116 protein-coding genes, 2 tRNA genes and 2 pseudogenes (2 of these 120 cut by a window edge) are annotated in these 113699 nt (G+C 47.0%); 59 read left to right on the plus strand and 61 right to left on the minus strand.

Going from position 1 to position 113699, the window contains the following annotated elements; genetic code table 11:
• Positions 1-221, plus strand: the 3' end of a protein-coding gene (mreC, locus tag AC2VDX_RS05670) for a rod shape-determining protein MreC (protein WP_378174479.1). Its footprint begins 514 nt before the window's first position; the window shows 221 of its 735 coding nt (coding positions 515-735); its start codon lies off the left edge, out of view; it ends in the stop codon at positions 219-221.
• Positions 222-319: 98 nt separating this feature from the next.
• A complete protein-coding gene (gene mreD, locus AC2VDX_RS05675) occupies positions 320-871 on the plus strand; it encodes a rod shape-determining protein MreD (protein WP_378174476.1) in 552 nt (183 codons plus the stop codon).
• A 47-nt stretch (positions 872-918) separates the two neighbouring features.
• Here mreD and AC2VDX_RS05680 read toward each other — a convergent pair whose 3' ends face one another.
• Complete coding sequence (locus AC2VDX_RS05680) at positions 919-1731, minus strand: HAD family hydrolase (protein ID WP_378174473.1); 813 nt, start codon at positions 1729-1731, stop codon at positions 919-921.
• 407 nt (positions 1732-2138) lie between these two features.
• Entirely contained in the window at positions 2139-3353 is a 1215-nt protein-coding gene (locus AC2VDX_RS05685; protein WP_378174470.1) for an RNA-guided endonuclease InsQ/TnpB family protein, read from the minus strand.
• A gap of 151 nt (positions 3354-3504) precedes the next feature.
• Between AC2VDX_RS05685 and ribD the strand changes: the two genes are divergently transcribed.
• The gene (ribD, locus tag AC2VDX_RS05690) at positions 3505-4656 is read left to right on the plus strand and encodes a bifunctional diaminohydroxyphosphoribosylaminopyrimidine deaminase/5-amino-6-(5-phosphoribosylamino)uracil reductase RibD (RefSeq protein ID WP_378174467.1); all 1152 of its coding nucleotides are present in this window, start codon (positions 3505-3507) and stop codon (positions 4654-4656) included.
• 46 nt (positions 4657-4702) lie between these two features.
• Complete coding sequence (locus AC2VDX_RS05695) at positions 4703-5353, plus strand: hypothetical protein (RefSeq protein ID WP_378174464.1); 651 nt, start codon at positions 4703-4705, stop codon at positions 5351-5353.
• A gap of 66 nt (positions 5354-5419) precedes the next feature.
• Here AC2VDX_RS05695 and AC2VDX_RS05700 read toward each other — a convergent pair whose 3' ends face one another.
• From AC2VDX_RS05700 to AC2VDX_RS05715, 4 genes are all read right to left on the minus strand, one after another.
• Positions 5420-5653, minus strand: coding sequence for a hypothetical protein (locus AC2VDX_RS05700; RefSeq protein WP_378174639.1), 234 nt, complete (start codon positions 5651-5653; stop codon positions 5420-5422).
• A gap of 547 nt (positions 5654-6200) precedes the next feature.
• A tRNA-Ala gene (locus AC2VDX_RS05705) sits at positions 6201-6273 on the minus strand.
• Positions 6274-6377: 104 nt separating this feature from the next.
• A complete protein-coding gene (locus AC2VDX_RS05710) occupies positions 6378-7100 on the minus strand; it encodes an HAD family hydrolase (protein ID WP_378174461.1) in 723 nt (240 codons plus the stop codon).
• On the minus strand, positions 7097-8002 hold the full coding sequence (locus AC2VDX_RS05715) for a class I SAM-dependent methyltransferase (protein WP_378174458.1): 906 nt from the start codon (positions 8000-8002) through the stop codon (positions 7097-7099). Before AC2VDX_RS05715 ends, AC2VDX_RS05710 begins: the two co-directional genes overlap by 4 nt.
• Before the next feature lie 253 nt (positions 8003-8255).
• Between AC2VDX_RS05715 and AC2VDX_RS05720 the strand changes: the two genes are divergently transcribed.
• Both AC2VDX_RS05720 and AC2VDX_RS05725 read left to right on the plus strand, forming a co-directional pair.
• Entirely contained in the window at positions 8256-9437 is a 1182-nt protein-coding gene (locus tag AC2VDX_RS05720; protein ID WP_378174455.1) for an RtcB family protein, read from the plus strand.
• 225 nt (positions 9438-9662) lie between these two features.
• Positions 9663-10250, plus strand: a complete 588-nt coding sequence (locus AC2VDX_RS05725) for a Uma2 family endonuclease (protein ID WP_378174452.1) — start codon at positions 9663-9665, stop codon at positions 10248-10250.
• Between the two features lie 117 nt (positions 10251-10367).
• Here the strand turns inward: AC2VDX_RS05725 and AC2VDX_RS05730 are convergent, their stop codons facing one another.
• A complete protein-coding gene (locus AC2VDX_RS05730; RefSeq protein ID WP_378174449.1) occupies positions 10368-10568 on the minus strand; it encodes a hypothetical protein in 201 nt (66 codons plus the stop codon).
• Positions 10569-10694: 126 nt separating this feature from the next.
• Here AC2VDX_RS05730 and AC2VDX_RS05735 point away from each other — a divergent pair, with 126 nt between their 5' ends.
• Entirely contained in the window at positions 10695-11834 is a 1140-nt protein-coding gene (locus AC2VDX_RS05735) for a hypothetical protein (RefSeq protein WP_378174446.1), read from the plus strand.
• Positions 11835-12300: 466 nt separating this feature from the next.
• Here the strand turns inward: AC2VDX_RS05735 and AC2VDX_RS05740 are convergent, their stop codons facing one another.
• On the minus strand, positions 12301-13056 hold the full coding sequence (locus AC2VDX_RS05740) for an SIMPL domain-containing protein (RefSeq protein WP_378174443.1): 756 nt from the start codon (positions 13054-13056) through the stop codon (positions 12301-12303).
• A gap of 115 nt (positions 13057-13171) precedes the next feature.
• Here AC2VDX_RS05740 and AC2VDX_RS05745 point away from each other — a divergent pair, with 115 nt between their 5' ends.
• The 4 genes from AC2VDX_RS05745 to murI all read left to right on the plus strand — a co-directional run bounded on the left by AC2VDX_RS05745 (position 13172) and on the right by murI (position 18107).
• Entirely contained in the window at positions 13172-13309 is a 138-nt protein-coding gene (locus tag AC2VDX_RS05745) for a hypothetical protein (RefSeq protein WP_378174440.1), read from the plus strand.
• A 90-nt stretch (positions 13310-13399) separates the two neighbouring features.
• A complete protein-coding gene (locus AC2VDX_RS05750; RefSeq protein ID WP_378174437.1) occupies positions 13400-14809 on the plus strand; it encodes a cation:proton antiporter in 1410 nt (469 codons plus the stop codon).
• Between the two features lie 471 nt (positions 14810-15280).
• Positions 15281-17218 (plus strand): N-acetylmuramoyl-L-alanine amidase, encoded by a 1938-nt coding sequence (locus AC2VDX_RS05755; RefSeq protein ID WP_378174434.1) that lies wholly within the window; start codon positions 15281-15283, stop codon positions 17216-17218.
• A 31-nt stretch (positions 17219-17249) separates the two neighbouring features.
• Entirely contained in the window at positions 17250-18107 is an 858-nt protein-coding gene (gene murI / locus AC2VDX_RS05760) for a glutamate racemase (RefSeq protein WP_378174431.1), read from the plus strand.
• 108 nt (positions 18108-18215) lie between these two features.
• On the opposite strand, the gene AC2VDX_RS05765 is transcribed toward murI, so the two are convergent.
• Positions 18216-18344: a hypothetical protein gene (locus AC2VDX_RS05765; RefSeq protein WP_486928117.1), complete on the minus strand. Its 129-nt coding sequence runs from the start codon at positions 18342-18344 to the stop codon at positions 18216-18218.
• Positions 18345-18939: 595 nt separating this feature from the next.
• Here AC2VDX_RS05765 and sds point away from each other — a divergent pair.
• Complete coding sequence (gene sds, locus AC2VDX_RS05770) at positions 18940-19911, plus strand: solanesyl diphosphate synthase (protein ID WP_378174425.1); 972 nt, start codon at positions 18940-18942, stop codon at positions 19909-19911.
• Positions 19912-19957: 46 nt separating this feature from the next.
• On the opposite strand, the gene AC2VDX_RS05775 is transcribed toward sds, so the two are convergent.
• From AC2VDX_RS05775 to AC2VDX_RS05825, 11 genes are all read right to left on the minus strand, one after another.
• Complete coding sequence (locus AC2VDX_RS05775) at positions 19958-21394, minus strand: GUN4 domain-containing protein (protein WP_378174422.1); 1437 nt, start codon at positions 21392-21394, stop codon at positions 19958-19960.
• Positions 21391-22650, minus strand: coding sequence for a hypothetical protein (locus AC2VDX_RS05780; protein ID WP_378174419.1), 1260 nt, complete (start codon positions 22648-22650; stop codon positions 21391-21393). Before AC2VDX_RS05780 ends, AC2VDX_RS05775 begins: the two co-directional genes overlap by 4 nt.
• A gap of 178 nt (positions 22651-22828) precedes the next feature.
• Positions 22829-24790 (minus strand): excinuclease ABC subunit UvrC, encoded by a 1962-nt coding sequence (gene uvrC / locus AC2VDX_RS05785; protein ID WP_378174416.1) that lies wholly within the window; start codon positions 24788-24790, stop codon positions 22829-22831.
• Positions 24791-25463: 673 nt separating this feature from the next.
• Entirely contained in the window at positions 25464-25931 is a 468-nt protein-coding gene (locus AC2VDX_RS05790; protein ID WP_378174413.1) for a response regulator, read from the minus strand.
• Positions 25932-26355: 424 nt separating this feature from the next.
• Entirely contained in the window at positions 26356-27084 is a 729-nt protein-coding gene (locus AC2VDX_RS05795) for a PEP-CTERM sorting domain-containing protein (protein WP_378174410.1), read from the minus strand.
• 249 nt (positions 27085-27333) lie between these two features.
• Positions 27334-28479 (minus strand): NF038130 family PEP-CTERM protein, encoded by a 1146-nt coding sequence (locus tag AC2VDX_RS05800; protein ID WP_378174407.1) that lies wholly within the window; start codon positions 28477-28479, stop codon positions 27334-27336.
• A 922-nt stretch (positions 28480-29401) separates the two neighbouring features.
• Positions 29402-30571, minus strand: coding sequence for an LL-diaminopimelate aminotransferase (locus AC2VDX_RS05805; protein WP_378174404.1), 1170 nt, complete (start codon positions 30569-30571; stop codon positions 29402-29404).
• A 105-nt stretch (positions 30572-30676) separates the two neighbouring features.
• Positions 30677-31000 (minus strand): thioredoxin family protein, encoded by a 324-nt coding sequence (locus AC2VDX_RS05810; protein ID WP_378174401.1) that lies wholly within the window; start codon positions 30998-31000, stop codon positions 30677-30679.
• 479 nt (positions 31001-31479) lie between these two features.
• Positions 31480-32250 carry a PspA/IM30 family protein gene (locus AC2VDX_RS05815; protein WP_378174398.1) on the minus strand — a complete coding sequence of 257 codons (771 nt, stop codon included), beginning with the start codon at positions 32248-32250 and terminating at the stop codon, positions 31480-31482.
• Positions 32251-32494: 244 nt separating this feature from the next.
• Complete coding sequence (locus AC2VDX_RS05820; RefSeq protein ID WP_378174395.1) at positions 32495-33250, minus strand: PspA/IM30 family protein; 756 nt, start codon at positions 33248-33250, stop codon at positions 32495-32497.
• Positions 33251-33414: 164 nt separating this feature from the next.
• The gene (locus tag AC2VDX_RS05825) at positions 33415-34767 is read right to left on the minus strand and encodes an SPOR domain-containing protein (RefSeq protein ID WP_378174392.1); all 1353 of its coding nucleotides are present in this window, start codon (positions 34765-34767) and stop codon (positions 33415-33417) included.
• Between the two features lie 158 nt (positions 34768-34925).
• On the opposite strand from AC2VDX_RS05825, the gene AC2VDX_RS05830 reads away from it, so the two are divergent.
• Both AC2VDX_RS05830 and AC2VDX_RS05835 read left to right on the plus strand, forming a co-directional pair.
• Positions 34926-35495 carry a DciA family protein gene (locus AC2VDX_RS05830; protein WP_378174389.1) on the plus strand — a complete coding sequence of 190 codons (570 nt, stop codon included), beginning with the start codon at positions 34926-34928 and terminating at the stop codon, positions 35493-35495.
• A gap of 781 nt (positions 35496-36276) precedes the next feature.
• Entirely contained in the window at positions 36277-36591 is a 315-nt protein-coding gene (locus AC2VDX_RS05835; RefSeq protein WP_378174386.1) for a hypothetical protein, read from the plus strand.
• A gap of 208 nt (positions 36592-36799) precedes the next feature.
• On the opposite strand, the gene menB is transcribed toward AC2VDX_RS05835, so the two are convergent.
• The 3 genes from menB to AC2VDX_RS05850 form a co-directional block, all read right to left on the minus strand.
• Positions 36800-37633, minus strand: a complete 834-nt coding sequence (gene menB / locus AC2VDX_RS05840; RefSeq protein WP_378174383.1) for a 1,4-dihydroxy-2-naphthoyl-CoA synthase — start codon at positions 37631-37633, stop codon at positions 36800-36802.
• A gap of 385 nt (positions 37634-38018) precedes the next feature.
• Positions 38019-39803, minus strand: coding sequence for a 2-succinyl-5-enolpyruvyl-6-hydroxy-3-cyclohexene-1-carboxylic-acid synthase (gene menD, locus AC2VDX_RS05845; RefSeq protein ID WP_378174380.1), 1785 nt, complete (start codon positions 39801-39803; stop codon positions 38019-38021).
• A 71-nt stretch (positions 39804-39874) separates the two neighbouring features.
• The gene (locus AC2VDX_RS05850) at positions 39875-41314 is read right to left on the minus strand and encodes an isochorismate synthase (RefSeq protein WP_378174377.1); all 1440 of its coding nucleotides are present in this window, start codon (positions 41312-41314) and stop codon (positions 39875-39877) included.
• Between the two features lie 722 nt (positions 41315-42036).
• On the opposite strand from AC2VDX_RS05850, the gene menA reads away from it, so the two are divergent.
• The 3 genes from menA to AC2VDX_RS05865 are packed head-to-tail and all read left to right on the plus strand — an operon-like array spanning position 42037 to position 45470.
• Positions 42037-42963, plus strand: coding sequence for a 2-carboxy-1,4-naphthoquinone phytyltransferase (menA, locus tag AC2VDX_RS05855; protein WP_378174374.1), 927 nt, complete (start codon positions 42037-42039; stop codon positions 42961-42963).
• Positions 42964-42966: 3 nt separating this feature from the next.
• The gene (locus AC2VDX_RS05860; protein WP_378174371.1) at positions 42967-44046 is read left to right on the plus strand and encodes an o-succinylbenzoate synthase; all 1080 of its coding nucleotides are present in this window, start codon (positions 42967-42969) and stop codon (positions 44044-44046) included.
• Positions 44047-44057: 11 nt separating this feature from the next.
• Positions 44058-45470, plus strand: coding sequence for a 2-succinylbenzoate--CoA ligase (locus AC2VDX_RS05865; RefSeq protein WP_378174368.1), 1413 nt, complete (start codon positions 44058-44060; stop codon positions 45468-45470).
• Between the two features lie 16 nt (positions 45471-45486).
• Here the strand turns inward: AC2VDX_RS05865 and AC2VDX_RS05870 are convergent, their stop codons facing one another.
• From AC2VDX_RS05870 to AC2VDX_RS05890, 5 genes are all read right to left on the minus strand, one after another.
• Entirely contained in the window at positions 45487-45933 is a 447-nt protein-coding gene (locus AC2VDX_RS05870; protein ID WP_378174365.1) for an acyl-CoA thioesterase, read from the minus strand.
• 70 nt (positions 45934-46003) lie between these two features.
• Positions 46004-48184, minus strand: coding sequence for a DEAD/DEAH box helicase (locus AC2VDX_RS05875; RefSeq protein ID WP_378174362.1), 2181 nt, complete (start codon positions 48182-48184; stop codon positions 46004-46006).
• On the minus strand, positions 48181-49503 hold the full coding sequence (locus tag AC2VDX_RS05880; protein WP_378174359.1) for an ATP-binding protein: 1323 nt from the start codon (positions 49501-49503) through the stop codon (positions 48181-48183). Before AC2VDX_RS05880 ends, AC2VDX_RS05875 begins: the two co-directional genes overlap by 4 nt.
• A 145-nt stretch (positions 49504-49648) precedes the next feature.
• On the minus strand, positions 49649-50743 hold the full coding sequence (locus AC2VDX_RS05885) for a tellurite resistance TerB C-terminal domain-containing protein (RefSeq protein ID WP_378174356.1): 1095 nt from the start codon (positions 50741-50743) through the stop codon (positions 49649-49651).
• Positions 50744-50806: 63 nt separating this feature from the next.
• Positions 50807-52132 carry an ATP-binding protein gene (locus AC2VDX_RS05890; protein ID WP_378174353.1) on the minus strand — a complete coding sequence of 442 codons (1326 nt, stop codon included), beginning with the start codon at positions 52130-52132 and terminating at the stop codon, positions 50807-50809.
• An 88-nt stretch (positions 52133-52220) separates the two neighbouring features.
• Here AC2VDX_RS05890 and AC2VDX_RS05895 point away from each other — a divergent pair, with 88 nt between their 5' ends.
• Complete coding sequence (locus AC2VDX_RS05895) at positions 52221-52541, plus strand: TMEM14 family protein (protein ID WP_378174351.1); 321 nt, start codon at positions 52221-52223, stop codon at positions 52539-52541.
• A gap of 13 nt (positions 52542-52554) precedes the next feature.
• Here AC2VDX_RS05895 and AC2VDX_RS05900 read toward each other — a convergent pair whose 3' ends face one another.
• From AC2VDX_RS05900 to AC2VDX_RS05910, 3 genes are all read right to left on the minus strand, one after another.
• Positions 52555-53316 (minus strand): Uma2 family endonuclease, encoded by a 762-nt coding sequence (locus tag AC2VDX_RS05900; RefSeq protein WP_378174348.1) that lies wholly within the window; start codon positions 53314-53316, stop codon positions 52555-52557.
• A 513-nt stretch (positions 53317-53829) separates the two neighbouring features.
• Positions 53830-54300, minus strand: coding sequence for a Panacea domain-containing protein (locus AC2VDX_RS05905; RefSeq protein ID WP_378174345.1), 471 nt, complete (start codon positions 54298-54300; stop codon positions 53830-53832).
• Positions 54301-54619: 319 nt separating this feature from the next.
• Entirely contained in the window at positions 54620-57298 is a 2679-nt protein-coding gene (locus AC2VDX_RS05910) for a PAS domain-containing protein (RefSeq protein ID WP_378174342.1), read from the minus strand.
• Between the two features lie 406 nt (positions 57299-57704).
• Between AC2VDX_RS05910 and AC2VDX_RS05915 the strand changes: the two genes are divergently transcribed.
• On the plus strand, positions 57705-58538 hold the full coding sequence (locus AC2VDX_RS05915) for a metallophosphoesterase (protein ID WP_378174340.1): 834 nt from the start codon (positions 57705-57707) through the stop codon (positions 58536-58538).
• A 25-nt stretch (positions 58539-58563) separates the two neighbouring features.
• Positions 58564-59706 carry a histidinol-phosphate transaminase gene (locus AC2VDX_RS05920; RefSeq protein WP_378174337.1) on the plus strand — a complete coding sequence of 381 codons (1143 nt, stop codon included), beginning with the start codon at positions 58564-58566 and terminating at the stop codon, positions 59704-59706.
• A 66-nt stretch (positions 59707-59772) separates the two neighbouring features.
• Here the strand turns inward: AC2VDX_RS05920 and AC2VDX_RS05925 are convergent, their stop codons facing one another.
• Positions 59773-60324, minus strand: coding sequence for a hypothetical protein (locus AC2VDX_RS05925; RefSeq protein WP_378174335.1), 552 nt, complete (start codon positions 60322-60324; stop codon positions 59773-59775).
• A 449-nt stretch (positions 60325-60773) separates the two neighbouring features.
• On the minus strand, positions 60774-61445 hold the full coding sequence (locus AC2VDX_RS05930; RefSeq protein WP_378174332.1) for a GNAT family N-acetyltransferase: 672 nt from the start codon (positions 61443-61445) through the stop codon (positions 60774-60776).
• Positions 61446-61552: 107 nt separating this feature from the next.
• On the opposite strand from AC2VDX_RS05930, the gene AC2VDX_RS05935 reads away from it, so the two are divergent.
• From AC2VDX_RS05935 to AC2VDX_RS05970, 8 genes are all read left to right on the plus strand, one after another.
• The gene (locus AC2VDX_RS05935; RefSeq protein WP_378174329.1) at positions 61553-61750 is read left to right on the plus strand and encodes a hypothetical protein; all 198 of its coding nucleotides are present in this window, start codon (positions 61553-61555) and stop codon (positions 61748-61750) included.
• 123 nt (positions 61751-61873) lie between these two features.
• A complete protein-coding gene (locus AC2VDX_RS05940; RefSeq protein ID WP_378174326.1) occupies positions 61874-62239 on the plus strand; it encodes a hypothetical protein in 366 nt (121 codons plus the stop codon).
• A gap of 70 nt (positions 62240-62309) precedes the next feature.
• Entirely contained in the window at positions 62310-66080 is a 3771-nt protein-coding gene (locus AC2VDX_RS05945; protein ID WP_378174324.1) for a response regulator, read from the plus strand.
• Positions 66070-66780 (plus strand): molybdate ABC transporter permease subunit, encoded by a 711-nt coding sequence (gene modB / locus AC2VDX_RS05950; protein WP_378174321.1) that lies wholly within the window; start codon positions 66070-66072, stop codon positions 66778-66780. Before AC2VDX_RS05945 ends, modB begins: the two co-directional genes overlap by 11 nt.
• A 43-nt stretch (positions 66781-66823) precedes the next feature.
• Positions 66824-68068 carry a hypothetical protein gene (locus AC2VDX_RS05955; RefSeq protein WP_378174318.1) on the plus strand — a complete coding sequence of 415 codons (1245 nt, stop codon included), beginning with the start codon at positions 66824-66826 and terminating at the stop codon, positions 68066-68068.
• An 81-nt stretch (positions 68069-68149) separates the two neighbouring features.
• A tRNA-Gly gene (locus AC2VDX_RS05960) sits at positions 68150-68220 on the plus strand.
• Positions 68191-68313: a hypothetical protein gene (locus AC2VDX_RS05965; protein WP_378174315.1), complete on the plus strand. Its 123-nt coding sequence runs from the start codon at positions 68191-68193 to the stop codon at positions 68311-68313. Before AC2VDX_RS05960 ends, AC2VDX_RS05965 begins: the two co-directional genes overlap by 30 nt.
• Positions 68314-68545: 232 nt before the next feature.
• Positions 68546-68950 (plus strand): endonuclease domain-containing protein, encoded by a 405-nt coding sequence (locus AC2VDX_RS05970; RefSeq protein ID WP_378174313.1) that lies wholly within the window; start codon positions 68546-68548, stop codon positions 68948-68950.
• Between the two features lie 29 nt (positions 68951-68979).
• Here the strand turns inward: AC2VDX_RS05970 and AC2VDX_RS05975 are convergent, their stop codons facing one another.
• Positions 68980-69171, minus strand: coding sequence for a hypothetical protein (locus AC2VDX_RS05975; RefSeq protein ID WP_378174310.1), 192 nt, complete (start codon positions 69169-69171; stop codon positions 68980-68982).
• Positions 69172-69222: 51 nt separating this feature from the next.
• Here AC2VDX_RS05975 and AC2VDX_RS05980 point away from each other — a divergent pair.
• Both AC2VDX_RS05980 and AC2VDX_RS05985 read left to right on the plus strand, forming a co-directional pair.
• Positions 69223-72423, plus strand: a pseudogene (locus AC2VDX_RS05980) (zinc-ribbon domain-containing protein); the annotation flags it as partial.
• 319 nt (positions 72424-72742) lie between these two features.
• The gene (locus AC2VDX_RS05985) at positions 72743-73369 is read left to right on the plus strand and encodes a methyltransferase domain-containing protein (RefSeq protein WP_378174636.1); all 627 of its coding nucleotides are present in this window, start codon (positions 72743-72745) and stop codon (positions 73367-73369) included.
• Positions 73370-73557: 188 nt separating this feature from the next.
• Here the strand turns inward: AC2VDX_RS05985 and AC2VDX_RS05990 are convergent, their stop codons facing one another.
• The 4 genes from AC2VDX_RS05990 to AC2VDX_RS06005 form a co-directional block, all read right to left on the minus strand.
• Positions 73558-73941 (minus strand): low temperature-induced protein, encoded by a 384-nt coding sequence (locus AC2VDX_RS05990; RefSeq protein ID WP_378174307.1) that lies wholly within the window; start codon positions 73939-73941, stop codon positions 73558-73560.
• Positions 73942-74119: 178 nt separating this feature from the next.
• The gene (locus tag AC2VDX_RS05995; protein WP_378174304.1) at positions 74120-74410 is read right to left on the minus strand and encodes a hypothetical protein; all 291 of its coding nucleotides are present in this window, start codon (positions 74408-74410) and stop codon (positions 74120-74122) included.
• 69 nt (positions 74411-74479) lie between these two features.
• Complete coding sequence (locus tag AC2VDX_RS06000) at positions 74480-75541, minus strand: ABC transporter permease (RefSeq protein ID WP_378174633.1); 1062 nt, start codon at positions 75539-75541, stop codon at positions 74480-74482.
• Between the two features lie 108 nt (positions 75542-75649).
• Positions 75650-76162 carry an adenine phosphoribosyltransferase gene (locus tag AC2VDX_RS06005; protein ID WP_378174301.1) on the minus strand — a complete coding sequence of 171 codons (513 nt, stop codon included), beginning with the start codon at positions 76160-76162 and terminating at the stop codon, positions 75650-75652.
• Between the two features lie 400 nt (positions 76163-76562).
• Here AC2VDX_RS06005 and AC2VDX_RS06010 point away from each other — a divergent pair, with 400 nt between their 5' ends.
• Together AC2VDX_RS06010 and AC2VDX_RS06015 are read left to right on the plus strand one after the other, a co-directional pair.
• Positions 76563-77186, plus strand: a complete 624-nt coding sequence (locus AC2VDX_RS06010) for a DUF3038 domain-containing protein (RefSeq protein ID WP_378174298.1) — start codon at positions 76563-76565, stop codon at positions 77184-77186.
• Positions 77187-77368: 182 nt separating this feature from the next.
• Positions 77369-78760 carry a DUF4335 domain-containing protein gene (locus AC2VDX_RS06015; protein ID WP_378174296.1) on the plus strand — a complete coding sequence of 464 codons (1392 nt, stop codon included), beginning with the start codon at positions 77369-77371 and terminating at the stop codon, positions 78758-78760.
• Between the two features lie 68 nt (positions 78761-78828).
• On the opposite strand, the gene mrdA is transcribed toward AC2VDX_RS06015, so the two are convergent.
• Positions 78829-80625: a penicillin-binding protein 2 gene (mrdA, locus tag AC2VDX_RS06020; RefSeq protein ID WP_378174294.1), complete on the minus strand. Its 1797-nt coding sequence runs from the start codon at positions 80623-80625 to the stop codon at positions 78829-78831.
• 367 nt (positions 80626-80992) lie between these two features.
• Between mrdA and AC2VDX_RS06025 the strand changes: the two genes are divergently transcribed.
• From AC2VDX_RS06025 to AC2VDX_RS06045, 5 genes are all read left to right on the plus strand, one after another.
• Entirely contained in the window at positions 80993-82120 is a 1128-nt protein-coding gene (locus tag AC2VDX_RS06025) for an ABC transporter ATP-binding protein (RefSeq protein ID WP_378174291.1), read from the plus strand.
• A 78-nt stretch (positions 82121-82198) separates the two neighbouring features.
• On the plus strand, positions 82199-83326 hold the full coding sequence (locus tag AC2VDX_RS06030; RefSeq protein WP_378174288.1) for an ABC transporter substrate-binding protein: 1128 nt from the start codon (positions 82199-82201) through the stop codon (positions 83324-83326).
• Between the two features lie 188 nt (positions 83327-83514).
• Complete coding sequence (locus AC2VDX_RS06035) at positions 83515-84384, plus strand: ABC transporter permease (protein WP_378174630.1); 870 nt, start codon at positions 83515-83517, stop codon at positions 84382-84384.
• 28 nt (positions 84385-84412) lie between these two features.
• A complete protein-coding gene (locus AC2VDX_RS06040) occupies positions 84413-84697 on the plus strand; it encodes a type II toxin-antitoxin system prevent-host-death family antitoxin (protein ID WP_378174286.1) in 285 nt (94 codons plus the stop codon).
• Between the two features lie 161 nt (positions 84698-84858).
• A complete protein-coding gene (locus tag AC2VDX_RS06045; protein ID WP_378174284.1) occupies positions 84859-84957 on the plus strand; it encodes a type II toxin-antitoxin system RelE family toxin in 99 nt (32 codons plus the stop codon).
• Between the two features lie 161 nt (positions 84958-85118).
• Here AC2VDX_RS06045 and AC2VDX_RS06050 read toward each other — a convergent pair whose 3' ends face one another.
• Complete coding sequence (locus AC2VDX_RS06050) at positions 85119-85274, minus strand: HNH endonuclease (RefSeq protein ID WP_486928119.1); 156 nt, start codon at positions 85272-85274, stop codon at positions 85119-85121.
• On the opposite strand from AC2VDX_RS06050, the gene AC2VDX_RS06055 reads away from it, so the two are divergent.
• A complete protein-coding gene (locus tag AC2VDX_RS06055) occupies positions 85252-85440 on the plus strand; it encodes a hypothetical protein (RefSeq protein ID WP_378174278.1) in 189 nt (62 codons plus the stop codon). The genes AC2VDX_RS06050 and AC2VDX_RS06055 overlap by 23 nt on opposite strands.
• Here the strand turns inward: AC2VDX_RS06055 and AC2VDX_RS06060 are convergent.
• Together AC2VDX_RS06060 and AC2VDX_RS06065 are read right to left on the minus strand one after the other, a co-directional pair.
• Positions 85415-85807, minus strand: a complete 393-nt coding sequence (locus AC2VDX_RS06060) for a hypothetical protein (protein WP_378174276.1) — start codon at positions 85805-85807, stop codon at positions 85415-85417. The two genes, AC2VDX_RS06055 and AC2VDX_RS06060, sit on opposite strands and share 26 nt — an antisense overlap.
• 225 nt (positions 85808-86032) lie before the next feature.
• A complete protein-coding gene (locus AC2VDX_RS06065) occupies positions 86033-86170 on the minus strand; it encodes a hypothetical protein (protein ID WP_378174274.1) in 138 nt (45 codons plus the stop codon).
• Here AC2VDX_RS06065 and AC2VDX_RS06070 point away from each other — a divergent pair.
• The gene (locus AC2VDX_RS06070) at positions 86160-87011 is read left to right on the plus strand and encodes an ABC transporter permease (protein ID WP_378174271.1); all 852 of its coding nucleotides are present in this window, start codon (positions 86160-86162) and stop codon (positions 87009-87011) included. The genes AC2VDX_RS06065 and AC2VDX_RS06070 overlap by 11 nt on opposite strands.
• A 324-nt stretch (positions 87012-87335) precedes the next feature.
• Here the strand turns inward: AC2VDX_RS06070 and AC2VDX_RS06075 are convergent, their stop codons facing one another.
• The 4 genes from AC2VDX_RS06075 to AC2VDX_RS06090 all read right to left on the minus strand — a co-directional run bounded on the left by AC2VDX_RS06075 (position 87336) and on the right by AC2VDX_RS06090 (position 90130).
• Complete coding sequence (locus tag AC2VDX_RS06075; protein WP_378174268.1) at positions 87336-88328, minus strand: DUF1517 domain-containing protein; 993 nt, start codon at positions 88326-88328, stop codon at positions 87336-87338.
• A 306-nt stretch (positions 88329-88634) separates the two neighbouring features.
• Complete coding sequence (gene thiS / locus AC2VDX_RS06080; protein WP_378174265.1) at positions 88635-88856, minus strand: sulfur carrier protein ThiS; 222 nt, start codon at positions 88854-88856, stop codon at positions 88635-88637.
• A complete protein-coding gene (locus AC2VDX_RS06085; protein WP_378174627.1) occupies positions 88849-89958 on the minus strand; it encodes a thiamine phosphate synthase in 1110 nt (369 codons plus the stop codon). Before AC2VDX_RS06085 ends, thiS begins: the two co-directional genes overlap by 8 nt.
• Before the next feature lie 13 nt (positions 89959-89971).
• The gene (locus AC2VDX_RS06090; RefSeq protein ID WP_378174262.1) at positions 89972-90130 is read right to left on the minus strand and encodes a hypothetical protein; all 159 of its coding nucleotides are present in this window, start codon (positions 90128-90130) and stop codon (positions 89972-89974) included.
• Between the two features lie 380 nt (positions 90131-90510).
• Here AC2VDX_RS06090 and AC2VDX_RS06095 point away from each other — a divergent pair, with 380 nt between their 5' ends.
• Positions 90511-92418, plus strand: coding sequence for a DUF1565 domain-containing protein (locus AC2VDX_RS06095; protein ID WP_378174260.1), 1908 nt, complete (start codon positions 90511-90513; stop codon positions 92416-92418).
• A 155-nt stretch (positions 92419-92573) separates the two neighbouring features.
• On the plus strand, positions 92574-93188 hold the full coding sequence (locus tag AC2VDX_RS06100; RefSeq protein ID WP_486928118.1) for a L,D-transpeptidase: 615 nt from the start codon (positions 92574-92576) through the stop codon (positions 93186-93188).
• Positions 93189-93212: 24 nt separating this feature from the next.
• Here the strand turns inward: AC2VDX_RS06100 and AC2VDX_RS06105 are convergent, their stop codons facing one another.
• On the minus strand, positions 93213-93770 hold the full coding sequence (locus tag AC2VDX_RS06105; RefSeq protein ID WP_190816154.1) for a late competence development ComFB family protein: 558 nt from the start codon (positions 93768-93770) through the stop codon (positions 93213-93215).
• A gap of 501 nt (positions 93771-94271) precedes the next feature.
• Positions 94272-95210, minus strand: coding sequence for a M23 family metallopeptidase (locus AC2VDX_RS06110; RefSeq protein WP_378174253.1), 939 nt, complete (start codon positions 95208-95210; stop codon positions 94272-94274).
• 217 nt (positions 95211-95427) lie between these two features.
• On the opposite strand from AC2VDX_RS06110, the gene AC2VDX_RS06115 reads away from it, so the two are divergent.
• Complete coding sequence (locus AC2VDX_RS06115; RefSeq protein ID WP_378174250.1) at positions 95428-97764, plus strand: monovalent cation:proton antiporter family protein; 2337 nt, start codon at positions 95428-95430, stop codon at positions 97762-97764.
• Positions 97765-97792: 28 nt separating this feature from the next.
• On the opposite strand, the gene AC2VDX_RS06120 is transcribed toward AC2VDX_RS06115, so the two are convergent.
• Positions 97793-98005 (minus strand): Hfq-related RNA-binding protein, encoded by a 213-nt coding sequence (locus AC2VDX_RS06120; protein ID WP_378174247.1) that lies wholly within the window; start codon positions 98003-98005, stop codon positions 97793-97795.
• Between the two features lie 116 nt (positions 98006-98121).
• Between AC2VDX_RS06120 and dapF the strand changes: the two genes are divergently transcribed.
• The 4 genes from dapF (at position 98122) to AC2VDX_RS06140 (ending at position 101175) form a co-directional block, all read left to right on the plus strand.
• A complete protein-coding gene (dapF, locus tag AC2VDX_RS06125) occupies positions 98122-98961 on the plus strand; it encodes a diaminopimelate epimerase (protein WP_378174244.1) in 840 nt (279 codons plus the stop codon).
• A 145-nt stretch (positions 98962-99106) separates the two neighbouring features.
• On the plus strand, positions 99107-99877 hold the full coding sequence (locus AC2VDX_RS06130; RefSeq protein WP_378174242.1) for a glutathione S-transferase family protein: 771 nt from the start codon (positions 99107-99109) through the stop codon (positions 99875-99877).
• Positions 99877-100017, plus strand: a complete 141-nt coding sequence (locus AC2VDX_RS06135) for a hypothetical protein (protein ID WP_378174239.1) — start codon at positions 99877-99879, stop codon at positions 100015-100017. Before AC2VDX_RS06130 ends, AC2VDX_RS06135 begins: the two co-directional genes overlap by 1 nt.
• 39 nt (positions 100018-100056) lie before the next feature.
• Positions 100057-101175: a hypothetical protein gene (locus AC2VDX_RS06140; RefSeq protein ID WP_378174237.1), complete on the plus strand. Its 1119-nt coding sequence runs from the start codon at positions 100057-100059 to the stop codon at positions 101173-101175.
• Positions 101176-101519: 344 nt separating this feature from the next.
• Here the strand turns inward: AC2VDX_RS06140 and AC2VDX_RS06145 are convergent, their stop codons facing one another.
• Both AC2VDX_RS06145 and AC2VDX_RS06150 read right to left on the minus strand, forming a co-directional pair.
• Positions 101520-101744: a DUF6887 family protein gene (locus AC2VDX_RS06145; RefSeq protein WP_378174234.1), complete on the minus strand. Its 225-nt coding sequence runs from the start codon at positions 101742-101744 to the stop codon at positions 101520-101522.
• A complete protein-coding gene (locus tag AC2VDX_RS06150) occupies positions 101744-101920 on the minus strand; it encodes a DUF6888 family protein (RefSeq protein WP_378174231.1) in 177 nt (58 codons plus the stop codon). The genes AC2VDX_RS06145 and AC2VDX_RS06150 overlap by 1 nt, the downstream gene beginning before the upstream one ends.
• Between AC2VDX_RS06150 and AC2VDX_RS06155 the strand changes: the two genes are divergently transcribed.
• Complete coding sequence (locus AC2VDX_RS06155) at positions 101903-102049, plus strand: hypothetical protein (protein ID WP_378174657.1); 147 nt, start codon at positions 101903-101905, stop codon at positions 102047-102049. The two genes, AC2VDX_RS06150 and AC2VDX_RS06155, sit on opposite strands and share 18 nt — an antisense overlap.
• Positions 102050-102165: 116 nt before the next feature.
• Here the strand turns inward: AC2VDX_RS06155 and AC2VDX_RS06160 are convergent, their stop codons facing one another.
• A complete protein-coding gene (locus AC2VDX_RS06160; protein ID WP_378174228.1) occupies positions 102166-103431 on the minus strand; it encodes a hypothetical protein in 1266 nt (421 codons plus the stop codon).
• Between the two features lie 86 nt (positions 103432-103517).
• Here AC2VDX_RS06160 and AC2VDX_RS06165 point away from each other — a divergent pair, with 86 nt between their 5' ends.
• Both AC2VDX_RS06165 and AC2VDX_RS06170 read left to right on the plus strand, forming a co-directional pair.
• Positions 103518-105482 carry a dynamin family protein gene (locus tag AC2VDX_RS06165; protein WP_378174225.1) on the plus strand — a complete coding sequence of 655 codons (1965 nt, stop codon included), beginning with the start codon at positions 103518-103520 and terminating at the stop codon, positions 105480-105482.
• A 143-nt stretch (positions 105483-105625) separates the two neighbouring features.
• Positions 105626-105913, plus strand: a complete 288-nt coding sequence (locus AC2VDX_RS06170) for a hypothetical protein (protein WP_378174222.1) — start codon at positions 105626-105628, stop codon at positions 105911-105913.
• A gap of 16 nt (positions 105914-105929) precedes the next feature.
• Here AC2VDX_RS06170 and AC2VDX_RS06175 read toward each other — a convergent pair whose 3' ends face one another.
• Together AC2VDX_RS06175 and AC2VDX_RS06180 are read right to left on the minus strand one after the other, a co-directional pair.
• Positions 105930-106067 carry a hypothetical protein gene (locus tag AC2VDX_RS06175; protein ID WP_378174220.1) on the minus strand — a complete coding sequence of 46 codons (138 nt, stop codon included), beginning with the start codon at positions 106065-106067 and terminating at the stop codon, positions 105930-105932.
• Between the two features lie 114 nt (positions 106068-106181).
• On the minus strand, positions 106182-106337 hold the full coding sequence (locus AC2VDX_RS06180; protein WP_378174217.1) for a DUF2281 domain-containing protein: 156 nt from the start codon (positions 106335-106337) through the stop codon (positions 106182-106184).
• A 330-nt stretch (positions 106338-106667) separates the two neighbouring features.
• Here AC2VDX_RS06180 and AC2VDX_RS06185 point away from each other — a divergent pair, with 330 nt between their 5' ends.
• From AC2VDX_RS06185 to AC2VDX_RS06205, 5 genes and pseudogenes are all read left to right on the plus strand, one after another.
• A complete protein-coding gene (locus tag AC2VDX_RS06185) occupies positions 106668-106868 on the plus strand; it encodes a type II toxin-antitoxin system VapB family antitoxin (RefSeq protein ID WP_378174214.1) in 201 nt (66 codons plus the stop codon).
• A pseudogene (gene vapC / locus AC2VDX_RS06190) lies at positions 106865-107264 on the plus strand (type II toxin-antitoxin system VapC family toxin). Before AC2VDX_RS06185 ends, vapC begins: the two are co-directional and overlap by 4 nt.
• The gene (locus AC2VDX_RS06195; protein WP_378174212.1) at positions 107251-107565 is read left to right on the plus strand and encodes a hypothetical protein; all 315 of its coding nucleotides are present in this window, start codon (positions 107251-107253) and stop codon (positions 107563-107565) included. The pseudogene vapC and the gene AC2VDX_RS06195 overlap by 14 nt, the downstream one beginning before the upstream one ends.
• 32 nt (positions 107566-107597) lie before the next feature.
• Positions 107598-107870: a hypothetical protein gene (locus AC2VDX_RS06200; protein WP_378174209.1), complete on the plus strand. Its 273-nt coding sequence runs from the start codon at positions 107598-107600 to the stop codon at positions 107868-107870.
• Positions 107870-108289 (plus strand): type II toxin-antitoxin system VapC family toxin, encoded by a 420-nt coding sequence (locus AC2VDX_RS06205; RefSeq protein WP_378174206.1) that lies wholly within the window; start codon positions 107870-107872, stop codon positions 108287-108289. The genes AC2VDX_RS06200 and AC2VDX_RS06205 overlap by 1 nt, the downstream gene beginning before the upstream one ends.
• A gap of 52 nt (positions 108290-108341) precedes the next feature.
• On the opposite strand, the gene AC2VDX_RS06210 is transcribed toward AC2VDX_RS06205, so the two are convergent.
• The 4 genes from AC2VDX_RS06210 to AC2VDX_RS06225 are packed head-to-tail and all read right to left on the minus strand — an operon-like array spanning position 108342 to position 109554.
• Entirely contained in the window at positions 108342-108530 is a 189-nt protein-coding gene (locus tag AC2VDX_RS06210) for a hypothetical protein (protein WP_378174204.1), read from the minus strand.
• Positions 108527-108658, minus strand: coding sequence for a hypothetical protein (locus tag AC2VDX_RS06215; RefSeq protein ID WP_378174203.1), 132 nt, complete (start codon positions 108656-108658; stop codon positions 108527-108529). Before AC2VDX_RS06215 ends, AC2VDX_RS06210 begins: the two co-directional genes overlap by 4 nt.
• Positions 108659-108687: 29 nt before the next feature.
• The gene (locus AC2VDX_RS06220) at positions 108688-109185 is read right to left on the minus strand and encodes a type II toxin-antitoxin system VapC family toxin (RefSeq protein WP_378174624.1); all 498 of its coding nucleotides are present in this window, start codon (positions 109183-109185) and stop codon (positions 108688-108690) included.
• 12 nt (positions 109186-109197) lie between these two features.
• Positions 109198-109554, minus strand: a complete 357-nt coding sequence (locus AC2VDX_RS06225; protein ID WP_378174200.1) for a hypothetical protein — start codon at positions 109552-109554, stop codon at positions 109198-109200.
• A gap of 23 nt (positions 109555-109577) precedes the next feature.
• Here AC2VDX_RS06225 and AC2VDX_RS06230 point away from each other — a divergent pair, with 23 nt between their 5' ends.
• Entirely contained in the window at positions 109578-109814 is a 237-nt protein-coding gene (locus AC2VDX_RS06230; protein WP_378174197.1) for a hypothetical protein, read from the plus strand.
• Positions 109815-109933: 119 nt separating this feature from the next.
• Here the strand turns inward: AC2VDX_RS06230 and AC2VDX_RS06235 are convergent, their stop codons facing one another.
• The 3 genes from AC2VDX_RS06235 to AC2VDX_RS06245 form a co-directional block, all read right to left on the minus strand.
• On the minus strand, positions 109934-110188 hold the full coding sequence (locus AC2VDX_RS06235; RefSeq protein ID WP_378174195.1) for a ParE family toxin-like protein: 255 nt from the start codon (positions 110186-110188) through the stop codon (positions 109934-109936).
• Positions 110188-110388, minus strand: coding sequence for a hypothetical protein (locus AC2VDX_RS06240; protein WP_378174192.1), 201 nt, complete (start codon positions 110386-110388; stop codon positions 110188-110190). Before AC2VDX_RS06240 ends, AC2VDX_RS06235 begins: the two co-directional genes overlap by 1 nt.
• A 254-nt stretch (positions 110389-110642) precedes the next feature.
• Entirely contained in the window at positions 110643-110888 is a 246-nt protein-coding gene (locus tag AC2VDX_RS06245) for a hypothetical protein (protein WP_378174190.1), read from the minus strand.
• A 305-nt stretch (positions 110889-111193) separates the two neighbouring features.
• On the opposite strand from AC2VDX_RS06245, the gene AC2VDX_RS06250 reads away from it, so the two are divergent.
• The 4 genes from AC2VDX_RS06250 to AC2VDX_RS06265 form a co-directional block, all read left to right on the plus strand.
• The gene (locus AC2VDX_RS06250; protein WP_378174187.1) at positions 111194-112558 is read left to right on the plus strand and encodes a helix-turn-helix domain-containing protein; all 1365 of its coding nucleotides are present in this window, start codon (positions 111194-111196) and stop codon (positions 112556-112558) included.
• A 101-nt stretch (positions 112559-112659) separates the two neighbouring features.
• Complete coding sequence (locus AC2VDX_RS06255; protein ID WP_378174184.1) at positions 112660-113256, plus strand: Uma2 family endonuclease; 597 nt, start codon at positions 112660-112662, stop codon at positions 113254-113256.
• A gap of 197 nt (positions 113257-113453) precedes the next feature.
• Positions 113454-113600 (plus strand): hypothetical protein, encoded by a 147-nt coding sequence (locus AC2VDX_RS06260; protein ID WP_378174181.1) that lies wholly within the window; start codon positions 113454-113456, stop codon positions 113598-113600.
• A gap of 17 nt (positions 113601-113617) precedes the next feature.
• Positions 113618-113699, plus strand: the start of a protein-coding gene (locus AC2VDX_RS06265) for a type II toxin-antitoxin system MqsA family antitoxin (protein ID WP_378174178.1). Its footprint extends 146 nt past the window's final position; 82 of the gene's 228 nt are visible here — the first part of the coding sequence; the start codon lies at positions 113618-113620; its stop codon lies beyond the right edge, outside the window.

Here is a 113699-nt window from a genome sequence, read left to right on the forward strand (position 1 = left end):
AAGGTTCTAACCGAGCGGTGATGCAGTTTTTTGATAAAGTTCCTGATGTCCGTCGGGGCGATGTCGTGGCAACATCATCTGTCAGTAAACTTTTTCCGTCAGGATTGCCGTTAGGACGAATAGAATCTGTAAATTTGGACAAAACCCCAGCTCCTGAAGCTGTGATTGAGTTGACAGCACCGATGAGTTCCTTGGAATGGGTGGTTGCGTACCCGAAATGAGGAATGAACGGTTAGCTGTTATTAGTAAATGGCGATTAGTCATTAGCAACAGACGATGGACTAAAAACTAATCACTGATGACCCATGAGCCATGACCCATGATCAATGTATCTGACTTGTCACCTTGGCCTCGTCAAATGCTTAACTGGGCAGTAACCATTGGTTCTGTCCTGCTATGCTTATTGGTTTTGCCGACGCGCTTACCGGGAATGGAATTGTTGGGAATTGGCCCCAACTGGTTGTTAATTTGGGTGGTCGCCTGGAGTTTGAAGCGAACAGTCTTGCAGGGTGCGATCGCCGGGTTGGTGTTGGGACTAATCCAAGATGGGATGACATCCCCCGATCCCAGTCATACCCTCAGCTTAGCATTGGTAGGAATTTTGACTGCTCGGATTCAAAAGCAGCGGTATATTGAGGAAGATTTTATTTCGGTGGCGTTAATTGTTTTTGGAATGGCGGTTGTGGCGGAGACGGTGAGTGCAATTCAGTTCACGCTACAGGGCGATCGCAATCTGGCAGCAATTTGGACATATCACCAGCGTATTGCCCTCTCCAGTGCCATCCTGAGCAGCCTTTGGGCACCCATTGTTTACTATCCTCTAAATCGCTGGTGGCAGCGGATAAACCTGTTAGGGCAGTCTTCCAATTAGTGTTTACTCAATTGTCAATACTCATTCTTCTGACAATTGAGTAAAGACTATTGATGATTGACCCATGACTGCTGACTCACTCCCAGCAGGTAATGAGCAACAGAAAGTAAATCGCTATGAATGCGTGTTGGTTGGAACTGTCGCAATCTTTGGCTGCTGCGAATGCCACAAGTCAGCGCGATGGTAGGAATCGAAAGCGCTTGTCCTGCTAAGATGTCTGCTTCGGTATCGCCAACCATCCAACAATCATCGGCTTGCCAACTAGGCGAACAATGTTCGGCGATCGCTTTGGTGAGAAGTTGCGTTTTCACTTCAGCGTAGTTTTGATAGGCGGCATCGCTGTCTTGAGTTCCGTAAATGCCACTAAATAAACGAGCCAAACCGTGATTTTGCAAGATTTGCACAGCTTGGGATTGACATCGCAACGTCACTAACACCAGCTTGATGCCCTGAGAATGTAGCAATGCCAGCGCCCAGTTGACTCCCGGCTGCATCTTGTCTTTTTGTAACAGCGCCGGTTGATTGACGATGCTGACTACGCGCTGCAAAAACACATTAATTTGCTCCCCCTGCAAGCCCGATCGCATAGCAATTTCCACATCCGGGACGCGATCTTGCTTCATTTGCCAGAACTGCTCTTTAGTCAATACCTGAAGATGCAGGATTTCTCCTCGCTCCTGGTATATCTCCTGAGTATCAGCGAGTCCAAGCTGATAGGTACAGTAGTAGCGGTGGGAAACGTCCACAAGCGGGCCGTCAAAGTCGCAAAACACTGTCAGTTTTTGGGAATGCGGGGCAGCGGCTTGACGCCAGTAGGGCTGAGGTGGTTGCAAAGTTGAGGCGGCGGGGCAGCAGTTCATAGGAAGTTACGAATCCGGGCTTTTTGATACGTTTATTTACATTAACAGGTGTAACATAAGTTGTCATGGGATTTAGCCGTCAAAATATATTAGACCTATTTATAGGGATATGTAGCGATCGCGTAAGTATAGTCGTGAAAATCAGGATAACTTTTGAAGGCGGGTAATCGCGAATTGGTGATTGGTGATTGGTTCCCTTTACTAATTACTCCTCAAAGCTAAGTGCCATTTAAGGGTGCCTATTGGCTAAGCTGATGCCACAATATTCCGCTCTTCACGGGTAAACATTCTATACTCTTTCTTTTGTGCTGGGAAATCCCCCTAACATCCCTCCCTAAGCCTGCTCCTGCTAAAGTAGGCTAGGCTGTGCCCTAATTCATTACACTCAGGTTTGACACTCCCCACGGCTAAAAGCCGGGGGATTCTTTCATCTCAGGGATTCCAATGAATTTACCCTCAGAAAGCATCTTCACCGTGTGCCCCACGGCTGCAAGTCCACGTATTGCGACTACTTGAGCGGCTGCGACATCTCTATCAGTCTTATAGCCGCAACTCTCACATACATGAGTACGCTCCGATAGCTCTTTTTTGCCTGTCTGTGTCCCACAATTAGGACAAATCTGACTTGTTTTACGAGCATCTACTTTTTGAAAGTACACACCCCTTTTCAAGCAAGTCTGCTCAAGGATGTTAAAAAACTGACCAAACCCTGCATCAAGACAGTGTTTGCCCAACATTCCGCGAGACAGTCCAATCAAATTCAAATCTTCAACGAAAACCATTCCAGCGCCATCACATAGTTGATGGGATAGTTTTCGATGGAAATCCTTGCGGCAATTGGAAACGTATTCATGCACTTTAGCTACTTTCTGAAGTGCTTTTCGCCAATTGTTTGAGCCAATACGTTTCCTAGAGACGCGCTGTTGCAGGAATTTAAGCTGGCATTCGGCATCTACAAAAAACCTGGATCGTTTGACTAAAAGACCGTTGGAAGTAGCTACGAAACTCGTTAAGCCTACATCAATCCCTAATGCTTCTCCATGAGGCAGTATCGGCGCTACAGACACATTCCACTGTACTGTTAGCATGACGTACCAACCAGATACGCGCTTAACAATCCGGGCTTGCTTTACTGCCCCGCCATCAGGAATGCTTTGCGACTGCCGAAATTTAACCCACCCAATCTTAGGCAGGTTAATTTGCCCTTGTTTGAGTGGTTCCTTGTTCAGTTGGGGAAACACGAACGAACGCATTCTTCCCGGTTTTTTAAACCGTGGAAAACCGTGGTTCTGCTCCCACATTGCCACAAATGCATTCTCGACTCTCTTAAGAGTTTGCTGCAATACTTGAGCGTTAACAACCTTGAGGTTTGGATGCTCATTCTTCGCAGCCGTCAAGGACTTGCATTGACTTGCGTAAGTTGGGCGCGGTGTATTGGCCCTGATCATGTACTCATGGCGAAGGGAACAAGCGTTAATCTGACAACTACGGGATTTGTACCAATCCTTCCTTTCACCAAGTGCATAATTGTAGACGCGGCGGTTAATTTCTAGCCATTCGTCAAATAATGAAACTTGTTCGCGTGTTGGCTTTAGCTTAAATTCGTAAGTCAGATTAAACACACTTGCTCCCTCCTGAAGGCATTCTATACTCAGGCATACCTTTGGCAAGGACGTTTTATAGATGGCGATTGAAATTGCCTGCCGCTACACCCCCATCAATAAAATTTAGGGGTACTGGGGCGAAGAATTTGGTAGCCAGGACAGCAAACTCATGGACAACTTTTCCGTAGACACCCAATCGGATGCACCCCAACCGGAGTCCCCTTTTACCTCCTTCGACCGCGCGATGATGCAGCGGTGTATAGAACTAGCCCGTCACGCCTTGGGACAAACCGCTCCCAATCCCCTAGTGGGTTCTGTCATTGTCCAGGATGGGCAGATTGTGGGGGAAGGGTTTCATCCCGGTGCCGGTCATCCCCATGCAGAAGTCTTTGCGCTGCGGGACGCCGGTGAACGAGCCAAAGGAGCCACAATTTATGTAAATCTGGAACCTTGTAACCACTACGGACGGACGCCTCCCTGTTCGGAAGCATTGGTAGCAGCAGGCGTGAGCAAGGTGGTGGTGGGCATGGTAGACCCCGATCCGCGCGTGTCGGGGGGAGGGATTGAGCGGTTACGAGCAGCGGGGATAGAAGTTGTGGTGGGTGTGGAAGAAGACGCCTGTCGGCAGCTGAATGAGGCTTTTATCCATCGCGTTCTCTACCGGCGTCCGTTTGGCATTTTAAAATACGCCATGACTTTGGATGGCAAAATTGCCACAACGACAGGACACAGCGCCTGGATTACCAGCACCGACGCCCGCAATGAGGTACATCGAATGCGGGTGGCGTGCGATGCTGTGATCGTGGGCGGCAACACCGTGCGTCTGGATAACCCCCACTTGACCAGCCATCAGACAGAGGTACACAATCCCTTGCGCGTAGTCATGAGTCGCACGCTACATTTGCCCGTAGAGGCTCATGTGTGGGAGACGGCGGAGGCTCCGACTTTAGTGTTAACAGAGGTGGGGGCTAATCCGGATTTTCAGCAGATGTTGCTGAAAAAGGGTGTGATGGTAGTGGAGCTGACTCCACTGACACCGACGAAGGCAATGGCGTACTTATATGAGCGGGGATTATCGGGCGTGCTGTGGGAATGTGGCGGCACGTTAGCAGCAAGCGCGATCGCCGAAGGGACAGTACAAAAAATTCTGGCCTTCATTGCTCCCAAAATTGTCGGCGGCAGGTCGGCTCCTTCGCCCGTGGGGGATTTGGGGTTCGCAAGCATGACAGAGGCACTCACTCTAGAGCGCGTCCGTTGGCGAACTGTCGGCTCAGATTGCCTGGTTGAAGGTTATTTACCCTTAGCGGTCAGTAGTCAATAGTCAGTGGTTATTGGTCATTGGTTAATGGCGAATAGCTAATTGTCAATTGCCATTCGTCATTCGCAAAGCTGATAGCTATCAAAATATGCTCGAAGTGATTGTGTGGAGCCTGTTGGTTGGAAGTTTTGGTTTGGAGGCAGTGATGGTAAGCGGATGGATGCGCTGGCAGCAGGTGAGTACAGGTCAGCAATATGAGGAAGAGGAAGAAACTTTGACTCGTTATGAATCTAAACAAGACCTAGCACTAGCAGAGCCGCCTTCTAATGGTTCCTCTGCACAGACGTTCAAAGATCCGCGACTGATGGGCTGGGAATTTAAAATTGTGCGAGCTAAAGGCGATTTATTTCGCAATCCCACGGTTTTTCAAAAGCTGTGTGAAGAAGAGGCACAATCCGGCTGGATTTTGTTAGAAAAAATGGATGACCGGCGGGTGCGGTTCAAGCGACCTACTGCCATGCGGGACATGATTCCATCAGAATCTCTGGCTTATGACCCCTATCGCTGCCATTACGGTCCTGTGTTGACGCGGCGTACCTGGGTGGCAGCGATCGCCGCAGTAATAGCGATAAGTTTACCGGCTTATTTGGGCTATGCCCTAGTGTCGGCGACGCTGGCAAATTCTTCACAGGCTAATACACCGGCGGCACCTCCACCGGAGCCGCAGTCTTTCCCAGAGCGTCCTTTGGCACCCAAGTAGCTCTTGGCTGCGTGCGCGATCGGCATTTTAGCAAGTAAAGACGCGATCTACATCGCGTCTTTACTGTTAATGGGTTTCTTGCCAGACAGACTGACGCTCCTGAGCGAGATCCCGGATCAGGGATAGCTTTGAGTGCAGATAGTCAGTCATAATATTTGTTTCATCGGAATTGAGCGATCGCTGTTGTTTCAGTTGCTTCAGCAGCCACTGTACTAAGCTGGCATCATCTAACTTCAATAACAGATTCGCCTGAGTAGTTTCAATTAAAGACCAAAGCTGACGCAGCATTGTGGGAGTCATAAAACCTCCTATTAGCGGATAGCTGTTCTGAGTGCCGAATTGGCTGGGAACAAGTGTTGTGCGGGTGGTGGGAGCAAGTGGGTACGGCACACGGCCTCTATTTAATTATTCCTTTAGTTTTCCACGATAACTGATCTGGTAATACCAAAATTGCGATCGCACAAGTTGCAATAAGAGTTACCAAATACTTAACAAAGCGAACAATAACTTGACAGGGACTAAGGTAGAAAGTTAAATCCGGTTCCCTGTTAGCGATGGGTGGGAGCCTCTCAAGCCTTGTAAAAACCTCTGGAACCCCACCCTAACCTTCATAAAAAAATTTAGGCTCAATAGGCGCTCCTATCAGAATCTGCTGTAAAGCACGACAAACATCATTAAGCTAGTGCATAACATGAACAGGACTTACGCAAATATCACCACATAGTGTGGGCAACCACAGGGAGATTGAACCCGAAAAAACGCTATATGTATAAGCTTTGCGTAAGTCCTGATGAAGTCTGATTAAATTGCCTTGTAGAGGCTAAAAGGTTTTATAAACTCTTTCTAATGGAGAATAGGGAACTCGAATCCCTGACCTCTGCGGTGCGATCGCAGCGCTCTACCAACTGAGCTAATTCCCCAAGCTGCGAGCTAATAGCCATAAGCTATGAGCTGTTCAACTTCAATATTCTAGCATCCAGCCAGAAACAACTGACTATCCTGTTATCCCTACAGAGTCAGTTGTTTATCCCATCATGGGCTGGGGTGTACTTCGAGAATAAACTTGTTCCACCCGCTCTAATTCTAAGTCGCAAAGCTCATCGACAGCCCAGTTAGCCCAGCGTTGCAGCATATGAAACGGGTAAGTATGCGCCACTCCCATTACTGGCACCCCGGCAAACTTTGCGGCTTGAATTCCTGCTGGGGTATCTTCAATCGCCAGACACTCCGATGGCTGTAGATTGAGATGGAGATATTGCTGATTGAGGCGTTCCACCGCCAGAAGATATCGATCCGGTTCTGGCTTACTGGCGGTGATGTCGTCATCGGCAACAATGACGCTAAAGAACTCAGCCACTCCGGCGCGAGTTAATACCAGTTCTACCTCAGAACGGATCGAGCCACTGACTACAGCTAGTTTTAGCTCTCGCATCCGCAATCGGTTAATTAAGTCTTCCAAGCCTGGATAAACAGGCAACTTTTCCAGTGCCTCCAAGCGCTGCTGGTAGGCTTGCGCCTTGCGGTTTACCAATTCAGTTAAATAGTTTTCGGTGACAAATCTGCCGCGATTTTTTAGCAGCTGATTCAGACAAGCGCGATCGCTCCTGCCTAAACAAAATTGTCGGTAATCTGCTGGTTTAGACCGCAGATTCTCTGAAATTAGAACTTCATCAATTAGTTCCCGGTGAATTGCCTCATCGTTAATAATCACACCGTTAAAATCAAACAGAACTGCCTTCAAAGTCATGCCGTTGTGCCAAAAGCTGGGGCACCAAAGCCCTCCAAATCCTCATCATCTGCCGTGCTACTGGTCGCTGTACGGGATGCTGATACCGAGTCAGAGTTTTGAACTGGGATGGGTTTGATGCCTCTAGTGACTTGGTGTATCCACAACACATCCTGAGTTTGCACCGCTTCAAATCCTGCCGTTCCCATCCAGGCATCTACGCTATCACCGGCGTAAGCTCTGATGTACGGCTCCTCAAAAATATCACTTAGCCAATCTACTTGGCGAATCGTTTTCTGATTGCCATCGAGAATCAACACCTCTCCCCCAGATGTCAGCAGGCGGAAGCTTTCCCGCAAAATGGCGCGAGATACTGCGGGTGGTGTCTCGTGAAACAACAGAGAAGCTGTTACCAGGTCAAAGGACGCATCGGGAAACCCAGTTTCTTCGGCATTTCCGTGCAAAAATTGGATGTTTAGCGGTGCTTTTTTGGCTTTGTAGTCAGCCATCACTAGCATATAAGGCGACAAGTCTAGACCAATGACTTCCGCCTGTGGGAAAGCTTGCTTTAACATCAGCGTTGTCGAGCCGGTACCGCAGCCTAAGTCTAAAATCCGTCGCGGTTGCCCTTGAATAGCATCAATCAAGCTTTGGCGTACCCAAGTTTCGTTGGGAGGTAAAGCGTATTGGGTAATCGGGTCGTAGGAAACCGCCGCACCGGAGTTGAGATAACCGCGCTCAATGCCGTGGAAGTTTTGGCTACTGTAGTAGGAGGGATAGGAAAGATTGGGGTTACGGAAGCGATCGCCTTCTTGCTCCCAATCCACACTCTCATAGAAACTCCGCAGCTTCTCTTCATCAATCAACAGCCGAACCACAGGTGCTAAGAAGCGCTCGTAGATTGAGTTCTTGCCAACCGCCATAGGATTTTATCTGCGTTGTTGTAGATTACCTGAGGAGGCATTCTCCTCTTTACGAATCTTAATGCTATTTATAACTCAGAAACTCTTCCTGCGGGTGTCTTTGGGAGATGACAAACCCGCCTTCCCTCATGTATTATAAAAGTAATACAAAAGTATTATCAGCAGGACTACCTCAGCGCAGATTGCGATCGCGACCGGGAGTAGGCTTGCAGCGTCACGGATCTTTAATATCAAATATCAGCGGCAAACGTTTATGCCATACGAAAAGCTAGAAATTTCAACCTCAGTGCCGGTGCTATCTTGGGCAAATCATGCCCTCGGTTCCGCTGAAACCAAGATGGCAAAGAATGTTGCCTCCCTGCCATTTGTATTCAAACACGTAGCGCTGATGCCAGACGTTCACCTTGGCAAAGGTGCCTTGGTGGGTTCTGTAGTGGCGACTAAAGAAGCAATTATGCCAGCTGCTGTCGGTGTGGATATTGGTTGCGGGATGATGGCGATTAAAACACCATTTACCGCCGAAAAATTGGAGGGCAAGCTAAAGCAAATTCGTCTGGATTTAGAAGCAGCGATTCCGGTTGGTTTCAATGAAAACAAAGATGTTGAAACAGCCGTTCTTAACTGGCAGGGTTGGCGAGATTTCAAGGAATTGCATTCAGGGGTGAAGCACCTGGAAAGTAAAGCCATGAAACAGATGGGTTCTCTGGGTGGCGGGAATCATTTTATTGAAGTTTGTCTGGATACCGAGAACGCTGTCTGGTTAATGCTGCACTCTGGTTCGCGCAACATTGGCAATATGCTGGCACAAAACCATATTGGCACGGCTAAAGAACTCGCGAAACTAGCAAGCGATCGCTTACCCGATCCAGACTTAGCTTACTTTGTCGCTGGTACGTCAGAATTTACCGCCTACTGGCACGATTTACAGTGGGCGCAAGACTACGCCCGTTTCAACCGCGACGTGATGATGGCGCGTTTTAAGCGGATTGTGGAAAAGCATCTCGCTGGTGGTAAGCAGACTAAGCCGCTGCTGTCAGTCAACTGTCACCACAACTACGCCGAAAAAGAAGTGCATTTTGGCGAAAATGTGTATGTCACTCGTAAAGGTGCAGTGCGGGCGCGTCAAGAAGATTATGGCATTATTCCCGGTTCAATGGGAGCAAAATCATTCATTGTAAAAGGGAAAGGGAATGCTGAAAGTTACTGTTCTTGCAGTCACGGTGCTGGACGTTTGATGTCTCGAAATAAGGCAAAAAATGTCTACACGTTGGACGATTTGATTCAGCAAACAAATGGTGTAGAGTGCCGCAAGGATGAGGGCGTTTTGGATGAAATTCCTGGCGCTTATAAACCGATCGAGCAAGTCATGGCTAATCAAGCGGATTTGGTTGAAGTTGTGGCGACGCTGAAGCAGGTTGTCTGTATTAAGGGCTAATTTATGTGGGGTGGGCAATGCCCACCTTTTTTTAACGCAAAGGTACGTGCCATGTTAACGCAGAGGTACGCAGAGTTAATTAAATTAAAATTTAGTTTAATGATTTTGAACAGATTAATAAAGATGATATTTTTTATTGATATATTCTAAAATATAATTTGATAAAGATTGAGTTAATGCTTCTCGCCTCATCAACCAAGCTTTTATGGGGAAGTGATAGAAACTATGATTGCTATTCGACAATTTAACCAGATGACCCCCCAAGAGTATCTGGAATGGGAACCTACTCAAGAAATCCGCTACGAGTACATTGATGGGGAAGTCTTTGCCATGACGGGGGGGACGAAACCCCACAACCGCATCGCTGGCAACATCTACACGTCTCTAGATAGTCATTTACAAGAGGGAGGCTGCGAAGTCTATATTGCAGATGTCAAGGTGCAAGCCTCTGCAAATGGCCCCTATCATTACCCTGATGTGGTGGTGACTTGCGACTCTAGAGATCAAAACTCTAATCAGTTTGTTCAGTATCCTTGCCTAATTGTAGAAGTCCTTTCGCCTTCTACAGAGGCTTTTGATCGGGGGGGTAAATTTGCTCGATACCGTCAGATGGAAACTTTACAGGAGTATGTGCTGATTCAGTCAGAACAGATAGGGGTGGAGTGCTTTAGGCGCAATGAGGAGGGTTTGTGGGTGCTTTATCCCTACGAGTCTGGAGATACATTCACTCTCTCTAGTGTGGGACTTTCTCTAAGCGTAGATGCTGTATATCGACAAGTTAGATTTGAATCTACTGAGACAGAGGCATCTTGAAGTATATGTAAGGTTTGATGGCAGAAAAAGGAAGCGATCGCTAATGGTACTTTTCATCTATAAAAGTATCCTGAAGAACTTGCTGAAACGCTCACCTATTCTTCTTCTACCACCTGTTCAATAAATTTTTGCACTAAAGGCAAGAGGATGCGATCGCAAGAGTTGATGCAACACTTCTTTTTTTACCAGTTTTCGGACAATCTTGGGATTTTGGTCTGTGGGAGTTTCCCTAGAAATTAGACACCACAGAAAGTAGCGATCGCTATCTTTCAAACTTCTCCACAATCCCCAAAAATACTCCCCGCCTCGCTCCAGCACAGTGGGAATAACCGTCTCAACATCCCGTGCAGTAGCTTTTGCGGTACTGGTGTCTCCCTTGATTAGAGTTACCCTTGTGGGAGTGTCAAAATAGATTGAGTATCAATTTTGCACACTACCGATCCTATGTTCATTGAGCGCAAAGTCAATCACTCTACTAATACAGTTGAGCTATGGAAATGTGAATGGGAATATCCTGATGGCGCTTCAGCTAAAAAACGCTATATCAGCAAGGTTGGGGAAGAACAGCCCTTAAAGCCGGAAGGTCAGAACGCTTGGAACCAGGCTAACGCGATTTGTTGGGCATCCGGTCGCACCCTCGGAAATATTGCTGTTTTTTCTAAATCTATTCTTGGGAGTTTCCCCGCACAGGCGGGAGACGATGCCTTCTTACCTTGCGATTTTGTCCCTGCTGGAAAATTTCGGCATGGTGCTGACCGATGGTGGTGTAGGACTCATCAAACGCACTGGGGGACAAAAGCCGACCACGAATCATCTGACAAGTCAGGAGTAATGCTTTGTGCAAATCACTCCCAGCCAATGAACTACACTCTGTCTCCACTGGAAATCAATGTAACTGACTATGCTGAGGTGGGAATATGGTGTTCACTTCCAACAGCCCTGTCTACCCAGCCGATAGAGTCGCGCGCTCCAAAAATTCATGTTCATTTACGTCCCAAGGCGCAAGGAAAGAAGTCGATAGACGATGACTTTGATGCTATTTCGTTGCTTTACCATGAAGATTTAGGACTGTTTGCCAATGCTGAGATTACCCGCGTCAATATCACGCCGCCGGCTGCTTTTGAGTTCGTGTGTGCCGTAGAAGAAGATCGAGAGATGACTTGCATCAACTGCTCCCAGTGTGGATACCCTCACCTGGATCTAGGTGATTTTGCACGGAAGCCTCATCGGAAACATTTCTGTGGCAATTGCGGTTGTGATAGCACTTGGAGTAAGGGGCATATTGTGTCAACGCCTCTTAAACCTTTGTATGACCAATTTGCAAAGAACACGCAGTATAAGGAGCCAGACAGAACGCTGAAGCTGGATCTAGATAAATACTCAGGTTGTGATTATGAAATCTGGGCATCTACTTCAGCAATCGTGTGGTCAGCAGATCGCCCGCAGGAAAAAGGGATTCATGTTCATGTCAACGATGGATCAAAACGCATTGTTGACGATACGTTCAGTGTTGTAGTCCTCAACGGGAAAACTCTTGAGCGAAAGGACGTGCTTCAAGCGATGTTTGAGCGCACGATTACATGAGGCGAAGCTATTCAGTTTCATAACCAATTGTGCAATTATGCAGCCAGCAGCCTAACAAGGCGTTGCAGCCGAACGAACAAGAGTTATTGGTTAGAGTTGAGAGGCTATCTGCATCGACTCAAGTGTGTCGTTAGACCTCAGTCCTTCTGTGAGGACGCAGTTGGGAGGTTGTCGGTGAGGAGCGATCGCCTTTAAATTAGCAAGCTTGTCTGTGGGGCGCTCGTGGCTAATAAGGGTTCAGTTCGCCCAGCTTGAGAACGTGAACCAGGTTGAAAAACAAGCATAGACAAAGTGATACTTACTCCCTTAAATACTCAGAGGTTTGCGGGACGCCACCAGCATCAAGGCGTTGTCGTTCATGCGCGATCGCAAGTTGTTATAAAATCTGTTCTCAAATTCCTCAGAGGGATTAGTCCCTCTTATGAAAAACAATGACATCAGGTGGGCAAAAGCCCACCCAACATTCCTAATAGCTAATTTGTAGAGTCACCGATGCCTCTACCTGTTGTTCGCCACCAATCACGGGTGTAGACGCCTCTACCTTCCCAGATCGCAAAGCCATGTCAGCTAAGGGCATTGGGGGTGGCGGCGGCGCAGAAGCACCATTGACTTGAATGTTCACAACTTCCCGGCGGGTGAGATTTAGGGCACCCAAAACAGCATCAGCTTGCTCTTGGGCATCTTGAGTCGCTTCGCGCAGGGCTTGCTTTTGAGCGGTAGCGATCGCACTATCAGCAGCAATAAAACTAATGCCGTCAATCCGTGTCGCCCCAGCTTTCACCGCTTCATCCAGAAGCGTTCCGACTTTTTGGGTATCAATCCGAAAGCTAACGACGTTGGTGGCAGTATACCCAGTCAGGCGTTGGACGTTATTTTCATAGCTGTAAACCGGGTTGAGGCTAATGCCAGTGGTTTGTAATTTTTCCACATTGCGAGATTTTAGCAACTCCACCACTGCGGTCGATCGGCGTGCTGCTTCCTGTTGCACATCCGCAGCCACTTTACCCTGAACCTCAACCCCCAGCCGCACCAGCGTTAACGTTGTCGCAATCGATTCTTCTCCCCTGCCAGTCACAGTAATAGTTCGCAGCATTTTCTCTTGGGCGATCGCTGGATTAGTCATGATTAAACTTAAAAGACCCACGGCGAAAGATATTGCCTGACGCTGATACCAGGAACTTGCGAAAGATGGAGTTCGATTCATTGGCTCGTGTGTTTTCATACTAGAACTGCACCAGCTGCTTTTAATTTTGCCGGTGGAATGTTCCTAATCTGCCACTACCGCAGCTAAAAAATCTCAGCAGTTACCGTTTTGGCAACTTAGGCGATAGTGCTAGTTGCAATGCAAGTGCTATCGCCCGATCGCCAGCCCTCTAGGGTATGGTAAGTATTTATACTTGAGTGGAAGCGACTGGATTCAACTGCGCGATCGCGAGTTAGAAATTGACCGCATCCCTCTCAAGTCATCATCTTGACAGGTCTTTCACTCTCGTTGAATATCCAGATAAAAGCTTGCTTTTGTAAAGAAGCTTGTACATTGAAAAGAATGATTTTGTGCAGAACTCATGGCGATAGATGCAACTCACTGGCTTAGTTTACTAAGTCCAACTTTCTCGTTCTCACTTTGGAGCAAAACCATTCCTGTGCTAGCAGCAGCAACACCAGAAGCAGAAAAAGGCCCACTGGTCTTAGCAGCGGTATTGCTGAGTTTAGTCATCATTTACTTCGCCAGCAAAATCGGGGCGGAGTTATCAAACTGGATGGGCTTCCCGCCTGTATTAGGCGAACTGGTCGGCGGTGTGGTGGTGGGTATTTCTGCCCTGCATCTGCTGGTATTTCCAGAAAGCGGCTCCTCGGCTTCTGATTCTGTACTGATGACCTTCCTGCAAGGCACCTCTGGCTTAAGTCTCGACACAATTGGTGAGGTGTTTCAAACCCAGAGCGAAGTTATGTCCGTTTTGGCGGAACTGGGTGTGATCGTACTGCTATTTGAAATTGGTCTGGAATCGAATTTAAAGGAACTGATGGCAGTCGGTATCCAGGCAGTCGTTGTCGCCGTAGTGGGGGTAGTGGTGCCCTTTGTAGCTGGCACTGCGGGGCTGATGCTCTTGTTTGGCGTGCCAGCGATTCCAGCGATTTTTGCGGGGGCTGCTTTGACTGCAACCAGTATTGGGATTACTTCCAAGGTTCTCTCAGAACTGGGGCGTCTCACTTCTAAAGAAGGTCAGATTATTCTGGGCGCTGCTGTCATAGACGATGTTCTGGGTATCATCGTCTTGGCAGTGGTGGCAAGTTTGGCAAAAACAGGTGAAGTGGATGTCAGCAACGTCATTTATCTGATCGTTAGCGCCAGTAGTTTTCTATTAGGTGCAATTCTGCTGGGTAAGGTTTTTAACCAATCCTTTGTAGCGATCGCCGATCTGCTCAAGACACGCGGCGGGCTAGTAATACCCGCTTTCATCTTCGCATTCTTGATGGCCTATGTGGGAGCCGCCATCCACCTAGAAGCTATTTTGGGAGCTTTTGCCGCTGGCTTAGTCTTAGACGAGACGGATAAGCGTAAAGAACTGCAAAAGCAGGTGGTGCCCATTGCCGATCTGTTGGTGCCGATTTTCTTTGTGACGGTTGGTGCTAAAACCGACCTGGGAGTTCTCAATCCAGCGGTTCCCAGTAACCGGGAAGGGTTGCTCATGGCTATTTTCCTGATTGTCGTGGCAATTGTCGGAAAGGTTGTTACTGGTCTAGCAGTATTTGGTCAACCTCAGCTCAACCGATTAGCGATTGGCGTCGGGATGATTCCACGAGGCGAAGTTGGGCTGGTTTTTGCCGGTGTTGGTTCTGCCAGCGGTGCTTTGTCTGAAGCCACAGAAGCCGCGATTATTATGATGGTCATCTTGACAACTTTTTTAGCACCTCCGTTATTACGGTTTGTGTTTCAGGAACCTGCATCGGTTCCTGCTAAGGAAAGCGATTAGTCATTAGTGGGTAGTGGGTAGTGGTATACAATCAACACCGACTACCTACTGACAAAAAACTAACAGCGAACGGTTTTTGTGAAACTTAAGTTACTTTATCTACGTCCCTTGGGGTTGGTTATAGGATTCAAAAGGTTTCTCTCGCTTTGAGAAAAGTGTTGACTTGCGCGACTTGGGGATAGGCAGCATCAAAACGTCATCATTGCCCAACCCTGGCAAGCAAAAATCTCGCTTTGAGAGACTCCACACACCAGGCATCTTCCCGATGGCAATTGGCTTTTTCCAGCGAAAAAAGTCATGCCTAGTCGATTATTCTGCATTGCTACCAAAGTCGTGATATTGTTCAACCCAGTCTAAAATCGTTTACTTTGTTTACCCCAATGCACCGGATGTGAACCGAAAACATCCGAAACAGGTCTACAGCGTACAGACCGACGATTACGGTCTTTGCCTTTTTCAGGAGCAACGATAGTGAGATTTTACTGGCTATTACCCAGTTTTTTGAGCATTTTTCTCGTTTCACTTCCCGCTAATGCGGCGAGACTGGTGTATTGGCGTTTTGATGCCAATCAGAACCGACTGGACTTTAGGACGGATGATGGAGTTCAACCGCGAGCGCAACTGCTTGCCAACCCGACACGTCTGGTAATCGATCTGCCCGGTACCAGCTTGGGACGCCCAACGGTGACTCAGCAATTGGCTGGAGCGCTGCGTTCTCTGCGAGTAGGACAGTTTGAGGGCAATATTACTCGGATGGTAATTGAATTAGACCCTGGTTACACCCTCGATCCAGAGCAAGTGCTAGTTCGAGGAGCTTCCCCCAGCCAGTGGTCGGTGCAATTACCAAAGCCCGAACGAGTAGCGCGGGTGCCAAATTCTTCCCCCAGAGATCCAGATTTGGGAAATTCGCCGCCCCCTTTGCAGCCTCTTCCCAATGAGGCTCCTAGGAATCCTTCGCCGCCAAGAGTGCTGAGTCGCCCGCCGATTCGTCAGACACCCCCAAACGTAGCGGTTGGGTCGCTTGCTCAAATCGAAGATGTGCAGGTAACGCGGGATGGGTTTTTCCTGCGGACGAATGGGGGTCGCCTGCAGATTATTAAGGTGAAGCGGAGTAGCGATCGCAAAAACATTACTTTTGACCTGCAAGGCGCTACCCTTTCACGCAGTCTTGCATCGCCTTCTTCGACGGTGAATCGCTATGGCGTCAGTCGCATCTTATTGTCCCAAGTCGATACTTCACCCTCAATCGTTCGCGTCACCATGAACGTGAGGAGAGAAGGTCCGGACTGGCTGGCAAGTGTCAGCGATTTTGGTGGCATTGTACTCTTGCCGAAGGGTACGAGTGCTGGCGACATTGAAAGTCCGCCACTGGCTGGAAATCAACCCTCTCCCGTTACGGGGGAGTCCACACCGCCTTTGACTCCACCCAGCCGACCCGTCCCCACCAACCGTCCTAATAATCAGTTAGCAACGATTCAATCGGTGGAACTCGCTTCTTCCGGAACCCAGTTATTAATTCGGGCGGATGCGTCTGTAAAGTACACCGGCAGATGGGATGCAAAAGAGGGAGTTTATCGCATTACCATTCCTTCCGCTCAGTTGGCTGACCGAGTTAGGGGACCCCAACTGGATGCCACCACTTCGGTGCGGCGGGTGCGTTTGCAGCAGCAAGATTCGCGTACTGTCGTAATTCTGGTGCAACCAGCCTCAGGGGTGCAGGTTGGGGAACTCAATCAGGTGAGCGACCAACTTTTAGCGCTGCAACTGCAACGAAGTCGCTTTGGATCGGTTGTTCCCCCCACGGGTTCTGTTCGCGTGCCGTTGCCTGAGAATAATAATCCGCCTTCGCCATCCCCCCGCCCCCGTGTTGGACGATTGGTTGTGGTTGTAGACCCCGGACATGGTGGTAAAGACCCTGGAGCCATCGGTTATAGGGGTCTGCGGGAGGTAGATGTGATCTTGCCGATTGCACGGCAGGTAGCGGCATTGCTAGAGCAACAGGGCATCCAGGCGGTATTGACGCGAAATGATGACTATTTCGTAGACCTGCAACCGCGAGTCACAATGGCTGAGCGAGCCAACGCTGATTTATTTGTCAGTATCCATGCCAATGCAATTGATGGGCGTCCCGATGTGCAAGGGCTGGAGACTTACTATTACTCTAGTGGGGGGCGTTTAGCTCAAACAATTCACAGTAGTATTTTGCAGAACGTTGATATCCGAGATCGAAAAGTGCGGCAGGCGAGATTTTATGTACTGAGGAAGAGTTCGATGCCCTCTGTTTTAGTGGAAGTTGGTTTTCTTACCAGCCCACAAGAGTCTGTTAAGTTGGCTTCGCCGGATTACCAGAGCCAGATGGCAAGAGCGATCGCTCGCGGGATTCTACAGTACATTCAACAAAGTCTCTAAATGTCGGTTTGTGGGGAGTGGTTGATTAATCATGAATCAGGAACAAAAAATAAATGAGGCTCTTCAACGAGCCAGAATTGGGATTTTTGATAGCGGAGTCGGCGGGCTGACGGTCTTGAGGGAACTCTACCGGCAGCTGCCATCCGAATCGATTCTTTACTTTGGCGATACGGCTCGACTGCCCTACGGCACTCGCTCTCAGGCAGAAATTTTGCACTTTGTGCGCGAAATTCTCATCTGGATGATGCAGCAGGGCGTCAAAATGGTAATCATGGCTTGCAACACCAGTTCTGCCCTGGCTTTGGAGGCAGTGCGGTCTGAGTTTCCTCTGCCGATTTTAGGAGTTATCTTGCCCGGTGCCCGTGCTGCTGTTGAGCTAGGCAACCGGATTGGGGTCATCGCCACCCCAGCCACTGCCGCTAGCAACGCTTATCGTCGCGCGATTTTAGAAGTTGACGCCACTGCCCAAGTTTGGCAAGTGGGCTGCCCAGAGTTTGTGCCGATGATTGAGCAAAACCGCATCCATGACCCTTACACCCAGGAAGTGGCGCGGGAGTACCTGGCACCGTTGCTGCACCATCGCATTGACACGCTTGTTTACGGCTGTACCCACTATCCCCACTTAGCACCCGTCCTCAGGACAATTCTGCCCCGGTCGGTGAATCTATGCGATCCGGCAGTTCATGTAGCGGCTGCGGCTGCTCAAGAGCTGGATTTACTAGGACTGAGAAACACCCGCCCACCTCTAGCCACTCGATTTGCCGTCAGCGGTTGTCCCGAACAGTTTGCACAACTGTCAGTACAATGGCTGGGGTGTACGCCTGCTGTAGAAAAGGTTTATTTACCGACAGTGCTACATCGGCAAATACCGCTTGAGCTAAGCGAGTAGCAGTCAATTGAAGAATGGGATCTTCAATCCAAAATCTCAAATTTGGCTGCTAATCGCGAATGGATGAGGTGAGCGTGCCGCAAACTGCTAATAATTCTGTCGCGATCGCTAGGGTACGGACTTCGTCCTACCCGCACCTTTCACAGTTCGCTGCGCCAGAATCAACAGCAGGTAAACGGTTAACAAATAACCAGTGGCTAAAATTGGAATAATCAGAGGCATTTCATTATACGTCATAGTGTCGCACAAGCACAAGTAGCGGAATGTAAATTTTTATACGATCCTAAGACAACGCCCCCAAGTCAAGGCTTGAGAATATGGCTGCCCATAGGAATTCTGGAGGTCGCGATCGCCCCCAAAATTCTTGATTTAACTGAAACCCCAGAAAATTGATAAAAATAATCTGGGGCTTTTCTCAGCAATCCCGTAGATAGCAAGCTAATCTACAGTGCCTGTTGAAAGTCCTTTATTTTCAGATGGCTATTTTTCCTAGGGCACTAGCGCTAGAAAAAGATGCAGGAAGCCGGAAATGCTACCGCCTACCAAAAATCTGCCATCCTTTACCAATTTATTACCAACACGTAAGTGTTTTCTGTAATTTTTTGGCTCAGTGAGTCTATTAAGCTTTTCAAATCCTTACATATTAGAGTAACACAAGATCCCTTGGGGTTAGGGGCGATTTTTTTAGATACTTTACAAGTCGATACAATTTCAAAAAAAGGCTGCGGGGGCATCTTCTAAGGAACAAAACTTCCCTGTGGGGGAGCATTAGCTTAAAATAAATGACAGGAATGTAAAATTTCGTAACTATTAAGCCGGAGTCGGCTGATCCATGACCTCAGTGACCTCCCTCTTTGCCCCTGTTGAATCAGACCTACGTGTTCTGACGGAGAATTTGAAAAAGCTGGTTGGTGCCCGTCACCCCATCCTGTATGCGGCGGCAGAACACTTATTTGGGGCAGGAGGAAAGCGCGTTAGACCCGCTATCGTCCTGCTGATATCGCGGGCAACCATGCTGGATCAAGACATTACCCCACGTCACCGACGTCTCGCAGAAATTACGGAAATGATTCACACCGCTAGTCTGGTACACGACGATGTGGTGGATGAATCCGAGGTAAGACGCGGCATTGCAACGGTTCATAGCCGGTTTGGCAATCGCATCGCTGTGTTGGCGGGAGACTTCTTATTTGCCCAATCTTCTTGGTATTTGGCAAATTTGGATAATTTAGAGGTAGTGAAACTGCTCTCAGAAGTGATTATGGATATGGCAGAAGGAGAAATTCAGCAAGGGTTGAATCGCTTTGATGCCAGTTTGTCCCTCGAAGCTTACTTAGAGAAGAGTTACTACAAAACTGCCTCCTTAATTGCTAACAGTGCTAAGGCGGCTGGATTACTCAGTGATGTCTCGGAGGAGGCGGCAGAAAATTTATATCGCTACGGACGTCATCTCGGCTTGGCTTTCCAGATTGTGGATGATATTTTTGACTTCACGGGTTCGACAGAAGCTTTGGGTAAGCCAGCGGGATCGGATCTAAAAAGTGGCAATCTGACGGCACCGGTGTTATTTGCCTTAGAAGAAAAACCTTACCTAGAGGCGCTGATTGAGCGGGAGTTTACAGAGGCGGGGGATTTAGAAGCAGCGATCGCCTTGATTGAAGAAAGTCAGGGCATTGAGCGATCGCGCGAATTAGCCGCACATCATGCCCAACTCGCCGTTCAACAATTGGCAGATTTACCGCCCTCAGAGTGCCGTCAAGCGCTAATTGACATGGCTGATTATGTGTTGAGTCGTCTTTATTAAGGAGAAAGATTGAAGAATGAATCAACAGCCAACAAGCAATTAGCCATTAGCAAATTTTACACTTGGCTAGTCTCGCCGCCAGAGAAGAACACACCAAATCCCAGCGACCCAATCCAGTATCTTCTAATCCCCCAGCCGGAAGATGACCCGATGGGGCAGAATTTTCCGAGAAAGTGAGAGCCGAGTAGTTTAACCAATTGCCTTTGACACGCCAACCAACTTGGTCGCCAAAACGACACCAAGTGGCATAGTCAAAGTCAGGTTTTCCGCCAACCCCTTCCCAAATGCGCTTCTGGACACTAAAGCCAAAGCGTCCGTCGCTGTACTTTACCCAGAGTCGATCGATCGATCCGAGGTGTTGGCAGGGAAACTTTTGAAAATCTTCGACTCTCAGCCAGCCTTCTGGTTCTCGATGGGAAATTTGCAGCAGCAGCATTCTTGTTTCCTCATCTGCTTCTTTCCAGTTCCTGGCGGCAAGTAAATCCCGCAGTTTGCTGTAATTTATCCCCAATGTCCTGAGACGAACGGGAGAGGAAGTCATCGTGGGTATCGTGACACTGACATCAGAAGGTCTAGGAAGTGTAGAGTTGAAGGCTTGCAGCACCTCCGAAGCAGCTTTATAGCGATCCTTCGGTAAAGGCTGAAGCAATTTATCCAAGATTTGCCCTAACTCTTGACTAATGGTTGTGCCTTCTGGCAGACACTCTCGCCACATCCAGCGACACTCTAGCGGTTCATAAAGACCATCAGAACCGTCTAATTTAGGAAGAGATTGGGTCAACAGACAAACGCAAGTGACTCCCAAACTGTAGAGATCGCTAGCGGGGTAGGCGTGACCGTGCATTTGTTCCATCGGCGTATATCCTACCGTACCGACCGTCGTCCCCACTTTCCCCATCGTCGTTTCTGTCACCAGTTTGGAGACGCCGAAATCAATCAGGACTAATTTGCCATTTCGGTGACGACGCATAATATTCTCTAGCTTGATATCCCGGTGAATCACCCCACGTTCGTGAATAAATTTGAGAATTGGCAGTAACTCAGCCAAAAACTGTCTAATCTTTTGTTCGCTAAAAGCTCCCTGAGTTGCCAATTCTTGACGTAAAGTTAGTCCCGCAATCAACTCTTGTACCAGATACAGGCGCTTATCTTCTTCAAAGTAAGCAAGCAGTCTGGGAATTTGGGGATGTTCTCCCAGTTGAAGCAACCGCACTGCCTCCTGGTTAAACATTGCCGTTGCTTTTTCCAGTGCCTTCGGATTGGCTTGAATCTCTGAGGATGGTAAAAATTGCTTCACCACGCAGGGCGCATCCATACAGTCAGTATCTGCTGCCTGATAGGTTCTGCCAAAGCCGCCACCGCCAATCGGTTTGAGGATACGGTAGCGGTTTCTCAGAAGTAGATGAGAGCCACAACTTTGGCAAAATTTATAATCGTCAGGATTCAGACCTTCGCGGCAATTGGGATTGAGACAGTAGATCATACCCAGGCAGGATTCAGCAGGTTGAGTCTATCGTAGTTCTTCCTAGAAGCGTGGCAAAGGGGAAGTGGCTGCGACAACTGGCGGCTGGCTATTGTTTGGGAAATGTCTTGCCGACTTCTCTCACGTCGCCTCTGGATTTTGTCATCCCCCACAGATGAGGCAAACACACTTGTTGGGTTAAAGGAAGGGGCGCTTTTTGGGTAATATATTAGCGACCAGATCGTTGCTCCCTGGTTTTTGTCAAATTTCTCTGCTGGAATGCCTGGGGCATCTATCCCCATGTGTCGATCGTAAAAGTAGCGGTAGAAGGGTAAGTAGCGTGGGGGTACTGAACTGAGTAATAGACTCGCCCATCCTTCGTCACCGATGCCTGCGCCGGATACGCCGGATTGAAGAAAGCGGCGATCGCCCGATTCATTTATCATAAATGCACCGGCGTACATGACCAATTTCCAGAAATGTCGCGCCGCAAAATCGGCGTCAAGGTCAGCATCCCCAACACTCTGGAGGGCATAGACGGCTGGAACTAGGAAAATCCCTGCATAACTGTCATAGCCAATCCCTTCCTGACTTAAACCCAACTGACCGTAAGCGTTGATTAGGTGAGTTTTCAGCCACTGTTTGAGCTGAGTGTATCGGTTGGCGCGGTTGCCTTCCTCGTACACTGCCAGCATCATCACCAGTTCCCCACCCCGACAGACTGCCACCCAGTTAGAAGCCATCGCTGGATTACTGAGGTTGGGGTGGCGGAAATTCTCCCAAGCATCGAGGGCGATGTTAATTTTGTCTTTAATGTAATCTCGCTGCTGTGGCGTCCAACCGCGATACGCCCAATCATAGGCGATCGCCAAATTTTGTCCCACCGTCGCCCTAGATAGCCCATATTGCGCTTCCGGCAGGCGGTTATCTGGGTCTGGATCTTGGTGGATGAGGTGGAGGGCTTCGTAGGCTATTTGTGCATACTTATTTTCATTTGTCAATAAGTACAGCAGTGCTGCTTCTCGTGCCAGATACGAACGGGCATAGTTCCAGTTGCCGTCATTTGGGTTGCCATCATAAATGTGCCAGTTGTTCTGGTTTACCCGCGCTTTCAGGGCATTGAACGCTTGCTGATGATGCGATCGCGGCACCTGAATTGCCGATCGGATTTGTTCGATCCGCCTTTGATTCAGAAATAGACGTGGGTGTGATTCGTCAGCTAGCGTTTTTAAGGGCGTTAGAACTATCAACAGACTGATTAAGATAGGGGTTTTCACCTCTTTGTCTGTGTCCTCTGTGGTTTAAATTTTGTCTATAGGAATCCTGTTTGATTTGTAAGATGTTTTTTTAACGAACCGCCAAGGACGCCAAGGACGCGAAGTAAGAGAGGAGGAGAGGTGGATAATTCCACAAGTCATTGCTATAGAAGTCAGGGTGAATCGCTTTTGGCTTCGGTCAAGCTGGATGAAAATAATTGTAGATTTCCTGGGCTAACTTAGGGCCAACACCAGGAGCCTCAGCCAGCTGCTTTGGAGTCGCTTCGCGGATATAATCAATGGATCGAAAATGGGCTAAGAGTTGTTTCTGTCGCTGAAAGCCCAATCCTGGGATTTCATCTAAACGCGATCGCCTCAGTTTATCGCTGCGCTGCTGACGGTGGAAACTGACTGCAAATCGGTGCGCCTCATCCCGCAGTCGTCGCAACAACTGCACTCCTGGTTGTTCTGCATCTGTCTGTAAGGGTGAAGACTCACCCGGTAAGAAAATCTCCTCTCGCTGCTTGGCAAGACTAACAACTCGCAAGTCTTCCATTAAATTCATCTCTTGCAAGACGGCGACAACCGATGAAAGCTGACCTTTACCGCCGTCAATCATTACTAAATCGGGCCAATCGGGATTTCCGAATCGCTGCAATTGGGGATCTTCGGCATACTTGCGGAAACGTCGCTGGATAACTTCCGCAAGACTGGCAAAGTCGTCCGAGTGACCGGCAGTAACGGTGGGATTTTTTATTTTATAGTGGCGATAGTGCTGCTTTGCCGGTATAGCGTCGATGAAGACTACCTGAGACGCCACAGCATTCGCTCCCTGAATGTGGGAGATGTCGTAGCCTTCAATCCGGTGGGGTAAGTCGGGTAGGTCAACAATGGTGGCTAAATCCTGCATCGCTTGCTCGTTGCGATCGCCCAATCGTTGCATCCGTGCTAGTTCATACTGGGCGTTGCGCTCCACCATCTCAATCAATTCTGCCTTGGTTTGCCGCTGGGGAGCAAGTAGCGTTACTTTTCGTCCTTTCCGTTCAGTTAAAAATTCTGTGAGCATTTCTCCTTCTGGCAACTCATGCTGCACTAGAATTTCCGTAGGGATTTCTACGGAGTCGGCATTTGCGTAATGTTCCTCTAATACCCGCTGCAAAATGGCTCCCGGCGTTCCCGATTGCGCTTCCGCAACAAAGCCTAAACGACCAACCAGTTTTCCCGCACGCATCTGGAACAATTGAATGCAGGCGTGTTGGGCGTCAGCAGCGAGAGCGATCGCATCCCGCGAAACGGTATCATCTGGCAGAGACACTTTTTGATCTGCACTCAAAGACTTTAACCCGGCAATTTGGTCGCGCATCCGAGCTGCTGCCTCAAAGTTTAGCTCTTCGGCTGCCTTTTCCATATTCGCCGTCAAAATATCAATCAGTTCCCCGGCTCGTCCTTGGAAAACCATCGCGATCTTTTGGATTGTCTTGCGGTATTCTTCGGGTGAAATCAACTTTTGACATACGCCTGGACACCGCCCTAAATCGTAGTTTAGACAAGGACGGTCTTTAAATAAAGGTTGCGGACGCTGACGGATGGGAAACAGCCGTTTTGCGATTCGTAAAGTGGTTCGCAACAAACCTGCATCGACAAAAGGGCCGTAATATTTATCTTTCTCTTTCCCCAGACGCCGGTTGCGAGTAATGAAAATGCGGGGATATTCTTCCGACCAAGTAACCAGGACGTAGGGATACTTCTTATCATCTTTGAGCAGCACGTTGAAGTAGGGTTGATGCTGCTTAACTAGATTGGCTTCTAGCGCCAGTGCTTCGGCTTCGGTGTCGGTGACGATGAATTCAATCTCTGCGATTTGCCGCACCATCATCATAATGCGGTCGCTTAATTTCTGGGAGTCGCGGAAATAAGAGCGAACTCGCGATCGCAATTTTTTCGACTTGCCAATGTAGAGGATGCGATCGCTAACATCCTTCATAAAATAGACCCCTGGTTCTGGTGGAATCTCTTTCAGACGGCTTTCCAGGCGTTCTGGCTCTTTGAGGAGCGGCAGGATTTTTGTAGATGCGATCGCTCCTTCAGACGAGATATAACCAGCTTGAGTTGTGGCGGGAGATAACTCGTTCCCATTTCTTAGCGTTTGCGGATCTGTCATCCTAATACACTCCTTGACAGCAGCAGTTGTTAATTTTTAGGTCACGCCCTTGAACAAACAGTAACAGGACTTACGCAAAGCTTATACATATAGCGTTTTTTCGGGTTCAATCCCCCTGTGGTTGCCCTTACTATGTGGTGATATTTGCGTCAGTCCTGAGTAACGTGGTTGCTAGCTCGTAAAATCTCGTAATAAACATTTTTTTTAATTCAAAATATCAGTGCAAGTTCGTAGTTAACATTTTTATTCGATTCACGAATCAGTAAAAATTCGGATCATTTTATTCTTTTTAAACCTGAACTTTTTTCCGGATTTTAGTTAAGCTTTCTTGAAGTCATTACTAGGTTAAATGAAGTTATAACGAATTATGTTAATTTTTCAGCTTTTAGTTTGAAATTGGTTTTAAAATGCTGCTACAGCAAAACTTTTTTCTAAGTCACCTCCCACCTGGTTAAAATCATGAATTTGGAAGAGTTTGAAAATCAATATCGGAACGCTATGGATGATACGCTCAACCAACTCCAGACAGTGATTTTGTTATTGGCACAAGTAGAATCTCAAGTTATGGAAATAAGTTCTTCTGTGCAACGTCTAAGCCACACAGTGGAAATATATATTAACGAAAATAAAAGTGAATAACTGTTAATTCAATTCCTAGAAGTTTAGTAAGGCGTTAACGAATTTCTTCTGCAATTGCTTGTCCCAAGGAAACTAGATTTACAGGTTTTACAAAGAACCGACGTGCCCCCAAACTCAGGGCACGCTCTTCATCAGCTTGAAAAGCATAGGCGGAAACGACTATCACGGGAATGTGGAGCCAGTCTGACCCTTCTTGGATTTGCTGGAGTAGGGTATAGCCATCAATATCTGGTAACTTTAAGTCTAGCAAAACTAAGTGAGGCTGAAAGTCAGCCATCGCCTGAAAAAAACCAGACCCCTCTGCTAGAGAGAGAACCTGGTATCCCAGATAACCAAGATAGTCACTTAGCAGCTGTCTATTCGTTTGGTTATCCTCAACGAGCAAAATTCGCTTAGCAGGTGCTTCAGCACGGAAGTCTGAATTCGGGTTGGATTTTGAGCGTTCAGTCTCACCGATCCTGTAAGATCCGCCTTGGAAGATAGTTAAAAGTGATATGAGCATTAACCGAATCTATTGCCACTCAGTGTAGCTATAACTTTATTAATAAGTCATCCGGTTAACAATAGATCGCAGTCCAGGTTTAGACGAACTTAAAAATAGACGTGCTGGGGTATTAGCAGGATACTTATCTGAAAGACTATCCAAAACTCCTGAAACCCTTGAAAAATCGTAGGGAATGGTAGAGCGTAAGCGTAGGCGCGTTCATGCCGTACGGCTTTAGCCTTCAAGGGAGAGTAACTAGGGCAAACTGCACCAGGGCTGGGGAACGTGAACTGAGAGCCTACACATCCGAGATTTGGATAGTCTTTCAGGGCATTCCGGACTTGCAAGCAACGCTTAAATTACAACAAAAAAAGGGAGCAGATAGCTCCCTACTTTTTTAGGCTAAGACTGTTTTAGGCTAAGACTGTGGAAGGTGCAAAATTTATGCTGCTTTTTGCAACTTGCGCTTAGCGGCAAAGAAACCACCCAAACCAATTAAACCCAACAATGCGGAGGGTTCGGGTACGTCGAGGGGCGTTGCCGTCTGGGAAACCTTGAAATTCACAGATACGTTAACAGGTACAGGTACAGGTAGAACTCCCGCAACAGTACCCAATGCAGAACCTCCACCAGAGATATTACACGTACCACTCAAGCACACTTTAATCTTATCGAACTCATAGTCTTTTACAGTCAAGATATCGGTAATCTTGTTGTAAGAGAAATTAAAGGTAGAAAGAAGATCGGTTTGACTATAGCTTAAACCCTTGAAGATGGAGCCAAAACCGCTAAAAGAGTTGATGAAACCATAATTACTGAAGTAGCTACCAAAATAATCTCCTAAATAACTGAAAGGATGATCGATGGTTAGTTCTGAATCTCCTTCATCTTGAAGCCTACCGCTGAGATTATCGATAATGTAGCTCTTGTCTACATCCACGGTGAAAGGTATTCCGCCGAAAAAGGAATTAACAGTGCCACTAACCTCGCCAACGTAATCGAGTTTTGTCAATTGGGCTGCCTCAACAGGAGCCATACCAATTGTGCCCAAAGTGACAACTGCTGCCCCCGCAATAGCGATTGATAACTTTACATTTTCTAACATTTTGGTGTCTCTATCAGTTCTAGGATTTTGCTTTCGTACAGCCACCGCAACCGGACTGTCAGGCATATTTTCGGTTTCGCGCTTGTGGTGGTACTGAACTTCTTGGCACCCTCAGTATGTCTGTCTATTTTTTACTGCAACTGTTATAATTTAGTGGTATTTACGGTAAATTTGGTTAAGTTACCGTAAATTTACTGTGATGTTTATATAAAGAAAAAATCGGCCCGCCTCTTTCTCTGGACGGTGCCGATAAATTTACAATCTTTAGCAAACTATTAACACTGCTAGTTTTTTATGAAGCAGTGACTACAGAATTTAGGCTTTTTTCAGCATCTTACGCTTGACGGCAAAGAAACTACCTACACCGAGCAGACCCAGCATGGCTGAGGGTTCGGGAACTGATTCTGAAGGAGGAACTTCGCCTTTGAGCGTGACTTCATAGTTGCCCGTGTGAGATTTGCCATCGCCTTTTTCCACCAGTCCAGAGTTTGTGGCATTAAAGTTGTAAAGGTATTGAGCTGGACTACCGTTATAGGCAACCTTAACGATTTCACTGGCTTGGATGACTAGATCCGTTTTAGCGATAAAGGCGGTCAGGGGATCTAATTTAGCTGAGAGGGTTGTGATTTGTCCGTCAACCAAGGCGATTTGACCTGTCAATGCGTTGATTTGACCTGTCACTGTGGTGATTTTAGCCAAAATCCCTGGCTTTTGAGCGGAGGAGGCAGCCTGGAATTGATTCTTGAGTGTATTGAGGCTGATTTGCGCCGTACTCAGTGCCGATTGCATCTGAGTGCGATTTGATTTAAGTGTATTGTAGGCACTTTGCATCTGAACTTGAGCAGGTTGAAGTGACTGTTGAATTAAAGATGCCCCATTCAAGTGACCAGCTAACCCAACGCGGATAGTACCATCATTGTCCTGGTTGACGTAGGAGAGATTCGGGTCGCTAAATCTCTGAAGTCCCCCACCGGCTACAAAAGCAGTTAAAAGCTCAGTTTGGGTATTTGCTCCAAGCAAGGGGCTGAGATTGTTGGCAACGATTAAATCATTCAACCATTTCTGAGCCAAAGTTGTGCCACCAACATCGGTATTCCAGTCAGATGAGGTGAGACTGCTGAGGGTAATGCTCTTGCCGCCGATGGTGCCTTGTAAACTGGTGACGCCAGTGTAGCTTGCGTATGCGGAGTTGCTGAGGGTTTCACTATTGGAAAATAGCTCGATGTTTCCAGTTGGGTTAGCGCTATTTCCGCCTAGAACTTTTTGCTCATTAACCCAAGTGCCGGGGGTATTGTTTACCTGGAACGTGTTTGTAGCGTCGGCATCGTAGGTTAGATAGGGTGCAGCTCCAGTAACGGTAGCATTTTTGATGGATGCAGCGGATGCTGGGGCGCTAGCGATCGCACTGAGGCTTGCCAACACTGAAGCGCTGAGCAAAATTTTCTTGATAGTACCTGTCATTTTGTGTGTCTCCACAAGTTTTCTGTCTAGATGAGTTTTGCTTGATAACGCGCACAGTAGCTAGGGCGCGGTCAGTTTTAGATCGGGTTTAACAGTTCTAAATAGGCAGGGGCAATGATAAATAGCCTGTCTTTTTAGCTTGGTCTGGTTATTTACCTGTCTGTATTTAATATAGTCAAATAACCAGTTTCAATCGGTAAAGTTTTGATGATTTTTAGTAAAATTTGAGTAAAGCTTGAATGCAAAAAACAATTTTATTTTTCCGTATACTGACCGTAAGAATACAGGGGAATAGCAGACATAAGCCTAAATTTAGGAAGGACATCTAAAATAAAAATTCTGTCAAGAGTAGTTTCTAGGAGTCCTAAGCTATTCGGCATTTAGAAGCTGCCTAACCTTTAGTGGCATTGCCAGTCTTTAGTTGTTACAGAGGCGATCGCTTACCTCTGTCCGTTAGTTGCCACCGCTTTCTGATCCGGCTGACGACTGACGACAAACCATCTATTTGAATCTAGGCTGCCTTAAATTCCTAAATACTTACTGCTTCTAACTGGGTTTTGCGCTTCCAGTTGTTTATTATTTTGAGAAATTTACGGAGAATTCAATGAACTGACTGTAGATTTACGGTTATGTTGAATGCTTCAAAAAAATAGCTCCGCTCTCTTTTTGAGGCGAAGCTAATCAGCTGTTGTGCATTTAATTTGACCATTTACTTGGCCCTGAGGAGCAGGCGTTAATATCTTTAGGACTTACGCACTGAAACCTTCAAACCTTGATCCCCCCTAGCCCCCCTTAAAAAGGGGGGAACCGGAAAAGTCCCCCAATTTATCGGGGGATGCAAGGGGGATCTCTGCGTAAGTCCTAATCTGGTCAGGTACAAGTTAAGACTTAGAGCCATTTTAGGCAGCGATCGCCGGTATTTTCACTGATGCATTACCGGGGATATCTTTTCAACCGCCATTTCCAATACACCTGGATCGTGTACCAGCGCAAACCGTACATATCCTTCTCCAGATTTACCAAAACCGGCACCGGGTGAGGCAGCAACGCCAGTGGTTTCTACCAGATGGGTGCAAAAGCCGATGGAGTTTTGTGCCCACGGTTCTGGCAATTTAGCCCAAACATACATGGTGGCAGATGGGGTGGGAACCTCCCAGCCAATTCTGTGAAGCGCTTTGACAAAGGCATCCCGGCGTTGGCGAAAAGTTTCAACTGCCGCCTTAACGCCCTCTTGAGAGCCACTCAGGGCAGCGATCGCTCCATTCAAAATTCCTTGGTATTGGTTGAAATCAACTGCCGCTTTCACCTGGCGCAAGGCGCGGATCAGATTTGCATTCCCAATCGCGTAGCCGATGCGAAAGCCGCCCATGTTGTAAGACTTAGATAAAGTAAAAAACTCAATCGAGACGCTTTTTTCGGGGTCGGCTTGTAAAATTGAGGGAACTGCAACGTCTTCAAATACCAGATCGGCGTAGGGAAAATCGTGAACCAGCACTAGATGATGACGCTGGCAAAAATCAACCGCTGTCTGGAAAAAAGATAAGGGCGCGATCGCGGTTGTGGGGTTGTGAGGATAGCTCAATATCATCATCCGTGACTGAGCCAAAACCGGCAATGGTATCTCCTCAAACACGGGCAAAAACCCATTTTCTGCCCGTATTGGCATCGGGTAAATTTGACCGCTGGCTAGGTAAACTCCCCCAGCATGGGATGGATAACCAGGGTCAAGCAGTAAGGCAAAATCCCCTGGATTCAGTACCGCCAAGGGTAAATGAGCGGTGCCTTCCTGGGAACCAATCAGGGACAGCACCTCGGTTTCCGGGTCAACCGGAATCCCGTATTTCTGAGTGTACCAGCGAGCGGCAGCTTGGCGAAAAGCTTGAGTGCCGTGAAACAGCAAGTAGCCGTGGGTTTTGGGGTCAGATAAAGATTGGGCGATCGCGTCGATAACCCGATCCGACGTTGGTAAATCGGAAGAACCCAGCGACAGATCGATGATGTTTTGTCCCGCTGTCCTGGCTTTTGCCTTTGCCCGATCCATATCGGCAAACACATTGGTTTGCAGGGGTTGTAAACGCTTGGCGAACTGCATATTTAGTCTTTAGTCCTTAGTCCTTAGTCGCTAGTCCTTAGTCTGTTGTCCGGTGTTTTTTGTCTCTCACCGATCGATGACGAATGACTAATGACTACTGACTGTTTACAGGTGAGTTTCCAGAATACTCATTAATTTCTGCTTCCCAATCGCTCCCTCATAAGATTCAATAATCTGAGTGTCCTTAAACAGCTTCAGAGCTGGAACGCCTTCCACTTTGTATTTGGCTACGGTGTCGGGATTGGGATCGACTTCCATCTTCACGACCTTGAGGCGATCGCCATAAGTTTCCGCAGCGGCTTGCACGGCTGGCGCTACGAGACGGCAAGGGCCGCACCAAGACGCCCAGAAGTACACTAATACTGGCTGAGTCGCTTTCAATACTTCTGTTTCAAAGTCTGCATCATTAATTGAGATTGTGCTGCTCATGTCACCCCCGATTGACATTTATATCATTGCTTAACCCACTCAACACAGTATTCAAAACCGTTGCGAGTAGGCAGGAAAGCAACCAAGGTTTACGCCTTTCTGATTGTAATACAGTACCTCAGACGGTTCGTTGGGAATGGTGGTTCATCAAGGAAATTTGCGATCGGACTTGATGAGTACAAAAGCTTTATTCAGAGCTGTAATCCGGACAGTTGTATCTGTATTTTCTTATTTCAAGTAGTTTGAAGTCTATTTTTTGAATTAGCTTATGTTTAATTACTCAAACGCACGCCAGCAAGCGAAAAATTATCATAAAATCTTCAACTGAGGCTTTTAGCTTAATTAAAGTCATTGAAACTAAGTCAGCGAATTATGGCAAGATAGACCCTCTAAATCTCATCGCCAACGAGTGTCAGATGGATGCAGAGCGGTCTATCAAAGCTTTGATTCGTAGATAAGTTATCGAAAAGTGCAGGAGCCTACAGGTTATCCAATTGCTTTTTCAGGTCTTCTAATTCGCTGTCAACTGCGGAATTAGATTTAGAGGGAGTGGTTGGGTTTGCTGCCGGTAGTTGGGCTTGCGTAGTGGAAGAACCAGTTAATTGCGCTTTCATTGCTGCCAATTCGTCATCAACATCGTTGCCGGATTCTAATCGGGCAAATTGGTTTTCTAAATCATTGCCAGTCAGCTCGGCTGCCGCTGTAGAACGAGCTTCTAGTTCCAAGACTTTTTCTTCCATCCGCTCAAAGGCTGCCATTGAGCCGCTGGTATTCAAACGACCCACAGCGCCTTGAAGCTGCTCCTGAGCCTTGGCACTTTGTGCCCGTGCCTTAAGCATATCTTTCTTGGTCTTGGCTTCGGAAATTTTACTTTCCACTGCAATCAAGTTGCGCTTGAGGGTTTCCACCTGAGTGGTTTGCTGATCCAAGCTAGGTTTTAGGGTAGCGGCAGTGTCAGCGTAGGTCTTCTTGCGTATCAGCGCTTCTTTAGCGAGATTTTCATCGCCTTTTTGCAGAGCCAACTGGGCGCGTTGTTGCCAGTTGTTTGCTTCGGTTAGGGCTTGGTTGTATTGTTGCTGAGTCCGTTTTTGGTTGGCAATGGCTCTGGCAACAGCCTGACGCAACTGCACCAGGTCTTCCTGCATATCGATGATGGACTGTTCCAGAATTTTTTCTGGGTCTTCAGCCTTGCTGACCACATCGTTAAGATTGGCTCTGACGACTCGGCTAATGCGATCGAATAATCCCATGACGCTGTTTATCCTCTTGGCGTGTACTAATGTAGGTATTTCCAGGCTCTGAGAGTAGCCTTGAGCAAGTTCAATTTAGGAGGTCAGATTTTCCATCGGTGCAGTAGTCGGCAATTGTCCCAAACCCCATTTCTAGTCTAGGGCGCTAGGCAAGAGTGACTTGGGCAACCTTCAGGAATCGTTAAAGACCCAACACATTTCTTCCTAGTCTAGAAACTTCTAGTCCAAAGCGGTAGTTTCCAGATCAAGAACTTTCCAGTTGGGATCGGATTTTTTGTAATTCGGCATCTTGGCTAGGGTCAAGTGCCTGCTGACTAGACGGCAGTTGCGGTGCTTCGGTGCCTTGGCTCAGCTGAGCTTTCATGGTGGCTAATTCGGTATCAATATCCCCAGCATCTTCCAGGGAGAGAAATTGCTTTTGCAGGTCATCGCTTCCCAGTTCAGCGATCGCTTCTGACTGTGCTTCTAGTTGCAAGACTTTCTCTTCCATGCGCTCGAAGGCGGTCAGGGAACTGGCAGTATTAACACCGCCTAGCATCTCGTTAATTTTCGCAGATGCTTGAGCCGAGCGAGCGCGAACGATGTACATATCTTTTTTCGTCTTGGCTTCAGAGATTTTGCTTTCTAGCGATCGCATATCTTGCTTGAGCCTGCCGACGACTTGATTGTGCTGATCGATCTGCGCCTGCATTGCCTCTGCGGTTTCCTGATAGGATTTGCGCTTGGTGAGGGCTTGGCGGGCTAAATTTTCGTCACCTTTTTGCAGTGCCAGTTGGGCGCGATTATACCATTCTTGGGAGGTAGACTGGGCTTGGCTGCATTGTCGCTCAGTCCGTTTTTGGGTAGCGATCGCTTGAGCCACCGCCTGCCGCAGTTGAATCAAATTCTCCTGCATTTCCATGACCGCTTCTTCCAGGATTTTTTCTGGATCTTCCGCTTGTCCAATCAGACTGTTGATGTTGGCTCGAATTACTCGCAAGATGCGGTCGATCAATCCCATGTCAGTTCTCCATTCACAACGCACGGGTTTAGTGGAAAGGCGGGGTCACTCGATCGTGAAGATGGCAACGAACCCCGAAAAGCAGTCGCCCTCAACGGGCATCGCAGTCCCCGTAGCAACGTTAACAGAATGCTAGGTTACTTTCCAACTCAACCACCTCCAGCTTAAGGCTGATCGACCGCCGCCGAAATCCCCTGTTTCTGAAGCTCTTTCACCAATGTTTGAGCTTGAGACTCTTTCTTGAACGCACCGAGATAAATTTGGGTGCCTTCTGGTGATAAATAGGCATCGGGAACAATCTTTCGCGCCTGTTGCAAGGAGCTTTCGCCATCGTATTTTACAAACACATAATAGAAGCCCTGCGGATTCGGCGCGGGAGTTGCCGTCGGGGAGGGTTTCAAACTCGGTTGTACAGAGGGGAGCCGTTGCGGCAATCCTGGCAGAGGACTAGCGGGTTTAACTGGCACTGTCGCGGCTGGCGGCAGCCCTGGGAGCGGCACCGAGCCAGATTGCCTTGCTAAGGGCAGCCCAGGCGAGGAGTTTCCGGGGGTAGATGAACTGGGTAGCGGGGCAATTGTTGGCACCGCTACTTGGGTTTTAGGTAAGCCTGCCACATTGGATCTCGGAGCTGGACTGGAAGATGGCAAGGTACTCAGGGTATCCAAATTTACGTCCACAAATTCGTCAGTTGCCAGGTTTGGGCCGCTAGGCTCAGATCCGGCTGCTGGGGCATTGGTGGTTGGAGTTGTTGCCGGAGTTGGACTTTGAGCAACGGTGGGCGTGCCTGACTCCCCGAAGCGATCTAAACCCAGATAACTGAGGCTGCCAGGATTAGTCACCAGATAGCCCAAGGTGGCAGTTGAAAATAGCAATAACAACAAGGAACCAACCCCTAGGGGAGTCAGCAGGCTATCCAGAAAACTGCGTTCTGAGCGCCGAGGAGTTGACGCCTCTTCTTCTACCAAACTTCGCAGAAGTTGTTCGGAAGATTCCAGATAGTCATTTGGAGGGACGTGCGTTGAAGTTGGATTGACAAACTCCGGTGGATTTGCGGCTGGTTCTGGATGCCAAGCTGGCTCGTGGGGCGGCATGGCGACGGTCGCTAGTTCCGCCGAGGGAGCCGATAAGTCAAAAGATGACGCGGGTGCGGGCGGTGTATACCATGTTTCATTCTGAATGGTTGTCTCAACTCCCTTGCCTTCCAGATTTTCTGCCTGTGGTGGAACGCTGGCTGGCGGCGGTGGCGGTGGGGCGGAGGGCGGCTGCGCTGGGGCGGCTGATTGATTCCTGCCGCCCGTAGCACTCACGGAAATTAAGTCGATGGGTTTGTGGCGAACCCGATCGTGATTCATGCGGGGGGCAGGCGACGCCCCACGTCCCCCTCGTTCGCGTCGGTATCGTGATAATTCTTCTTCTAGCTGCACGTCGAGGCTGCCCAGAGCCGCCTGCAAGGCTGGGTTGATGGGCTGGGCGGGGGAGGAGCGAGTAGAAGATTCAACCGAATGACCTTGACTCATAGCTTTAGCTACTGACGAATCTTGGGAAGCTGACGGATCTCTTTATTACACGCTGTTTTCTGCTTCAAGGCAACCGTAACCCGAATCTGCTGTCTTGGTTTTGGGTACGATCGAGCATGAAGACCGATCGTTCTGCCATTTAGCTGGGGATTTGTAGGATGTCTTTTAAATCTCTTAATCATATCTTAGGGGCTATCGAAAATCAGGCGGCGTGGCAGGCTAGCCAAGAATTTCAACAGTTGCTCAAGTGTTGGTCTTCGGTGGTGGGAGTGGCGGTGCAAGCTCAGACGCGACCGATTTCCATATCGAGGGGCGTTTTGTCGGTTGCCACCTCTAGCGCTGCTTGGGCACAAACTCTGACTTTTGAGCGTCAGCGGATCTTGCAAAAGTTGAATGCTCATCTAGGTAGCAATTTGGTTGATATTCGCTTTTCGACGGCTCAGTGGCAGAAGAAGTCTGGTTCTAGTCGTTCCTGGTATGCACAGGAACAATCTGTGGCGTGGCAAGAGCATCCCAGTCGAGTTGTTGAGGCGACATCTTCACCGTCGTTGAGCCAGAAGGTGGAACTGAAAGAACCCCACCAAGCTTTTCAACGTTGGGCGGAGGGAGTGCGGGAGCGATCGCAACATTCACCGCTTTGTCCCCAGTGCCAGTGTCCCACCCCTCCAGGAGAACTCCAGCGCTGGGCTGTGTGTGCCCTGTGTGTTGTCAGGCAATGGAAAGGCTAACTTTGAGTAGATTCGGTGCAATTAAGCCGAAACAGGGATTGGTAGTAGGTTGCGAGAAATGCTTGCTTTGTGTGGTGGCACCCCCTCAAACCCCACGAATCATCTGCATCGCTTGAATTTATTTAGGTGTATCTACTTAGCTCCTCATCAAAATCGGAATCTAAAGTTGTTTTGTAGCGTATGTAACAGATGCCTGTTTCCTCTCCGTTACATCTTGTAACTTAGACTCCTGCGTAGCCTTCTGTACGGAAGTCTTCTAGGGCGGAGCTTCTGTGGCAATGCCCTGGATTTATGGCATCAATCTATTTCCCGATTGCTTCGTCCGTACTCTGACGTGCTTACTTCCGAAATACTTACAGAGAATGTAATGATTTTGATTGCCCTACTAAGGCTGACTCAGAGGATTTTCGGAGCAAAAATCTCGATTTAGTCGAGAAATGCAAAGTTTTTCCTTTAAATCAAGAGATAAAAAACTGAATTAAGGAGCTAAATTTATTTTTTTCTGGAACGGATACCTGTAATATTTATCTTGATCCCCATAGGGTTTTGTTAAAAAATAGCATTGTTCATGAGATTGTATACTATAGATAGATGTGTCTGTTTTTAATGCTTCATGTATCTATCTATTACAAAAAGCTAAAGAAAATCTAAATCAGTATTTCTACTGGGGTATCGCTAGAACATAGACGGGGAATATAGATTACAAGATTCCCAACTCTACAACCGTTAATCGGGAATTTTAATATAAAGCATAGATAAAAATTCCCCTAAAGAGGACTCCATGAAGACCTTAAATACTGTAACTTCTGCCTGCCGGTATTGTCGGTATTACAAGCCGGAAGGGCGTCGTGGTGGTCTTTGTCAGCAACTCGGCGTGCCCGTTCGAGGCGGCTGGGGAGCCTGTTCTTTAGCACTTCCAGCATTTGCTCCTTCTTGGGAACATCTCGAAGTAATGATGCGCTGGCAGGATGAAACGGTGAAAACACCGGAGGCGCTGTCATTCAAATGTTCGCTGAACTCTTCTCAAGAATCTGCCTCCCATGAAGAGAATCTCTCTACTGCCCAACAGCCAGTAGAAGAAGCACTGCTCGTATGAATAAAATAAAGGGTAGGAAGCTTACCTTGCCGTTTATCAAGGCAACTTGCTTAAACCTTTAAAAAAATAAAGATTTGCTTTAGAATCGCACCTTATTTAAGGCAAGGTGCGATTTTTGATTTAAGAGCCTTGTGAGATATTTTTTTACAAAAGATGAATCTTCAAACCCGTTTTCTCTCAGAAACCGGGTTTTTCCATTTGCGAACGACTAAGGCAGCCAAGGGTATTGACGGAAATCGGGTGGACGTTTTTCCAAAAATGCCTGCTTGCCTTCGGCTCCTTCCTCAGTCATGTAATAAAGCAAGGTGGCGTTACCGGCGAGTTCTTGCAAACCAGCTTGTCCGTCGCAATCGGCGTTTAAAGCAGCTTTTAGACACCGGATGGCAATCGGGCTTTTTTCTAAAATCTCATTAGCCCACTCGATGCCTTCTTGTTCCAGCTGCTCTACAGGCACGACGCAGTTCACTAAGCCCATTTCTAGTGCTTGCTGTGCGGTGTACTGGCGACAGAGAAACCAAATTTCTCGCGCCTTTTTTTGCCCCACAATCCGGGCGAGATAGCTGGCACCAAATCCACCGTCGAAGCTGCCGACTTTAGGGCCAGTTTGCCCAAAAATAGCATTATCTGCGGCGATGGTGAGGTCGCAAATCAGGTGCAGGACGTGTCCGCCACCGATGGCGTAACCTGCCACAAGCGCAATGACGACTTTGGGCATGGAACGAATTAGGCGTTGTAAATCTAGGACGTTCAGGCGGGGGATACCGTCATCGTCTACATACCCAGCTTGCCCCCGCACGCTTTGATCGCCACCAGAACAGAAGGCGTATTTGCCATCGGTGTGAGGGCCAGCGCCAGTAAATAATACGACGCCAATGCTGGTATCTTCACGAGCATCGCAGAAGGCGTTGTAAAGTTCAAAGACGGTTTTGGGACGGAAAGCGTTGCGTTTGTGCGGACGATTGATAGTGATTTTGGCGATGCCGTCGCCTTTGTGATAGAGAATGTCTTCGTAGGTTTTGGCGGTTTGCCAGTTGATTTGCATAGATAGTTGTGCAGTATTTCGGCTTGAGAATTTTAACGCAGTGTCTGAAATTACGGTAACTAGGTAGAACCTCAAAAGACGGCAGGCTTGAGCGATCGCTGGGTCATGATGACGGTAGGAATCAGAAAAGGTATCTTATAGCACAGACCGAGAGTAATTGTGAAGTCGAATCTGAGAGTTTTAATGCGCTATCGTCAGATAACGCTTTAACCAATCCGAAAGCAGATCGATTAGGATATGCGATCTTTGCAACATATAGCAATCCTAAGTGAATTTTAAAATCTCTTTTCTTTCTCTGCGCTCTCTGCGTCCTCTGCGGTTCGTTATTCTTTACTAATCAAATAGGACTGCTATATAGCTTATAATTCGCAACAATTAACGGATTTTATAGGATATCGACTGCCAATTTTCCTAAATTCTCCTGACGCCACTTGGCATCTGCCTTGCGATTGGTTGGCAACTCCAAAACCCGGATTCCCTGAGATGGCAATGGATTTAATCGTTGCCTCAGATGTTCCCAAGAAGTCATCAATTCATGCTCTACATTGTAAGTGGCACAAAGCTGAGCAAAATTTATATCCTGCGGTGTGGCAAAAAATTCTTCAAAGGGCGGGTTAAATTTGGAAATCGGCAACATTTCAAAGATGCCGCCGCCATTGTTGTTAATCAAAATTATTGTCAAATGCCCTATAAATTTATTTCTCAGTAAAAAGCCGTTAGTATCGTGCAATAAAGCTAAGTCACCCGTCAGCATCACAGTGCTTTGATGGCGATGGGCGATTCCCAAAGCAGTCGATAAGGTGCCATCAATGCCATTCGCGCCCCGGTTAAAAAAGGGCTGAATTCGAGAATTGTTGGGTGCCCAGAAAAACTCTACATCTCGCACCGGCATACTATTGGCAATAAATAGTGGGGTGCCGGGTGGCAGTGTCTGAGAAAGTAACCAAGCGGCTTTTCCTTCAAAAAGTACGTTCATTTTTGCCATTGTTTGATCGATGGCTTTCCTCACCTTTGATTCGGCTTCACACCAACTGTTGAGATAAGACGCGATCGCTTGCGTCTCTACAAGTTCATTTGGGTAGGTTTGAGATAGCTGTTCTACAGAGATTCGCAGGTGCGTTGTCTTGCCGTGCAATGGATCTAAATTGTGGTGGCTGGGGTCAATTACCCATCGTCTAGGCTGTGTTGATTCCAGCCAGTTTCGCAGTTCTTTACTGGTGGGTAATTCACCTATTTGGAGGGCAATTTTTGGTATCAACTTTTGTGCCAACTGCTGATTACGCAGGATTAAGTCATAGGTGGAAATTAAATAAGGGTTCAGTTGGTGATAGTTTCTTAATGGAGATAGCGCCTCAGCTAATACAGGCCATTTTAAAGATTTGGAGAGGTGCGCGATCGCGATCGCATACTCTTCCGGTAATTTGGGTTGTGCAGTCCCAGCGATAATAATTCCTTTGTCGCATTGCCGCCACTCGTGTATGGTGTTGAAAGTGGTAGGTTGCAGGTTGAAAGTTGCTACTGATGGCTGACAATTTGCAAAGAAATCTTCTTCTAGTAGAGACGCACTATTTCCCGTCTCTACAGCACCGTCTGGAATTGGGGCGAGAGGGTCGCGGAAGGGGATGTTAAGATGAACGGGACCTGGAGTCGGAAAAAGTGGTAGCGAAGCGGTAGCGCTCCCAGCGCATTGCTCCCACGCATAGATCGCAGTTTGCCGTAGATAACCTAGCATTCCCATATCTAGAGAAGGCAACGCTAACTCGGCTTGCCAGTTGGGATAATTGCCAAATAATTTCACCTGATCGATCGTCTGTCCAGAATGACAATCTCGCAATTCTGGGGGGCGATCGGCTGTTAATAATAAAAGCGGGATTCGGCTTTCCCTGGCTTCAATTACGGCTGGGTAAAAATTCGCCCCGGCAGTTCCAGAAGTGCAAACTAACGCCACTGGCAATCCTGATTTTTTCGCAATACCTAAAGCGAAAAATGCAGCGGATCGTTCATCTAAAACAGGAATGGCTTCTATCTCATCAGTTTGAGCGAAAGCAACCGTAAGGGGTGTTGAACGGGAACCAGGGCAAATAATAGCTGTGGTTAATCCTAGTCGTTTTAATGTTTCGGTTAGGATTGAAGCCCAGAGGGAGTTGGTGTTACGAAAATCAACGGGCATTTAAGAATAATGAACCGCAAAGACGCTAAGGACGCAAAGGAAGAAAGAGAGAGAGAAGAGAGAGGTTTCGGCTAGACTAAGGCTTTTAGAAGTGCTTGGAGTTTAAGTTGAATTTCTGCTAATTCTTTGTCTGGATCGGAACCAGCAACGATACCGGCACCAGCATAGAGTCTGGCACGACAGCCATCTATGAGTGCTGAGCGGATTCCCACAACAAATTCACTGTTTCCTCGGTGATCTACCCAACCGAGGGGCGCGGCATATAATGACCTGTTGAAGGTTTCATAGCGGCGAATTTCTTTCTGGGCACTCTCGCTGGGGACACCAGCAACTGCTGGTGTCGGATGGAGTTCAGCCAGAATTTCTAAGGGCTGAACGCCTGCCGGTACTTTCGCCTGAATGGGTGTCCATAAATGCTGAATATTTAAGAGTTTCAATAGCTGCGGCTGGGACAATATTTGAGGATTTAAACCTAGCTGGGAGAGACGATCGCGAATAAAATCAATAACTACTCGATGTTCGCGTCTTTCTTTTTCACTTGTTAGTAACCGATTCGCTAATTCGCCATCTTCACTAGAAATTTTCCCTCTGGGTGCTGAACCTGCCAGAGCATCAGTTACTAATTCATGGTTATGAATACTAATTAAACGTTCGGGACTGGCACCGATAAAACTTTGTCCCTTGCCGTTACTGGTGGAAAAAATATTGCAATCAGGATGGCGAGTTCGTAAATGATTGACTGAGGGAATTAACTGGAAAGGAATCGGGGAAATAACATCAAGGGCGTGAGCCAAAACAATTTTATGAATTTTTTCTGCCTGAATTGATGATAAAGCCTTGACCACGGATGATTTAAAATGGTTTACATCTGCAACATCTTGTTTTTTAAATAGTTTTCTGGCATCAATTGCTATATCTAGAAAAGATGCACTATGAAACCTTTCCAAACCAGTAACTCTTATTGCCTGAAATGTACGCCATAAGCTTTCGGTTAAATCTTGAACATTTATCTCCGAATCAATAGGAATATTTGCGACTACTACCGCAGTCTGATTTTTTAGAGCGATTTGCCATCGGGGTAAGAATACGGTGGCAGATGGAAAAGGAGAATCCGATTCTAGGTTTTTATTAAAAAATGTAAAAGCGCAGAAAAAATGAGCGCCCGAAAAAGGTAAATTAAGTTCACCAATACTCGTGGTATTGGCAAGGCAAGATTGAATAAACTCCTGGGATTTGTAAAACCGATTGGGGCTTTCTAGTTTTAGCGCAGCTGCGGTGTCGATGGCAGCGATCGCTTCTCCTTGTGCTGGTTTTTCAAAGTAAAAGTGTAATTGGTCTGGTCTAGCGATCGCCTGAAGTACAACCAGCGGATCGACTGCTGGAATTTCTTGAGAAATACTGAGGATCTGTGTCTGTTTTTTTTGTACAGCGGTCTGCTTAAAGGCTAAAAGAAACTGATGCAGCTCGTAAGTGTCTTGAAAAAGATTAGTACGATAGGGTGTGACTAGCATGGAAGCGAGGATAGGTTGGCAATTTGATATTAATACAACTGATTAGCCCAATTTCTTGGAAGACCAGGTATACCTAAATACCCTATTTTCGACGCATCATCTCAATTTTTAGATTAATAAAATGTTCATTTGGCTACTCAGTAAATTATTTAAACTCTTACTGATTCCCGGATATTTTTTTATTAACAAAGCTAAGCCTACGAATTTAGATTTAATTCCAATGCGTTGCTTGCTATGTTGGATTTCTAACCTATGGCTTTCGCCTAGTTTCAAGGTAGTCGTCATATTTTTAATGATTCCTTAATTTTAAACTTCAGGATGATTACCGCATGGGTATCTTCATTGATTAGATTTAAAAAACCCTTAAACATTGTATAGCGGTTCTTACACGAGTGAGGTTCGCAAAAATTTACTATCATCAAGCTTTCCAGTTTTGAGAATGTACCTCACATAACCGAGAACCGCTATATCTAAATCTACAATGTTTAGATACAATGTGTGATTTGACCGATCCTAATATGAGGGAGGTCATGACGAGCAGCTAGTTTTGAAAGAACCTGCTTAAGACTTGAGATAGGGTAGTCTTCAATAGGTGAGGACGACACTGGAAACCTTTGCCACCCTAATCAGGGGCTTGTAACAAAGTCTGTAGCAAATATCCTATCACGGCTTTAGGGTTGTAAAATTTGGTAGTTTCTTGGCAATAGCATAGATTGAGACTAATGGATACAAAATTGATTAATCATCCCAATAGTGGAGGGGCAAACATCAGTGACCCCGGACTTTGGATGGCAGCAATTAAGCCGCCCATGTACAGCGTTGCCATTATTCCGATTTGGGTGGGAACCGCTGTTGCTTTTGCTGAAACTCAAGTGCTTCATGGAGCAATATTTTCTACATTTTTAATGTCAGCAATTTTGATTATTGCATGGCTGAATCTCAGCAATGATGTGTTTGATTCGGAAACGGGTATTGATAAGAACAAAGCCCACTCTCTGGTTAAATTGACAGGTAACAAATCTTTAATTTTTTGGCTAGCAAATCTGTTTTTAGGGCTGGGTATACTGGGAATATTCGCGATCGCATGGTGGCAACAAGACCTCACAGTTATCGGATTGGTACTCCTGAGCTGTGCGTTGGGCTACAGCTATCAGGGGCCTCCCTTTCGCTTAGGCTACCAGGGTTTGGGGGAAATTATCTGCTTTATTTGCTTTGGCCCCCTAGCAGTAGCGGCGGCTTATTATAGTCAAACCGGCGCATGGTCGATGACTAGCCTCGCAGCGTCTATTATTGTAGGGATTGCCACCAGTTTAATTTTGTTTTGCTCCCATTTTCACCAAGTTGCGGACGATTTGGCAGCTGGGAAGCGATCGCCCATCGTCCGAGTGGGCACTAAGACAGGATCGCAGTTGTTGTCTTGGTTTGGCGGCAGCATTTATGCGCTGACCGGGTTATTTGTAGTTTTGCAAATTTTTCCCGTTTGGACGTTGCTAACCTTTGCGAGTTTGCCCTTTGCCATCAAATTATGCCGCCACGTCCTCCAAAATCACGATCAACCTGAGAAAGTCAGTAACTGTAAATTCATCGCGGTAGCCCTACATTTTTGGAGTGGACTGCTGTTGGGATTGGGGTTTGTACTGCCACTGTAGCTGATGCAATATCGGTTTGAGTTTCGTCCTTACCGGCGGAGATTTGTGCGATCGCTCTCTACCAGTCACGGCAACTGGGACATTCGAGAGGGCATCATCCTCCGCCTCACCGATGAGAATGGGCAAGTCGGCTGGGGTGAAATTGCCCCCCTGAGCTGGTTTGGTTCCGAAACCTTGGATCAAGCACTGTCATTTTGTCGCCAGCTGCTGGAGGAAATTACCGCTGAGACGATTTTCTCCATCCCAATTGCCCTTCCCGCCTGTCAATTTGGCTTCGAGTCCGCTTGGGAAGATACTTGCCGACTAAAGTCGCGGCTATACGAACGAAACCTGCCGGAGTTTAGCCTTGAGCAAAGCGAAGGGCAGGTTTCAAATCTATTTGTCGTGACGCGAAATTTTGCGTCTCTACAGTCCGCGAAGGCGGACTTCGTTTGTTTAGCCGCGAATTCATTCGCCAACTCTATTTGCTACAGCGGCTTATTACCCGCTGGGAAAGCTGCCTTAAGTCAATGGCAGACGCTTTGGAACCAAGGATATCGCACCTTTAAATGGAAAATTGGCGTTTACCCAATTGCGGATGAACTAAAAATTTTCCAACTACTTACCCAAACACTGCCAGCATCGGCAAAACTGCGACTAGATGCGAATGGGGGACTCAGTTACGAGGATGCAAACTTGTGGCTGTGGACTTGCGACAATGTTAAGGCGGAGGAATTGCCTGTAGAAATTGAATTTCTCGAACAACCGCTGTCTGTAACTCAATTTCAGGGGATGGCGGAATTAAGTATGTGCTACGCCACTGCGATCGCCTTAGATGAATCCGTCGCTACAATTGACCAGATGGCAGCTGCATACCGTGACGGTTGGCGGGGAATTTTTGTCATTAAGCCGTGCATCGCCGGTTCTCCATCCCGTTTGCGCCAATTTTGCCAACAACATGAAATTGATGCCGTCTTCTCCTCCGTCTTTGAAACCGCTATTGGTAGACAGGCAGCATTGAACCTAGCAGCAGAATTATCCCGTCACAATCGAGCAGTTGGTTTTGGCATCAACCACTGGTTTGACCAAGATGAAGAAATGTGATTTGAGAACTTATGAAATCGCCGCTAGACTATCTTAAAAAACGTGCTAACGATGATTGGCTGATTGGTTACGACAGCCACAAATTTATTTACATTGCCGAGCAATTATTTAATCAATTAACCCAGCTTGCGAACTCTGAAAATAAACCAAAAATATTACTGGCAGAGCGAGAACCGATACAATTTATTGCCAGCTTCATCGCTGCCTGTGCCGCTGGTTGCCCAGTTTTTCTTTGTAATCCCAACTGGGTTAAACACGAATGGCAACAAGTTTTTGAATTAGTCCAACCAGACCTAATTTGGGGAGATTGTCCTTATCCTTTAACCTCCCCATCTTGTAGAGACAAGGGTTATCGCGTCTCTACAACTATCAACAACTGGATTATGATTCCCACTGGAGGTTCATCAGGACAGATTCGATTTGCCATCCACACTTGGGAAACCTTAATGGCATCCGTACAAGGTTTTAGAGAGTATTTCCAAATAAATCAAGTTAATTCTTATTGCGTTTTGCCCCTCTATCATGTCAGCGGTTTAATGCAATTTATGCGCTCCTTCACCTCTGGGGGTAAATTAGCAATTGTGCCCTTTAAAGAATTAGAAGTGGGTGAAAAATGTTATATTAATCCATCTGAATTTTTTCTATCTTTAGTACCCACTCAACTGCAACGTCTCCTACAAAATCCAGAGTTAACCGCCTGGCTATCCCGCTTTCAGACAGTGCTTTTGGGAGGTGCCCCCACATGGATAGAACTTCTAGAAGAGGCGAGACGCCACAGCATTCGGTTAGCAACCACCTATGGCATGACAGAAACCGCCTCACAAATTGCCACCCTCAAACCAGAATATTTTCTCAACGGTACTAACAATTGCGGTCATATTCTCCCCCATGCCAAAGTGACAATTTGCAGTCCTAACAGCGAGATATTAGACATTAACCAAACAGGAAATGTTACCATTAAATCTGATTCTTTGGCACTAGGTTACTATCCCAAGATTTTTCCTAATCAACAGCCTTTTCAAGTAGATGACTTAGGTTTTATTGACGAAAGGGGTAACTTAAATATAGTAGATCGTAGCAGTAACAAAATTATCACGGGTGGCGAAAACGTCTTCCCCTCTGAAGTAGAAGCCGCAATTCGAGCTACAGGTTTAGTTACTGATGTCTGCGTAATTGGTTTAGCTGACTCTCATTGGGGACAAGTCGTAACAGCCGTTTATGCTCCCAGTAAATCAGACATTTCTACTAATACTCTGCAAATAGCAATTGAAGATAAATTGAGCAAATTTAAGCGCCCTAAATATTGGGTGCCAGTAGAAACATTACCGAGAAATGCTCAGGGAAAAGTAAACCGCGAACAGCTACAAAAAATTGCTATAGAAAAGCTGCAAATCTCCCCACCTAACAAATCCACAGATAGATAAACCTCTTCCTCTCTCCTCACTCCTCCCTCTGCGTCCTCTGCGCCTCTGCGGTTCGTTCTTCTTCCTTCCATTGCTGAAGCCATCGAATCATTTCCGCCGGAATTTCTTTTCTACTTCTGCTACTTAGATCGATGCAAATGTGCCGAGTAATTGCCTTCGCGACTACCCGTTCCGCCGCAACAAATTGGTAATTCACTTCAAATTTTTCAAGTGACAGATGTTGAGGAGTTAACTGAATAAGCACCTTATCGCCGCAAAACATTGGACGGTAAAAATCTGCACTGGCATGAACGATGGGAATCGCAACATTCGGGTTGCTGAAAAACAACTTGAGATTGATATCCGACGCCACTAGCGATTCTTCATAAGCTTCGTGACACATTGCCAAGACATTGGCAAAGTAGACAACACCGGCGGCGTCGGTATCCTGAAAACGAATCGTTCGGGTATAAGTAAATGACATTTATAGACAGATGCGATCGCTTCGCCTCAAACTTTGTTCTACGCATTCTCTAGCCTTTCTATTCTCCCATTTACCAACCACTAATAATTTTTTTCACTTCTCCAACATCTAAACAATCGAAAGCAAATGCTTTGCGAAGCAAGTTGTTAGGAATAAACTCATCATATTTTTGCATTTTTAAAGGTTCTTCAACAGCAACTAAATCTAGCGCTGTAATCCTTTTATTGCCAAATGCCAGTATTTCTGAGCCAAGCTCTTCTACTCCATTTTTTCCCAGCTTAACAGTCATAAAGTATGGAGCTTGGCTCCCAATTTTCTTGATGTCTATAGACTCTCTACCAAATAAATTTAGAAACCTTTCTAGGGTGCGGTAAGCGACAGTACCCATCCAAGGAAAAATGCAGCAAGTTTTGCTTCCTAAGGAAACAATATTATTTCTTTCAAATTCCCAAAATCGAGCTAATTGACGAGCTTCATTTAGACGCTTTTTAGCATTACTTTGCAAGTAGCTATACTGAGACTCCTCAACCAGAACTCTTCGCATCCGTTCAAGGACTTTTGTATGAATATTGCTACTGCCACCATGCCAAGAAATTTTAGCTTGACCTTGCGCTTGCTTAACAAAAACCGTTTTTGTTTTAGCATCGCTATCTAAAACTTCCCATGTTCTACCTGCCAAGGCAAAGCAATTACCAACAGGCGGAGGCATCAGGATACTGCCAATTTCCATCGATTCGTCCCTGACAGCATACTCAATTGTGTCGGAGAAGACGGCGTAGAAATGGAAATTTTTGACAATTTTCTCCCCGGTTAACCCGATAATTAATTTGTCTCCCTCAGTCTGCTGAATGTGGTCAATTCCTATCAAGTTTCGCAGCAATTGCCTAAAATCATCTTTAGATATAGCAGCAAAGGGTGGTAAGGCTAAAACTTGCTGAGCTAAAGCTGCGGGGGAGAGTTCCTCTATCGCTGCCAAAATACTCATTGTTTGGTGATATAAAAGGCTAAAAGGATATTTAACCGGCTTGATTGGTTCAATCCAACGTTCTTCTAAGTAAAGTTGGATAATCGCGATAGATTGCAACAGTTGCCAAGGAATTTGATTAGGAAGCGATTCCTCTGTTGATAGTTCCTCTTCAGCGCAAACAAACTGCATATCTGCCGCACTTCCTCTCCTTCCCGAACGTCCCAATCTCTGCAAGAAACTGGATACAGAAAAAGGCGCGTTTAATTGAATAACTCGCTCTAATTGACCGAGATCAATTCCTAATTCAAGCGTGACAGTTGCAGCAGTAACAGATGGAATGGTATCGCGCATCGCATCCTCAGCCGCTTCCCTTAACGAGGTAGAAATACTGCCATGATGGACGTGATAAATATCTGGTAATCCTTCAGTTTCTGCAATTTCGCGCAAGTTGGCGATAACTGATTCTGTATCTGAGCGATTGTTAGCAAAGATGAGGCTTTTTCGAGATTTAGTAATATCAAATATATGCCTGTAGTAAGGACTAATGACTAAATCATCAGTATCATTTGTTTCAACGGGAGGAACAAAAAAATGCTCTACAGCCAGATTGACTTTTCGTTGTCCTCCCTCGATATCCGGAGTAATTACTGGCGTTTCGGTTCCCAGCCGCAGCCAGTCTTCAGCGAGTGAGTAATCGCCAAGGGTAGCCGATAACCCAATCCGACGGGTGGGATTTTTTACAAATTTTGATAGGCGTGCCAACTGGCAGAGAATTTGGCAACCTCGTTCAGAACCCATAAAGGCATGGATTTCATCAATAATGATAAAGCGCAAATCTCCGAACAAGCGAAACAGTTGAGTATTTTTATTAATTAAGAGACTTTCTAAAGATTCTGGCGTTATTTGCAGAATTCCTTTGGGGTCTTTTATGAGTTGTTTCTTACGAGTCTGGGAAACATCGCCGTGCCAGTGCCAGACTGGAATATCTGCTTCTTTTAACAGGTCATTTAGACGCTCAAATTGGTCGTTAATTAACGCTTTTATGGGACTAATATAAAGTACCCCAATCGTTGTAGATGGGTTTTGATGTAATAAAGTAAGAACTGGAAGAAAAGCTGCTTCTGTTTTCCCGGATGCGGTTCCGGCGGCAATCAACAAGTGAGCATCTGTGTCAAAAATTATCCGACAAGCTTCAACTTGAACGTCTCTTAATTCAGTCCAATCTTGGGTGTAGATATATTTTTGAATAAAAGGCGCTAATTTATCAAAAGCCTGTTCGCTCATAGGGTAAATTCTGCAAATTCAGTATTCCCATCTACCTCTGGGTTTTTGGCAGCAGAAGTCGGTTTAAAATTAGAACCATGAATGAGTTCTCGGAAAGAGATGTTGGGGTTTTGTTGGAGGATATTCAAAATACTGATAAAATCGCGGACAACTTCACGGGGTGTTAAGAATTTGTCTGCACCTAAGCGATTGACAACTTCTTGCATAAACTCTTGCAAGTCACTCGGTTTCAGAGTTTTATTATAGTTGTAATGGGTAGCATGAATATCTACTAAGCGGTGCAAAAGCTCGGATATATTTTGGGGAGTTAATATTTCTAGCTGGATGACGGGTGCTGAGGTATCCTGATGACCTCCTTTGACACGGCTGCTTAAGCGCGATCGCAATGCTTCATCACTATACAACCCCCGGCGTTTGTCTTCCACAAATTCTGGCGTTCCTCCGATCAAAATGCCGAGATTTTCTGCTCTTCCCTGCATCGTATCGTTGAACATTGCCAATAGCTTATCGTAGTTTTTTTGACGGGAAGCAGTATGAGTAATTTTGTACAAATGAACGGCTTCATCCACCAAAATTAAAAGCCCTTTGTAGCCAATGTCTGAAACAAACTTTGCAACTAGCTTGATGTAATCATACCAAGTTTCATCGTCAATGATGACACGCACTCCCAGCGCGGTTTTTGCCTCAGTTTTAGTCCCAAATTCTCCTCTAAGCCAACGTAGCGCCGCTTCCTTTTTATCATCATCATCAGAACGATAGCCGCGCCAATAGGTGATGATGACATTAGCAAAGTCAAACCCGTGAACTAAACCTTCTATATCCTTAACAACTTCCCTAATTTTCTCTTCCACTTTATCGTCAAACCCAGTGTCGTTGGGACGCATCCCACTTTCTTGCGCGACTTGGTTCTGAATTCCGTTAATCCATCCTTCTAAAATCGGCGTGAAAGCGCCACCTTCGGGGCGAATTTTGGTGGAAAGATTCTGCATTAATTCCCGATAAGTTGCAACCCCTTTCCCGTCAGTTCCTGTGAGTCGGCGTTCGGGAGATAAATCAGCGTCAGCTACTACGAAACCTCTTTCCATCGCGTGGTTGCGAATCAGTTGTAGCATAAAGCTTTTACCGGAACCATAGCGTCCTACAATGAAGCGAAATCCTGCACCTCCTTCGCCAATATTATCGAGATCCTGTACAATAGCTTTGACTTCTTTTTCTCGTCCTACAGCAATATGTTCCAGACCAATTCTAGGTACAACGCCTGCACCTAGAGAATTGATTAAGGCATTCGATATTCTTTTGGTAATTTTGAGTTTTGTCATGGTTTAAAATAATTTATTTCTTGCTAAGTAGGTAAAGTTTTGACCTTTCTCCTTTCCCCTCACCTACGAGGAATGGGGTAAGGTTTTTGATTGGGTTTATTTAGGTTTTTATAATAAATTTTGATAAATTGTTAGTTTTATAAAACTAAGTTTCGAGCATCTTATTCACTTTTGTCAAGTATTCCTCAGCGATCGCAGGCGGAATCGATGCCGAACCTGGTTCAATGATAAAATCGCCGATGGTATCTATAGCACGCTCGTTTATTGCATCTATCAATAGTTGAGGCATGGTTATATTTGCCTCAGCAATTCTTTTGAGCGTTGCACCTGGATTGTTTTGTTCTACTATGGCTTTGATTATCTGAATATCATCATTAGTAAGTTTTGTTTTTAGAGCAGTCCATTCAGCTGATAAATTTTCTTCTGATTGTTTTTTTTGTATTTCTAAAAAAGGGATTGCCTGCGATTGTCTTTTTTGGGGATTTGAAATTCCACTTTGTAACTGTAACTGCTTGTGTTCCAACTTTAAAGATGACACTTGCCCTTGCAATTGCCCTAATTCTACTTTTAAAGATCCCAGAGACTGATTCAGCACCGATCTCTGTGCTTCCAGCGTCTGAAGCTGAGTTTGCAGATTATCTACTTCTGATTGTAAAGGGCGTTTTTGTTTTTTAAGGTTAGTGATTTCCTGGTCTAGTATCGTTTTTTCATTCTGATTATCTGTAACTTGAGCTTGCAGTTGCTTGAGTTCTGTTTTCAGAAAATTTAAGCTGGTTTCCGTTTTCTGTTTTTCCGCTGTTGCAGTCAACAAGGATTGATTGAGTTCTGCTTTTTGTCTTTCCAGAACTTCAAGTTGAGTTTGGAGAATAAACCCTTGTTCTTCTAGTTGGTATCTATAAGCTCCTAAAGTGGATACTTCTCGATTAATTACCTCTCTTCGGTTAGAGATTTCTGATATTTGTACGTGCAGTTGGTTTAGGCTTGACTCCAAATAATAGATATCATCTTCTAAGTTTTGTCTTTCGCCAGAGATAGCTTGAATTTCATTTTGTAGGAAAAATTTCTGCTTTTTTTGTTTAATTTGTACAACAATGGCTCCTGCATAGGTAGCGGGTACAGTAATTAAACCTGTAACCAAGGCTTTCGGGAAATCTCGGTTGGCAATAAGGCTAAGGAAAAAACTCACACCGAAGGCAATTGAACCCAGTAAAATCCGATTGCTTACCTTGACCGATCGCATATCATTTTTTATTAGCTAAAGTCAGCAACTTCCAAGTTATAATCCATAGGAACAGGATTCTAATTATGTGTTTAATCTAGAAGATTCTGAGCTATCGACAGCTAAATCAGCTCTGAGAAAGTCAATGAATTGCCGTGCTGTACGTCCAGAACGCCCGTTGTGACGAGTTGCCCACTGTAAGGCACGATACTCTAAATCTTCCTGGGTGAGGGAAATTTCGACTTGGGTCGCAAGATGGCGAACAATGTTTAGGTAGGTGTTCTGATCGGCGGGTTCAAAGGTTAAAGTCAGACCGAAGCGATCGCTAAACGACAGCTTTTCCTGAACCGTATCCCAGGCGTGAATTTCTTCATTATCTTTGGGACGAGGGCGATCGCTAAAAAATTCTCGAATCAGATGCCGCCGATTGGAAGTCGCATAAACCACCACATTTTGAGGACGTGCGGTTAAATTGCCCTCCAGCACCACTTTAAGAGCTTTGAAAGCGTCGTCATCTTCCTCAAAGGAGAGATCGTCAACAAAGATGATGAACTTCTGAGGAACGCCCCGCAATTGCTCTACAATTTCTGGTAAGTCTTTCAGGTCAGCTTTGGCAACTTCGACGAGGCGGAGGTTGTCAGTACCAGCCTCATTTAACAACCCCTTCACCAAAGAAGATTTGCCACTCCCACGACTGCCGTAGAGCAAAACGTGCAAAGCTGGATAACCGGCAAGTAAAAATTGTGTATTCTTTAGCAAGGTGTCTTTCTGAGACTCGTAACCGACTAATTCTGAAAGTTGCACGGGATCGGGATAAGAAATGCCCACCAACTGCCCAGATTGCCAGCCTAAAGCCCGATAAGAAGCAAATAGTCCCGTACCGTACTGCTGGTAATGAGCAGCTAGAAATTCCAGCACGTCTACCCAATTTTCTGACATTTGAAATTTCTGCCACATAGAGAATTCATGGATTGCGCCTACCCATTCCTGCTGCTGGTTCCAAGCAACGGGCGCAGCGAGTAGCTTGGCTGCGGCTTGCACCCACCGGCTCAACTGGTCGCTACTGCAATTGTAGAGGCTCTGCAAGGCTTGTAAATCTTGCTGGGCAGCAGCTACCAGCGCTGGAGACAGTAAAGACGTTTGCTGGACTTGCTTGCTAAAAGGATTGTCAGTTCTGAGAATCTGGGTAATCAGGTAGTCTTGCCAACCTTGATTTCTGGCGGCTAAAGCTTGAAACCAAGTGCCGTAAGCTTGCAGGCAAGCCAGTCCATTAGTGTTGCTACTGCTTAAAACTTGTAGCAGATTCAGGAAAGCCGTGCCGACTTCGCCACTGAGGACGGATTGATAAAGTAACACAGAGGCAGCTTGGCGTTGCAGAAATTCGATTGAGGCGATCGCTTGAGTATCCATTAATCAAGTGAGTGGTGTATCTCAGCTATGGTAAATTGTCTCCCAACGCTAGAAATAATTTCTACTCAAGCAATGAGGTTTTAACTAGATGAATCCGGGTACTATCGCCGCGATCGCTTACGGAATTTTAGCCATTATTGGCGGCATCATGGGCTACTCTCAAGCTCAAAGCAAAGTTTCGCTGATTTCTGGCAGCATCAGCGGCTTATTACTCATTCTCGGTGGCGTGATGCTATTGCAGGGTCAAGAGTGGGGGCTGATTTTAGCAACCGTTGTCACCGCTGTTCTCGTCATTGTCTTTGCCATCCGGTTGGCGAAAACTCGCAAATTTATGCCTGCGGGATTGATGACTCTGTTAGGTTTGATAACGCTGGCAGTGATGAGCCAACAATTGGTTGCTCTAGTATAGCGATCGCGCACCTCTAGCTTTCTGGATCTATCCCAAGCGATCGCAACTGTGCCGCCAAGCGTTCCGCACGCTGGTGTTCCTGTTCCGCACGAAGGCGTTCCTGTTCCGCTCTAGCTTGAGCTGCTTCCTCTGGTAACAGAACCAGATTGCCTCCAACTTCAAAAAAGCGCAACCACACAGCCGGATCTCGCTGAATCTTTCCTTCCCAGGTTCCCAGCCAAAGCGATAAAGTTTCACACCAAAGCCATCCCCGCTCATTGGGAACCAAAGGCTGATAATGCAAGTTCCCATCTAAGCACCATCCTTGTAGGGAAGTGGGATCGAAAGGGTCAAAAACAAAATAATCCCGCGTTTTGAAAGTGCGTTCGTAAATATCTTTCTTGATTCCCGTGTCAACTTCAGCAGTCGAGGGCGACATCAATTCTACAATTACATCCGGGTAACGACCATTTTCTTCCCAGACTACCCATCCTCGCCGCAATCTGGTGCCATCAACGTCTAATACTGCAAAGAAATCTGGCCCTCGAAAGTCTCGATTACGAGCCTGTTCGCTGCTGTAATAGACGAACATATTACCACCACAGAAGAAGTCGTTGCGATCGCTCCAAGCTTGCTCTAACGACCGGATCAAGACATTCATCGCAATGCGGTGGCGGTTGCTCTCCATTGGTTCACCATCATCAAAAATCAAGTCAGTGGGAGGCATCGGCGGGTTTTCCCAGTCCCACTGATCTACAGCCTGGGAGATTGTCTCTTTTGTTACCTCAGTTGACATAGCACAGTCCCTACTTTGAGGTTTTGGATTAGTACATTTATATTATCCGAAATCTGATTTTGGATAGCTTGATTTGACGAGGTGATCGCTTCGTCTATGCAGCTTTTAAGCGATCGCGTACTTCAGCTATAAAGATTATGGTCAGGGTCAAGCCAAACAATGTAAAAAATATTTTCAATAAAAAATCCATGTACTCTACCATGTTCATTCGATGATATTTGGAACTGGTATGGTAGGTCTACGAGCTGCTCTTCACCAGGAAAGCCAAAACAAGTCTCAGTAGTGTCATCCCAATCTATAGGATGGCATCGAAGACTCTGGTTATCCCTCATTTCATTGACTCTCATCGTTGATAAGTGACGCAGTCTGTTTAGCAAGGCTTCTAAATATCTTGCGTCCTTATTTTTAATCGAAAACTTTTCATTGTTATCTATCAAGAACTTGAAAGAAAAAGTGATACCCAAGGGTTGTTTCGGCTCATTCTTCTCGACCCTTGGGTTGTCATGCCGGACCTTATTCTTCTTGATTTTCTTCCCCAAGACCCTGCCTGTAATATTCTCCCATTAATGGCTTCGGAATTATAGCATTAGAAGTTTCATCTTTGGGTAACCCGTTCCTTGCCATAATCCAAGGGTCTTCCTGATGAGTCATCAGCTCTAGCTCAAAAGCATCACATCCGAAATACTCATCTGCTACTTCGTCCAACAATTCTTGCACTTCTTTGGAGAAGTTTGGTTGCTCTACTTGCTTGTCAATAGGCTTCCATCCAAACTGCTTGTACTCCTGATACAAAGTAGGAATAACAGGCCCATGCACCCAAGCTTCAAAGTCTTCATCAAATAGAGGAGCATTATAGACAGCCAAATGCCAAGCTTGGGCATAATACACCAGCTTCTGTAGCTTGAGGTTACTGATAAATGAGCCAGTCTCATTAGCTACATGAATGAAATAATCGGCAATAGCGGCTGCGGTTGTAGGAGCCATAGCTGCCTCCTGTTGTGTTAATGATATTAAACAAGCTCTTAGCGTTTTTGTCACCGGACAAAGCTCAAAAATTATACACCTTAAGCTTGATAGTACAATTGTATCATTAAAAAGTCGTTGTATCAACACTTAACTTCACTAAACTGGTCTAATTGGTTTAGACATAAACAAGGATAAAGAGTTTTAGTGAAATCACCACAAAGAATAATGGTGTATTAGAGTTTTTCCTTAGCCAAGAGGAAAAGAGTTTTCTGTACGATCGCATTCTCATTTTCCCGTTTTTCTAGTCTAGAACGCGATCGCATAAAGCATCGATTTCCTAAACTATCTGCCGAAGTGGAATCTCAATAATAAATTCCGCTCCCCCACCCGGTGCTGAGAGACATTGCAATTGACCCTTGTGCTTTTCTACAACAATCTGGTAGCTAATTGCCAAACCCAGTCCAGTGCCTTTACCGACGGGTTTGGTGGTAAAGAAGGGATTAAATAGCTGTTGCCTCACCGCCTCTGTCATTCCAGAGCCATTATCCGCAATTTTGATAACTACCCGATCGGAGTCTAGTACCTCAGTGCGAATTTTGATCCGGCTGGGATTTGCTTTGATTTCTGAAAGCGATCGCTGTTTGTTGTACTCATCCAACGCATCAATAGCATTAGCGAGCAGATTCATAAACACTTGATTCAGCTGTCCTGCGTAGCACTCAACTTTAGGTAAGTGACCGTACTCCTTAATCATCTGAATGTTAGGATGATCCGGTTTTGCTTTCAGGCGGTTATGCAGAATCATTAAAGTACTATCAATTCCTTCGTGAATATCAACCGCCTTCATTTCAGCTTCGTCAATTCGCGTAAAATTCCGCAAGCTAAGAACAATCTCCCGAATGCGATCTGCCCCCACCTTCATTGATGACAACAGGTTAGGAAAATCTTCCATCATAAAATCTAGGTCAATCGCTTCTATCTCCTCCTGAATTTCTGGCGTTGAATTAGGGTACTGCTGGTGATAAAGGTGCAATAGATTTAATAAATCTTGGCTGTATTCCCTGACATGGCTGAGATTCCCAAAGATAAAGTTAACTGGGTTATTAATTTCGTGAGCAATCCCAGCAACCAGTTGTCCTAAACTGGACATTTTTTCACTCTGAATCAGTTGGGATTGAGTGCGTTGAAGTTCTTGGAGAGTATGTTCTAGCTGCTGATTTTTTTCTTGCAACTGAGCTTCTTTCTCCCGACGAGCTTCCTCAGCTTGTTTGCGAGCAGTAATATCCATCACTGTGACACCAATAGCCATCGGCTTGCCGTCTTCCCCAGGTATGGGAAATTGAGAAGTTAACCAGTGCATCAGGACGCCTGGATTGGCAGGTAATTCACCGCACGCCTCAATGTTGAGAATCGCTTCGTCTGTCGTCAGTACTCTGCGTAACGTCGATTCAATCGCTTGTGCAGCGTCAGGCAAGACTTCAGCAAGGGATCTGCCTAAATGTTTTTCTACAGTCACGCCATTGATCTGTGCAAGCGCCTCGTTGATTTGCAGATACCGCATCTGGTCGTCAAGAATACAGAGTCCGACAGGCGCAACGCTAATAAATGATTTCAAAAGCTGTTCGCGCTGTGCTAATTCTTTTTCTAATGCCTTGCGATCGCTAATGTCTCGCGACATCCCAATCAAACCGATAACGTTTCCTTGGGGATCGCGGTAGATGCTTTTTGTTGAGAGATACGTCACCGCGATGTCATTGATACAGACGACTTCCTCTAACGTGTGAGTTGTCCCAGAAGCCATAATTCTGCGGTCAGTCTCCATGATTTGAGGGGCAACCTCAGGTGGAAATAACTCGGAGTCATCCTTACCAATCATCTCCTCTACAGACTTGCCAAGTAGGCTGGCACCCGTAGAGTTGACCATCAAGTAGCGACCCTGAAGATCCTTGATAAAAATGACATCGGGAGTTCCTTCAATGACTGCATGCAAGAGGTTATAGCTTACCTGGAGCGCGTCCTCTGTCTGCTGGCGTTCGGCAATTCGCTGGTGTAATTGCTCGTTCAGTTGACTCAGCTCGATCGTGCGCTCCTCAACTCTATCTTCTAGCTCTTGATTCACCTGTTTTAGTGCTGCTTCGGCTCGGTGGCGCTGGGTGTCAACAGCATTCAGGAATCTGGCATTCCACCAAATTAAAAAGGCAAAAATAACTACGTTGAAGACGCCAAAAAGAGCCAGCCCAACTTTGTGGTCAAAAATCTGAGATTGGTAGCCGCATAAAATGAACCAGCCTAAGGCGGAGGGAATGCCAATCGCGGCTGGCGACATCCGTCGAGCCATCAATCCGCCTGCCTTGTCGGTCGTAACAACTGTCATCAGCCCTCGATTTGGACAAGCAAATAGGATGCCGATGGAAAGCAGGATGAATGCGATCGCTGTATGCAATGCCACGGCTGTCGCTGTCTGGTAATTCGTGCCGTAAAAAGAGGTGATGTCGTAGATATATCCCAGTAGTCCCAAAAAACCAATCAAAAAACTGAGTAAGCTAAAGCAATGAGCCAAATAGTACACCCTTCTAGATAACAGCACTCCGGCACAGCCAAGCATCATAAAACTCAGGGCACTATTGGGAGACATCCGCCCTGGTGCAGAAGTCCCAACAGCACCGGCTGGTTCTTTAAACAGCAGTTCGTCAATCCCTAAGTTCCACCCAAATCCATACTCAATTAGTGTCAGAAAACCGATTACAATGACAATAATTGCCAAGACTTGAGAAAGGTAAAATGAAGACTTTCTTCGGTTGTCTTCCGCGTGCCATAACCACAAAGACAAGCCACTCAGAATCAAGGCTATACTTGTGTTGGCTTTCATGCTGACCAGCCCCGGTAAAATGCTTTTAAGGGCTGTAATATTTAATATCCACCCCAATAAAACAACACAGCCAATTAGGGTGACAATAATAGCGGCTTTCCTGGAAGAAGATTGTAGAGACGCGGCGAATTCCGTCTTTTTAGTCATAAGAGGCGGACTCTAATTAATGGCAATTTAATAGTTTTGTATCGATTAATACAAAAAATATTTTTAAATTTTGCTGTAGCTATATTCTATGAATTATCTAATTTATTTGAAACAAAAACCGATTATTTATGCGGAAATCCAGAAGGAACTATAAATTTGTTTAGAATAAAGATAAAAGGTTTTTACTTATTATAAAACCGTATTTATATTGACCATTTATCTGTTCTTAGCCAAAAATTAAGTAAATTCACAGATAAATGCCTTAGACCCTTGTAAAAAGAACAATTTAGCGATCGCATCCTCATTCCCCCACGCCTAAATCGTCCGCTATCGGAGTAAGGACGCGACCAATCCGATCTCTAAGCTATGCTGGAATCGCCAGTTAAGCTTGAGTTGAGTTGGCAGAATGCACTGGATATTAACCGAACCTTTAAGTGTAGAAAATGTGACAGTAGCGATCGCGAATTTACCTGCATCGTTACACGGCACAAAGCTGGTGCAATTGTCCGATTTGCACTACGATGGTCTGCGACTATCGGAAAAGCTACTGGCAGAGGCAATTGAAGCCAGCAATCAAGCCGATCCCGATCTCGTTCTATTGACTGGCGACTACGTAACCGACAACCCAGCCCCGATTCACGCCCTGGTGCAGCGGCTAAAACACCTGCAAAGTCGTGCCGGTATCTATGCCATACTAGGCAACCACGATAATTATTACCGCCATTCAAAAAAAGAGGTGCAAGACGCCCTGACTAGCATTGGGATTCATGTCCTCTGGAATGAAATTGCTTATCCATTGGGACAAGAATTACCAATAGTAGGACTGGCTGATTTTTGGTCGCGGGAATTTAATCCAGCGCCAGTCATGAATCAACTCGATCGGGATATACCCCGAATCGTCTTATCCCACAACCCAGATACCGCCGAGATTTTGCAACAATGGCGGGTGGATTTGCAACTGTCAGGGCATACTCACGGCGGTCAAGTGGTGATTCCTGGATATGGCCCTGCGGCGCAACTGCTGCAAAGCTTCCGCCACATCATTCCCAAACCGATGCAGCGCTGGGTGCCTTTTATGAAGGAATGCAACAAAGTGGTAGAACATTGGGAATGGTCGCAAGGGTGGCATCAGGTGGGAAAAAACCAGCTATATGTGAATCGGGGACTGGGAACTTATGCGCCCGGACGCCTATTTTGTCCGCCAGAAGTCACGGCGATCGCGCTGGTGGGTCAAAAATAGTTGTTAGTTGTTAGATCAAGAATTTATGCTCTCGTTCATCCGGTCAGATTTATCTCAGTTACGCGCCTATATGCCCCACCCAGGCGGCACGTCAGGAAGTCCAGTCGCGGGTTCAATTCCGATCGATCGGCTGGATACCAATGAATGCCCTTTTGATTTGCCGAAAGAATTAAAAGAAAAGTTGGCATGGACTTATCAGCAGCTAATTGAGACGAATCGCTATCCTGATGGCAGTCATGCCCAACTCAAAGAAGCGATCGCCCAGTACGCGAACCAATCCTTAGATGCCCCTATTACCCCAGCCAGCATTTCTGTCGGGAACGGTTCAGATGAACTCATTCGTTCCCTCCTGATTGCCACCTGTCTAGGCAAAGAAGGTGCGATCTTGGTAGCCGATCCCACCTTCTCCATGTACGCGATTCTGGCAAAGACGCTAGGCATTCCTGTCGTGAGTGTAGGGCGCAAGGAAGCGAATTTTGAAATGGATCTTGCCGCTGCCCAAAAAGCCATTGAGGAAACCCAGAATCCGCCAATCCGGGTGGTATTTGTGGTTCATCCCAACTCCCCCACCGCCAACGCCTTAACTGCCGCCGAGTTAGAATGGCTGCGGAGTTTGCCAGAGCATATTTTGGTGGTAATTGACGAAGCTTATTTTGAATTTAGCCAGACAACCGTGGTTGGTGAATTGCCGCAGCGTCCAAACTGGGTGGTACTCAGAACATTTTCCAAGGCGTTTCGGCTGGCAGCACTGCGACTAGGATATGCTCTAGCTCACCCAGAACTCATCGTCGCCCTCGAAAAAGTCCGTCTCCCCTACAACCTCCCCAGCTTCACCCAAGCCGCCGCTTTACTTGCCCTTTCCCAGCAGCAACTGCTTCTTAGCTGCATTCCCCAAATTCTCACCGAACGAGACAAGTTACTCGACTTTCTCAAAGAGCAACCCGCCTTACAAGTTTGGCCCAGTGCCTCAAACTTCATCTACCTGCGTCTTTTAGCAACAGGCTCTAGTTCGCTTGATCAAGCCTTGACCTTCTTGACACAGGAACTCAAAGAATTGGGAACTTTGGTTCGTCACACCGGCGGCGGCATTCGTCTGACAGTAGGTAGTGAGGAAGAAAATGAGCGATCGCGCCAGCATCTCCTGGCAGTCTTAAAAGCGATGAGCTAGGAAGGAAAAATTAAAAATTAAAAATTAAAAATAGGGAGTTTTTAATTTTTAATTTTTAATTTTTAATTAATCCCCCAGATCCCGTGCCCTGCGGATAGTCTCTGGCAATACCCCCACCAACAGCGCAAAAGCATCATCCGGGACTTGCGCCAGCGTCTCCGTGCCAAAGAACTGCTTAAACTGTTCGAGTATCTTCTGCGCTCGTTGCAGCGGCACCGGGTTATCCGTAATTTGTTTCGTGAGTCGAATCCACTGTCGCCGAATCAAATAAGCATTCTGCCGTTCCTGAGCGGATTCAGGAGTTACCAACGACAAATTGCCCACTGGCAACACCCATTTAGCATCCACATCAAACAATCCGCCCACAGCCGCTCCTGGCCCTGCAAACTCTGCATGGTAGTGTTTGTAGAGGATCAAGCCATTCCGGCGGCGACTATTCACGATTAACAGCTGTTTATCACGCAGCTGATTGAGGATATCAGACGATTCCTCGTCAGGGTTCGGGCTTTCGTTATTCATGCCATTAGAGCCTTGAGAGCGGGCGACACAGGTAGGGCTTTGATTGGCATCCGCTTTATATAGGGCAGTCTGGTAGCGCTGTTGGTTGTCGCTATCCATGTCAACTCTTACTGCTATATTTTTTCTTTGGGCATGCACCCGAACCGGAAGCACAGAGGCAAACCCAATTCTGTTAGTTCTGGATGGATTGCAAGCTTGAGATTCAGTTTGCCATCTATTATGTATGTAAACAATAATTACATTATCAAAACATTTGACATTAGTATAAGTCACCAAGCGGTAATTTCTTAATTTAATTTTATGGCATATTGCCCGAACGCAGGAAATACAACAGCCAGTAGCCCACAACCGCACTGTATTGGGTATTCTTCAATAATCTACCCCCAAAAGTGACCATTGTTTAAAGTTAATGTGAAGTTGCTATAAGCAAGAGTCACTCACTGATTTAAGGACTGATTGAATTGATTAAACGTGTTTTCTGGCTAGCAATTTCCAACGCAATCATCCTCAAATCTAAGGAATCCCAGCGAGGCGAGGGGACGGTTATTTTAGCTTCCAGGAGCCAAGTGTTTGTGCAAGAACAGCCGTCGAGGACGCCCCAGCAGCCAGTCACTCCAGCTGGGATCGCTTTGGTGCAGTCGATATCCCGCCTTCAGATAAAGCTGCCTTGCCTGATGATTGTTTTCTAAGACGTGCAGGTAGAGGTCGCAGAATCCCCATTCCAAAGCTGTTCGTTCGCAACACAGCAGTAACTGCTGCGCCACCCCCCGTCGCCGACACGACTGATGGACAGCCAAATTCGAGATGTAAGGATATTGAGAATTCCAGGGTTGCCAGGAACAGGGACGGAGTCCTATTTCGACCGTCCCCACCACGGAATCAGCGTTTGCTGCTTGGCGTTCTTGTGCTTTTGGGACCAGGGATGAAGTTTCCTCTCCACTCCCCTGATTGGTGCTACCAGTCGGATCGACAGCGACTAAACAGATGTAATTTGGAGGAATCAAGCGCAGCCGAGTCCGCAAATCTTCGTAAATTCCCAGTCGAAATAACGGATAGGCCAAAGCCCAAATTCCCGATCGAGGGTGAAAGCTATCTGCCAGGATCTCGGTGAGGCTGGTCAAATCATTTTGGTGGGCTGCCCGGATGATAAAGTCAGAGGCACCATTCGGTTGTGCGGCTCTTTCAGGTTGGCGGTGCAAGAGTGGAAAGCAGGGATTCACAGCCGAGCGTAAGTTGAATATCTAGCAGGTTTCATCCTAGATCATTTTGCACTGATTTTCGCAGGTTTAATATCCGGTACTGGAGCAAAATGAATTAACTGGGAAGATTGACAAGTCGCCGCGTCGGAGAGTTTCTAGGGCAAGTTAGCCTGGAAGAATGCCTACCCCTGGCAAAGCTTCTTTCCTTCCAGCAAGGATACTATTGTACAAGGAGTGCATCGACCTTTGGAGAATCGGCATCGGACAGTAGAGCCAGCATCGCTATCCTGTCCGGAGCAGCAGCGCTCGTCCAGGTATTTCTCTAACAGCCTGTTATCGATCAATTTCAAAGCAGGGGAATGGAAGCGCGATCGCAGCAGTTATAACTGAGATTCACGCCCAAACGTTAAAGTCAGTAATAAAGAGCGGGTATCTTAAATAAAAAGCAAGTGACAAGTGCATTTTCTCCCCAAAAAGTTATTGAGCGGGGCAGGGTCGTTGTCAGTCGTCTGACGACAAGCATCGCCTACACCCTACCCCTATCCCTCAGGAAGCTCTGTGGGGTACGAGGAAGGCTTCCTCACAGGGGCATCGGGGAGCAGGAGCCAGAACCGGGGTGTTTCTCTAAAATCGACACCAGAAAGTACAGCCGTACTGAAACTGAAAAATTAAGATTAATTGGGGTGCAACCAGGCAATTTCCACAGCTTCCGGATTCGGAAACAGTGGAATGCGGATAGTAGCTTGGATAGGGATCGCCCGTCTTTATCTCCCATCCGCTTTTCCATCTCAATCGCTGGAAGAATCTGTGCATGAAATGGAGACTGTTTTGCATTTGCATGGGCGTAGGCATGAGCTGCACCATACTACAGCAGGAGAGCGGGGCATGAAATCCCAAGCCACTAAAAAGCCCAAAATTCTGGTCGTCGATGACGAACCCGATAACCTCGACCTGCTTTATCGCACTTTTCATCGAGAATATAAGGTACTCAGGGCAGATAACGGTCCTGCGGCACTGGAGATTCTGGCGCATGAAGGGGATGTTGCCGTGATCATCTCGGATCAGCGGATGCCCCTGATGAGCGGCACGGAATTTCTCAGCCTCACCGCCACTCAGTACCCAGATATTATCCGGATCATTTTGACTGGTTACACCGATGTGGAAGATTTGGTGGAAGCCATCAACGCCGGGAAGGTCTTCAAGTACGTCACCAAACCCTGGGATGCTGCTGAGCTAAAAGCGCTGGTGCAGCAGGCAATGGATACCCACAATGTTTTGAAGGTTCGCACTGAGGAATTGTGCCGGACCCTGCGCCGCGAATCGCTGCTCAATACGGTCACGAATACCATTCGCAACGCCCAGTACCGGCGGGGCGGTTCGCCCCTTCAGCAAGTCCTCCAGACGATTGTGGAAACCGTGGGTCATATGCTGGAGGTGAGCGTGTGCATTTTGCGTCCCTTCCAGGAAGACGGGATGGCAGATGAAGGATTCATTTATCAGCGTCAAGAGGCAAAAGGCAAGCGGCAATCCTCAGGACTGATCATTTCGGAACTGAGTCCATCGTCAGGACAGAGAACGGCGGGACTGAGGGCGGAGGAAGAAGCCGGGAGTCAGGAGTCACTAGAATACACGACTCCGTCTTCAGTTTTGCTGCCTGAGTCTTCTTTGGGAGATAGCGAGACTGGGCAGCAAAATGAAGATCCCCACTCAGTCCTCAGTCTTCAGTCCTCAGTTCTCAGTCAGTTGGTGTGGGAAACGCACGATGTAGAAGTCATTAATGATGTTGAAACGGATGAGCAACTCCCAGGCGATACCCCTGTAATTAGGCAACGTCTAGAGGCAATGCGACAGGCGGATATTCACTCTAGCTTGGTGGTGCCGCTGTATTGCCAACTGGAATTGATGGCAGTTCTGGCGCTGCATCAGTGCGGACAGCCGCGCGTGTGGCAGGATGATGAGATTCAGCTGGTGGTGATGGTGGCGGATCAAGCTGCTCTGGCTCTTTCTCAGGCGCGGGCTTACGAACAGGTTTCCCGACTTGCACAAAGAGAGGCTCTTGTCAATACGATTACGACGGCAATCCGCTCCAGTCTTGACCCGCAGGACATCTTTGCGGCGATTACTCAACAGTTGGGACAAGCCTTGCAGGTGGATGGCTGTGCCCTGTCTCTGTGGCGAAAGGAGGATGAGTTTGTTCAGTGTGTGGGCTTGTATGACGGGACAGAAAGCCGGGTGCTGGATGCATCGGTGACCGAGGACTCGATTTTCGCAAGTACAAGCGGAGCATTTGTCGCCAAAATGGAATTAGACCCGCATTTCGGCAATAATGCTTCGCCCTTGCAAGCAAAGAATCCTCTATTGCCCCACTCGGTTGTCCCAATTGCCGGAAATCCGGTGTTGCAACAGCTGCTGAATACACAACACCCGGTGGCAGTCCACGATCTGGATCGGAACCCGGAAATGAACGGGTTCGATCTCCCGTTGCGGAGTCCGGCGCGGGCGCTGTTGGTGGTACCGTTACTGTCCGATGGTCAGATTATTGGTAGCATTACCTTGCGCCAAACGAACCGACCTCGCCGCTGGCACGCTTCGGAGGTGGAATTAGCGCAGGCGGTGGCAGCGCAGGCAGCGATCGCTGTGACTCAGTCTCGACTGTATCAAAAAACCAGGCAGCAGGCGGAGCGGTTACTAGAATTAGACCGACAGAAAACTGAGTTTTTCCAGAACGTTTCTCACGAATTTCGCACGCCGCTGACTCTGATGCTAGGGCCGCTAGAGTCAGCGGTGAATCAGCATCAAGATTTGCCTTACGATCAAGCGGCGATCGCCCTACGCAACTCCCGCCGCTTACTGCGACTGGTCAATCAACTGCTGGATATCCAACGACTCGACGCCGGTCGAATGCAAGCCAGTTTCCGTCCTTGTAACTTAGTAGAATTTATCGAAACAATTGTCGAAGCTTTTCGCCCCTACTGCGAGAAAAAAGGCTTGCAGCTGACGCTGGAAATGAAATCCTGTAAGCCGGTTTATTTAGATTTAGAAAGATTTGACAAGGTACTCTACAACCTTCTATCCAATGCCATGAAATTTACCGAAGCGGGAGGTACGATAGCCGTGCTGGTGCAACCCGCTGGAGATCACGTCCGAATCCAGGTTTCAGACACTGGCATTGGCATTCGCCCGGAACAAATCCCCCATCTGTTCGAGCGCTTCCGTCAAGCGGAAGGATCGGTCAACCGCTCCTATGAAGGCAGTGGCTTGGGTTTAGCGCTGGTGAAAGAACTGGTGGAACTCCACGGCGGTCAAATTTCTATCGAGTCGGTTTACCGAGAAGGCAGCACCTTTACCGTCTGGCTGCAAACTGGAACCGCACACCTACCGCTGGATCTGGTGTTGGAAGTGCCAACTGAAGCCCAATCGAATCGCGCTGCTGTGGAATTGGCAGATTTGGAGGTGGAAGAAGGAACTGGAGACTGGGAACTTTTGAGTCAGGATAAAGAAGCAGAATCTTCTCTAAATACACTGGCAACAGAGTCGCAGCCAGTATCCCCCGACCGCGTCAATTCCTCAGTCATTCACACCATCTTGGTGGTGGACGACAATCCGGATTTACGAGCTTATGTGTCTCGCATTTTGCTAAATGATGGCTATCAAGTCTGCATGGCTCGAAACGGCAATGAAGGATTCGCCGTCGCTAAGGAAAGGCGTCCCTCTCTGATCGTGACGGATTTGATGATGCCCTTGGTGTCCGGTTTGGATATGATTCGGATGCTCCGCGAAAACCCAGAACTCAAGGGAACGCCGATTATTTTGCTCACCGCCAAAGTAGACGAAGATACTCGCATTGAAGGCACCGAGAGGGGAGCGGATGCCTATCTCGCTAAGCCATTTAACGACCGGGAATTGTTAGCGTTAGTCCACAATTTGCTAGCGCTAAAGGAAAATGAGCGCCGGGTGGTGGAGCTGAATTCTTATCTGACAGAGTCGGTGCTGAAGCGCTTTTTACCGCCAATAATGGTGCAGAAGGCGGCAAAAGGCGAACTGAAGCTGGATTTGAGTCCGGAACCCAAGCTGGTTACGGTTTTATTTAGTGACATTGTGGGTTTTACCAGTTTGGCAAATACTTTGCGAGCGCGACGAGTGGCTGAGTTGCTCAATGAATACCTGGAAGCAATGACCAAAGCCGTGTTTGATAACGGTGGCACGGTGGACAAGTTTATGGGGGATGCGATTTTAGCACTGTTTGGTGCCCCAGAAGAGCTGACGCCCAACGAACAGGTAAGACGCGCGATCGCAGCGGCGCGGCAAATGCACGCCTCTTTGGATCAACTCAATCAGAAATGGTTGGAGGCAGGCATTGTCGGCACTAGCGATCGCGCACCCGTCCAGTTCCGCTGCGGCATTCACCAAGGAACTGCTGTGGTGGGAATGTTTGGAGGCAGCCAACGGTCAGATTACACCGCCATTGGCCCCAGCGTGAATATTGCCTCTCGCCTTCAAGAAGCAGCGGAACCTAATTGCATCCTGGTTTCTGCTGCCGTTGCCGATTACCTGGACGAGAAGGAAATGACTAAGTGCAGTCCACTCAAGCTCAAAGGCATCGATGAGACGGTTCTCACCTTTGCGGTCGAACCTAAAAAGAGTGATGAAGATTGAGTCCTCATTACTCGCCTCAGTCCTCAGTACTGAGTCCTCAACACTCTTCTTTGCTTTGCGCTTGTCGCTGTGGGTGGCGCTCATTTCCACCGTCTTCGTAGCGATCGCGGGGGGATTGTTGGGCTACCTGTTGGCACGTTACCGCTTTCCCGGTCGAAACTGGGTGGATGCTATCGTCACTCTGCCCCTAATTTTGCCGCCGACTGTCGTGGGATTCTATCTGCTGATTCTATTTGGACGCCAAGGCTTAATCGGACGCCCTCTCTACGAAGCTACTGGTTGGACGCCCATTTTTACCTGGCAAGGCGCAGTCTTAGCGGCAAGCATTATGGCGTTACCGCTAATGGTAAAAACCACAAAGGCAGCTTTAGAAAGTGTTGACCCAGTTTACTTGCAAGCCGCTGCTACATTGGGTCAATCTAATGGGCAAATACTCTGGCGCGTTTGGTTGCCTTTAGCCTGGAAAGGCATCCTCGCGGGAATTGTCCTCAGTTTTGCCCGCGCTTTAGGGGAATTTGGCGCAACTTTAATGATTGCGGGCAATATTCCCGGTGTCACGCAAACGATGCCAATGGCAATCTACGAAGCCGTTCAGTCGGGACGCGACAACATCGCCTTGATTTTGGTCGTTATTCTCAGTTCGCTGTCTCTGTTCATTCTTTTTCTGACAAATTTTTTGGAACGTGGCGGATTCAGGTGAGCGTCTATTGTTTCTAACAATAAGAATCCTTCAAGTTTTGAGAATGGTACTACCAAACCAGCGCAGCGACGATCCTGCTCAGATTCCTACTACTCGGCACTTACATCTTGTTAGTGCATCGGCTCCAGCTCCCTTAGAGAAGCTTGATGCGATCGCCTCCCAGAAGCGCAGAGATGCCCGTAGGTCTACATCGCCCACGCTGTGGAGTATTTACATCCTAATTTCTGTAATCGTCCATGTATTGGGGATGTGGATGTTGCAGCGGTTAATCATGCGCTCTGCTATCGTCGATCTAGGTACGGAACTCATTCCCATTGACCTGATTACCACCGTTCCCAATTCCGAAGATAGGTTGCAGCCACAAGCCGCCAGTTCTCCCCAACAAAGACCAGAGGGCGATCGCTCTGTTGATCCGCGTCTAGCGGCTCCTAGTCCGTCGGTAAATCGCAACTTTAACCCAGGTAGAAACCCAGTACAGCAGCCGATCCCCGCGCCGATTCACCAGGAAAATCCGCCGGTAAATTCTCAATCAAGGATTCAACGCTCTGTCAGAATCCGTTTAAATCCCTTCCCTCAAGCTGCAAACCCTTCTGCTAACCCGCCTTCTACCCCGCAAAGACAGCAGCCGAACTCCGATGTGGTTGCGACCAGACCAATCATCCCTACACCCGCTCCTCTCCCGCCATTTGTGCCCCAGCGAACCCCCCAAAGGGGTCGTCCTGGGACATCCTCCCAAGATACGGGAACCCCTGCACCGCCATCTCAACCGCAGCCATCATCGTCCCAACCCGTCGAACCCCCCCCAGCACCTGTCACCCCTCCGCCAGCTCCTCCCGTACAGGCAAGCCCAGCCCCAGCTCCCATTCCACCAGCACCGCCTGCTGGGGAGGCACAAAGCGCACCGTCACCTGCACCCGCAGCGCCCGCCGCCCAAGGTAGAGGTATTATGGCAACTTTGTTCAATGTCCGCTCTGGTAACGCTGGCGCTGATGAGCCGAACCAATTAGCCGTACCGCAGCAACAGCACAAACAAATTCCCGACCTTGATTATCCGCTGCTAACTGGGCAAGCTCCCGACCAGCCTATTGTCTTGCAAGTTTTATTGTTGATTGATAACACGGGCAAACCGTCAGTGCAGCGAGTGTTGCAAGGAAGCGGAAATTTTGACGATTCGCAGTTTGTCAATGAGCTAATTCAAGGCTGGAGATTTCAACCGGCTTATATGGGAGGTGGAGCCGTTGACAGCTTGCTGGAAGTCTCTATCCGCGTTTCTCCTCTCTCCCAGTGAAAATAATGCACGCCTCCCCTACTCAAGCTCTAAAAAATTGTGGTATACTAATCTAGTTATGGTTTGACCATACCTCAATTTGCGGGTGTAGTTTAGTGGTAAAACCTCAGCCTTCCAAGCTGATGATGCGAGTTCGATTCTCGCCACCCGCTTTTTGTTTTATACAGAAGAGTTTAGCGATCGCTGAGATTGCAAAGGCGCGTTCGCGTTTTGTTTTTGAAGCAGAATCAGGCGATCGCTCTTAGTCTATGGTGTTAAATTGGGAAGCGATCGCACTTTTCTCATCATCTTAGGTAAAGCGCGATCGCACTTCGTTTCTAATAGTCAGCCAGTAATTCTGCTGTGCGTCTAAATGATTTCTCAGGGATTGATGGGAATACTGGAAGATGGTGCGATAACCCTAATGGCTATGCTACCCACGACTAAATGTTGAACAATTCTTCTCCCCCCTTGTTAAGGGGGGTTGGGGGGATCTAAATGTCTAACACCAACGACTGGAATGATACAGATTTTCACTTACCCTACAACCGACAGCTAGTAGAGAAGGCGAAAGAACTACGAAAAAATATGACGCCAGCCGAGAAAAGGCTTTGGTATGGCTATCTAAGAACATTCAAGTTTCGGGTTTTGCGGCAAAGACCCATAGATAATTTTATTGTTGATTTTTTATGCGCTCAGTTGAGGTTAGTAATAGAGGTGGATGGAGAGAGTCATTTTACGGATGATGGCAAGGATTATGACTGGGAAAGAACACAAATTTTAGAAGGTTATGGGCTGAAGGTTTTGCGGTTTACTAATGATGAGGTGTTGAAGGATTGGGAGGGAGTTTGTAGGCGAATTGAAGAGGAGATCCCCCCAACCCCCCTTCAAAAGGGGGGCTAAGGTGAGGAAGTGCGATCGCACATATTCCATCAGCCATTATCAGAATTCTGTTCAGCGTCTCTAGTGAAATCCTCAATCTGATTGTGATCAAGATGCTCATCTGAGTGCTGCATCTCAGGAGAGCTTTCGTCATTAAGATTCAGTCCGCTTGCCCAAACACCACTTCCCCAAGGCTCATTCCATCGCTGTATATCCAAAGTGTTACCGTTATCAACTGCCATAATTTTTTCTCCTAAGTTAGAAATTCAGTACAATTGTACCATGCCAGAACTATGGTGCCTCTCCTGAAAGACCCGCTATCACTTACGCATCCCCAACTAGCCGCGCAGTGGCATCCAACGAATAATGACAACCTCAGTCCAGACCAAGTGACGGCAGGCTCCAATAAGAAAGCTTGGTGGATATGTCCCAATGGTTCTGGTCACGAATGGGAAGCTTCTATTGCGAACAGAGTCAAAGGTAATGGATGCCCCTGTTGTTCCGGCTACAAAGTATCAGTTACTAACTCTTTAGCAAATCTGTACCCTGAGTTAGCCGCGCAATGGCATTCCACAAAGAACGGAACACTGGCTCCAGACCAGGTAGTAGCAGGCTCAGGAAGGAAGGTTTGGTGGAAATGCCCCAACGGTTTTGATCATGAATGGGAAGCTTCTATTGAAAAGAGAGCTAAAGGGAAACAAGGATGTCCTTTTTGTGCTGGTCAAAGAGTATCCATCACTAACTCCCTAGCAAGTCTTTACCCTGAGATTGCCGAGGAGTGGCATCAGACAAAGAACGGGAAACTCACGCCAGAGCAGGTAGTAGCAGGTTCAACAAAGAAAGCTTGGTGGAAATGTCCCAAAAGTGCTGATCACGAATGGCAAGCTTCTATTAACCAACGAGTTAAAAGTAAGATACGCCCCTTTTGTCCCTTTTGTGGTGGGGTAAAACCGTCGGTCACTAACTCTCTAGCAAGTTTTTACCCTGAAGTTGCTAAGGAGTGGCACTCAAAAAAGAACGGTAACCTGACTTCAGAGGAAGTGACCGCAGGTTCAGAGAAGAAAGTTTGGTGGAAATGCTCCAACGGTTCCGATCATGAATGGCAAGCTTCTATTGAAAAGAGAGCTAAAGGAAAACAAGGATGTCCTTTTTGTGCAGGTCATAAAATCTCAGTCACCAACTCTCTAGCAAGTCTTTACCCTGAAGTTACTAAGGAGTGGCACCTGAAAAAGAACGGTGACTTAACTCCAGAGCAGGTGACCGCAGGTTCAAACCGAAAAGTTTGGTGGAAATGCCCTAACGGTTCTGATCATGAATGGGAAGCTTCTATTGTGGCAAGAACTAACGGTAATGGATGCCCCTTTTGTCGTGGTCTAAAAGTGTCCATCATGAACTCTCTAGCAAGTGTTTATCCTGAAATTGTTAAGGAGTGGCATCCAACGAAGAATAGTGGACGCACTCTGGACAAGATCGTAGCAGGCTCAGCGAAGAAAGTCTGGTGGAAATGCTCCAATGGCTCTGATCATGAATGGGAAGCTTCTATTGTGAACAGAGTGAGATTAAGGAGAGGATGCCCTTTTTGTGCTGGACACAAGACCTCAACTACCAACTCACTTGGAAGCCGTTACCCTGACATTGCTAAGGAGTGGCATCTGACGAAGAACGGTGGTCTTACTCCAGACCAAGTGACCGCAGGTTCAAACCAAAAAATTTGGTGGAAATGCACCAACAATCCTAATCACGAGTGGCAAGCTTCTATAAATAATAGAGTCAACGGGAGGGGTTGTCCTGCTTGCAATAAGGGGTGGACAGTGCAAGCCATCAGTGGATTTGTTGCCTCATTGATAAACCATCTTGAAACTTTCACTCCAGCCGAACTCTATCTACTCTTCCAGCAGAATGGATTGCTTCAAAGTACAGGCAGCGGAAGAAGCTTCGTGAAAGCTCTTATCACTGGACGCTTCCCAAAAGAAGAAATTGAAAAGTTCGTCAATAATGAGCCGTCAATCGTTGATAAATTCCTGCAAGATCAGCAGCTAACTCTCGAAGCACTTGAAACTAGCGGCAATAATGACATCTCTAATAAAGATGTAACCTCTGAGGTTAATCTTGACGACCAGATAGACGAGACTGTTGAGCCATCCGAAGAAGAGGACGACCTTAACCTTCCAGTTGTCCAAACACGGGAAGTCCTAGCATCCTTAGATCACTCCGTCGTATCCTCAGCAGATGAAGAAGCCGTCGAATTCCTTATCGCCTCCGCAAAAGCAAAGATTTGGAAGCACGTCTTTCGGCATGAAGCAGCAGCCGTAGCGCAGGCTCAAAACTACACAGGCGACAGCTACGCTGAAAAAGTTAAATCAGAATTTCTAGACGAATATCATCAAGCCAAGAATCTCCCCATCCCAACAGGCTACGCCTTCTGTATCAACGGCAAATTAGCAGAACCCAATCTCATGCAGCGACTCGCCGCCGTTCAGGTACGCGATAAGAAACGAGTCGGCAATTGGTCGGGAACTGGTGCAGGCAAAACCCTCTCCGCCGTCCTCGCCAGTCGCGTCATTAACGCCCATCTCACTCTTATCTGCTGCCCTAACAGCGTTGTTGATGGTTGGAAAAAAGCGATTCTCAACATTTTCCCTGATAGCGCGATCGCTACCAAAACCTTTACACCCGATTGGGAAAAAGCTTTCGCTGACGAGACTGGGTTAGGTGAGGCGCTGCATCCAAACGCTCACCGTTACATCATCCTGAACTATGAGATGTTCCAGCAGCCAGATTCCGCTGATTGGGTGCGCTCATTTGTGGAAGGCGAGTTAATCAACTTCATCGTTATTGATGAAATCCACTACACAAAACAACGCTATGTCGAGAATATATCGCGCCGCAAGCAACTGGTAAGCGCACTCATCACCGCCGCAAGCGATCGCAACCCAAACTTACACATCATTGGGATGTCCGCAACACCAGTAATTAATAATTTGCAAGAAGGGAAAAGTTTAGTTGAACTGGTAACAGGAGTCGCCCACGACGAACTCGACATCCGCCCAACCATCCCCAACTGCATGAAACTCCACCAGCGACTCGTGACACTGGGGATACGTTGGATGCCGGATTATAAACAACAACTCGGAGAACCCAAGGATCTGTCTATCCCAGTAGACTGTAGTGAATTCATCGACGAAATTCGCGCACTCGGTCACAATGGCACCCCACTCGCACTTGAGCAAATCCTCACCCGCGCCCGTTTATCCGTTATTCGAGAGCAACTCAAACCGAAAACCCTCATTTATACCCACTACGTTCAAGGAATTGACAAGCTACTCAGAGATGCACTCGCAGAAGATGGCTGGAACGTTGGCTTCTACACGGGCGAAGACAAATCCGGTTTAGAAGGATTCTTGAATGGCAACATCGATGTTCTCATCGGCTCAAGCGCGATCGCAACAGGCGTTGATGGTTTACAACAAGTATGCGATCGCTTAATCATCAACGTCCTCCCCTGGACTCACGCCGAATTCGAGCAACTCATCGGTCGCATCTACCGCCAAGGGCAACAAAACCCCGTAACCATAGTCATTCCCCTAACTTACGCCGATGTTAATGGTGAACATTGGTCTTGGTGCGGCTCGAAGATGCAGCGACTGCGGTTTAAAAAGTCCATCGCTGATGCTGCTGTTGACGGTGTAGTTCCAGAGGGATACTTGCGATCGCCTGCCCAAGCCTATCAAGATGCGATCGCTTGGCTAGAAAGCCTCGAAGCGGGCGTTGTCGAAGTTATCACCCGTCCGAAGATTGTAATTCCAATTCCAGATAACGACCCAGCAGACGTGCAGCGACGACTGCGGCGTTACGGCGACTTTTCCGCCCCGCCACTGGAACCAAACCCAAAGCGAAACTACTCACCAACGCCTACAGGAGAATCCAGAGGAGTGGTCGCGATATCATACTTTATACACCGAGTCAAGAAAAAATTGGGCGATCATCCCTTATCAAGAGATGATTCGCTGGTGCCAACAACGTAGCGGCTACACTATCGGGGACTTCGGTTGTGGTGAGGCAAAACTGGCTGAGGCGGTTTCAGATCGCCATACAGTTTACAGCTTTGACCATGTTGCGGTGAATACGGACGTTATCGCCTGCGACATCGCTCACGTTCCCCTTGACGATGAAAGGCTGGATGTAGCGATTTTCTGCCTGTCACTCATGGGAGCGAATTTCACCGATTACCTGCGGGAGGCGAACCGCACTCTGAAACTGGATGGTCAGCTTCATATTATCGAGGCAACTTCAACATTTAGCGATCGCGCTCAATTCCAAACTGACCTAGAGGCTTTAGGATTCGTTGTTGTCAGCGTTCAGGATGTATGGAAATTTACCCATATCCGCGCTTTAAAGACTGAACGTAGACCCCAAACCACAGTAAAACTCCAGTTCTAGGGCATTTATTGCCGCCACACGCTCCAACGAGTCAGCAGTTCAGCATCGCCAGCCAAAAAAACAAGGCAGGCAGGAGCCTGCCCTATATAACATCAAGAACAACCCCAGCGGAGTTGCCCTGATGATGAGACCCTGCATCCGCACTCAGCAGATACTAGGGCACTCAGTCTTGAGCAAATACCGTCTCCTTAGTCTTTGCCAGAAATGCCTTCCAGAGCCTTCTGAACTTTTTGTTCAACTGACTCCACACCTTGCGAGTTTTCGTTGGTACTCATCTTGTCAGCATCAGCGGCTCCTTGAATTTCATTCAGACCCTGGCTTGCTTCCTTCTGAGTTTCCTTAAGCGAATAGGGGTCTTTCAGAACCGCCTTTTGTGATTTCTCCTCAATCTTCGTCAGATTGGCTTCTCCGTCTCCGGGGCGACTGTTGGTGCCGCTATATCCTGCGGGGGTTTTTGTGCTGCTGTAGGCTGGGGTTGCATAGCTAAACATTAGTAAAGCGCAAAAACAAGCAGCGATCGCCATACGTACTGGACGTACCCAGGCAGACAGGTTGAAGCGGATCGATTTCATACAGTACCTCTCTCCTAATTTGTCGAAATTAGCACTATTAAGTTTCTTGACCAGTTCAGACCAAACAACTGCCTGAACGACCTCTCTTATTTGCTCAAATTTTGGAGCTTCTGACATCTATACCTAGGTATACTTGCAATAAATCTTTAGAAAAGGCAACAGAAGTCAATAATTTGGCTTAACTCGGCGATAAAAACTGAATTTTGGGTAATAGTGGGTCTTCAACCATACCAATTCCCTTAAATCCCCACCGTTGCAGCAACCCTTTTACCTGGCTTCCAGAGATTGACTCGACAGCGAAGCGATCGCTGACATCTGGGGCATGGGCATTGAGATAGCTTAGCGCATCAAAATGTTCGCCAAACATCAACAAGTAGCCACTAGTTGATGAAGAACTTCTATCGGGTTGAGCTAAAAGATATTGACCATCAGCTCTCGAACGGATGAGGTAATAAACTTGGGAAAACATAGTAAATGCAAAGCTAGTAGGCTAATCGGTAATTGGTAATTGGGCGGGAAGAAACCATTAGCCATTTCCTCATTTAAGATTTTCCAGCTTAATTCTCGGATCGGCTACCTTAAGCAATAAATCGGCGAAAAGATTGCCGACGATCAGCATAACTGCCCCCATAATCAAACTTGCCATTACTAAGTAGATGTCTTGGATAGTGACTGCCTGTAAAATTAACCGCCCTAATCCAGGCCAATTGAAGAAAAATTCGGCAATAAATGCCCCACTTAACAAGCTAGCAAACTCAAATCCTAAGAGCGTTATTAGGGGATTAATCGCATTGCGGAGGGCGTGAACATAAATCACCCGGTCTTCTGGGAGTCCCTTAGCACGAGCTGTCTGGATGTAGTCTTGGCGGAGAACATCCAGTAATTCTCCTCTGGTAATTCGCTGCAAACCTGCAAAACTGGTGACACTCAGCGCCAGGGTGGGCAAAATCATGTGCCAACCGATATCCAAAATTTTGCCCAACCAGGATAAATCGGCGTGATTGATGCTGGTTCTGCCACCGACTGGAAATAGGGGTGAAGTGTACTGTGCGAAAATTAGCAGCACTAGAGCCGTGATGAAGCTGGGAAATCCCTGTCCGGCGTAGCTCAACACTTGCAAGAGGCGATCGCTAGCGCGATTTTGGTTAACCGCACCGACGATCCCCAGTGGAATTGCGATCGCCCACGTCAGAATCACCGAAGCGATCGCTAGCTCCAATGTCGCTTGAATCCGCTCCCACAACAGCGATGATACCGAACGCTGATAGACAAAACTCGTACCAAAATTGCCATAGCGCAAAATCTGCCACAGCCACCGTCGGTACTGTTCAACCGCCGGTTTATCCAAACCAAACTGTTGTCTGAGTTCCTCAATCCGTTCCGGGGAAATTTTGGGATTCTGCCTCAAAGTATCTAAATAATCTCCCGGAGCCATCTGACTAATTGCAAAACTCAGCGTCGAGGCTAGAAACAAAGTCAAAATTGCCTGTAATAGCCGCTTCGCCACGTAGAGAAAAGTTTCACTCGTAACCAGCCTTTTGAGCAAATTCCAACTAGCCGTCAACCCATTCTGACCTGAAGAATTTCTAGTAGAAGTCATGAAATACAGAATCCCATATCGCCAAATTTTTTGTAAGTTGCTAATCGCTAATTGTTTAATAGCTGGTTTTCCATTAGCCATTAGCCATTAGCCATTAGCATTTGCTCCCTAATACTCAACCAGCGTCATAATTGGCACATCAGGAAGTCGTTGACGCCCACCCAAATCTCTTAGCTCGATGATAAATCCAAATCCCACTAAGATGCAGCCAATTTTCTGCACCAGCTCAGCCGTAGCAGTTGCGGTTCCACCCGTCGCTATCAGATCGTCCACAATCAAAACACGGCTTCCGGGATGTAGGGCGTCTTGATGCATCTCCAGCCGATCCATCCCATACTCTAATTCATACTCAACCGTGTGAACGGCAGCTGGTAACTTTCCAGGCTTCCGGACGGGGATAAACCCAACTCCCAGTTTGTATGCCAGAGGTGCCCCAATAATAAAACCCCGCGACTCCATGCCGACGACGTACTCTGGAGACAACTGGGCGCACTTTTCGGTTAAGGTTTCAATGGTGTAGCGCAGTCCTTCGGGATCGCTCAGTAGCGTCGTTATATCCCGAAACAGAATTCCTGGTTTAGGAAAGTCTGGAATGTCGCGTATCAGAGACTTAAGATCCATAGCAGCTCGTGAAAAGAGGGTTGTAAGTGAACTCGGTATCCGTTGCATCACAGAGGCAGGATCTACCCCAGATGTGCAAGGATATACCTGGAAAATCGTACACTAGAAGGCTGCACGGTTTTGGAGCATTCCTGACACTCAAGAGCCAGCGGGCGGCTATTGAGGCGAGTGAGTAGTCGTGTCTCTTATGATTCAAGTACAACCACCTCCGAAGTCATCCACCTGCCCGAAGCTGCAATGGCGATCGCGACATCCTGATTTTAGTAAAATCCAGCTGGGCATATAAATAATCGGATCGCAGATGGACACAAATGTAACCGTCAAAAGTCATTGATTCCCGTATGCAATTCGTTGTAGCCCGTGCAAGCCATCAACCAGTTCAACTGTCCTGCTATTTGGAATGAATCTTTCTGTGAGCGTAATGCCATTAAACAGTCCTCCGCAAGAGTCAATGCCGCTGATTTTAGACAATCTCCCTGACCCACCGATTTCGTCTAGTGGGTGTCCGCGTCGAACTCGGCTACAAATTGACCTGATGCTACTAGCAATAGAAGCCCTGGAATTGGGAGGGTCTGAAGCAATGCTGACAGTGGCTAAGGATTTGGAACTCCAGGGAATTATCAAAAATCGGGTACACCTATGGCGAATCCGAAGCACCAACCCGCTACGACGATCTTATACACGCCGTTTGCTAACCCTAGATGAAGCCAAAGCGATGGTGATCGTAGTCTGCCATCTAGCGCGGCGGTTAACCGTCTTAATCCGGCAGCTGCTACTGGCTTATCAACAACTGCGTGACAAGCAGGTGCCATTGGAACATCATTTTCGCTTGTCTGAGTATTTAGAAAGGTTCCGCGCTCACTTCCGGAGTCGAATGAATCCGCGCCGCGCTGGTGTCACTGCCTATAACTCTGATGAGAAGTTAAACAATCTGGCTATTGAGCTGTTAAGCGAGCTGCTATTTTGTACGGGAACGTCTGGAATGCAAAGATTTTGGAGTAGTCTTTTTGATGGAGAAGTGTAACTTTCATGGAAAAGGGATAATCGGTAATGAGAGTTATGAGCATCGGTGTTGAGTTTTGAGACGAAAAGAAAGTTCTTGAATTGAAAACTCAACCCTCAAAACTTAGAACTTTTCCCCAATTACCAGTTACCAATTACCAATTACTTTTTTCCCGATTACCAATTACCAATTACCAACTGAAAATGACTATTCGCCGTCCGTACAGTCTGCCTAATTGCACGCTGATCCTAGAAGGGTTAAGCGATGCTACAGCTGCTGGTCAGGTGGACACCCGACCCTTAATGTCTATCCTGGTTAATGCTGAGTGCCATTTTGCGGGTAAGGAGAAGCCATTAACGGGAGGACGTGACTTTTTTGAAAGCCTGGTGACAGCAGCCAGCAACTATGCTCAAGAATTCTTGAGTGGGGTGCCTCACTCGCATAGTCTGAAGGACAAGCCGAGCTTAGTGCAGTTTCAAAAAGTAGATGACCATCTGCATCGGTTAATTGTTCAGTCGCCAGGAAGTAGTGCCGACTCGACTCATAGCTCTGGGGCATCCACAACCGTCCCAGCGAGGCAAGTTGATATCACGACGGTACAGCTGTTTGATTTGGTGGAGGCTGTGGATCAGTTCCTGGCTGATGGTCGCACGCTGCCAGACATCATGCTGTCAATCGCGCCGGTTTCTAAACGCTATGCGAAGGCTGAAGTGCCGGTGGCACAACGTGCGGCACCGGCAGCTGTTGGGGTTACGAGTTTGGCATTGGCAGCGATCGCGTTTTTCATGATTCCCCCTCCCGAAGTCAAGAATCCCAAAGATCCTTTGCCTCAGCCCAACTCCAGCTCGACGACGCCTGCTAGCCCCGTGGCGTCCGAGCAGCCTACGACAAGCCCGACGCCATCCAGCGCTGAAGCTGCCGACTTAGAAACCCTGGTGACGGCAGCACCGGAGATTACCGATCCCACCCAGCTGTACTTCTTACAACGGAAACTGCAAAACAACATTTATCAAAAGTGGACGACTCGCCGCCAGTTTCGGCAAGAGTTAGTTTATCGCGTGGGTGTGGGGAAAGACGGAGCCGTGGTGGGTTACAAGCCAGTTAACTCAGCAGCAGGCGATCGCTTAGAAGAAACCCCGCTCCCAGAATTGCTCTATATCCCCGCCACTGGTAGCGACAGAACCAAAGAACCGCTCGCTCAGTTCCGGGTGGTATTTACTAGGCGAGGCGTCCCGCAAGTGAGTCCCTGGTATGGGTATAAAGAAAAACCCAGTCTGGGCCCAGAAATTACCGATCCCACTCAGCTAGGAAGTTTGAAAGATCGGCTTTCCGAACAACTCAAGCAAAATTGGCAAGGCACTCCCAGTTTCCCCAGGAGTTTACAATACCGCGTCGCCGTAACCAAAGACGGTGTCGTCGCCGATTACGAGCCAAAAAATCAACCAGCCTTTGATTACGAGGATGAAACTCCCCTTCCTAAATTATTCCAGCCGAGCAACTCGCCAGACGCTGTCCCCCAGGAACCCCTCGCCCAATTCAGCGTGGTGTTCGCACCCAACGGCGTCATCGAAGTTAGGTCGTTGCAGAGAAATTGATAGCAGTCAGGAGTCAGTTGTCAGTTGTCAGTTGTTTACCCAAACGCTAACAACTGACCCCTCACAACTTACTTAGCTGGTTTAGCGGGTTTCTTGACCTGAAAATAAGCCTCCAAAACTTGTAACACCATCGGGGCTGCCACCTTACCGCCGCCGCCTCCAGAGTGTTCCACAAAAGCCACAACCACAATCTTTGGCTTGTCCGCTGGCGCATAAGCACCAAACCAGGCGTGAGACAGACCCGGTGGAGCCTCTGCCGTACCGCTCTTACCGGAAACTGGGGGAAGAGTTGGCACATTCACCGCTTTCCCAGTACCGCTACTCACAACGCGCCGCAGCCCTTGGCGCAGCACCTGCACCGTTTCTGATTTCATATTCAAGGACTCTCGCCAATTTTTGGACGCCTCATTATCTTTCAGCAGGTGAGGTTTAACTCGATAGCCACCATTTGCAGGAACCGCAAACATTACGGCAACTTGTAGCGGCGTCGTTTGCAAGAAACCCTGACCAATGGACATATTTACCGTGTCTCCGACTGTCCATTCCTGCTTCAATCGCTTCTGCTTCCAGGCGGCATCCGCAACCAACCCTGGCAGTTCTTCTGAAGATAACTCAATCCCCGTTTTTTGACCAAAGCCATACTTCCGAGTCCACTCAATCAAGGTAGGACCGCCCACTCCTCTGCCAATCTGATAAAAGAAAGTATCGCTACTCATCGCTAGCGCCCCGACAAATCCCAAGGGGCCAAATCCAGCATGGTTCCATTCCCCAAACCGAATCCCGCCGACGGTTAAGTAAGGATAGGTTCCTAATACCGTGTTCGGAGAAAATTTACCCGATTGAAGACCCGCGCTAGCCGTGACAATCTTGAAGGTACTCGCCGGTGGAAAGACTCTTAAAGCGCGGTTGACGAAGGGGTTGCCCTTACTTTGCACTTTCTTCCAGGTTTCTGGGGTAATCCGCTTAGAGAAAACATTGGGATCGAAGGCGGGACGGCTAACCATCGCCAAGATCGCCCCATTGTTGGGGTCCATTGCCACGATTGCGCCCTTGCGATCGCCCAGTGCCCGCTCCGCTGCCTTCTGCAAATCCAGATCCAGCGTTAAATGCACATCCTTCCCAGCCTTTGCCTTTTTCTGACCGAGAATCCGCAACACTTGACCCGCACCATCTACCTCAACCTGTTGACCGCCCCATTCCCCCCGTAGCGGTTTTTCAAAAGCTGCCTCCACACCCATCTGACCAATCACATCACCCAAGCGGTAGCCTTGATCTCTCATCAAAGCTAGCTCTTCATCGTTCATTTCCCCCGTATACCCTAAGACGTGAGCTGCCACCTCAGCGTTGGGGTAGTTCCGTACCCCTTCAATATCCACCTCTACGCCCCCTAGTTCGCTCCTGTACTCTTCCAGCGCCGTAATTTGGGCAGGATTGATGTCACGAGCAATCCGTAACAGCGAGGTAGAGGTATAACCGGCTTTTTCTAGTTGCTTTTGAATTTCGCTCTGAGGAACATTTAACAGCTCTGAAAGGCGTCTGAGGGTAGCGGGCCACTCCTTCTGCTTGCGGGCGATGGGCCACAAAAAAACCGAGTGAGACAGCCGACTGCTTGCCAAAACTCTGCCTTTGCGGTCGAAAATGGTGCCTCGTGCTGGCTGTTTGGGAATCAAACGAATCCGATTGTTTTCTGCCAGTTGTCGGTTACGTTCCCCCTGAACCAGTTGTAAATAAACTAAACGAGAGCCAATCCCACCCACCAAGAGTAAGGTAACGACCAGCATGAAAATTACAGATTGGAAGCGTCGGCCCACAGTTCGGGGGGTCGATTGACGCCCAATTGAGGAAGACTGAGCGATTAAGGTCATAGCAGGAGGCTGGATAAATTGGCTCTAAACAGGCAAACAAAAGGTATTTTCAGTGGGCGGCAATTCACAGAGGGATTGCTCCTACATAGTGTATCCTCACACTTCAATAAGATGAAGCGGCGGTGCCGTGGAAATGGGATCTCGCAGAGAGCGGGAATCACTTGTACTTTTTCAGGTTCAACGCATCGGAGAATGGCAAATTTTTAAGCGAATCGCAATAGGACTGAGTCCGACAGCTAAAATAAACCAAAGTTAGCAATCAACGCTCAACCTAGCATCATCGGCTCAGCCTTCACAAAACAGACGCGACGGCGTGTGTTGAGCAATTCAAAACTCTGTGGGGCATCGCGACTGGGAATCATCAACTATGTCTCAAACTTCTTTAGCAGAACAACGCTCTCCGGAGACTACAAATGAACTGGATGTGGAACTCCGCAAGGTTTTTAAGGTATTCAATGGAGAAACAGCGGTTCGGGGGGTTGATCTGGAGATCCGCCGAGGAGAATTTTTCAGTATTCTAGGTCCCTCTGGCTGTGGCAAGACCACAACTCTGCGCTTAATGGCTGGGTTTGAATCTCCCTCGGCGGGAGAGGTGCTGATTCAGGGGCAGACCATGAACCATGTGCCGCCCCACCGGCGTCCGGTGAACACTGTCTTTCAGAGCTATGCTTTGTTTAGCCATTTGAGCGTTTGGGAAAATATTGCTTTCGGATTGCGAATTAAAAAGCGACCCAGAACAGAAATTGCCGAGCGAGTGCAAGAAGCGCTGAAGCTGGTCAAAATGGAAACCTATGCCAACCGCTTTCCCTCCCAACTTTCCGGGGGACAGCAGCAACGAGTGGCTTTAGCGCGGGCGCTGGTGAATCGTCCAGCGGTGGTTTTGCTGGATGAACCCCTAGGGGCATTGGATTTGAAGCTGCGTAAACAAATGCAGGTGGAATTATCCAATTTACATCAAGACCTGGGCTTGACGTTTGTGATGGTGACGCACGACCAGGAGGAAGCGCTGAGTCTCTCCGACCGGATTGCGGTAATGCGCGGGGGCAAGATTGAGCAAATTGGTTCGCCTACTGAAATCTACGAGCATCCCAAAACGCCATTTGTGGCGGATTTCATTGGGGATACCAATCTGTTTGAGGGGCGGATTGAAGCTTCTGACTACTCAACGGTGAAAGTTGTGACCAAAAGCGGTTTGCCAATTGTAGTGCAGCCGTTGGAGCCTTGGGATGCGATTGGTGTTCAGGAGGTTGTGGTATGCGTGCGTCCAGAGAAGATTCAGCTGAGTCTGTATCCGCCAGCGATGCCAATCAACTGCTTTGAAGGTCGTCTGAAGCATGTGATGTACATGGGAACCCATGTTCATTATGTGGTGGAGTTACTTTTAGGCGATCGCTTAACAGTTCGGCAGATGAATACTGTGGGTATTGAGCCTGCCTTCCATACCCCCATCTATGCTCACTGGGCGGCTACCGATTGTCTGGCAATGAATGCTTAGAGACAATGCACAGGCGCGACATTCCCGGAACCGACCGGGCTGAATACAGTTTATACAAGTGCAATTTTGCTGAATCCCGTGCCTCCAACTGCTCAACAGACGACCCCAAAACACCCAACACGACGTAGGTTTTTACAAACGTCAGCTGCCGCTACCCTCGGACTGGCAATGTCTGGGTGCGGCTGGACGCTTGCCCAAGTGCGCTCGGCACCAGCCAACTCCGATACATCCAACAACAAGTTGTTGTATATCTACACTTGGGCGGGCTATACAGATGAGGATTTGTTAAAGCGCTTTACCAAAGAGACCGGAATCAAGGTCATTGCTGATGTCTATGATTCCAACGAAGCGATGCTAGCCAGGATTCAAGCGTTGGGAGGCGGGGACTACAGCATTATTTACCCATCTGACTATACGGTGAGAAAGATGGTAGAACTGAGCTTGCTCAGTGAATTAGATCGCTCCCGCATCGTAGGTTTGGATCGGCTGTTTCCCCGCTTCCAAAATCCCGTCTATGACCCAGAAAACCGCTACAGCGTACCCCTGAGCTGGGGAACAACTGGTCTAATTTACAACACCCAAAAGCTGAAGCAACCGCCAGAAGATTGGAATTATCTCTGGGACAATCAGCAGGCACTGTCTCGAAGGATGACCTTGCTGAATGATGTTCGGGAAGTCATGGGTGCGGTGTTGAAAATGCTGGGGTACTCTTACAACTCAAAAGACCCGCAGCAAATTAAACAGGCGTATGAAAAGTTAGTAGCGCTCAAACCCGCGCTCGCTTCTTTCACCTCTGATGCCTGGAAAACTCAAATTTTAACTGGGGATTTGCTGCTGGCGATGGGATTTTCATCTGATGCCAATGAAATTATTCCAGAAAATAAAAACTTACAGTATCTAATTCCTCGGAGTGGTTCTTCGGTGTGGACTGACACTCTGGTCATTCCAATAACCGCTCCCAATCCAGAAGCAGCTTATGCCTGGATCAACTTTATGCTGCAACCTGATGTCGCCGCCCAGATTTGCGAACGTTTAAGTTTTGCGACACCCAATCAAGCTGGCTACAACCAGTTACCAGATGAAATCCGTAACAATCAGATTTTATTTCCCCCAGAGTCGGTACTTGCCCAATGTGAAGGCGTGGCACCACTTGGAAAAGTTGCCGAAGTTTATGAATCTTATTGGACTCGATTGACGAGCAGCTAACATTAAATAATTTTGAGTTTTGAATTATGAATTGAAGCAATAATCGATACTTCATATCAATCATCTTTCATTACTAACTTAAAACTCACGCACTCACGCACTCAAAACTCTTTTCTATTGTGTCTACCCCAACTTCCCCTCCCTCTATTCCCAATCCCACTCCCTCTGATGGAACTGTAGAATCGCCAGTGCTAATTGGCAGCAAAGGACGCCCCGGCTTGAAGTGGTTGGAACCAATGGCGCTGCTTGGCCCTGCTGGGATCTGGTTGGCTTTGTTGCTAGTGCTGCCAACGCTGGTGATTTTTCAGCTGAGTTTAGTGCCAGGAATCCGACCTGGGGATGTGGTGAATCCTAGCGGTTTGGATAACTATGCGCTGGTATTTCAGCTAGTTTACTTGCAGGTGATCGCGCGATCGCTATTCTTTGCAATTGGCACTACAATCGTTTGTCTTTTACTAGGATTCCCGGTTGCCTACTGGATTGGTCAAATGGCACCGAAACAGTGGCGAAATTTGCTGCTGCTAGGCTTTGTCTTGCCTTTGTGGACATCATCGCTGCTGCGTTCTTACGCCTGGATTACAATTTTGCGCCCTACGGGTGTCCTGAACACGATGTTAACGGCTTTAGGACTTCCTGCTTTGGAGTTGCTCAACCAGAGTTCAGCCGTATTTATTGGGATGGGTTACAGTTATTTGCCCTACATGGTGTTAATTCTTTACGCTTCTGTAGAAAAACTGGATCGGCGGTTGCTGGAGGCATCTGCCGATTTGGGGGCGAATCCGATTGACACTTTTTGGAAAGTGACTGTCCCTCAAACGCTACCGGGAATTGCTGCGGGTTCTTTGCTAGTATTTATTAGCACTTTAGGGGATTTTGTCGATCCGGAATTGCTGGGCGGTGCCTCCAGCATGACGATATCCCGCTTGATTTATAACCAGTTTTTAGGTGCAACTCAGAATTGGGGATTTGGCTCGTCTTTGAGTATGGTTTTAATTTTTGCGGTGAGTATAGCGATCGCGCTTTTAATTAAATACGGCGATAGCACACCGCAAAAGTAAGGCGATAGAACTATTAAGAGTTGACATCGTGAACGACAACCATGACATCACCAGATTCAATTTAACTGAGGTTCATCAAGACCTGGTTAACCTTGTTAAACAGGTAGTCTCTGGAGAATCTGTTATTTTACAGCACAACGGAAAAAACGTAGCTGCTTTGATTTCCCTTAAGGATTTGTATCTTTTAGAGCGTTTAATTGAAGAGGAGGAGGACAGAATTGACATAGCTGAGTCCCAAAAGATAATGGCGGCGGTAGAAAAGGAAGGAACTGTTTCTTGGGAATCGATTAAGACAGAATTAGGGCTGTCATGACTTACTAAATAGAGTTTTCGCGCCCAGCCCAGAAGCAATTCAACGCTTTGTCTAGGGAATTTCAGGAACGTCTCCAGCATAGAATCGATACTTTAGCCGAAAACCCGCGTCCTTCAGGAGTAAAAAAGCTACAAGGACAAGAAAATTAGTACCGGATTCAAGTGGGAGACTACCGAGTTATTTACGAAATTCGGGATTTGGAATTGTTAGTAATTCTGATAAGAATTGGAAGCCGCCAGGATGTTTATCGTAATTTGTAGGAATAGCGATTTGTTAAGCTCAGTAATCCTTTTTTTATCAGCCAATATTTTCAGGGAATTATCTTTTCAAATAATTGGTAATTGGTACTAGACAATTGCTGCTTTAAGTGGTATATTTATATAATGGGAATCTGTGCGTCCATATATAGTAATTGTTAAATTTAATACAGAGGCAGTAATTCGCCCGTTTCTGAATCAATAGCATGAGTTTTAGTACCTTTAAACTCATTGCAGCGATAACAGGATGCAGCCAAATTCTCACGCTCATCACTACCACCAGCAGACTTGGGTATAATGTGGTCCATTACTAACGGCATCCCGATTAATCGGCTAGATGTGCGGCAATATTCGCAGCGGTGTCCGGCTTCTGCCGAAACCTGCTTCCGAACTATGTTAGGAATTGAGGACACTATTATTCCACTGGTTATTCCACTGGTAATTCTTCTAGTGCTGGCACTCAATGACCCCGCCAGCGTAAGATAGCCCAAGCATAAGCTTTTCGCAGCATAAGCTGGTCAGATGCCTTACCTAAATCCCTAAGTTCTTGGCGTTCGTCGGGTGCTGTAATTAAACCAGTTTGATTTTTCTCCAGAAGTACCAAATGGCGTTGTTGTTGGGTGGATGGCAGATGGCTATGAGCGACTTTCAAAAGTTCCTGAACCGGAAGCGTCTGCATCACAAACAATTCAGTTTGGATTTCTGGCGGTGCATTTTCAGATGAGGGTGGTAAGTTGCTAGTAATGCTTTGTACCGCTAATGCTTCCAGCGATTGATCTGTCAACTCGGCAATACGAGCTAACCGTTGAAATACTGCTTCAGGGAGTTCCACCGTAAGCTGTCGGGTAGCCATCTTTTCCCATAGTGCCGCAACTTCTGTCACTATAACACCAACGCGATCGCCTTCTTTTCCCTTTTTCCTAAGCGCTTCGCGAACGCCAACGCGCTATGCAGTGTCTAAAGCGTATGCTTCAAAATCAATTTACCTGAACGCACAGATCCCCATTCTATAAGTATAACCCTAATTCACAAAAAAATAGTATAAAATGATACAAATATTTAAAAAATTACCGAAACGTTACACTTGAGACGCGATCGCACTCTTCCAGACATTCGATCGCATCAAGTAAAGTGATAGAAATAGCAGTGCGTAGCGAAGCCGCTGCGCTAGCAGCATCGCTTTCCCCGACAAATGGTGAAATTGAATGACAGGCACCGTCAGCCATCAGCAGGAGGAAATCCCTTTAGAGATTATGTTGAAGTCCCAGGATAAACCTCGTCTTTCTTGGCAGGTTATTTTCACACTGCTGATGTTCTTTTATATGTACCTGCCGATTCTGGTACTGACGTTTTATAGCTTTAACGAGTCTACTTATAGCGCCGGTTGGGAAGGATTCACCCTCAAATGGTATCTGAAGCTGTTTCAGGACTCCCGCATCCTGACGGCGCTGCAAAATAGCTTAACCGTGGCTTTGTGTGCAGTAGCGATCGCTGCCGTCTTAGGCACCTTAATGGCAGTTGGTTTAGCCCGTTATACCTTTCCGGGGAAAAGCTTGTATCGCGGTGTTTCTTATCTGCCGTTGATTATTCCCGATATTGCGATCGCAGTTGCCACTCTAGTATTTTTAGCAGTAATTGGCACGCCGTTGAGCCTGTGGACAATTGTGGCAGCTCATGTCGTCTTTTGTCTTGCCTACGTCGCCTTAGTGGTTTCTTCTCGAATTAGCGGCTTAAACCCCCATTTAGAAGAAGCTGCCCTCGATTTGGGGGCGACGCCAGTACAAGCTTTTATCCAAGTGTTGCTTCCGGAATTAATGCCAGCGATTATTTCCGGTTGCCTGCTAGCCTTTGTCCTCAGCATGGACGACTTTCTGATTGCCAGCTTTACTGCCGGTACGGGTGCCACAACTTTACCGCTAGAAATCTTTAGCCGCATCCGCACTGGCGTCAAACCAGATATCAACGCTCTCAGCGTGATGCTGATGATTGTGTCAGGTTTTGTCGCCTTTGTCGCTGAATTGCTCCGCTATCGCAGCGAGCAGAAACGCTTTAAATAGGTTTGAATTTGTAGAGATGTCGCTGCACCTGATTTCAGGGTTTTAAAAATTTAACGATGAACAAAAAATTGTCAAAAATTAAGCTAGTTTGTTGGTATAATCATTTCATGATCTTAGATCTAATTCTTTATAATGGAAATATTCAAGAAATTTTTAAAAATGTACAGATTTCTATTATCTAAATAATACCATCCAACGGGAAAAAAGTAAATAATGAATCCCTCCTATTTTGCCCAAAATTGAAAAAAGGAGGCTGATTCCCAGCCTCACTTTCAGAAGAAATGGGTAAAGGCGTATAGCCAGAGTGCCTTTACCCGTTGTGGGTTAAACAAGTTTCAGATTGGGATACTCAGCCAGCAAATCATCAGAGGTAAGCGTGTCGCCTTCTGCCTGAGGTGCCCAGAGAATTTCTACAGCAAGTAGGCGATCGCTAGAGATGCCACCAATCTGACGCAAGGCTTGACGCAAATCGTCAGTGCTGTTGATTTTCGGTAGTTGCAGATCGCCTTCGGCACCCACCAAAATCGTCACAATAATGTATTCCCCAGGACCTTCGGTTATCAGCTGATTTGCCAGCTTGCCAGCTTCCTCAGATGCCGCCGGTAAAGATGCTTTGGGTGCTGCTGCCTTGAGCTGATTGTTAACGTTCGAGAGAGTCTCTTCCGTGAATTTGCTGCGTTCGCCCAGAGCTAGCTGATTAAACTTGGCTTCTGCGGCTTGTAACGCTGTTCGCTGAGATTCGGCTGCCCCATACACCCAGTATTCCGGGTGACGTAGCAAAGCTAGGGTACTTTCCTGAAGCACTTGGGCACGACCGATGGCGGAACTCATATCAGATGTACGCGCCAACTCGTCTAATTCTCCTTGCAAGCTGCGAGCTTCTGACAAAAGACCCACTTGCACCTCTGCCACGGAAACTTTGGGATTGCCGTAGCCCAGAGAATCAGCTTCACCCGCATCACCAACCCCAACGCGACGGAAGCTGGAAATCAGGAAGTTAGCGATCGCCAGGAAAATCAAAATCGTAAACACACCGCCAAATCCGCCCCCGATGCCAAAGAAGGGAAACAGCAACGGGAACCCAAATCCACCCCCAGGATAAGGAGCCGGATAATATCCGCCGGATGGTGGTGCATAGGTACGGCTAGGAGGCGCATAGGTGCGACTGGGCGCTCTAAAAGAACCGCCTCCAATCCGACCGCCGGTGCGGGCTGCTAAGGCTCCGTCAGCATGACCCAGCGTTAGGGTAAGGAGCAGACCAAAGACGAACAAAGATTTCAAAAGGGGTTGAATTGCTGAAAGCAGTTTATTACGCATACATACTGTGCCTATTCAATCTGATTAAAACTGTAGCGGCTGGCAGCAACTCCCAGCATCTTCCTAACTATCGAGCGATCCGGGCTACATCTATTAATGTATCGCCTCCACTCGACTGGCGCGGGAGCAATTCGGGGCGGATTTCCTCATCGGGAATCCGTACTCGAAAGGATGACGGGATCGATATGCGTTATCCAGAAACTGGACTAGAAACAACAGATGAAAAGCACAGTATGGGGAGCAAATCTTGTGGCTGTTTTCCGAGAAACGACCTGGAATTTATCTTAAGCCATTCTCATCTTCCAATTAGCCTCCGCCGACGATGGTGACGATTTCAATCGCGTCCCCCTCTTTGATCTCCGTTTGCGACCAAAACTGTCGATGGAGAATCTCACCGTTGTACTCAACCGCCACTAAGCGAGGGTTTAACCCCAGATGTTCTAACAACTGGGGCAATTTAGTTTGGGGCGGGCAGGTGCGGGGTTCCCCATTCACTTGCAGCGCGATTTGACTAGACGGACTAAACATGAGATTGGGCAACGCGAACATCAACGGCGCGGAGAGTTTGCAGACGGCTCAGCTGAGAGAGGAAATACTGAGTCATTAACATGGGCTGATCTGCCTGCATGATGGCGCGGACAGCTGCCACTCGTTCGGCTCCCGCCTCCAGCACATCATTTAAGTTATTCGCATCAATGCCCCCAATGGCAAACCAGGGAATCGAGGCATTTTCAGCAGCATAGCGGACATAATCTAGACCGGCAGCAGCTTTATCTACTTTAGTTGGAGTTTCATAAACGGGGCCAACTCCGATATAGTCAGCACCTTCCTGGATAGCTTGCTGCATTTCTTCCGGGTTCGTGGTAGAGCGACCAACCAGGCGTTGTGGCCCCAGCAACTGTCGGGCGAGGGCAATGGAGATATCTTGTTGTCCCAGATGCACGCCATCGGCATTCACTGCCAAAGCCAGATCCACCCGGTCGTTCATGATAAATAGGGCACCGTATTGATGGCATAGCTGGCGGAGTTTGGAAGCGTGAGCGACTCGCACAGAATCGTCGGCAATTTTTTCTCGATACTGTACCAGAGTCAATCCCCCTTGCAGGGCGGCTTCAACGATGGAAAATAGCTGTTCTGAGGCAGAGGTAACGAGGTACAGATGCGATCGCAACAGCACCTGATGTCGCCGGTAAGCCAGCAAATTGCTCTCCAGCGTATACACCCGATAGCGCATTTGCTTAGCCGCCGAGCCTAGGTCGGGGTCGTAAAGCTTGCTATATTCTTCCAGCACCCGCAGGGCTTCTTCCACGCGCGCAAAATTGACTTGCAACAGCTGCTGAATGCTAGAGCGCTGTTGTTCTTGAGGATGGGTCAACTCCGTGCCCGCATCACCTGGGGTATCCCGCGCCGCCCGAAGCTCGATGCCATGCCATTTGGCTAGCTCCTGTCGCATTTGCTTGCATTCATTGACTAATTGGGCGCTATTCACGCCAAAGCGACACCATTCTTCGATAATCCGCAAGCCTTCTCTGGCTCGGTCTAAATTAGCGTCTAGAATGCGGCAAACCGCTGGCTGTGCTTGTATGAGCAAGTCACCGACTGGCTCTCGAACGCTGTGTTTCTCGCCCATCGCAACCACTCCATTATTTTTCATCGTAGCAGTCTAGTTCCCCTAATTTCCGAAATATTTGAGGTAACAGGGTAGCACGTACCAGCCAAATTGTCTCAATTGCCCCATATATTTTATCCGACTGAATAAAAAATAGAATGCGGGGATTAACGAGGTTGAGCAAAACGAACATTGCTGATATCGTGCGGGTTGTGAACTAAGTCAGTGGCGTTTCGTCTATGGGTTAGGAGCAAGCAGCGTCCTTATCCCAAGTCTTTAGCCTACTTTTTTCTAGTTTTTTGTACCTACCTATTTAAGAGCGTTTAACAGCAGTATTATCATTCAAAGAATGCCCCCACAGAATTTTCTTTTGTGATGCCCACCGAATTCCTCACTTTGAAGAGGATACTCAGGTTGATGAGCTGTTAGCTGTTGGGGTCTTTTTAAAAATGTAAGAAATGTAAACAGACGGGTAGCCTCTATACCAGAATAGGTGTGCATGGACTAAAACTAGGTGCTTTCTTCCATCAGCCTTTCCCGATATTGCAGTGCCAACTTGAGAGGAGTAGATCCGTGAGTTTGAGATGCCCCCACAATCGTCAATTGAATGCCCTAGTCGGAAAATGCCGCCCGTCTGTTCGTACCTGTAGCATTTTCCTAGGATTAGTGACTGCGATCGCAACACCGTGCCTAGACGTTACGGCAATCAAGGCAGAGTCTACTGTGGCTCAGGTTCCCCCGGATGGGCAGATGTCACAAATGAATCGGTTGTATGTCAACCCCTCTGCGGGAAATGACAGCAATGGTACTGGAGACGAGCAGGCACCGTTCCAAACCATTACTCATGCCTTGCAGGTAGCTCAGCCCAATACCGCCATCGTACTGGCACCAGGCACCTACAGCACCGAGACGGGTGAAACCTTTCCTTTAAGACTAAAAGCCGGTGTAACGATTCAGGGCGATCGCCCCAGCAAAGGTGAGAATATTGTCATACTCGGCGGCGGTCAGTTTCTCAGTCGCTTCTTTGGCGGTCAAAATATAGCGATCGCTGGGGCAAATCAGGCAGGGCTGATGGGCGTCACCGTAACCAATCCGAATCCACGAGGTTACGGTCTTTGGATTGAATCCACCAATTTGATGGTGGTGGATAACACCTTTACGGGAAGTAACCACGATGGAATTGCCGTCACTGGCAACAGTGCCCCCATCATTCGCAACAACTACTTCTCTGAAAACGGGGGCAATGGGATGACGATTTACGGGACTTCCCGACCGGAAGTGCGGGAGAATGTGTTTGAAAATACGGGATTTGGCATTAGTGTGGGTCATAATGCTGCCCCGCAGCTAATTGCTAATCGCATCAGTGGCAACAAAGATGGGGTCGTCGTAGAAACCAAGGCAACACCCGTTCTCCGGAATAATATTATTGAAAACAACTCTCGCTATGGGTTGGTGGCAATTTCCCAAGCCCGTCCCGATTTAGGAACTGCTGGCGAACCGGGAGGCAATATTTTTCGTGCCAATGGTCTATTGGACATTAACACCAAGGCTTCGAGCCAAGTGATTCCTGCCTTTGGCAATCAGATCGCTGCCAAAACGGAAGGACGCATTGACCTGACGGGCATGGCAAGCCAGCCCACCCCGCTTGCAGACGCTCCCGTAGCCAGCGGTCTTCTGAAACCGCTTCCCACCGCTTCCCTGCCACCACAGGAAGCCCTGACACCGATTCAGCCACTGGCGGGGAATGGGAATTCTCAATTGCCGCTACTCCCACGCCCGAATCTAGCGATTTTAGCTCCAGTACAATCGGCACCCACCGACAGCACCGGGATCGGAATTCCCGTTCAGCCGCCAGCCCCAACCTCTCAGCCACGGAGAACGTCAGCTTACGGATTACCGACGTTGCAGCCGCCCCAGCAGCCTAGAGCGTCATCTCCTTTACCGATATCGCCTTTTCCCCGAACGACACCCTTAGGAATTCCCGACCGTCCGACCGTTGCCAGGTCGCCGCTGCCGACTTCCCCAAAGCCCAGAGCGTCTAACACATTACCGGCGCTACCGTCGTCAGCTTCCACATTACCGGCGCTACCGTCGCCTGTTTTACCCCGGACTCTGGACTTCGGGGTAGCACCACAGGAGCCTCTCCCAGCTTCGGCGTCCTCAGATTTGCTGCCAGTGCCAAACCCTGATGTCCCTTTGGGGAATATCGGCAACAGTCGGACTGCTAGCGGGAGCGGGACGCCCCGCCGAGCTGGGGGTAGTCAACCGGCTCTAGGTTTGCGTTATCGGGTTGTGGTGGATGCCCAGAATTCGCGCCAAGAGGCTTTAGTGCGATCGCTCGCACCCGATGCCTTCCGCACGCTCTCCAACGGTCGGACGGTGATGCAGGCGGGAGCTTTTAGCACCCGCGATCGCGCTTTGGAAATGCAGCAAATGCTCAACTCTAAAGGTTTAGCAGCCACGATTGAGTCAAGAAATTGATCTCTTTTGTCCGGGGTTGGTGGTGAGTTGTCAGTTGCCATTGACCCCGGATGATTACCCACGACGATGATGCTCTACAGCTGGTTATTTTGACCCGTAATCATTCTTAAGCTCATACCGCTATGCCAAGAGATGAGTCGCTCCAAGGGAGCTTGATGCTAATTTGTTTTGGAACAGCGGTGGTGTTGTTCTCAGTTTCTTGGCGGACAAGTTTTTCAAGGTTGACGTTGGCTTCCCCGATTGAGAGTCAGGGCAATGTTGGCAATTTGGCAGTAAGGAAGCTTGGAGACTTGTGGAGAAACAATCGCTCTTCAAAGTTTAGCCGCTCAATCGATCGGGAATATTCAGTGCCCCAAATCGCTCAGGCGGTATTTGCAAGGGAATCGCATCTCGTTGTCGATTTAAGCGATCGCCTGGTTTATATTTACCGTAACGATCGGCTGCAAGCCAGTTACCCCGTGGCGGTGGGGCAGTTGGGTTGGGAAACGCCCACGGGTTCGTTCCAAGTTTTGCAAATGAACCAAAATCCGGCGTGGCGTCAACCGATCACGGGTGAAGTCATCCCATCTGGAGCCAATCATAATCCCTTAGGCGATCGCTGGATTGGCTTTTGGTCGGATGGGCGTCATCAAATTGGGTTTCACGGCACCAACGAAGAACACCTGATCGGGCAAGCAGTCTCCCACGGCTGCTTGCGAATGCGAAATCAAGATATTCGGATGCTGTATCCTCTGGTCGCTAAAGGGACGCTAGTGCTGGTTCGCAGGTAGCCCGGAAGAGTTATCGATTGCCCATTATTCGTTTCTATAGTTACTGGATTGGGGTTCAAAGCTGGGTGCGTAGGTTTGTAGTAAGGAACTCACCTGCTTGAACACGTCGCTGTCGTTAGCTTTGCTGAGAGCTTGCCGTTCTGGGAAAAATTCGGGACGATCCAGATTCCGGGCGATCGCTTCACTCACTTGCTGGGTAATCAGCTCTTGGAGTTCATCCTTTGCCCGCATTCGCTGATAGCTAGCACCTTCCTCCGTCGTGGCATACAGCGGAGGCAAGCGATTGAGCGCGTAGGCGGCAATATCGCCGACATCCAGAACGCGATCGCTCGTTGCCTCAATTTCTGCGACTCTGGCGATCGCTTCCGTCAGCACCAACTCTTCCATCACATTGATGAACTGTTTTCGAGGAACTGCAACCACTTCCCCAGTTAACAGTGCGCCCATCAGACGGTCTAGAGCCATGTATTCTTCAATCGAAAGCTCAGAAGCCGTGTCACAGATGCGCCCCACCTCTGCTTCCATAGCTGGCGTCAGATAACCATCCTGCAGGGCTTGTTCAACAATCTTTTCAATACTCATCTAAAAATCCTGCTGGATACCCCATCCAAACTGTTTTGGTTGGCTAGGAAAGCGAGGCAGGGATTACCGCTTCCCTAAAAGTGCTTGCCCGTTTTCGAGGGTTTATACGCCCTCAACGAAACCGAAACCTGCGTTGATGTCTTTTCGCCCATGCCCACTCATCTATCCTGGCATAACCAGCGCCTCAAAATACGCAAAACTACGCAGGCTTAACATTAGTCGGTTGTCGAACCAACACAATTGCTTTGACAGTGGGAATTTTCGGGATTTTTCCCATAGTAGGCTATTCAACATTTGCGTAGCACAGATGACTGTCTACAATCCCCGTCCGCAAAGCTTTCGCTCAGGAAAAGCCTACACTGGCTCCCGGTAGGGTAGTCGAAGGCATCGAAAAATGCTTCGCCATCTCGTGCAAGCAGACGCAACCCTGCCACAATCTTTCCTTAATACAACACCAAATACATTAAAACCTAAAAAAATTCATCAAAACTTCAAAAACCCTCATTCAACTCCTTGAGTTCGCCAAGGTACTGGGTCAACGGAAAGACCATTTACATACAATCCCCAATGTAAGTGAGGCCCAGTTGAAGCCCCCGTTGAACCAATTGCCCCAATCACCTGTCCCGCTTTTACAAAATCCCCTTCCTTCACATCAATCCGGCTCAAGTGCATAAAAATACTGGTGACGCCTTGACCGTGATCTATCCCAATTACATTCCCGTGGACTCGGAAACCCTGAGCAACCCGTCCCACCAGCGCCACTCTTCCAGATGCCGGTGCCGTTACCGGCGAACCATACCCACCCGCGTAGTCAACCCCGCGATGGTAGTAGTCATTCGCAAATTTGCCATTGTAGTAACGGCGAACCCCGTAAATACTGGTGATGCTGCCTCGGTTAGGCTTGAGAAAGGGGCCATTCCAGAACTTTTGCGGCGTCACCAACTTTTTAAAAGCTGCCACGCGATCGAGTTCAAATTGTGTTGCTGATTGTCCGGCTTTTCCTGGAGGTAGCGTAATCCGTTGCACGGGGAAGCTGCGATTTCGCAGTGGCAGCGACAGGTTTTTGACTTCCCTATCACCGGCAACCCGAATTTGTAGCGTTCCCGGCTTGTCTAAAGGCGTTGTCGGCAGCAAGACTCGAAAGCGATTTTGACCGAGGGAAAATGCGGGGTAAGTCTTCTGTTTGAGAGAAACCGTGGGACTCTGCGAACCAGCGGAGTCTGTCTGAATCACGATCGATAGCGTATCCCCAAGCTGGGGATTGGTGGGTGCCACCTGTACCTGCAAAGCTCTAACTGGCAAAGCAGTAGAAACTAAAAAGGCAAAAGGCAGCAGAAACAATTCTTGGTTTTTACGGTTCGCTTGGGACTTTTGACTGGAAAAGAGTGTAGAAACCAGCCGTCGGGCATGGCGAGATTGAAGCAGAGTCTTAAGCGACATCACGGGCAATTTTCTCCGATCCAGTAATTGACAAAGCGTCTATGACCTTTATTTACTAGCGGATAGACTATCACCTTGCCTGGACTGTTTCCACCGCCTTCCATCATTTGATCCCAGTTGCCGATGGAAAACCTGACGCAATGGCGCTAACACAGTCCATAAAACTCTGTATCCTAAAGTTTATATACCTTTATACTTGTTCTCATAAAAGAAACTTGTGCAAGAAGACTTTAGACTGATTGTTGACTTAGTCTCCGTTCTGGCAGCAGCAGCCGTCGGTGGAGTGGTGGTAGCGCTGCTGCGGCAACCTGCGTTACTGGGCTATATCGTGGGGGGAATCGTCGTTGGGCCTGCGGGGTTGGGACTGATTAAAGAATTGGTTCAGATAGAAACCCTGGCTCAATTTGGCGTCGCCTTTTTGTTGTTCGCCTTGGGCGTTGAGTTTTCGTTTGCGGAACTGAAAAAAGTTAAAGCGATCGCCTTGGGCGGAGGCGGACTACAGATTGCCCTGACGATTGCGGTCACGGTTGCAGTCTGTGGAGTCGCCGGAGCTTGGGATACCTTACCGGCGAAGGGTGTCTTCCTGGGGGCAATTCTGTCTTTGTCTTCAACCGCTGTTGTCCTCAAGTGTCTGATGGAGCGAAATGAGACGGGGACGCCTCACGCTCAGGTGATGCTGGGGATTTTGGTGGTACAGGATCTGGCATTGGGATTGATGCTGGCTGTCTTACCAGCGCTGGATAAACCGCCAGAAGCGATTGGCAAGGCTGTGGCTTTAGCGCTGTTACAAATCGGATTATTTGCGGCTGGGGCTGTGGCAGCAGGCATCTGGCTGATTCCTCCCTTGCTGCGCCTACTCGCTCAAACGGAAAGCCGGGAGTTGTTTCTGTTGGGCGTGGTGGCGCTGTGTTTGGGGATTGCGTTGCTCACGGAGGCATTAGGGCTTTCGATTGAAATGGGGGCATTTGTCGCCGGGTTAATGATTTCGGAGGTGGAATATGCCGACCAAACCCTGAGTTATGTGGAGCCGTTGCGGGATGTGTTTGCGGCTCTGTTTTTTGCGGCGATTGGGATGCTCATCGACCCGATTTTCCTGTGGAACAACCTAGAGTTAATTCTGGGGCTAGTTTTGCTGGTTTTTGTCGGCAAGTTTTTAATTGTGACGCCGATTGTCAGAGCGTTTGGTTATCCTTTGAAAACTGCTGTAATTGCTGGGTTGGGGTTAGCTCAAATTGGAGAATTTTCGTTTGTTCTTGCCAGTGAGGGACAAGCTTTGGGGCTGGTTTCTCGCCGGGTTTACTTGCTGATTTTGGGTACGACTGCGGTGACACTGGTACTGACGCCTTTTGTGATGCGGCTGGTGCCAAAATTGTTGGAGTTGCCTTGGCTGAAGCCGTATCTAGATCCCGTGGATGACCCGCGGGAAGTGGCGGTAGACTTGCCTTTGCAAAATCATGTGGTGGTTTGTGGCTATGGAGGGGTGGGACGAAATCTGGTCAGACTGGTGCAGGAGCATAACTATCCGGTGGTGGTGATTGACCAGTCTGAAAGTCGGATTCAGCAGTTAAGAGAAGCAGAAGTTTCTTATGTTTATGGGAATGCGGTGAGTTTGCACGTGCTGGAAGCTGCGGGGGTAGATAAGGCGAAGGGGATGGCGATCGCTCTTCCCGATCCGATGAGTACCCGCCTTTGCCTGAAACGCGCCTTAGAATTGGCTCCGGATCTGGATATTGTGGTTCGCGCCAACCACAACAACGATATCGAACTGCTTTATCAGCTGGGGGCGCGGGAGGTGGTGCAACCGGAGTTTGAAGCAAGTTTGGAACTGGCGGCGCATCTATTAGCTGGTAGTGGATTGCCGACATGGCAGATCCAGAAGGAAATGCAGCAAATTCGCAATAGCCATTATCTAGCATTGCGTCCAGAGCGATCGCCTTGGGAGATTGCTCATGACTTACAAATTGCCACTGCCCAAATGAATAGCAAGTGGTATTCCCTACCGCCCAACTCTCCCCTGATTGGGATGACGCTACAGGAGACGGATATGCGCCGATTGACGGGTGTCACTTTGATGGCAATTCGGCGAAATGGAGGGGAAGAAGTGGACTATCCAGACAAGCAAACTTCTCTGCAAGCAGGCGATCGCCTCTTGGTGGTGGGAGAATCAAACGAACAGTCTGCCTTTAATCAACTGGCAAAGGGTGAAGTGGCAATCCCTAGCGAAACCGCTCCCTGTCAGTGGTTGCAGGTTCCAGAGTCCAGCCCAGTTGCCGGTAAACCTCTGTCCGAACTGCATATGCGCCGCCAGTACGGGGTGCAAGTGCAAGCGATTCGGCGAGATGGGAAGTTCATCCGCTTTCCGGGGGGCGACACCGAGCTGCAAGCGGGCGATCAGCTGCTCTTATGCGGCGGCAGTTTTCCCCTCAATCAAGTGCAACAGTGGTTGGCACCCGAATCTGAAACTCCTGTTTTCCCGGTGTCTACACTCAATGTGCCGGTGAGCGAAGCGATGCCAGAGTATTTTCCATCTGATAATCAGCGAACAGGCGAATAAAGGTAATTGGGGAAAAGGTGATTCCCGATTATTTTGGCTTCACATAAGCGATCGCGTGTCGCCAAACCAGCGTCTGCCGATCCGATTCATCTTGTAGACAAATACAGTTCTGATCTTGCCAACGCAGTTTACCAACGAGTACATCGTTCGTGAGTAGTTTCAGTTCAACCCTTTGTCCATCTTTCACAAATGTTTGGACTAGACGAGTGCTTGGTAAGCCTGTTTCCAGTTCAGTTGTCATAATGCCAGATTTTTCCTAATGCTAATTGCCTGATTGAAGGATTGAAGGATTGCCATTAACCATTACCCATTACATAGTTTATGCTAATCGAAAATTGCTAATCGCAGGATTGCTAAATGGGAATTAAGTTTACTAAGTATCACGGACTGGGAAACGATTTCATTCTGATTGACAATCGTTCCTCATCAGAACCCAGGCTAACGCCTGAACAAGCGGTCACGTTTTGCGATCGCCACTTCGGTATCGGTGCCAACGGCGTGATTTTTGCCATGCCGGGACAAGACGGCACCGACTACACCATGCGGATTTTCAACTCCGATGGTTCCGAACCGGAAATGTGCGGTAATGGCATTCGCTGTTTAGCCAAATTTCTCGCTGATTTAGAAGGAAAATCTACTCAAGAAACTCAATATCGCATTCATACCCTGGCTGGTGTCATGAAACCGCAAATCAAGCCGGATGGTAAAGTCACCGTCGATATGGGAATGCCGGGACTACTGGCAGCGGAAATTCCCACGACGCTTGGTGCAGCTGACGAGAAAGTAATCGCTCAACCTTTGGAAGTGGCCGATTCTACTTGGTTGGTGACTTGTGTCAGCATGGGAAATCCTCACTGCATCACGTTTGTGGAGGATGTTGCCGCGATTCCCTTAGAAAACATTGGCCCTCAGTTCGAGCATCATCCCGTTTTTCCCAAGCGGACTAACACCGAGTTTATTCAAGTGGTGCGCCCAGATTACCTGAAAATGCGGGTCTGGGAACGCGGCGCTGGGATAACTTTAGCTTGCGGCACGGGTGCTTGTGCAACTGTGGTCGCTGGAGTGTTATCGGGGAGATGCGATCGCGTCGCCACCGTTGAATTACCCGGCGGCTGTTTGGAAATCGCCTGGTCGGAAATAGACCAGCGAGTTTACATGACAGGGCCAGCGGAGCGCGTATTCGCAGGTCAGATATAATGCGATGTGCAACTTTTTCTTAGCCTACCGATAAATGGGGGTTGGGGGAGCAAAACGCGAACTGCTCTCTTTGTTCGATTCCCCTAGCCCCCGATCAATTGGGGGGATTACACTGTAAAGTTGCACATCGCGCGATCTAGCAAAAATGCAAAAGCAGCCAGAAAATGTTCCCCGACTCATCACCATCTCAGTCAGTCATTACTGCGAAAAAGCCCGATGGGCATTAGAACGGCTTGAGATTCCCTACATTGAAGAACGCCATATGCCGCTTTTTCATCGGCTAGCCACCCGCAAAAGTGGCGGCGGACAAACGACTCCCGTTCTGGTGACGCAAGCGGTTACTTTGAGCGATTCCTCGGACATCTTGCAGTATCTAGATGGCATGACGGCTGAAAGTGCAAAACTTCACCCAGCCGATCCCAAGCTGCGCCGCGAGGTGGAAAAACTCGAAGATTTGTTTAACAAGCAGCTCGGTCCCAGCATCCGTCTTTGGGCGTATTTTTATCTGCTAGACGACCGCCAGTTGATGCGGAGGCTGTGGTGCGATGGTGTACCCCCTGTTGAACGGGCGTTATTTCCAATTGTCTTTCCGTTGATTCGGGCGATGGCTCGACGAGCTTACAATATCACGGCAGAATCGTCAGCCAGTGCCCACGACAAGATTAAGCGCATCTTCGAGAACGTCAACGAGCGGTTGGCTGATGGACGTTCCTACTTAGTTGGCGATCGCTTTTCGGCAGCAGACCTCACGTTTGCCTGTCTCGCGGCTCCGGCTGTACTGCCTGCGGAGTATGGGGCGAGTCTGCCCCACTTAGATGAGTTACCCGATGAAATTGCAGCGGCAATTAAAGAGTTGCGGGAAACCCCGGCGGGAGCTTATATCTTGCGCCTATTCCGTGAGGAACGCCAGCGGTAATGGTTCGTTGCCACAGAGAGTGGGAAGCGATCGCATCGTCACCGTTGAATGACGCGGCGGTTGCTTGGAAATTGCATGGTCACAAACAGACCAGCCTGTTCGCAGGCAGAATCGAGCCGCCATGTAACATCGAACCTTGAAAACAGGAACCTTAAATAGGTCAACCCAAAGGAATTTTGATGACTGGCGCTATCTACCTAATTCAAGACAACGGTCAGCTGGTTGAAATGATCGAACAGCCCTATGACTCGGAAGCTTTGCTGCAAAAACTGCTAGCCGACTATCCGAGTCTGTTGGCTGGCGACCAGATAAACAGTGCTGCACCGAGACGTTGGCTGTTAGTTTCAGAGGAGATGCCCGTGCCATGTGAAGAAAATGGTATCGACCGATGGGCACTCGACCATTTATTTCTCGACCAAGATGGAATTCCCACTCTCGTGGAAGTCAAGCGCAGCTGCAACACTCAAATTCGCCGAGAAGTAGCTGGACAGATGCTCGACTATGCTGCTAATGCAGTGGTTTATTGGCCTGTTGAGAAAATTATTGCCCAGTTTAACGCTAATTGTCAGGTAAAAAGTCAAGATTCTGAACAGATACTAAGCAATTTTCTAGGTGCTGATGCTAACCCATCTGAGTTTTGGGAAAAGGTCAAGACAAATCTGCAAGCTGGCAAAGTCCGTCTAGTCTTTGTGGCTGACAAGATTCCTCCTGAACTTCAACGTATCGTGGAGTTTCTAAATAAACAAATGAATCCAGCAGAAGTATTGGCAGTTGAAATTAAGCAATACGTTGGTCAAGGTTTAAGGACTCTTGTTCCTAGAATTATTGGTCAACCAGCCGCAGCAAAATTAACGCCATATCTACTAAATTATGAGAGTAAGCAATGGAATGAGTCTTTGTTCTTTCAAGAATTAGAGGCAAAAAAAGGGAGTGATGTAGCTCAAGCTGCCAGAAGCGTTTTCAACTGGATAAATCGTGAAAAAATGCAAGTTAGTTGGGGTAAAGGTAAACTTGAAGGGTCTCTTATTCCCAGAATAATCAGTCACCAGGGAGAAAATAGAAAGTTTTTCACAATTTGGACTGGTGGCAAGATTGAGATTTATGCATACGAACCTCCATTTAACTTGGAAGCCAAAAAGACTGAACTCCTCAACCGCTTAAATTCAGTCCTAGGTCAATCAATTTCTGTTAATGCCTATAATTGGTATATTCCCTTGTCTGCACTGAAGGATGAGTTGATATCGAAGCAATTTTTAGAAGTGATTGACTGGGCGATTCGGGAAATTAAAGCATCATAATTACGAATACAGATTGTCACGTAATATGAGTTGGTAGCTTTTAAACTGTTGCCATTGATTTTTCAAACGCTATGGGTTAGAGATCCCCTAAATCCCCCGATAAATTGGGGGACGCAAGAAGATTTTCTCCCCTTTTTAAGGGGAGTTAGGAGGGATCTCCAAGATTTCAGCGCAATTTACTCACTTACTTGCAAACTGCTGTATTTGAATGGAGAAGGCGATCGCTCACCATATCATCATCGCACTGCTGGCTATTTGCTTTGAGATGCGATCGCTATGGGTTGCACGATGATCGTCTTCCCGATTCCTCTGCACCCATAAAAAGCGTCAGGATACTGGTAGATTTAGACTGCCGCTTCACCGTTATTATCTGCTGCTTGCATTTGCCGCAGAATTGCTGCTTGAATTTTGGCATCAAAGTTGGGATCGTCTACGGTCGTAATAATCTGACGTGGGCGCTCACTAAGCCTATCCAAATAGGCTCGAAGAGCCATCTTGTCTTCACGATGTCTGAGAAAATATTGTCTTAATTCCTTATCGGACATAGCAGCATAGTTAACTTGACTCATCAGAACACCTCCCCATTTGGAGTAATCTGGAATTCAAGGTTTTCAGTATTTCCAGCCAAAACATACAGGTTGCTTGTTCGATCATCAATGCAGACAAGATGTATGGGCACAAGCATAATATACGTTAGCCAATAGCTAAGACGATATAAACCTCTTAGTTGGGCATTAGTAGGCATTCAAAGCACTTACTTTACGCATCACCTAATATAGCACCTAAGCGATCGCTGTTTCTTTTAGCTCAAGCGATCGCTCACCGTATCATCATCGCACTGCTGGGTATTTGCTTTGAGGTGCGATCGCTATGAGTTTTGGTGGGGAGATCGCGCTTGTGTGCAAGCATCTCTGGTGAAGGTACTTGCTCTAAAAAGCGATCGCATCTTCTCCCATTCGGCTGCGATCGCCACCTTCCTATATTTAACTTTTACGCCGTTACTGCCTCATCTTCCGCTTCATCTCTGACTTTGAAATACCAGTAAAGATTAGCAACAGCTAAATTTGAAGCTTTTTGTAAATTTGATGTAACTAATGTTTTATAACCGGCGATCGCAGCTTGCTGACTAACATAAAATTCCGACTCTCGACGCAACTCAGGCTGCATCATAAATTGAAGCTGATCGAGAAGGGATGAGTAATGAGATTTTTCCTTTAAATTTTCATACAGTAAATGTTCTGGAGGCACTGCCAAGGCTGTTGTATCTGTGCTAGCAGGTACTTCTGAACTGCTAAAATCAGCACTTTGGAGCAATTTTAGTTCTGAAGGTGGAAGACTTCGCATCCAATCAATATGATTTTGCCAGGATTCTAGTACAGCCAAATCGTGGTTGTGAATGCGGGTGATTTCAGGAAAGAGAAAATCAAGCTCATCGTCAGTTTCACAGCTATTAATAACATTGAGGGAATCTTGACAGATTGTCTCTTGGAGATTCGAGAGTTGATGACTCACAGCTGCTGGCTGATTCTGGAACTGATAGGTTAAGGCGATCGCTTGTTCAATTGCCCAAGCACATTCCATCCTGCGAAGTTTTCCAGCAGCGCTGGTTTCTGAGAATAGACGAGGATTGTTATAGTCTGCTAAAGCTAAGTCTAATGTTTGTCGGGCATTAGCTAGATCAGCATCTCTGATACTTACATCTTCACAAGACATAGCTATTTCCATTCGCTTAGTCGCTTCCAGAAAACGCCCATAAGCCTGAACTAGAATTGTGCGATGTTGTCTAAACTCAACATCTTCGGCAACTTGGTCAATCCGTTGGATAATTTCGGTTCCTTGGTCTTTCAGAGCTTTTTTTAAGTCAATAAAGCCGTTTTTAACTTCGAGCCTCAGTTTCTTTACGTCTTCCCTCAGCTTCAAAGTTTGATGAAGATTTACCGCTGACAGCACAACTCCAGCCGCTACACCAACACCAATAACGGCTGTAGTCGCTTGGAGAACTCCCAAGCTAGCCTGGACAGCTTGAAATCCTCTGTGTTTTTGATACATCCGTGCCCCGCTCATAGCGAACTGAAACGGCGCTATCAGCGGTGACAAAGGGCTGTTGTTAACTACTGCACCGACAGCATGAGCAACGAATTGCCCAGTCGTTGCATCTCTAGCCATACCTATCGGCACCCCTGCGGATGTAAAGACTTGCACATATTTGCTAGCAGCGATACCAGCCTGTATTACCGGAGAAAATTCAAAAATCATTACTTTTGGTAGATTTACAGATGCGGATAAAGGTTAGTTGCAGCTATCGTAGCATTACTCATGCTGATAAAAGGAACCATTAACTGATGACTAACTTACAGGGCAACCAGCAGCGTCGTGTCTCATCCTTGGCAGAGTTTCAAAAATCTCGGAAAGAACTAGATAAGAGTTGCAATCAATTATTTAAGATATTTCAAGAAGGCAATCAGCATAATTCTCAATTTATTACCTTGATAACAAAAATAGGGAAGGTATCTAAAAAACTACAATCTCAGAGATTTCGTATAGCAGTAGTAGGGGAGTTTAGCCGAGGAAAATCAACATTAATCAATGCCCTTGTAGGTGAAGACATACAACCCGTAAGAGCGATTGCCTGTAATCGTACAATCACAGTGTTAAAACATGGGTTACAGAAGCGGATTGTATGCCATTACAAAAATGGGCGACAAGAAAATATCTCTTATGAGCAGTATAAAGTCTTAGTAACTATTTCTAAAGAGGCGGCGCGTGAATACCGCAGTGATGAGTTAGGGCGTTCTGAGATAGAAGAGATTATTTTTGAGCATCCTGATTTAGAGTTATGTAAAAATGGTGTAGAGATTGTAGATTCTCCCGGTTTAAATGAACATCCTCACCGTGCTGCTATTACTCAAAAATTACTCAAAGATACTGATGCTGTAATTTTTATAACTAATGCATCACACATTTTGCCTCAGGGAGAACGTGACCTAATTCATGATTTCAGAAACCAACTTTGTGGAGGTAAGAATGAACCTGCGAACAACTTTTTCATAGTAGTCAATAAGCTGGATCAGCTAGATTCTGAAGAGGATAAACAGGATGTAAAAGAGGTGGTTGAAAAGTTTGTATATGGTCAAAACCCTATTATTGCGGGTGAGAATCGCGTTCATTTTATCTCTGCACTAAAAGCTAGCCCTGGCAAAAGTGAAAAGCAGTATTTGAAGATATTTCAAGAATTTTATTGTTCGCTCGAAAATTTTCTCACATCTGAGCGTGGCTTTGTAGAAATTAAGCAATCTGCAACAACACTTGAGGTAATAATTGAAAGTGGTTTAAATATCCTTCAAGAATTAGAGAATGATTTGAACTGCAAAATAAAAGCTTCTGAAGTAGAAAAACAAAAGCTTATAGAGCAAATTGGTGAAGTGAGTGGACAAGGTATCAGAATCCGCATCCAAATTCAAAAACTCATGTCTAAAATGATGGATAAAGTAAAGCAGGAAGTTTGTGAAGCTTGGAAACAGTGGGTGAAAGAAGGTTCGTGGGAGGAAACATTACGAAAAAAATCTGAACAATGGAATTCCGATAAAAATCTTATTTTAGATCAAAAGGGTATAGTAACGGATTACCTTAATCAATTCATCCGAGAACTTTCGGAAGAGATAAATAAATGGACAGATAAAAATATTAAGGAGATTGTTAAGCATAACCTGGAAATTTTAGATAAGGAGGTTAATCATGAAATTAAATCTTTATACAAAAAAAATAATATTGATGAGCAAAAATTTCACAAAAGATTTAATGATGAATATGGGGGCTTTGCCAGTAGTTACACTGGTGGTTTTGGTGGTGATTTTCTCAATTATTTGATAGGTACGATATTAGGAGGATTAGTAGGTTTATTAGGATATGTAGTAGCATTGTCTTTTACACCTGCTGTAGCTTTAGGGGCAGTGGCAGCAGTTATTGGTGCCAGTACATTTGGTATCAATAGCATTTACGATCAGATAAAAAAGGCAGTTTTTGAGGAATGTAAAAAGCAGTTTCCAAAAGAGGAAAAACAGATAGTAGATAAGATTATTGAACAGATAAATTCAGTAATCTCAAAGCAAATTTTTCACTTTAAATTAAAATTAATAGATGAAATTATTGGACAAGCAATTTTAACTTGCGAAGCTTGTTTAGAAATTCAGGAAAGAGAACACGCAAAGATAGTGGATAAATGCGATGTAGAAAAAGCTTGGATATGCCAGAAGCGGCGGGAAATTGAGCAGGTGCAAAAGAATATTGAAGCAATTCTCCCTTCCTGATAACTTAAGAAAGTAGAGAGAAAAGCAATACCTTATCGAAACAGATGCTCAATACTTTGGGCAGATGTTAAATAGGGTGTTGTAGCTAGAAATAGGGTAAACAGAAAGGCGAGAAATTAGAGCGAGCGCCTATTAGTATTAAAGTGCAACCAGAGAGCGCGATCGCGCTTCTTACGGGTACAATTATCACAAAAACGTACACTGCTCAAAGTGCGACCGTGCCCAGAATCACTATTGAAGTACCTGAAAAACTATCGGAGCAACTGGCACAAATAGGCGATCGCTTTCCCCATTCCTCTGCACCTATATGGGGTGTCAGGATACTGGTAGAGGTAGACCAGGCGCGATTTATCCTGAATAACTTAATGGGAAGGCTACCATCAAAAGAAGTTTACCTAACTGTTTTTGCATCACCCAATTGCCACGATTGAGAGCAATCTACATGGCTTATGTCAAGCATGACCAAGTTGTGGCGAGAGCTTTTGCTAATCGCATAACTGCACCTCTGTAAGCATTATGCTGGGGCTTAGTGCGTTCGCGTAGCGTGCCGTAGGCAATCGACCAAACAAAGTAAGACTCTTGCATCGCAGAGAATCATAGCATTAGACCCTGCTGTTGATACTTGTTGAGCAGGAGATGCTGATATTCGCTGGCTGGTTCTGCGGTAGTTATGTCTAAGCTATCCACAGCCTCAAACCATTATGACCATGCTTCAACAAGCTTTGCGTCAGGCTGAGTGTCAGCAGTTTTGGCAAGATGTTTGTGGATAACAAAATCGATAAAATCACTCACTTCTTGCAACAGTGGTTCGGAAAGTTGCTGCAATTTGCCGATCGCGATGTCACGAATAGTCATGAGAATTGCCCGTTTCAGTCCTGTTTATTTTAACATAAAATAAATGTAGCAATGTCTAGCTGTTATGGGGTGCGATCGCTACCTGTGCAAGCATCTCTCATTCATGTAATTGTAGTAGGTGCGATCGCTCTTTATGCATGACTCAAGCGATCGCGTTTGAGTACAAGCATCGCATTCTTATGGTGAAAATGGATAAGATTATGAGTGAAAAAAGAGGTTGGGTTTCCTTGCGTTAAACTAACTTACAAGGAAGGGCGATCGCAGTATAAGGTTAGCGATCGCTTACCATAGAGCTAAGATTACACCTATTAGCGTTCAGGAGAAAAACACATGGTGACTCCCCTCCAAATAGACCAAATCCTGCTTCAAGAAGCCCTTGCTTTGAGTAGCCATCCAACAGCCACTGCATTGATCGAAGCCGCTTTACGCGAGTACATCCAACGTCGCAAACAACTGAAAGTATTGGAATTGTTCGGTACTATTGACTATGAGGAAGAGTATAACTACAAGCAACAGCGACAAACAATATGAATGTTATTGTTGATACTTCTGTTTGGTCGCTGGCATTGCGGCGCAACACACCAAATGATGAGATCGCAATCTGTTAATATACTGCGCGACTTGATTGCAGATGGATGAGTCGTTTTACTGGGAGTGATTCGTCAGGAAGTGCTTTCTGGCATTCGCTACGCGGAACAGTTCATCCGATTGCGAGACTATCTTCGTGCTTTTCCTGACATAGAGTTAACATCTGAAGACTATGAACTAGCGGCAGAGTTTTTCAACACTTGTCGCAGCAATGGCGTTCAGGGTTCAAATACTGATTTTCTGCTGTGTGCAGTTGCTCATCGTCGCGGCTACAGGATTCTTACCACTGATGAAGATTTTGAGAATTTCCAATTGTATATTCCAGTTGTCTTGCTATGAATCAGTAACGGTTCAGAGTTGGATTGGAGGCGATCGCTCTTTATGCTTGACTCAAGAGATCGCTCACCGTATCATCATCGCACTGCTGGGTATTTGCTTTGAGGTGCGATCGCTCTCGGAGTACAATCATTGCAGTGCTTGGTATTTGCTCCCAAGTAAAAAAATTCAAGGCGATCGCTGTTTCTTTTGCCTTGTGCGATCGCTCTTTCCCAAAGCCACACTAACGCCGATAAATGTTGGGTTTCGTCCCTCAACCCAACCTACGAGAGAGATGCGATCGCACTCTTCTGCTATGAGGTAAGGTACAATTGCTCAAACTTTCTGGAGTCTGACATGGAAACAATGAAGCTGCGATCGCATATTGGAGAAGATTGCATATTACAAATCCAGATGCCCTCCGATCTTAAAGATACTTTTGTTGAGGTAGTGGTAGTTGTACAGCCGCTATCATCTGAGGAAACTAAGCCAGAATATAACGCTTGGGGAAAGCTGACTACTAAAAAATCAATTACTGAAGCAATTGCCAAAATGCGACAACTGCGGCAAGAAGTTGCGTTGGATAAAACATCAATCTGCGAAATGATTGAAGAGGGGCGCAGGTTTTAATGCAGTTTGTATTGGATTGTTCTGTCGCAATCAATTGGTGCTTAGTGGATGAAAATGACGATTATGCCAATGCACTACTTGCAATGATGCCGGACTCTGAAGCATTTGTACCGCTCATTTGGTCGTTAGAAGTTGCTAATACTTTACTGGTTGCAGAACGACGCAACCGCATGACGACTGAGCAATCCGAACTAGCTATTGCTTTGTTACAGTCACTGTTAATTCACGTTGACGACACTACACATACTCATGCACTCTCGTCCACTTTAACATTGGGACGACAAGAAGGAATAGCTGCTTATGATGCAGCATATTTAGACTTAGCACTACGATTGGAATTGCCGATGGCAACACTTGATGCCCGTTTAGCGGAAGCGGCAACTCGATGTGGGGTGGGGTTGGTAGTTGTTGATGGGTAAATTCCTCCAGACGGATTGATAATAATGCAACTGAAAAGAGTAATTTAAAGAACTATTGATTGAAGGGGCGATCGCTGGAGTCAAGCATAAAGTGCGATCGCTCTCGGAGTACAATCATTGCAGTGTTTGCTATTTGCTCCCAAGTAAAAAAATTCAAGGCGATCGCTGTTTCTTTTGTGGGTGCGATCGCTCTTTCCCAAAGCCACACTAACGCCGATAAATGTTGGGTTTCGTCCCTCAACCCAACCTACGAGAGGTGCGATCGCTCTTTGTTTTGCCTTGTGCGATCGCTACCCGTGCAATCATTGCATTGTCATGGTGGAAATGGATAAGATTGTGAGTGGAAAAAGAGGTTGGGTTTCCTTGCATTAACCCAAACCTACAAGATGGGCGATTGCCTACGGCACGCTGCGCGAACGTGCTACGCATCGCCTACACAAATGTACTCCTACAACGTCCAATCTTCGATACGTGCTACGCACACGCTGCGCGAACGAAAATCCGGGAACTTGACCAAAGTCTCGTTGGTTGCGGGTGACAATAATAGCACCAATGGACAACGCAATCGCTGCAATACGCATATCTTTTTGCAAGCGATTTTTCCGCAGGGGCGGGTTATCTTTTAATAGTTTTTTGAGACAAGTATCAGCTTCTGGTGTAAAGTTTAGTACCTCAATAGTTTGAAGATATTTTACAGTTGTCCAAAGTTTTGAATAGAGTGCAGGTAGGTTATGCACCTGGGACGGATCGTTAATTCTGACAACCCAGCCATTGAAGAGTTCTTGAACTGTGATAATCGTGATGGCAAACTGATGCTTTGCCGCATTAGCGATAACTTGGGGATGATTGTAGAGAATCAGTGAAACGCAATCGGTATCCAAAATATATTGACACACCAAAAGACACCTCTACAGGTAATAGGAAGGATCGACTTCCGATTCATCATCTGAGGTTCGTTCGGCGCGAATTGACGAGCTAATTGCTGCAAAATCGGCATCGTCTTTAAAGACACCTGCAAATTTTTTCCAGGTTGCTTCTGAAGTCTGAATCGGCACGTTCCATGAAATCGCTTCCATATTTTTTAGCCGTTCTAAAAAGATAGCTTGAATTTGTGCGATCGCCTCTTCTCTTGTTTCTGCTTTCACTCGACAGTCAGGAAACTCTCTGACAGATGCCGCAACTTGCCCGGATGTGAGTGCTTCTAGCAGGAGTGTGACTTTGAGGTTGGTGAATGGATCGGACTGCGACAAGTCTAGGTTCATCATGTTAATTTTTGAAAGACTAATTTATGAGTTTTACCTTTATTGTAACGCAGATAGCGATCGCACTTTTTTTGGTAGTGCGATCGCTCTCCGTCCAATCATCACATTGTTTGGTAATTGTAAGAGGGGCGATCGCCCTTTTTTTCGGTAGTGCGATCGCTATCCGTCCAATCATCACATTGTTTGGTAATTGTAAGAGGTGCGATCGCGTTTCTTTTGATGGGGCGATCGCTATCCGTCCAATCATCGCATTGTCATGGTGAAAATGGATAAGATTGTGAGTGGAAAAAGAGGTTGGTTTTCTTTGTTTCAACTTAATTTATCAGGAAGGGCGATCGCACTTGTAAAAGTGCGATCGCCTGCGGCAAGTTTCGCTACTGTACTATATGTCAATGAGTTTGTCGTACTCTGAGTGTGTCCCAATCCAAAACCATGAAATACCGTCTTTAACCTCCACACCCAAAGCTCTATAATTTTGTCCTGTTCGCACTGACCAGTAATTACCAACTTTCTTGAAGTGTAACGATGGATGGGAAGGATCGGCTTTAAGTAAATCATAACACCGATCGGCTGTTCGCTGAACTTCTTCAGGTAGAGCGTTGTAACATTCCCAGAATCGACGAGTTGTGTAATTCATCAGATGCTTCGACAGTGCCCCGCCTCAAATTCAGCGATCGCCTCTTTTGCTAGCGCTTCCAGCTTTCCATCAGCAATGTCTTTCTCTAATTGTTCATCCCAGCGTTGATAGTCTAGATCGGCAAACCACTCGATCAGTTTTCTATACTCATCTGGGGGTAGCTGAAGAATAGCAGACTCGATTTGCTCAAGTGTTAGCATTGGGGTTGCATCATCTTAACTCTGAGCAAATTATAGCTTGCTAAAAGAGCGATCGCTATTCGTGCCTAATGGCGATCGCTCTCCGTCCAATCATCACATTGTTTGGTAATTGTAAGAGGGGCGATCGCTCTTTATTTTAGTGGAGCGATCGCTCTCCGTCCAATCATAGTATTGGTATGATGAAAATGAATGATATTGTGAGTGGAAAAAGAGGTTTACTTGACGAAGTAAAACCAAACTTTCTAGGAATCACACTATAGCATTCCTTGCCCTCTGAGAACTGCCAAAGCAGTCGCAACGACTTCATTTTGTCCAAAACGACTGCTATGACGAGAATCAGAAGAGTGATAATCAACGATATTACCTTGACTATCGAAACTTACAATAAAGTGGGGATAGTCATCATTAGAGGGGTATTTGCCAGCCTCGCGGATCATAAGCTGTCCTTTCTTTGTAACTTTTGCCTCCAGACCATTACCCGCAGATGCCCATCCGCTCATAATTTTGTCCTCCATTTAGAAATTCAAGTGTCAAAGGAATCTAACTATTAATTAGACCAAAGTTGCGGTTTAACACGCAATTACAGAGTATAAAACGGCAAGCGTTCAATCCCTAACTTTACGCTTTAATACCTCTCCAATCATTCCCTATAAATCCAAGCTTTGTCTAGTCAAAGAATGTTCAATTTTGTTGGCACTTTTGTCTGCTGCTCAAACTCGCTTTATGTGAAAAATGTTGGTAAATGCCAGAAAATGTTGGAAAACGTTAGGTAGAATACGGAAAATCACAACATCTGCGATACTGCATGAATCTTAAGGAAGTGTTAAAAATGGCTGACGATCTGGTGTTTGCCAAAACGGGTCAGCACCTTGATGACTTGCAAGAGGCGATTCTGCGGGGAACCATGCAAGGTGAGAAATACACCCAAATTGCCGAGGAGATTCACTGTAACGAGAGTTATGTTAGAGATGTTGGCTCAAAGTTATGGCGGAAACTTTCAGAAGAGTTAGGGGAAGATGTCAGTAAATCGAATTTTAGAGCAGCAATGGAGAGGTTGCAAATATCTAATGTTTTAAACTTTGCACAAGACGTTGTAGTGAGCGGTAGTTTTAACCTGTGTGGAGAAAGTATAAACTCGCCAGATATACCAAACTCACATAATGAGAAAACATCTAACACAAAACAAACTCAAACTCTGTATCAAGATTTAAGCGAGATGCCAGAGTTGGGTGCTTTCTATGAGCGCACTCCCGAACTCGACATCCTCACTACATGGATTTTACAACAACGCTGCCGCCTAATAGCACTCACAGGCATCAGCGGTATCGGCAAAACAACATTAGCAGTGCAACTCGTTCAACAAATAAAAAATGAGTTTGAGTATGTAATTTGGTGCAGTCTAGAGGCATCACCCACCCTAGCTGAATTTCAAGATAAACTGATACAGCTTTTTTCCCAGTCTGAAAATCAAGATTCACCTGCAACTAACCAGAAATCATTACCGCTGATTAAGTATTTGCAAAAGCATCGCTGTTTAGTCGTCTTAGATGACATTCACAACCTTTTCAGTAGCGGTGAATTGGCAGGAAAGTATAAACCAGAATACGAAGACTATCGCTCTTTGTTCAAACAGATAGAAAAATTATCCCATCAAAGTTGCTTTTTGTTAATCGGTTGGGAACAACCGAGAGAAGTGACTCAAGTTAAAAGCCAAAATAATCCTATTCGTACCTTACAACTTACAGGTTTAGATATTGCATCTGGACGGGAAATCCTGAGAGATTACGGGTTAGAAGAAATTGATAATTTGGAGGCATTCATTCACCGCTACCAAGGCAACCCTTTATGGTTAAAAAGCGTGGCGGCTCTGATTCAAGAGTTGGGAGGAGGTGCGACTGGTTTATTACCAAATGATACGATATTATTGCCAGAAGATTTGAAAGATATTCTACAGCAACAGTTTAGCCGCTTATCCGAAATAGAAAAACAAGTTATGTCCTTGTTGGCTAAAGAAAGCTCAGCAGTCAATCTGGCAAAATTGCTAGGAAATGGCACAATTCCAGCGTCAGATTTACTAAACGCGCTGCACTCTTTATCTCGGCGCTGCTTGATAGAACAACAAGGAAGCTTTTACACTATACCACCTGTACTGAGGCAGTATATCAAATAATTATCCAGAAATATTAAACTATAAAATTAACTTTGATCGGTAGCCCCTGCCTATCTTTATACTAGATAATAGCTACTCATTTTTAGTAAAGCATTACGCCCATGATATTACAAGCTTCAGAAGCAATAACAACTGTTAAAGAACAGCGATTTACTTTACCAGGTTATTATACTTGGGAGCAATTTGAGGCGATAGAATCATTAACCGCAGATGCGCCTGTGCGAATTACTTATTTAGATGGGTGTGTGGAGTTTATGACACTGGGGGAATACCACGAACAGATAAAGAGTGTTTTGGCTATATTTATAGAACTTTACTTGTTTGAGAAAGAAATGAAATTTATTCCGGTAGGGAGTGCAACTCGCAGGGACAAGAGCAAAGATGTGTCATTTGAGCCGGATGAATCTTACTATTTAGGGGAGAAAAAAGAACATCCAGATTTGGCAATTGAAGTCACTATTACCAGCGGCGGCATAGATAAACTAGAAAAGTACAAGCGGTTGAAAATTGCTGAAGTCTGGTTTTGGGAAAATAACCAGCTTGTGCTTTATCGACTGCGCGAACATAATTATGAGCAAATTTCCAGGAGTGAATTTTTGCCAGATTTAGATATTGCTTTGCTAGGGCGCTGCGTGCAAATGTCTGATATTTTGGCAGCGAGGACTGAGTTTATTAATGGGATGCGGCAAATTGGTTGATTGTATTTCAATTCCTGAAAATTGTTGAGTGTAACTGAAATAGCTATTGCGATTAGGAGATTTGAAAGATATTTTACAGCAGCAGTGCGATCGCAGGGACACAGATAGAATTCTGAAAAGATCCTACACCAGTAGAGAGCGACCGTACCAAGAATTCCCTCGAAGTACCCGAAGCACTATCAGAGCAACTGGCACAAGTGGGCGATCGCCTTTTTCCCCACGAAGTTGACCACGCGATCGCCCAAAAGCACAGTGGCGAAACCGTTGACGGTGGGGAAGTCGAAATTATCGCCAAACTGAGTTTAGCTGGCAAGGTCGTTATTATTACTGTATATGTACCCTAATATTAGGAAAAAGCCAAATGTTGTGCGATATTTGTGGACAAGAGGGTGTACGAATCCGCAGAATTGCTAGGACTTATGGCAAAGGTAAAGACTTACTGG

This window comes from Coleofasciculus sp. H7-1 (genome assembly GCF_057473865.1).

Bases quoted from the DNA above. Each gene is read 5' to 3' on its own strand.
- AC2VDX_RS06025 (WP_378174291.1), top strand. From the start codon at position 80,993: ATGTCTCAAACTTCTTTAGCAGAACAACGCTCTCCGGAGACTACAAAT.
- AC2VDX_RS05810 (WP_378174401.1), bottom strand. From the start codon at position 31,000: ATGAGCAGCACAATCTCAATTAATGATGCAGACTTTGAAACAGAAGTA.
- menD (WP_378174380.1), bottom strand. From the start codon at position 39,803: ATGCCCGTTGATTTTCGTAACACCAACTCCCTCTGGGCTTCAATCCTA.
- AC2VDX_RS06055 (WP_378174278.1), top strand. From the start codon at position 85,252: ATGTGGTCCATTACTAACGGCATCCCGATTAATCGGCTAGATGTGCGG.
- AC2VDX_RS06010 (WP_378174298.1), top strand. From the start codon at position 76,563: ATGAATCTTTCTGTGAGCGTAATGCCATTAAACAGTCCTCCGCAAGAG.
- AC2VDX_RS06050 (WP_486928119.1), bottom strand. From the start codon at position 85,274: ATGCCGTTAGTAATGGACCACATTATACCCAAGTCTGCTGGTGGTAGT.
- AC2VDX_RS05975 (WP_378174310.1), bottom strand. From the start codon at position 69,171: ATGGCAGTTGATAACGGTAACACTTTGGATATACAGCGATGGAATGAG.
- AC2VDX_RS05905 (WP_378174345.1), bottom strand. From the start codon at position 54,300: ATGGCTCCTACAACCGCAGCCGCTATTGCCGATTATTTCATTCATGTA.
- AC2VDX_RS05850 (WP_378174377.1), bottom strand. From the start codon at position 41,314: ATGCTAGTCACACCCTATCGTACTAATCTTTTTCAAGACACTTACGAG.
- thiS (WP_378174265.1), bottom strand. From the start codon at position 88,856: ATGTTTAGTCCGTCTAGTCAAATCGCGCTGCAAGTGAATGGGGAACCC.
- AC2VDX_RS05895 (WP_378174351.1), top strand. From the start codon at position 52,221: ATGAATCCGGGTACTATCGCCGCGATCGCTTACGGAATTTTAGCCATT.
- AC2VDX_RS05990 (WP_378174307.1), bottom strand. From the start codon at position 73,941: ATGAAATCGATCCGCTTCAACCTGTCTGCCTGGGTACGTCCAGTACGT.
- AC2VDX_RS06105 (WP_190816154.1), bottom strand. From the start codon at position 93,770: ATGAGTATTGAAAAGATTGTTGAACAAGCCCTGCAGGATGGTTATCTG.
- AC2VDX_RS05860 (WP_378174371.1), top strand. From the start codon at position 42,967: ATGCAATATCGGTTTGAGTTTCGTCCTTACCGGCGGAGATTTGTGCGA.
- AC2VDX_RS05880 (WP_378174359.1), bottom strand. From the start codon at position 49,503: ATGACAAAACTCAAAATTACCAAAAGAATATCGAATGCCTTAATCAAT.
- AC2VDX_RS05710 (WP_378174461.1), bottom strand. From the start codon at position 7,100: ATGACTTTGAAGGCAGTTCTGTTTGATTTTAACGGTGTGATTATTAAC.
- AC2VDX_RS06240 (WP_378174192.1), bottom strand. From the start codon at position 110,388: ATGCTAACACTTGAGCAAATCGAGTCTGCTATTCTTCAGCTACCCCCA.
- AC2VDX_RS05925 (WP_378174335.1), bottom strand. From the start codon at position 60,324: ATGGATAGCGACAACCAACAGCGCTACCAGACTGCCCTATATAAAGCG.
- AC2VDX_RS05765 (WP_486928117.1), bottom strand. From the start codon at position 18,344: ATGACGTATAATGAAATGCCTCTGATTATTCCAATTTTAGCCACTGGT.
- AC2VDX_RS05885 (WP_378174356.1), bottom strand. From the start codon at position 50,743: ATGCGATCGGTCAAGGTAAGCAATCGGATTTTACTGGGTTCAATTGCC.
- AC2VDX_RS05680 (WP_378174473.1), bottom strand. From the start codon at position 1,731: ATGAACTGCTGCCCCGCCGCCTCAACTTTGCAACCACCTCAGCCCTAC.
- AC2VDX_RS06165 (WP_378174225.1), top strand. From the start codon at position 103,518: ATGACTAACTTACAGGGCAACCAGCAGCGTCGTGTCTCATCCTTGGCA.
- AC2VDX_RS05955 (WP_378174318.1), top strand. From the start codon at position 66,824: ATGGTACTACCAAACCAGCGCAGCGACGATCCTGCTCAGATTCCTACT.
- uvrC (WP_378174416.1), bottom strand. From the start codon at position 24,790: ATGACAGATCCGCAAACGCTAAGAAATGGGAACGAGTTATCTCCCGCC.
- menA (WP_378174374.1), top strand. From the start codon at position 42,037: ATGGATACAAAATTGATTAATCATCCCAATAGTGGAGGGGCAAACATC.
- AC2VDX_RS05900 (WP_378174348.1), bottom strand. From the start codon at position 53,316: ATGTCAACTGAGGTAACAAAAGAGACAATCTCCCAGGCTGTAGATCAG.
- AC2VDX_RS05825 (WP_378174392.1), bottom strand. From the start codon at position 34,767: ATGAGTCAAGGTCATTCGGTTGAATCTTCTACTCGCTCCTCCCCCGCC.
- AC2VDX_RS06225 (WP_378174200.1), bottom strand. From the start codon at position 109,554: ATGATGAACCTAGACTTGTCGCAGTCCGATCCATTCACCAACCTCAAA.
- AC2VDX_RS06150 (WP_378174231.1), bottom strand. From the start codon at position 101,920: ATGCCTACTAATGCCCAACTAAGAGGTTTATATCGTCTTAGCTATTGG.
- AC2VDX_RS06215 (WP_378174203.1), bottom strand. From the start codon at position 108,658: ATGCAAGGAAACCCAACCTCTTTTTCCACTCACAATCTTATCCATTTC.
- AC2VDX_RS06160 (WP_378174228.1), bottom strand. From the start codon at position 103,431: ATGATTTTTGAATTTTCTCCGGTAATACAGGCTGGTATCGCTGCTAGC.
- AC2VDX_RS05870 (WP_378174365.1), bottom strand. From the start codon at position 45,933: ATGTCATTTACTTATACCCGAACGATTCGTTTTCAGGATACCGACGCC.
- AC2VDX_RS05775 (WP_378174422.1), bottom strand. From the start codon at position 21,394: ATGATCTACTGTCTCAATCCCAATTGCCGCGAAGGTCTGAATCCTGAC.
- AC2VDX_RS06230 (WP_378174197.1), top strand. From the start codon at position 109,578: ATGAGTTTTACCTTTATTGTAACGCAGATAGCGATCGCACTTTTTTTG.
- AC2VDX_RS06235 (WP_378174195.1), bottom strand. From the start codon at position 110,188: ATGAATTACACAACTCGTCGATTCTGGGAATGTTACAACGCTCTACCT.
- AC2VDX_RS05945 (WP_378174324.1), top strand. From the start codon at position 62,310: ATGAAATCCCAAGCCACTAAAAAGCCCAAAATTCTGGTCGTCGATGAC.
- AC2VDX_RS05820 (WP_378174395.1), bottom strand. From the start codon at position 33,250: ATGGGATTGATCGACCGCATCTTGCGAGTAATTCGAGCCAACATCAAC.
- AC2VDX_RS05700 (WP_378174639.1), bottom strand. From the start codon at position 5,653: ATGACTCCCACAATGCTGCGTCAGCTTTGGTCTTTAATTGAAACTACT.
- AC2VDX_RS06060 (WP_378174276.1), bottom strand. From the start codon at position 85,807: ATGGCTACCCGACAGCTTACGGTGGAACTCCCTGAAGCAGTATTTCAA.
- dapF (WP_378174244.1), top strand. From the start codon at position 98,122: ATGGGAATTAAGTTTACTAAGTATCACGGACTGGGAAACGATTTCATT.
- AC2VDX_RS05995 (WP_378174304.1), bottom strand. From the start codon at position 74,410: ATGTTTTCCCAAGTTTATTACCTCATCCGTTCGAGAGCTGATGGTCAA.
- AC2VDX_RS05875 (WP_378174362.1), bottom strand. From the start codon at position 48,184: ATGAGCGAACAGGCTTTTGATAAATTAGCGCCTTTTATTCAAAAATAT.
- AC2VDX_RS05800 (WP_378174407.1), bottom strand. From the start codon at position 28,479: ATGACAGGTACTATCAAGAAAATTTTGCTCAGCGCTTCAGTGTTGGCA.
- AC2VDX_RS06110 (WP_378174253.1), bottom strand. From the start codon at position 95,210: ATGTCGCTTAAGACTCTGCTTCAATCTCGCCATGCCCGACGGCTGGTT.
- murI (WP_378174431.1), top strand. From the start codon at position 17,250: ATGAATCAGGAACAAAAAATAAATGAGGCTCTTCAACGAGCCAGAATT.
- AC2VDX_RS06135 (WP_378174239.1), top strand. From the start codon at position 99,877: ATGGTTCGTTGCCACAGAGAGTGGGAAGCGATCGCATCGTCACCGTTG.
- modB (WP_378174321.1), top strand. From the start codon at position 66,070: ATGAAGATTGAGTCCTCATTACTCGCCTCAGTCCTCAGTACTGAGTCC.
- AC2VDX_RS06015 (WP_378174296.1), top strand. From the start codon at position 77,369: ATGACTATTCGCCGTCCGTACAGTCTGCCTAATTGCACGCTGATCCTA.
- AC2VDX_RS05735 (WP_378174446.1), top strand. From the start codon at position 10,695: ATGTTCATTGAGCGCAAAGTCAATCACTCTACTAATACAGTTGAGCTA.
- AC2VDX_RS05830 (WP_378174389.1), top strand. From the start codon at position 34,926: ATGTCTTTTAAATCTCTTAATCATATCTTAGGGGCTATCGAAAATCAG.
- AC2VDX_RS05715 (WP_378174458.1), bottom strand. From the start codon at position 8,002: ATGGCGGTTGGCAAGAACTCAATCTACGAGCGCTTCTTAGCACCTGTG.
- menB (WP_378174383.1), bottom strand. From the start codon at position 37,633: ATGCAAATCAACTGGCAAACCGCCAAAACCTACGAAGACATTCTCTAT.
- AC2VDX_RS06175 (WP_378174220.1), bottom strand. From the start codon at position 106,067: ATGCAAGAGTCTTACTTTGTTTGGTCGATTGCCTACGGCACGCTACGC.
- AC2VDX_RS06255 (WP_378174184.1), top strand. From the start codon at position 112,660: ATGATATTACAAGCTTCAGAAGCAATAACAACTGTTAAAGAACAGCGA.
- AC2VDX_RS05965 (WP_378174315.1), top strand. From the start codon at position 68,191: ATGATGCGAGTTCGATTCTCGCCACCCGCTTTTTGTTTTATACAGAAG.
- AC2VDX_RS05805 (WP_378174404.1), bottom strand. From the start codon at position 30,571: ATGCAGTTCGCCAAGCGTTTACAACCCCTGCAAACCAATGTGTTTGCC.
- AC2VDX_RS05890 (WP_378174353.1), bottom strand. From the start codon at position 52,132: ATGGATACTCAAGCGATCGCCTCAATCGAATTTCTGCAACGCCAAGCT.
- AC2VDX_RS05915 (WP_378174340.1), top strand. From the start codon at position 57,705: ATGCACTGGATATTAACCGAACCTTTAAGTGTAGAAAATGTGACAGTA.
- AC2VDX_RS05970 (WP_378174313.1), top strand. From the start codon at position 68,546: ATGTCTAACACCAACGACTGGAATGATACAGATTTTCACTTACCCTAC.
- AC2VDX_RS06075 (WP_378174268.1), bottom strand. From the start codon at position 88,328: ATGCGTAATAAACTGCTTTCAGCAATTCAACCCCTTTTGAAATCTTTG.
- AC2VDX_RS06085 (WP_378174627.1), bottom strand. From the start codon at position 89,958: ATGGGCGAGAAACACAGCGTTCGAGAGCCAGTCGGTGACTTGCTCATA.
- AC2VDX_RS06180 (WP_378174217.1), bottom strand. From the start codon at position 106,337: ATGACTATTCGTGACATCGCGATCGGCAAATTGCAGCAACTTTCCGAA.
- mrdA (WP_378174294.1), bottom strand. From the start codon at position 80,625: ATGACCTTAATCGCTCAGTCTTCCTCAATTGGGCGTCAATCGACCCCC.
- mreD (WP_378174476.1), top strand. From the start codon at position 320: ATGATCAATGTATCTGACTTGTCACCTTGGCCTCGTCAAATGCTTAAC.
- AC2VDX_RS06250 (WP_378174187.1), top strand. From the start codon at position 111,194: ATGAATCTTAAGGAAGTGTTAAAAATGGCTGACGATCTGGTGTTTGCC.
- AC2VDX_RS05910 (WP_378174342.1), bottom strand. From the start codon at position 57,298: ATGACTAAAAAGACGGAATTCGCCGCGTCTCTACAATCTTCTTCCAGG.
- AC2VDX_RS05740 (WP_378174443.1), bottom strand. From the start codon at position 13,056: ATGAAAACACACGAGCCAATGAATCGAACTCCATCTTTCGCAAGTTCC.
- AC2VDX_RS06185 (WP_378174214.1), top strand. From the start codon at position 106,668: ATGGTGACTCCCCTCCAAATAGACCAAATCCTGCTTCAAGAAGCCCTT.
- ribD (WP_378174467.1), top strand. From the start codon at position 3,505: ATGGACAACTTTTCCGTAGACACCCAATCGGATGCACCCCAACCGGAG.
- AC2VDX_RS06145 (WP_378174234.1), bottom strand. From the start codon at position 101,744: ATGAGTCAAGTTAACTATGCTGCTATGTCCGATAAGGAATTAAGACAA.
- sds (WP_378174425.1), top strand. From the start codon at position 18,940: ATGACCTCAGTGACCTCCCTCTTTGCCCCTGTTGAATCAGACCTACGT.
- AC2VDX_RS06140 (WP_378174237.1), top strand. From the start codon at position 100,057: ATGACTGGCGCTATCTACCTAATTCAAGACAACGGTCAGCTGGTTGAA.
- AC2VDX_RS05865 (WP_378174368.1), top strand. From the start codon at position 44,058: ATGAAATCGCCGCTAGACTATCTTAAAAAACGTGCTAACGATGATTGG.
- AC2VDX_RS05795 (WP_378174410.1), bottom strand. From the start codon at position 27,084: ATGCCTGACAGTCCGGTTGCGGTGGCTGTACGAAAGCAAAATCCTAGA.
- AC2VDX_RS06245 (WP_378174190.1), bottom strand. From the start codon at position 110,888: ATGAGCGGATGGGCATCTGCGGGTAATGGTCTGGAGGCAAAAGTTACA.
- AC2VDX_RS05725 (WP_378174452.1), top strand. From the start codon at position 9,663: ATGATTGCTATTCGACAATTTAACCAGATGACCCCCCAAGAGTATCTG.
- AC2VDX_RS05750 (WP_378174437.1), top strand. From the start codon at position 13,400: ATGGCGATAGATGCAACTCACTGGCTTAGTTTACTAAGTCCAACTTTC.
- AC2VDX_RS06070 (WP_378174271.1), top strand. From the start codon at position 86,160: ATGACAGGCACCGTCAGCCATCAGCAGGAGGAAATCCCTTTAGAGATT.
- AC2VDX_RS06130 (WP_378174242.1), top strand. From the start codon at position 99,107: ATGCAAAAGCAGCCAGAAAATGTTCCCCGACTCATCACCATCTCAGTC.
- AC2VDX_RS05790 (WP_378174413.1), bottom strand. From the start codon at position 25,931: ATGCTCATATCACTTTTAACTATCTTCCAAGGCGGATCTTACAGGATC.
- AC2VDX_RS05835 (WP_378174386.1), top strand. From the start codon at position 36,277: ATGAAGACCTTAAATACTGTAACTTCTGCCTGCCGGTATTGTCGGTAT.
- AC2VDX_RS06100 (WP_486928118.1), top strand. From the start codon at position 92,574: ATGCTAATTTGTTTTGGAACAGCGGTGGTGTTGTTCTCAGTTTCTTGG.
- AC2VDX_RS06090 (WP_378174262.1), bottom strand. From the start codon at position 90,130: ATGTTCGTTTTGCTCAACCTCGTTAATCCCCGCATTCTATTTTTTATT.
- AC2VDX_RS06205 (WP_378174206.1), top strand. From the start codon at position 107,870: ATGCAGTTTGTATTGGATTGTTCTGTCGCAATCAATTGGTGCTTAGTG.
- AC2VDX_RS06200 (WP_378174209.1), top strand. From the start codon at position 107,598: ATGGAAACAATGAAGCTGCGATCGCATATTGGAGAAGATTGCATATTA.
- AC2VDX_RS06005 (WP_378174301.1), bottom strand. From the start codon at position 76,162: ATGGATCTTAAGTCTCTGATACGCGACATTCCAGACTTTCCTAAACCA.
- AC2VDX_RS06120 (WP_378174247.1), bottom strand. From the start codon at position 98,005: ATGACAACTGAACTGGAAACAGGCTTACCAAGCACTCGTCTAGTCCAA.
- AC2VDX_RS05815 (WP_378174398.1), bottom strand. From the start codon at position 32,250: ATGGGATTATTCGATCGCATTAGCCGAGTCGTCAGAGCCAATCTTAAC.
- AC2VDX_RS05720 (WP_378174455.1), top strand. From the start codon at position 8,256: ATGCCATACGAAAAGCTAGAAATTTCAACCTCAGTGCCGGTGCTATCT.
- AC2VDX_RS06000 (WP_378174633.1), bottom strand. From the start codon at position 75,541: ATGACTTCTACTAGAAATTCTTCAGGTCAGAATGGGTTGACGGCTAGT.
- AC2VDX_RS05920 (WP_378174337.1), top strand. From the start codon at position 58,564: ATGCTCTCGTTCATCCGGTCAGATTTATCTCAGTTACGCGCCTATATG.